The 113,670-nt window shown below is 65.9% G+C and carries 98 protein-coding genes and 1 tRNA gene (1 of these 99 only partly in view); 44 read left to right on the forward strand and 55 right to left on the reverse strand.

From position 1 onward, the window contains the following. From ACN0T5_RS03115 to ACN0T5_RS03135, 5 genes are all read right to left on the reverse strand, one after another. The coding region (locus ACN0T5_RS03115) for a DUF882 domain-containing protein (protein ID WP_417767269.1) at positions 1–747 on the reverse strand (747 nt) is incomplete at its 3' end. Between the two features lie 273 nt (positions 748–1,020). Then, a complete protein-coding gene (locus tag ACN0T5_RS03120; RefSeq protein WP_417767158.1) occupies positions 1,021–2,007 on the reverse strand; it encodes a hypothetical protein in 987 nt (328 codons plus the stop codon). Between the two features lie 33 nt (positions 2,008–2,040). Continuing rightward, positions 2,041–2,748 (reverse strand): FkbM family methyltransferase, encoded by a 708-nt coding sequence (locus ACN0T5_RS03125; protein WP_417767159.1) that lies wholly within the window; start codon positions 2,746–2,748, stop codon positions 2,041–2,043. A 214-nt stretch (positions 2,749–2,962) separates the two neighbouring features. Next, complete coding sequence (locus ACN0T5_RS03130) at positions 2,963–4,921, reverse strand: L,D-transpeptidase family protein (protein ID WP_417767160.1); 1,959 nt, start codon at positions 4,919–4,921, stop codon at positions 2,963–2,965. 125 nt (positions 4,922–5,046) lie between these two features. Then, positions 5,047–6,657 (reverse strand): sigma-54-dependent transcriptional regulator, encoded by a 1,611-nt coding sequence (locus tag ACN0T5_RS03135; RefSeq protein WP_417767161.1) that lies wholly within the window; start codon positions 6,655–6,657, stop codon positions 5,047–5,049. A gap of 224 nt (positions 6,658–6,881) precedes the next feature. On the opposite strand from ACN0T5_RS03135, the gene ACN0T5_RS03140 reads away from it, so the two are divergent. The 8 genes from ACN0T5_RS03140 to ACN0T5_RS03175 all read left to right on the forward strand — a co-directional run bounded on the left by ACN0T5_RS03140 (position 6,882) and on the right by ACN0T5_RS03175 (position 15,748). Continuing rightward, a complete protein-coding gene (locus tag ACN0T5_RS03140; protein WP_417767270.1) occupies positions 6,882–8,732 on the forward strand; it encodes a M3 family oligoendopeptidase in 1,851 nt (616 codons plus the stop codon). After that, a complete protein-coding gene (locus ACN0T5_RS03145; protein ID WP_417767162.1) occupies positions 8,729–9,715 on the forward strand; it encodes a heme-dependent oxidative N-demethylase family protein in 987 nt (328 codons plus the stop codon). The genes ACN0T5_RS03140 and ACN0T5_RS03145 overlap by 4 nt, the downstream gene beginning before the upstream one ends. A gap of 40 nt (positions 9,716–9,755) precedes the next feature. Next, a complete protein-coding gene (locus ACN0T5_RS03150; RefSeq protein WP_417767163.1) occupies positions 9,756–10,718 on the forward strand; it encodes a 5'-nucleotidase in 963 nt (320 codons plus the stop codon). A 136-nt stretch (positions 10,719–10,854) separates the two neighbouring features. Beyond that, positions 10,855–12,273, forward strand: a complete 1,419-nt coding sequence (locus tag ACN0T5_RS03155) for an ABC1 kinase family protein (protein ID WP_417767164.1) — start codon at positions 10,855–10,857, stop codon at positions 12,271–12,273. 104 nt (positions 12,274–12,377) lie between these two features. After that, a complete protein-coding gene (locus tag ACN0T5_RS03160) occupies positions 12,378–12,662 on the forward strand; it encodes an aa3-type cytochrome c oxidase subunit IV (protein WP_417767165.1) in 285 nt (94 codons plus the stop codon). Between the two features lie 49 nt (positions 12,663–12,711). Beyond that, the gene (locus tag ACN0T5_RS03165; RefSeq protein WP_417767166.1) at positions 12,712–13,851 is read left to right on the forward strand and encodes a Re/Si-specific NAD(P)(+) transhydrogenase subunit alpha; all 1,140 of its coding nucleotides are present in this window, start codon (positions 12,712–12,714) and stop codon (positions 13,849–13,851) included. A gap of 10 nt (positions 13,852–13,861) precedes the next feature. Next, positions 13,862–14,338, forward strand: coding sequence for a proton-translocating transhydrogenase family protein (locus ACN0T5_RS03170; protein ID WP_417767167.1), 477 nt, complete (start codon positions 13,862–13,864; stop codon positions 14,336–14,338). A 12-nt stretch (positions 14,339–14,350) separates the two neighbouring features. Continuing rightward, a complete protein-coding gene (locus tag ACN0T5_RS03175) occupies positions 14,351–15,748 on the forward strand; it encodes an NAD(P)(+) transhydrogenase (Re/Si-specific) subunit beta (RefSeq protein WP_417767168.1) in 1,398 nt (465 codons plus the stop codon). 88 nt (positions 15,749–15,836) lie between these two features. Here ACN0T5_RS03175 and ACN0T5_RS03180 read toward each other — a convergent pair whose 3' ends face one another. The 3 genes from ACN0T5_RS03180 to ACN0T5_RS03190 all read right to left on the reverse strand — a co-directional run bounded on the left by ACN0T5_RS03180 (position 15,837) and on the right by ACN0T5_RS03190 (position 17,477). After that, complete coding sequence (locus tag ACN0T5_RS03180) at positions 15,837–16,100, reverse strand: DUF2312 domain-containing protein (protein WP_306027931.1); 264 nt, start codon at positions 16,098–16,100, stop codon at positions 15,837–15,839. A 167-nt stretch (positions 16,101–16,267) separates the two neighbouring features. Beyond that, complete coding sequence (locus tag ACN0T5_RS03185) at positions 16,268–16,573, reverse strand: DUF1244 domain-containing protein (RefSeq protein WP_417767169.1); 306 nt, start codon at positions 16,571–16,573, stop codon at positions 16,268–16,270. A 76-nt stretch (positions 16,574–16,649) separates the two neighbouring features. Continuing rightward, positions 16,650–17,477: an N-formylglutamate amidohydrolase gene (locus tag ACN0T5_RS03190; RefSeq protein ID WP_417767170.1), complete on the reverse strand. Its 828-nt coding sequence runs from the start codon at positions 17,475–17,477 to the stop codon at positions 16,650–16,652. 232 nt (positions 17,478–17,709) lie between these two features. Between ACN0T5_RS03190 and ACN0T5_RS03195 the strand changes: the two genes are divergently transcribed. The 4 genes from ACN0T5_RS03195 (at position 17,710) to pyk (ending at position 21,955) form a co-directional block, all read left to right on the forward strand. Further along, entirely contained in the window at positions 17,710–18,681 is a 972-nt protein-coding gene (locus tag ACN0T5_RS03195; protein ID WP_417767171.1) for a DMT family transporter, read from the forward strand. Continuing rightward, a complete protein-coding gene (locus tag ACN0T5_RS03200; protein WP_417767172.1) occupies positions 18,678–19,994 on the forward strand; it encodes a glycerate kinase type-2 family protein in 1,317 nt (438 codons plus the stop codon). Before ACN0T5_RS03195 ends, ACN0T5_RS03200 begins: the two co-directional genes overlap by 4 nt. A gap of 129 nt (positions 19,995–20,123) precedes the next feature. Then, positions 20,124–20,522, forward strand: a complete 399-nt coding sequence (locus ACN0T5_RS03205; RefSeq protein ID WP_417767271.1) for a DUF1036 domain-containing protein — start codon at positions 20,124–20,126, stop codon at positions 20,520–20,522. Further along, positions 20,519–21,955 (forward strand): pyruvate kinase, encoded by a 1,437-nt coding sequence (gene pyk / locus ACN0T5_RS03210; RefSeq protein WP_417767173.1) that lies wholly within the window; start codon positions 20,519–20,521, stop codon positions 21,953–21,955. The genes ACN0T5_RS03205 and pyk overlap by 4 nt, the downstream gene beginning before the upstream one ends. A gap of 52 nt (positions 21,956–22,007) precedes the next feature. Here the strand turns inward: pyk and ACN0T5_RS03215 are convergent, their stop codons facing one another. The 5 genes from ACN0T5_RS03215 to cpdR all read right to left on the reverse strand — a co-directional run bounded on the left by ACN0T5_RS03215 (position 22,008) and on the right by cpdR (position 24,972). Further along, positions 22,008–23,015, reverse strand: coding sequence for an alpha/beta fold hydrolase (locus ACN0T5_RS03215; RefSeq protein WP_417767174.1), 1,008 nt, complete (start codon positions 23,013–23,015; stop codon positions 22,008–22,010). A gap of 142 nt (positions 23,016–23,157) precedes the next feature. Then, positions 23,158–23,838, reverse strand: a complete 681-nt coding sequence (locus ACN0T5_RS03220) for a tetratricopeptide repeat protein (protein ID WP_417767175.1) — start codon at positions 23,836–23,838, stop codon at positions 23,158–23,160. 114 nt (positions 23,839–23,952) lie between these two features. Beyond that, entirely contained in the window at positions 23,953–24,078 is a 126-nt protein-coding gene (gene ykgO / locus ACN0T5_RS03225) for a type B 50S ribosomal protein L36 (RefSeq protein ID WP_029059454.1), read from the reverse strand. Between the two features lie 250 nt (positions 24,079–24,328). After that, positions 24,329–24,403: transfer RNA gene (locus ACN0T5_RS03230), tRNA-Val, on the reverse strand. A gap of 209 nt (positions 24,404–24,612) precedes the next feature. After that, positions 24,613–24,972, reverse strand: coding sequence for a cell cycle two-component system response regulator CpdR (gene cpdR, locus ACN0T5_RS03235; RefSeq protein WP_067218617.1), 360 nt, complete (start codon positions 24,970–24,972; stop codon positions 24,613–24,615). Positions 24,973–25,235: 263 nt separating this feature from the next. Here cpdR and ACN0T5_RS03240 point away from each other — a divergent pair, with 263 nt between their 5' ends. The 3 genes from ACN0T5_RS03240 (at position 25,236) to ACN0T5_RS03250 (ending at position 28,125) form a co-directional block, all read left to right on the forward strand. Next, on the forward strand, positions 25,236–26,126 hold the full coding sequence (locus ACN0T5_RS03240) for an N-formylglutamate amidohydrolase (RefSeq protein WP_417767176.1): 891 nt from the start codon (positions 25,236–25,238) through the stop codon (positions 26,124–26,126). Between the two features lie 536 nt (positions 26,127–26,662). After that, positions 26,663–27,454, forward strand: a complete 792-nt coding sequence (hisN, locus tag ACN0T5_RS03245; protein ID WP_417767177.1) for a histidinol-phosphatase — start codon at positions 26,663–26,665, stop codon at positions 27,452–27,454. Between the two features lie 113 nt (positions 27,455–27,567). Beyond that, positions 27,568–28,125 carry a putative immunity protein gene (locus tag ACN0T5_RS03250; protein ID WP_417767178.1) on the forward strand — a complete coding sequence of 186 codons (558 nt, stop codon included), beginning with the start codon at positions 27,568–27,570 and terminating at the stop codon, positions 28,123–28,125. A 10-nt stretch (positions 28,126–28,135) separates the two neighbouring features. On the opposite strand, the gene ACN0T5_RS03255 is transcribed toward ACN0T5_RS03250, so the two are convergent. After that, positions 28,136–29,125, reverse strand: coding sequence for an alpha/beta hydrolase (locus tag ACN0T5_RS03255; RefSeq protein WP_417767179.1), 990 nt, complete (start codon positions 29,123–29,125; stop codon positions 28,136–28,138). A gap of 199 nt (positions 29,126–29,324) precedes the next feature. After that, positions 29,325–29,732 (reverse strand): hypothetical protein, encoded by a 408-nt coding sequence (locus tag ACN0T5_RS03260; protein WP_417767180.1) that lies wholly within the window; start codon positions 29,730–29,732, stop codon positions 29,325–29,327. Positions 29,733–30,056: 324 nt separating this feature from the next. Between ACN0T5_RS03260 and ACN0T5_RS03265 the strand changes: the two genes are divergently transcribed. Further along, the gene (locus ACN0T5_RS03265) at positions 30,057–30,512 is read left to right on the forward strand and encodes an Hsp20 family protein (RefSeq protein ID WP_417767181.1); all 456 of its coding nucleotides are present in this window, start codon (positions 30,057–30,059) and stop codon (positions 30,510–30,512) included. 100 nt (positions 30,513–30,612) lie between these two features. On the opposite strand, the gene ACN0T5_RS03270 is transcribed toward ACN0T5_RS03265, so the two are convergent. Beyond that, positions 30,613–31,644, reverse strand: coding sequence for a threonine aldolase family protein (locus ACN0T5_RS03270; RefSeq protein ID WP_417767182.1), 1,032 nt, complete (start codon positions 31,642–31,644; stop codon positions 30,613–30,615). Between the two features lie 639 nt (positions 31,645–32,283). On the opposite strand from ACN0T5_RS03270, the gene gltB reads away from it, so the two are divergent. Then, positions 32,284–37,017, forward strand: coding sequence for a glutamate synthase large subunit (gltB, locus tag ACN0T5_RS03275; protein WP_417767183.1), 4,734 nt, complete (start codon positions 32,284–32,286; stop codon positions 37,015–37,017). Positions 37,018–37,031: 14 nt separating this feature from the next. Further along, positions 37,032–38,462 (forward strand): glutamate synthase subunit beta, encoded by a 1,431-nt coding sequence (locus ACN0T5_RS03280; RefSeq protein WP_417767184.1) that lies wholly within the window; start codon positions 37,032–37,034, stop codon positions 38,460–38,462. A gap of 488 nt (positions 38,463–38,950) precedes the next feature. Here the strand turns inward: ACN0T5_RS03280 and ACN0T5_RS03285 are convergent, their stop codons facing one another. From ACN0T5_RS03285 to ACN0T5_RS03295, 3 genes are all read right to left on the reverse strand, one after another. Then, positions 38,951–40,120 carry a GDSL-type esterase/lipase family protein gene (locus tag ACN0T5_RS03285; RefSeq protein ID WP_417767185.1) on the reverse strand — a complete coding sequence of 390 codons (1,170 nt, stop codon included), beginning with the start codon at positions 40,118–40,120 and terminating at the stop codon, positions 38,951–38,953. A 73-nt stretch (positions 40,121–40,193) separates the two neighbouring features. Beyond that, positions 40,194–41,438 carry a lytic murein transglycosylase gene (locus ACN0T5_RS03290; RefSeq protein ID WP_417767186.1) on the reverse strand — a complete coding sequence of 415 codons (1,245 nt, stop codon included), beginning with the start codon at positions 41,436–41,438 and terminating at the stop codon, positions 40,194–40,196. 147 nt (positions 41,439–41,585) lie between these two features. After that, positions 41,586–43,097, reverse strand: coding sequence for an outer membrane beta-barrel protein (locus ACN0T5_RS03295; protein WP_417767187.1), 1,512 nt, complete (start codon positions 43,095–43,097; stop codon positions 41,586–41,588). A gap of 169 nt (positions 43,098–43,266) precedes the next feature. On the opposite strand from ACN0T5_RS03295, the gene ACN0T5_RS03300 reads away from it, so the two are divergent. The 3 genes from ACN0T5_RS03300 (at position 43,267) to ACN0T5_RS03310 (ending at position 46,101) form a co-directional block, all read left to right on the forward strand. Then, positions 43,267–44,283 carry a KpsF/GutQ family sugar-phosphate isomerase gene (locus tag ACN0T5_RS03300; RefSeq protein WP_417767188.1) on the forward strand — a complete coding sequence of 339 codons (1,017 nt, stop codon included), beginning with the start codon at positions 43,267–43,269 and terminating at the stop codon, positions 44,281–44,283. 177 nt (positions 44,284–44,460) lie between these two features. Beyond that, positions 44,461–45,228 (forward strand): motility protein A, encoded by a 768-nt coding sequence (locus ACN0T5_RS03305; protein ID WP_417767189.1) that lies wholly within the window; start codon positions 44,461–44,463, stop codon positions 45,226–45,228. Between the two features lie 21 nt (positions 45,229–45,249). Further along, positions 45,250–46,101: a flagellar motor protein MotB gene (locus ACN0T5_RS03310; protein ID WP_417767190.1), complete on the forward strand. Its 852-nt coding sequence runs from the start codon at positions 45,250–45,252 to the stop codon at positions 46,099–46,101. A gap of 100 nt (positions 46,102–46,201) precedes the next feature. Here the strand turns inward: ACN0T5_RS03310 and ACN0T5_RS03315 are convergent, their stop codons facing one another. The 3 genes from ACN0T5_RS03315 to hemH all read right to left on the reverse strand — a co-directional run bounded on the left by ACN0T5_RS03315 (position 46,202) and on the right by hemH (position 48,876). Beyond that, entirely contained in the window at positions 46,202–46,666 is a 465-nt protein-coding gene (locus tag ACN0T5_RS03315; RefSeq protein WP_417767191.1) for an NfeD family protein, read from the reverse strand. Further along, positions 46,663–47,673 carry an SPFH domain-containing protein gene (locus ACN0T5_RS03320; RefSeq protein ID WP_417767192.1) on the reverse strand — a complete coding sequence of 337 codons (1,011 nt, stop codon included), beginning with the start codon at positions 47,671–47,673 and terminating at the stop codon, positions 46,663–46,665. The genes ACN0T5_RS03315 and ACN0T5_RS03320 overlap by 4 nt, the downstream gene beginning before the upstream one ends. Before the next feature lie 171 nt (positions 47,674–47,844). Further along, positions 47,845–48,876 (reverse strand): ferrochelatase, encoded by a 1,032-nt coding sequence (hemH, locus tag ACN0T5_RS03325; RefSeq protein WP_417767272.1) that lies wholly within the window; start codon positions 48,874–48,876, stop codon positions 47,845–47,847. Positions 48,877–49,236: 360 nt separating this feature from the next. Here hemH and ACN0T5_RS03330 point away from each other — a divergent pair, with 360 nt between their 5' ends. Further along, positions 49,237–49,695 carry a response regulator gene (locus ACN0T5_RS03330; protein ID WP_417767193.1) on the forward strand — a complete coding sequence of 153 codons (459 nt, stop codon included), beginning with the start codon at positions 49,237–49,239 and terminating at the stop codon, positions 49,693–49,695. Positions 49,696–49,741: 46 nt separating this feature from the next. On the opposite strand, the gene ACN0T5_RS03335 is transcribed toward ACN0T5_RS03330, so the two are convergent. The 8 genes from ACN0T5_RS03335 to ACN0T5_RS03370 all read right to left on the reverse strand — a co-directional run bounded on the left by ACN0T5_RS03335 (position 49,742) and on the right by ACN0T5_RS03370 (position 58,779). Continuing rightward, on the reverse strand, positions 49,742–50,194 hold the full coding sequence (locus tag ACN0T5_RS03335) for a response regulator (protein WP_417767194.1): 453 nt from the start codon (positions 50,192–50,194) through the stop codon (positions 49,742–49,744). Positions 50,195–50,341: 147 nt separating this feature from the next. Beyond that, complete coding sequence (locus ACN0T5_RS03340) at positions 50,342–51,583, reverse strand: phenylacetate--CoA ligase family protein (protein ID WP_417767195.1); 1,242 nt, start codon at positions 51,581–51,583, stop codon at positions 50,342–50,344. Between the two features lie 117 nt (positions 51,584–51,700). After that, a complete protein-coding gene (locus tag ACN0T5_RS03345; RefSeq protein ID WP_417767196.1) occupies positions 51,701–52,519 on the reverse strand; it encodes an ABC transporter ATP-binding protein in 819 nt (272 codons plus the stop codon). Positions 52,520–52,556: 37 nt separating this feature from the next. After that, positions 52,557–53,876 (reverse strand): ABC transporter substrate-binding protein, encoded by a 1,320-nt coding sequence (locus ACN0T5_RS03350; RefSeq protein WP_417767197.1) that lies wholly within the window; start codon positions 53,874–53,876, stop codon positions 52,557–52,559. Positions 53,877–53,949: 73 nt separating this feature from the next. Next, the gene (locus tag ACN0T5_RS03355) at positions 53,950–55,026 is read right to left on the reverse strand and encodes a branched-chain amino acid ABC transporter permease (RefSeq protein WP_417767198.1); all 1,077 of its coding nucleotides are present in this window, start codon (positions 55,024–55,026) and stop codon (positions 53,950–53,952) included. Between the two features lie 33 nt (positions 55,027–55,059). Further along, positions 55,060–55,956, reverse strand: a complete 897-nt coding sequence (locus ACN0T5_RS03360) for a branched-chain amino acid ABC transporter permease (RefSeq protein ID WP_417767199.1) — start codon at positions 55,954–55,956, stop codon at positions 55,060–55,062. A gap of 10 nt (positions 55,957–55,966) precedes the next feature. After that, positions 55,967–56,794 (reverse strand): ABC transporter ATP-binding protein, encoded by an 828-nt coding sequence (locus ACN0T5_RS03365; protein WP_417767200.1) that lies wholly within the window; start codon positions 56,792–56,794, stop codon positions 55,967–55,969. After that, the gene (locus ACN0T5_RS03370) at positions 56,791–58,779 is read right to left on the reverse strand and encodes an AMP-binding protein (protein WP_417767201.1); all 1,989 of its coding nucleotides are present in this window, start codon (positions 58,777–58,779) and stop codon (positions 56,791–56,793) included. Before ACN0T5_RS03370 ends, ACN0T5_RS03365 begins: the two co-directional genes overlap by 4 nt. Positions 58,780–59,034: 255 nt before the next feature. Here ACN0T5_RS03370 and ACN0T5_RS03375 point away from each other — a divergent pair, with 255 nt between their 5' ends. Both ACN0T5_RS03375 and ACN0T5_RS03380 read left to right on the forward strand, forming a co-directional pair. Continuing rightward, positions 59,035–60,972 carry a PAS-domain containing protein gene (locus ACN0T5_RS03375; RefSeq protein WP_417767202.1) on the forward strand — a complete coding sequence of 646 codons (1,938 nt, stop codon included), beginning with the start codon at positions 59,035–59,037 and terminating at the stop codon, positions 60,970–60,972. Then, on the forward strand, positions 60,972–61,745 hold the full coding sequence (locus ACN0T5_RS03380; RefSeq protein ID WP_417767203.1) for a response regulator transcription factor: 774 nt from the start codon (positions 60,972–60,974) through the stop codon (positions 61,743–61,745). Before ACN0T5_RS03375 ends, ACN0T5_RS03380 begins: the two co-directional genes overlap by 1 nt. Before the next feature lie 9 nt (positions 61,746–61,754). Here ACN0T5_RS03380 and ACN0T5_RS03385 read toward each other — a convergent pair whose 3' ends face one another. From ACN0T5_RS03385 to ACN0T5_RS03400, 4 genes are all read right to left on the reverse strand, one after another. Then, positions 61,755–65,219, reverse strand: coding sequence for an indolepyruvate ferredoxin oxidoreductase family protein (locus ACN0T5_RS03385; RefSeq protein WP_417767204.1), 3,465 nt, complete (start codon positions 65,217–65,219; stop codon positions 61,755–61,757). 318 nt (positions 65,220–65,537) lie between these two features. Further along, positions 65,538–68,201 (reverse strand): TRAP transporter large permease subunit, encoded by a 2,664-nt coding sequence (locus ACN0T5_RS03390; RefSeq protein ID WP_417767205.1) that lies wholly within the window; start codon positions 68,199–68,201, stop codon positions 65,538–65,540. 123 nt (positions 68,202–68,324) lie between these two features. Then, positions 68,325–69,362: a TRAP transporter small permease subunit gene (locus ACN0T5_RS03395; RefSeq protein ID WP_417767206.1), complete on the reverse strand. Its 1,038-nt coding sequence runs from the start codon at positions 69,360–69,362 to the stop codon at positions 68,325–68,327. Between the two features lie 90 nt (positions 69,363–69,452). Then, the gene (locus tag ACN0T5_RS03400; RefSeq protein ID WP_417767207.1) at positions 69,453–70,553 is read right to left on the reverse strand and encodes a TRAP transporter substrate-binding protein; all 1,101 of its coding nucleotides are present in this window, start codon (positions 70,551–70,553) and stop codon (positions 69,453–69,455) included. Between the two features lie 201 nt (positions 70,554–70,754). Between ACN0T5_RS03400 and ACN0T5_RS03405 the strand changes: the two genes are divergently transcribed. The 5 genes from ACN0T5_RS03405 (at position 70,755) to ACN0T5_RS03425 (ending at position 74,444) form a co-directional block, all read left to right on the forward strand. Further along, entirely contained in the window at positions 70,755–71,528 is a 774-nt protein-coding gene (locus tag ACN0T5_RS03405; RefSeq protein WP_417767208.1) for a gamma-glutamyl-gamma-aminobutyrate hydrolase family protein, read from the forward strand. 27 nt (positions 71,529–71,555) lie between these two features. After that, positions 71,556–72,212: a nitrile hydratase subunit alpha gene (gene nthA, locus ACN0T5_RS03410; RefSeq protein ID WP_417767209.1), complete on the forward strand. Its 657-nt coding sequence runs from the start codon at positions 71,556–71,558 to the stop codon at positions 72,210–72,212. Further along, positions 72,209–72,868 (forward strand): nitrile hydratase subunit beta, encoded by a 660-nt coding sequence (gene nthB, locus ACN0T5_RS03415; RefSeq protein ID WP_417767210.1) that lies wholly within the window; start codon positions 72,209–72,211, stop codon positions 72,866–72,868. Before nthA ends, nthB begins: the two co-directional genes overlap by 4 nt. Before the next feature lie 58 nt (positions 72,869–72,926). Then, entirely contained in the window at positions 72,927–73,283 is a 357-nt protein-coding gene (locus ACN0T5_RS03420) for a nitrile hydratase accessory protein (RefSeq protein ID WP_417767273.1), read from the forward strand. A gap of 228 nt (positions 73,284–73,511) precedes the next feature. Beyond that, positions 73,512–74,444 (forward strand): DMT family transporter, encoded by a 933-nt coding sequence (locus ACN0T5_RS03425; protein ID WP_417767211.1) that lies wholly within the window; start codon positions 73,512–73,514, stop codon positions 74,442–74,444. 61 nt (positions 74,445–74,505) lie between these two features. Here ACN0T5_RS03425 and ACN0T5_RS03430 read toward each other — a convergent pair whose 3' ends face one another. Both ACN0T5_RS03430 and ACN0T5_RS03435 read right to left on the reverse strand, forming a co-directional pair. Further along, positions 74,506–75,678, reverse strand: a complete 1,173-nt coding sequence (locus ACN0T5_RS03430) for a nickel/cobalt transporter (RefSeq protein ID WP_417767212.1) — start codon at positions 75,676–75,678, stop codon at positions 74,506–74,508. After that, a complete protein-coding gene (locus ACN0T5_RS03435) occupies positions 75,675–76,325 on the reverse strand; it encodes a DUF1007 family protein (protein ID WP_417767213.1) in 651 nt (216 codons plus the stop codon). Before ACN0T5_RS03435 ends, ACN0T5_RS03430 begins: the two co-directional genes overlap by 4 nt. A 313-nt stretch (positions 76,326–76,638) precedes the next feature. Between ACN0T5_RS03435 and ACN0T5_RS03440 the strand changes: the two genes are divergently transcribed. Beyond that, complete coding sequence (locus ACN0T5_RS03440) at positions 76,639–77,715, forward strand: Leu/Phe/Val dehydrogenase (protein WP_417767214.1); 1,077 nt, start codon at positions 76,639–76,641, stop codon at positions 77,713–77,715. 4 nt (positions 77,716–77,719) lie between these two features. Here ACN0T5_RS03440 and ACN0T5_RS03445 read toward each other — a convergent pair whose 3' ends face one another. The 5 genes from ACN0T5_RS03445 to ACN0T5_RS03465 all read right to left on the reverse strand — a co-directional run bounded on the left by ACN0T5_RS03445 (position 77,720) and on the right by ACN0T5_RS03465 (position 81,839). Then, positions 77,720–78,628 (reverse strand): LysR family transcriptional regulator, encoded by a 909-nt coding sequence (locus ACN0T5_RS03445; RefSeq protein WP_417767215.1) that lies wholly within the window; start codon positions 78,626–78,628, stop codon positions 77,720–77,722. Positions 78,629–78,650: 22 nt separating this feature from the next. Then, entirely contained in the window at positions 78,651–79,145 is a 495-nt protein-coding gene (locus tag ACN0T5_RS03450) for a DUF2937 family protein (RefSeq protein ID WP_417767216.1), read from the reverse strand. 16 nt (positions 79,146–79,161) lie between these two features. Continuing rightward, entirely contained in the window at positions 79,162–80,148 is a 987-nt protein-coding gene (locus ACN0T5_RS03455) for a WD40 repeat domain-containing protein (protein WP_417767217.1), read from the reverse strand. A gap of 5 nt (positions 80,149–80,153) precedes the next feature. Further along, complete coding sequence (locus tag ACN0T5_RS03460) at positions 80,154–81,227, reverse strand: CobW family GTP-binding protein (protein WP_417767218.1); 1,074 nt, start codon at positions 81,225–81,227, stop codon at positions 80,154–80,156. A gap of 156 nt (positions 81,228–81,383) precedes the next feature. After that, positions 81,384–81,839, reverse strand: coding sequence for a methylated-DNA--[protein]-cysteine S-methyltransferase (locus ACN0T5_RS03465; RefSeq protein ID WP_417767219.1), 456 nt, complete (start codon positions 81,837–81,839; stop codon positions 81,384–81,386). Positions 81,840–81,991: 152 nt separating this feature from the next. On the opposite strand from ACN0T5_RS03465, the gene ACN0T5_RS03470 reads away from it, so the two are divergent. Further along, the gene (locus ACN0T5_RS03470; protein WP_417767220.1) at positions 81,992–83,170 is read left to right on the forward strand and encodes a pyridoxal phosphate-dependent aminotransferase; all 1,179 of its coding nucleotides are present in this window, start codon (positions 81,992–81,994) and stop codon (positions 83,168–83,170) included. An 18-nt stretch (positions 83,171–83,188) separates the two neighbouring features. Here the strand turns inward: ACN0T5_RS03470 and ACN0T5_RS03475 are convergent, their stop codons facing one another. The 12 genes from ACN0T5_RS03475 to ACN0T5_RS03530 form a co-directional block, all read right to left on the reverse strand. Continuing rightward, on the reverse strand, positions 83,189–83,629 hold the full coding sequence (locus tag ACN0T5_RS03475; protein WP_417767221.1) for a hypothetical protein: 441 nt from the start codon (positions 83,627–83,629) through the stop codon (positions 83,189–83,191). Between the two features lie 226 nt (positions 83,630–83,855). After that, positions 83,856–84,821, reverse strand: a complete 966-nt coding sequence (locus ACN0T5_RS03480; RefSeq protein WP_417767222.1) for a 2-hydroxyacid dehydrogenase — start codon at positions 84,819–84,821, stop codon at positions 83,856–83,858. 48 nt (positions 84,822–84,869) lie between these two features. Continuing rightward, positions 84,870–85,997 (reverse strand): LacI family DNA-binding transcriptional regulator, encoded by a 1,128-nt coding sequence (locus ACN0T5_RS03485; RefSeq protein ID WP_417767223.1) that lies wholly within the window; start codon positions 85,995–85,997, stop codon positions 84,870–84,872. 85 nt (positions 85,998–86,082) lie between these two features. Beyond that, positions 86,083–87,027: a DMT family transporter gene (locus ACN0T5_RS03490; protein WP_417767224.1), complete on the reverse strand. Its 945-nt coding sequence runs from the start codon at positions 87,025–87,027 to the stop codon at positions 86,083–86,085. A 521-nt stretch (positions 87,028–87,548) separates the two neighbouring features. Then, positions 87,549–88,019, reverse strand: coding sequence for a MarR family winged helix-turn-helix transcriptional regulator (locus ACN0T5_RS03495; RefSeq protein WP_417767225.1), 471 nt, complete (start codon positions 88,017–88,019; stop codon positions 87,549–87,551). Positions 88,020–88,216: 197 nt separating this feature from the next. Continuing rightward, complete coding sequence (locus ACN0T5_RS03500) at positions 88,217–88,804, reverse strand: NAD(P)H-dependent oxidoreductase (protein ID WP_417767226.1); 588 nt, start codon at positions 88,802–88,804, stop codon at positions 88,217–88,219. Beyond that, positions 88,804–89,385, reverse strand: a complete 582-nt coding sequence (locus ACN0T5_RS03505) for an NAD(P)H-dependent oxidoreductase (RefSeq protein WP_417767227.1) — start codon at positions 89,383–89,385, stop codon at positions 88,804–88,806. Before ACN0T5_RS03505 ends, ACN0T5_RS03500 begins: the two co-directional genes overlap by 1 nt. Before the next feature lie 8 nt (positions 89,386–89,393). Then, the gene (locus ACN0T5_RS03510) at positions 89,394–90,794 is read right to left on the reverse strand and encodes an FAD-binding oxidoreductase (protein WP_417767228.1); all 1,401 of its coding nucleotides are present in this window, start codon (positions 90,792–90,794) and stop codon (positions 89,394–89,396) included. A gap of 2 nt (positions 90,795–90,796) precedes the next feature. Then, positions 90,797–92,116, reverse strand: a complete 1,320-nt coding sequence (locus tag ACN0T5_RS03515; RefSeq protein WP_417767229.1) for a cytosine deaminase — start codon at positions 92,114–92,116, stop codon at positions 90,797–90,799. 4 nt (positions 92,117–92,120) lie between these two features. After that, entirely contained in the window at positions 92,121–92,999 is an 879-nt protein-coding gene (locus ACN0T5_RS03520; protein WP_417767230.1) for an ABC transporter permease, read from the reverse strand. 78 nt (positions 93,000–93,077) lie between these two features. After that, positions 93,078–93,839, reverse strand: coding sequence for an ABC transporter ATP-binding protein (locus tag ACN0T5_RS03525; protein ID WP_417767231.1), 762 nt, complete (start codon positions 93,837–93,839; stop codon positions 93,078–93,080). Positions 93,840–93,957: 118 nt separating this feature from the next. Continuing rightward, positions 93,958–94,983: an ABC transporter substrate-binding protein gene (locus ACN0T5_RS03530; protein ID WP_417767232.1), complete on the reverse strand. Its 1,026-nt coding sequence runs from the start codon at positions 94,981–94,983 to the stop codon at positions 93,958–93,960. 474 nt (positions 94,984–95,457) lie between these two features. On the opposite strand from ACN0T5_RS03530, the gene ACN0T5_RS03535 reads away from it, so the two are divergent. From ACN0T5_RS03535 to ACN0T5_RS03545, 3 genes are all read left to right on the forward strand, one after another. Beyond that, positions 95,458–95,844, forward strand: a complete 387-nt coding sequence (locus ACN0T5_RS03535; protein WP_417767233.1) for a RidA family protein — start codon at positions 95,458–95,460, stop codon at positions 95,842–95,844. A gap of 210 nt (positions 95,845–96,054) precedes the next feature. Then, positions 96,055–97,398: an 8-oxoguanine deaminase gene (locus tag ACN0T5_RS03540; RefSeq protein WP_417767234.1), complete on the forward strand. Its 1,344-nt coding sequence runs from the start codon at positions 96,055–96,057 to the stop codon at positions 97,396–97,398. A gap of 153 nt (positions 97,399–97,551) precedes the next feature. Beyond that, positions 97,552–98,355 (forward strand): creatininase family protein, encoded by an 804-nt coding sequence (locus ACN0T5_RS03545; protein WP_417767235.1) that lies wholly within the window; start codon positions 97,552–97,554, stop codon positions 98,353–98,355. A gap of 9 nt (positions 98,356–98,364) precedes the next feature. Here ACN0T5_RS03545 and ACN0T5_RS03550 read toward each other — a convergent pair whose 3' ends face one another. Further along, entirely contained in the window at positions 98,365–98,712 is a 348-nt protein-coding gene (locus ACN0T5_RS03550; protein ID WP_417767236.1) for an ArsC family reductase, read from the reverse strand. Between the two features lie 158 nt (positions 98,713–98,870). On the opposite strand from ACN0T5_RS03550, the gene ACN0T5_RS03555 reads away from it, so the two are divergent. The 10 genes from ACN0T5_RS03555 to ACN0T5_RS03600 all read left to right on the forward strand — a co-directional run bounded on the left by ACN0T5_RS03555 (position 98,871) and on the right by ACN0T5_RS03600 (position 112,405). Beyond that, positions 98,871–100,547, forward strand: coding sequence for an adenylate/guanylate cyclase domain-containing protein (locus tag ACN0T5_RS03555; protein ID WP_417767237.1), 1,677 nt, complete (start codon positions 98,871–98,873; stop codon positions 100,545–100,547). Positions 100,548–100,563: 16 nt separating this feature from the next. After that, positions 100,564–101,724, forward strand: coding sequence for an acetylornithine deacetylase (gene argE / locus ACN0T5_RS03560; RefSeq protein ID WP_417767238.1), 1,161 nt, complete (start codon positions 100,564–100,566; stop codon positions 101,722–101,724). A 250-nt stretch (positions 101,725–101,974) separates the two neighbouring features. Further along, positions 101,975–103,558: an ABC transporter substrate-binding protein gene (locus ACN0T5_RS03565; RefSeq protein WP_417767239.1), complete on the forward strand. Its 1,584-nt coding sequence runs from the start codon at positions 101,975–101,977 to the stop codon at positions 103,556–103,558. Between the two features lie 169 nt (positions 103,559–103,727). Further along, positions 103,728–104,705, forward strand: coding sequence for an ABC transporter permease (locus ACN0T5_RS03570; protein WP_417767240.1), 978 nt, complete (start codon positions 103,728–103,730; stop codon positions 104,703–104,705). A 9-nt stretch (positions 104,706–104,714) separates the two neighbouring features. Next, positions 104,715–105,683 (forward strand): ABC transporter permease, encoded by a 969-nt coding sequence (locus ACN0T5_RS03575; protein ID WP_417767241.1) that lies wholly within the window; start codon positions 104,715–104,717, stop codon positions 105,681–105,683. A 27-nt stretch (positions 105,684–105,710) separates the two neighbouring features. Further along, positions 105,711–106,697 (forward strand): ABC transporter ATP-binding protein, encoded by a 987-nt coding sequence (locus ACN0T5_RS03580; RefSeq protein WP_417767242.1) that lies wholly within the window; start codon positions 105,711–105,713, stop codon positions 106,695–106,697. Beyond that, complete coding sequence (locus tag ACN0T5_RS03585) at positions 106,694–107,719, forward strand: ABC transporter ATP-binding protein (protein WP_417767243.1); 1,026 nt, start codon at positions 106,694–106,696, stop codon at positions 107,717–107,719. Before ACN0T5_RS03580 ends, ACN0T5_RS03585 begins: the two co-directional genes overlap by 4 nt. A gap of 151 nt (positions 107,720–107,870) precedes the next feature. After that, on the forward strand, positions 107,871–110,120 hold the full coding sequence (locus ACN0T5_RS03590; protein ID WP_417767244.1) for a heavy metal translocating P-type ATPase: 2,250 nt from the start codon (positions 107,871–107,873) through the stop codon (positions 110,118–110,120). Between the two features lie 103 nt (positions 110,121–110,223). Beyond that, the gene (locus ACN0T5_RS03595; protein WP_417767245.1) at positions 110,224–112,023 is read left to right on the forward strand and encodes an IlvD/Edd family dehydratase; all 1,800 of its coding nucleotides are present in this window, start codon (positions 110,224–110,226) and stop codon (positions 112,021–112,023) included. Positions 112,024–112,123: 100 nt separating this feature from the next. Then, complete coding sequence (locus ACN0T5_RS03600; RefSeq protein WP_417767246.1) at positions 112,124–112,405, forward strand: SCP2 sterol-binding domain-containing protein; 282 nt, start codon at positions 112,124–112,126, stop codon at positions 112,403–112,405. A 122-nt stretch (positions 112,406–112,527) separates the two neighbouring features. Here ACN0T5_RS03600 and ACN0T5_RS03605 read toward each other — a convergent pair whose 3' ends face one another. Continuing rightward, positions 112,528–113,670, reverse strand: partial view of a TRAP transporter large permease gene (locus tag ACN0T5_RS03605; RefSeq protein WP_417767247.1) — the 3' portion only. Its footprint extends 264 nt past the window's final position; 1,143 of the gene's 1,407 nt are visible here — the last part of the coding sequence; the start codon falls outside the window, past its right edge — the gene reads right to left on this strand; it ends in the stop codon at positions 112,528–112,530.

Consider the following 113,670-nt stretch of genomic DNA (forward strand, 5'->3'; position numbering starts at 1 on the left):
ACCGCAGGAGCGGCCCGGCAGCGGCGCGCGGTTACTGCCTCCCGCCAAGTCTCCGGCAGGCCGGATCGGACGCGAGGTGGCCGATGCGCTGGCGACAGCCGTCGGCCGGCGCGATGCACCGCTCTTGTGGCGGGCAAGCGCCTGGGCATAGCCCGGCATCTTCTTGCCGTCGGAGGGAACGTGAATGGTGTCGCCGCGCGGGAAGACCTTGGCAAGCTGCGACCGCGTCATGCGCGGCCAGTGCCGCACGGAGCCGGTGTCCATATGCACGAACGGCGAGCGCGAGGTCGGGTAGAAGCCGACGCCGCCGACTTCCTTGCGCAGGCCGAGAGCCCTGAGCTTGGCGACGCTGACGCCGGGAATGTAGAAATCCATCGCCCGGCCGCGCGTGTGCTGGCTGGACTTGGCGACGCCGCGCGAGCGGCTGCGCAGCATGTTGTTGGTCGCCGGCGAGCGATATCCGGAGACCACATGGATCGCCTCGTTCGTGCCGGCGGCCTTGTAGACCTCCCAGACAAGATCGAAAAGCTCGGGATCCATCTTGGTGATTTCGTTGCGCCGCCAGTCGCGCAGGAACCGGTTCAGGTCGCGCAGTCCCTCGGAGAGGTAGCGGCCGTTGCGCTTGAAGGTGATCGACACGCGCTCATGCGTATGCGTGTTGTAGAGCTTCAGCGTGCGGGTTTCGGCAAGCGCCGGGGCGATCGAAATCGGCAGCAGCAGCGCGCAGGCAAAGGCCGCGAGCGCCATTGCTGGCAACACGCGATATCGCAGCCTGAAGAACCATGCCTCGAGCAATGTTCAGTCTCGCTTGTTTGCCGGCGGTACCGCCGTACATCGCCCCCCAGATGGACTGATGTAAGGGACCGAGGTTAAGAAGCCTTTACCGTATTCCGAAATGAGCACAAATCGTGGCAAATGCGCATCAATATCGAAAAAAAGACCGGTGACGGGCGTTTTCGCCGCCGCGCGCCGCCCGATCGTCGCGGAAACGGACCCTGTGCGATCAGTCCCGGCCCGTGATCAGCCCTGCTGGCCGAGCAGAACGAGTGCCTCGCGAAGCTGTTCGTCGACGACTGTTCCGTCCTCGTTCCTCTCCACCCAGCGCGGCACGCGGGCGTATCCCTGTGGCTCATAGACAACGACGCCGCTCGCCGCAAGTCCGGCGACATAACTGAAGGTGCTCTTCGCCATCACCAGAACATCGGCGGTCGCCAGCTTTCGGAACGACTCGATTGCGCCCGGCGCGTCGGCGATCCGGTAGCCGCGGTCAATGAAGTCCCTGAGTTCCTCCGCCGACCCGTTGCTGTGGATTTCGACATCATGGGGAACACCATGTGCCTCGAGCCCCCGCACGACCCCTTCGACGGTGCGCAGGATGGCGGCATTGGGCGTAAAGCGCTTCGTGGTCTCGCTTCGGCTCACGTCGCCGCGCCTGACATGCACGGCGACCCGGCGCCTGCCCGGCGTCGACCGGACGAGCGCACCGGCCCTGGCGCGATAGCGCGCCCCCCAGGGAAGGCCGTCCATCAGGTGCGGACGGGCATTGCAATAGCGAAACATTTCCCGGAAGCCGATCAGATGCGGCTGCCGCCAGAGCCGTTCGTCGACCGCGTAGTCCAGGAACTCTACGTAGGGAAGGTCGCACTCCCCGGCCTGTGGCAGCCCGTGCCCCAGCTCGAACTCGGCCTCGCAACAACGGACCCAGTCCTCGAGCTCCATCTCCTGGTGCCCGACGAAATCGAACGGCTTGTGATAATAGGCAAAGCCCATGTCATATGCTGCGGCCTGGATGCTGAGCCGCTGGATCATCACCGCGCCGAGCCCGTCCGGGCGAACGCCCGCCGTGAAGGCACTGTCCGGATGGATGCGCCCGCGTGCGATCGCCCGCACGATACGCTCGCACAGATGCGCCTTGTCGGATTTCGGCGATATGCCAATCCTGTTCTTGGCGCTGACCCAGGCGTAACGCCCCGAATACCGCATTTCATCGACAAGCTTGTTCAGCATTTTCAATCGGCCGCCTGCACGTGATGCATCCGCTCAGTGTGAACGCCTGAAATAGAGATTGTAATACGTGCCGACGCCCTTGAGGCTCGCCATCGAGGCCTTGTGCTGCAGCCGGAAGCCGTGCCCGGCGAGAAAGGCCGTCAGCTCATCGACATTGGTCGCCCCGCGATAGGCCTCGAAATCCGCTGCCTCGGCGACAATCCGCTCGAAGCCCGCGAGCCGGTCGCCGGCGCCTTGCAGCACCAGCAGCTCCGCCCCCTGCGTATCGATCACGAGCGCGTCGTAGGGCGGCGAGGAGAGCCCGTGGGCCTGCATCAACGTGTCGAGACGCGAAGTGGTCAGCCTCACGACGCCGCTGGCGTCGATCTCGGGCCAGAGCTTCTTGTGCTCCGCGAAGGCGAACATGGAGGATGATTCGCCAGCCACATGGAAATCGACCTCCGCCCCGTCGCTGTCGGACACCAGCGCCCGGACCGCCGTCTGAAGGGGATGGCTGGAGATACGCTCCTGAAGCACTGCGAACACATCGGGCAGCGGCTCGATCCAGAACACCGGCACGCCGAGCCGGGCATAGGAGGGGGCTTCCTGGCCGCTGTTCGCGCCGACATGCACAATGCCGCGCGCCTGGTTGAGGAAACGACGTTCATCGCCGCCCTCGCGCGCCCGGCGCAGGCGCTTGGCAAGGCTCCGCGCCAGCTTTGCGATCGGATTGCGCGGTTTCGCCCGCGAGGTATCGGCCATCAGGTCTGTCCGCCAGTTCGGTTTCGCCGGTTGCCGAAGTGCCGGTCAGGTCCTGTCTCGCGCATGCATCGCCCGGTCAAGGAACCCGAAACCAGACCGCAGCCCCCCGCGTGATTTCAGTTCCGCAAACATGTATCTCAAAACGTCGGGAACTGAACCGCGGAATTGCACGCAACCGTCGGCGATCCGCGGGTCAGGGACGTCCGGCGCCGGCTCAGTAGTCGGACGCCGCCCGCTGGCGCAGCTGGAACATCCGCTGGCGCTCGGCGCGGATGTCCACCGGTTCGCGCTCGCGGACCGGCTTTGCGGGGCGGATTTCCACCCTCGCCCGCTTCACCGGCGCGGCAACGGCAAAGCGCTGCCAGTCCTGCCAGCCCTCGATCTCCAGCGCCTTGGTCAGCACCGCGTTGTGGCCATAGATGTCGGGGCGTCGCTGCAGCTTGCCCGCCTCGTCGACGAAGGCGGTGAAATAGGCAAGATGCACCGGAACGGACTTTGTCAGGTCGACGCGCTTCTCGCTGCCTCCGACCATCGCCTTGAGTTTGGCTGCGTTCCAGTTCGGGTCGAGCTGCAGCAGCGCGTCGGCGAAGTCGAACGGATCCTGCACCCGCACGCAGCCATGCGAGAACGCCCGGCTCGGACGCGCGAACAGGCTCTTCGACGGCGTGTCATGCAGGTAGACCGAATGGCGGTTGGGGAACATGAACTTGATCTGGCCGAGCGCGTTGCCCCCGCCCGGACGCTGGCGAATGCGCACCGAGCGCAGGTTGACGCTGGACCAGTCGACCGCGCCGGCATTGATCACCCGCCCGCCGGCGACGACCTCGTAATTCCTGCGCGCCAGATAGGACGGATCGGCCGCGATCGAGGGCAGCAGTTCCTGCGAGGCGATGGAATAGGGCACGTTCCAGTAGGGGTTGACGATGACGTGGTCCATCATGTCGGAAAACACCGGCGTCTGGTTCGACGATTTGCCGACCACCACCCGCGTCTCGTAGACCTGAGCCCCGTCACGGAACAGCCGTGCCTTGAATTCCGGGATGTTGACGAAGATGTGGAAGGCGCCGAGCTCGCGCGGCATCCAGCGCCAGCGCTCCAGGTTGGCGACGATATCGGAGATCGCCATGCCATCGTCGGAAACCGCGTTCAGCGCCAGCAGCGTGCGCGGCCCCACGACCCCGTCGGGATGCAATCCGTTGTCGCGCTGGAAGGCGAGCACCGCGGCTTTCACCTCGGCGTCGAAAAGCTCCTCGTTCGCGGCCTCCGCCACCGCATCGGCGGCGACCTCGGCACCCTGCCCGTCCGCGCTGTCCCCGCCGACTGCGGCAACGGCATCCGCCACGGTTCCGGTTTCGGCTTCTTGCGCATCCGCAGCCACCGCGACGTCCAGCCCGAGACGCCTGCGCAGGATGACGACGCGCGCATCGCGCATGCCCGATTTCAGCGTCGCGCCCTCCGGCACCACTGGCGGCGCTTCGCTCACGAGGCCCGGACGGGTCAGTTCGGCGAGCTTGTCGCGCAGGGCCTGGAAGCCCGGATGTTGCGGATTGTAGAGGTCGAGCCGCGCCACCGGGTCGGCGGCTGCGGCCAGTTCCGCCATGACGGCGGCCGGGTCCGGGCGCTCGGGGGCGAGCGTGATGTTCTTCGACAGGCTGTCGGGCTCGATGCGCCCGGCCTGCGCATGGTCGGCATAGGCCAGGAGAGCGGCCGACAGCAGCACCTCGAAACGCGCCGCGCGCATCTCCTCGAGACGACCGGCGGTGCGGGCAAGGTCCGCGGGGAGCGCGTAATCGGTCTCCCGCAGGCCGTCGCGGCCGGCCTGGCCCAGGCGCGCGATCAGGCGGCGGGCCGCAAGTGTCGGCACGCCGTCGCGCGTCCACAGCGGTTCTTGCCCGCGCCCCTTGTAGAAGGCGGCGAGCGCCTGCCGGCGGGTGCCGGTCAGGTAGGGAACCGCGCGGTCGGTCTCGGTGAAGGCTTCGCCGTCGGAGAGCAGGCTCTCGAGGGCACCGACGGGCAACGGGGCGACGACAGCCGCTCCCGGCACGGCCGTCTCGGCCTCCTGCGTCGTGGCCGCGGCCGGCGATGCCGTCAGGCCAACCGCCGCGGCAAGCGCCAGCATGCGGCCCAACACGAGGCAATGATCGAGCGGGCGGGAGAAGATCGAGCGGGCCATGTCGCCTGTTCCGGAAAGAGGGTCGGGGATCGCGCGGCCCTGCGGCCGCGCGGATTCGCCATCACGCAAGGTTAACAAGACGCTGCCGGCCGGCCAATGCAAGTCACGACGGCCGGATCGGCGGCCTACTCGGCCGCCTCCGCGTCCTGTGTTGCATCGAGGCCATAGTCTTTCAACTTGCGGTAGAGGGTTGAGCGCCCGATCGACAACCTGCGCGCGATCTCGGTCATCCGGCCGCCATAGTGGTCGATGGCCGAGCGGATCATGTCGGCCTCCACTTCATCGAGCGCACGGATATGGCCCTGGTCGTCCAGGCAGCGCAGATATCCGAAGGGAGCGCCCTGTCCGGCATCGGCAAAACCCTGGCCGGCAAGGTCCTGCGGCCTTGCCCCTTCCTCGCCGGGCGATGTCTCGGCCTGTGTCCGTGCCTCCCGACCGGAAGCTTCGCCTGCAGGTTCCGCGTCTGGCGACACGGAAACGGACGGCGCGGAGACCGGGGGGCGGGTCTGCGCGGGCGCGGAGCCCTTCTGTCCGTCACCGCCCACGCTTGCCTGCACCTGCGGAAAGTCGGCGACCGAAAGGTGATCGCCCTCGCACAGGACGACGGCCCGGAAGACGGCGTTCTCAAGCTGGCGGATGTTGCCCGGCCAGCCATAGGCCTGCAACATCGCAATCGCGTCGGGCGCCACCGACGAGATCTGCGAGCGCCCCTCCTCGGCGGCGAAGCGCGCCAGGAAATGCCGCACCAGATCGGGAATGTCCTCGCGCCGGTCGCGCAGCGGCGGCAGCCACAGCGGAAAGACGTTCAGCCGATAGTAGAGATCCTCGCGGAAGGCCCCGTCCTTGACCAGATCCACCAGCCGCCGGTTGGTCGCCGAGATCAGCCGGAAATCCGCCTTGACCGGCCTGCGTGCGCCGATCGGATCGATCTCGCCCTCCTGAAGGGCCCGCAACAGCTTGACCTGGATGTCGAGCGACAATTCGCCGACCTCGTCGAGGAACAGCGTGCCGCCATGGGCTTCCTGGAACTTGCCGACATGCTTGTCGACGGCCCCGGTGAACGCCCCCTTCTCGTGGCCGAACAGGATGGATTCCACCAGGTGCTCCGGGATCGCCCCGCAATTGACGGTGACGAACGGCTTGCTCCGGCGCTCGCTGCTGCCCTGGATCGCCCGCGCGATCAGCTCCTTGCCGACGCCCGATTCGCCCTCGATCAGCACCGGGATATGCGACCCGGCGGCGCGCCGCCCGACGCGGATCACCCGCTCCATCGCCTCCGAGCGCGTGACGATGTCGTCGAAGGTGAAGGTGCCGCTGGTCTGCTTGTGGATGCGGGCGATCTCGCCTTCGAGTGCCGACATCTTCATGAAGGTGCGGATGGCGACTTCCAGCCGTTCCGGCGACACCGGCTTGACGACGAAGTCCTGCGCCCCGGCGCGGATCGCGTTGACGGCGGCGTCGATGCCCGCATGCGCCGTCTGGACGATAATCGGCACCGCCTTTTTCATCTCCCGCAGCCGGGTGATCACCCCCATGCCGTCGAGTTCCGGCATCACCAGGTCGAGGATCAGCAGGTCGATGTCGGCGCCTTCGGGCGACGACAGCAGTGCCACCGCCTCCGCACCGTTTTCCACGCTGCGGGCGCGGTAGCCGAACCGCTTCACCGCTTCCTCGACGAGGCGGCGCTGGACGGGATCGTCATCGGCAATGAGGATGCGTCCGCTGGTCGGGATCATGCGCGCGCGAGCCTTTCGGAAAACTGTCTCAATTCGGGGCACCGTAGACCGGGAGCGGTAAACAAAACGTCCACATTTGCCCGCGGCATTCGGCGCAATCGCCGTTTTGCCCGTTGCTCTTGGCGCATGATCCACAATATCCAGAGGGAAAGATCGCGCGCCGCCCGCCGGTGCCGGACCCACACCGAAACGCCGGAGAGCCCATGACCGCCACTCCCATCTGGATGCCCGCCCGCACAGCCGGGCACACCGCAGCCATCGTGCGCGCGCCCGCCGACGACACGGCCGCCCGCAAGGACGCGCTTGGCGATCTGCCGGAATGGAACCTCACCGATCTCTACCCGTCTCACGACAGCGCGGAGGTGAAGGCCGATCTCGCCAGGGCCGGGAGCGAAGCGGCCGCTTTCGCCGAGCGCTACAAGGGACGTCTGCAGGACATGGCCCGCGCATCCGGCAGCGAGCTTGCCGGCGCGATCCGCGAGATGGAGGCACTCGACGACCTGATGGGCCGTCTGGCGTCCTTTGCCGGACTCTTCTATGCCGGCGACACGACCGATCCGGTCCGGCAGAAATTCTACGGCGACATTCAGGAGAAGCTGACGAGCGCCAGCACGCATCTCATCTTCTTCACCCTCGAGCTCAACCGCATCGACGACGCAGTGCTCGACGCGGCGGCGGAGGACCCCGCGCTCGGCCATTACCGCCCCTGGCTCGACGACATCCGCAAGATGCGCCCGCACCAGCTCGAGGACCGCATCGAGCAGCTGTTCCACGAGAAGTCGGTCAGCGGTGCCTCCGCCTGGAACCGGCTGTTCGACGAGACCATGGCCGGCCTCAGGTTTGACATCGACGGGAGCGAAATGCCGCTCGAGCCGACCCTGAACCGGCTTCAGGATGCCGATGCCGAGACGCGCAGGACCGCCGCGCTGGCGCTCGGCAAGACCTTCAAGGCCAATCTGCCGGTCTTCACCCTGATCACCAACACGCTGGCCAAGGACAAGGAAATCTCCGACCGCTGGCGCGGCTTCGAAGACATCGCCGACAGCCGGCATCTTGCCAACCGGGTCGAGCGCGAGGTGGTCGATGCGCTGGTCGAGGCGGTGCGCGGCGCCTATCCGGCGCTCTCGCACCGCTATTACGCGATGAAGGCGCGCTGGTTCGGCCGCGACGAGCTCGACTTCTGGGACCGCAATGCGCCGCTTCCCTCCGCCGATACGCGCCCGATCCCATGGGCCGAGGCCCGCGACATGGTGCTCGGTGCCTATGGCCGGTTCTCGCCGAAGATGGCCGAGATCGCCGGCGACTTCTTCGACAAGAGCTGGATCGACGCGCCGTCGCGGCCCGGCAAGGCACCGGGCGCCTTCGCCCATCCGACGGTGCCCAGCGCCCACCCTTACGTCCTGCTCAACTATCAGGGCCGCACCCGCGACGTGATGACGCTCGCCCACGAGCTTGGCCACGGTGTGCATCAGGTGCTGGCCGCTCCCAACGGCGCGCTGATGGCGCCGACCCCGCTGACCCTGGCCGAGACCGCCAGCGTCTTCGGCGAGATGCTGACCTTCAAGGCCCTGCTGGAGCGCGCCGAAACGCCGGAGAAGCGCAAGATCCTGCTCGCCGGCAAGGTCGAGGACATGATCAACACCGTCGTCCGGCAGATCGCCTTCTACAGTTTCGAGCGCAAGGTCCATGCGGCCCGCCGCGAGGGCGAGCTGACCGCCGACGCCCTGTGCGAATTGTGGATGTCGGTGCAGGCCGAAAGCCTCGGGCCGGCGATCCGCCTCGGCGAGGGATATGAGACCTACTGGACCTACATCCCGCATTTCATCCATTCGCCCTTCTATGTCTACGCCTATGCCTTCGGCGATTGCCTGGTGAACTCGCTCTATGCCGTCTACGAGGACGCGGAGACGGGCTTCCAGGACAAGTATTTCGCGCTGCTGTCCGCCGGCGGCACGAAGCACCATTCGGAGCTGCTGGCACCCTTCGGCCTCGACGCGACCGATCCCGCCTTCTGGCAGAAGGGCCTGTCGGTGATTTCCGGCTTCATCGACGAGCTGGAAGCGCTGGACTCATGACAAGGGCGCGGGGTGCAGGCGTGGATGTCGGGCCGAAGGCCGGTACAGCCTCGCCGCCCTTCGTTCACACGCCCTATGACGGCTCGGCCCGCCCCTTCACGGTCGGGCTGATGCCGCTTGACCTTGCCGACTGGATCGAGCCGGACGCGCTGCTCGCCGCCCATCTGGCGGAAAAGGACCGATTGCTTTCCGGCGCGGCGCAGGCCCCGGTCCTGCTTGCCGAAGAGAACACCCGGCAGGCGCAGCAAGAGGTTTTGGGCCTCCTCGCCGGCCACCTGCCCGCCCGCTTTCCGGACCTCTACGCGCGCAACGGGCAGCGCATTGAGATCATCGGAACGGGACGCAGCGTCGATCTCTGCGAGAACAGCGAGATGCCGCTGGCGCTCGCCGCCCGCCTCGTGCAGGAGGATCTCGTCATCATGCGCAAGGGCGAGACCGGCTACCGGCTCGCCGCCGCGGCTCTCTTCTTCCCCTCCTCCTGGTCGCTTGCCGACAAGTTCGGCAAGTCGATGGAAGCCATCCACGAGACCGTTCCCGGTTTCAACGACGGCCGCATGGGACCCATGGTCGCCCGGATCTTCGACAATCTCGCCGTCGGGCGTCCAAGCTGGCGGCTCAACTGGTCGCTCTATTCCGACCCCGGCCTGCACCATCCCTCTCCCAAGCGCATCTCGGCCGGCGGCAACGACACCAGCCGTGTGGACGGCGCGCGCGAGGCGCTGCATGTGCGGGTCGAACGCCAGACCCTGCGACGCCTGCCGGACAGCGGCGACATCCTGTTCACGATCAAGGTCCATCACGACCCGGTCGCCGCCTTCGCCCGCCACCCGCAGGGCGCAATGCTTGCCGCCGGCCTGCGCCGCCAGTTGCTGGAACTCGCCGCGGACCAACTCGCCTACAAGGGGCTGGCGGCGGAGCGCGACGCGATTGCCGAGGCGCTTGGAAGGCTTGCAGCCAACATCCAGAACGATAAAAATCGCTAGCTACATTACTATTTTTTTGCGGTCTTCCTGGAGCGAAGATATGGTTAAATATTTGAAAAACATAGAGATATTGAAACAAAAAATGCGTGAAGCTCCTCTTCGCATAGGAATATCCACACGAGCTCTTTTTGATCTAGAAGAAGAACACAAAGTTTTCGAGACAGAAGGCGTTGAGGCTTACGCCAAGCATCAGATCCGGAAAGAAGAAGAAATATTAAAAAGGGGAGCTGCCTTCGAAGTCGTATCTCGACTTCTCAGGCTGAACGAACCGGGAAAAGACCCCTACGTGCAAATTATTTTGCTATCCAGAAATTCTCCAGATCTCTCCCTTAGAGCATTTAGATCAATAAAACATCACGGTCTACCTGTAGTAACTGGCAGCTTCACCAGCGGAAAAGATATTGGGCCCTATGTTGCAGCGTGGAATCTCGACCTCTTTCTCTCTAATGAGAATAGCGACGTTAGAGCAGCGATCGCTGCAGGCACCGCGGCTGCCACGCTTGGACCGGTATCCCCAGAGTGGGAGCACGAGGAAAGCGAGGAAGTTCGAATAGCCTTTGACGGAGATGCAGTTGTTTTTAGCGCCGAATCTGATGAGATTTACAAGACGGAAGGAATAATTGGGTTCCGAAAGCACGAAGCAGAAAACGCCGCCAACCCAATGGAAAGTGGCCCATTCGGAGATTTTCTAAAGAAATTATCGATTCTTAGAGAGATATACTTGGATGAAAACGGTTTTAGCAGAATACGGATTGGAATTATAACAGCACGTGATAGCGAAGCCCATCAGCGCGTAATTAATACGTTAAGAGTATGGGGAACCCCAGCGGACGAAGCACACTTCGTCGGGAACTGGGAAAAAGCACCTATACTCAAAGCTTTCGGCGCTCATATTTTCTTCGACGATCAAGAAAAACATATACTCGGCGCAGCAAATGTGGTGCCAGCGGGCCTTGTCCCCGGCCCCCACGCAGCGGATGACCCTATTATTCCATCAGATTGAGAGAAGGTAAAAGAACTCTCGCAGCGCCGGCTGACACCCTGCCGGCAGCGACAACCCGCCCGCTGTCACTTCCGCCTCGATCCACTATATCTGAGGAGGAACGACGTCCGCACCGGACACCCTTCTCGGAGAGACGATGAGCAAGCCGCCCGCCCGCGACAGTGAAAAGAACCGCCTCAGTGCCCGTGTCGGCCGTTATGCGCGCGTCGGTGCCAACATGAGCGGACTGGCGGCAAAACTCGCCGGCTCGCGCGTCTTCGGCTACGAGATCGACAATGGCCGGCAGGCGGCCGAGCTGGCCGCCGCCCTCGGCGGGCTCAAGGGCCCGCTGATGAAGGTGGCGCAGCTCCTGTCGACCATTCCCGATGCGATCCCGCCCGAATACGCGGCCGAGCTGGCGCAGCTCCAGTCGGCCGCCCCGCCCATGGGCTGGGCCTTCGTCAAGCGCCGCATGTCGGCCGAACTTGGCCGCGACTGGCAGGCGCGCTTCGCCAGCTTCGACAAGGAACCCGCCGCCGCCGCCTCCCTCGGCCAGGTCCACAGGGCCGTTTCGAAGGACGGCGTGCCCCTTGCCTGCAAGCTGCAATATCCCGACATGGCCTCGGCGGTGGAGGCCGACCTGAAACAGCTCGGCCTGCTCTTTTCCCTGCATCGCCGCATGAGCCCGGCGATCGACACCCGCGAGATCGCCCGCGAAATCGGCGACCGGGTGCGCGAGGAGCTCGACTATGTCCGCGAGGCCGCGCAGGCGGCCGTCTATCGCCACATCTTCCGGGACGAGCCCCGCATCCGCGTGCCGGAGATCCACGAGGAACTCTCCACAGGACGTCTGCTCACCATGGGCTGGCTCGAGGGTGAGCCGATGCTGGCCTTCAAGGAACGGGAACTGGAGGACCGCAACCGGCTGGCCGAGGTGATGTTCCGGGCCTGGTGGCATCCCTTCAGCCATTACGGCATCATTCATGGCGACCCGCATCTGGGCAATTACACGGTCTTTTCGGAAGGCGGCGCGCCGCAGGGGATCAACCTGCTCGACTATGGCTGCATCCGCATCTTCCCGCCGGCCTTCGTCAAGGGCGTCGTCGACCTCTATCGCGGCCTTCTGGAGGACGACGAGGCGCGCATTGTCTCCGCCTACGAGCGCTGGGGCTTCAAGGGGCTGACGAAGGACCTGATCGGGATCCTCAACATCTGGGCGCGCTTCATCTACGGGCCGCTGCTGACCGACCGCGTCCGCTCCATCGCCGATGGCACCAAGCCGGCCGAATACGGGCGCAAGGAGGCCTTCCGCGTCCACAAGGCCCTGAAGGAACTCGGTCCCGTCACCGTGCCGCGCGAATTCGTCTTCATGGACCGCGCCGCCATCGGCCTCGGCGCCGTCTTCCTGCATCTGGGCGCGGAGCTCAATTTCTACCGCCTGTTCAACGAGCAGATCGAGGACTTCGACACCGCCACGGTGGCGCGGCGGCAGGCGGGCGCCCTGTCCCTTGCCGGGCTTGCTCCCTCCGGTATTGACCCGGCGGTTGTTGCCGAAGACCGCCCGGCGGCGGAATAACGTTCTCCCGCACGCGTTTGCAGCGCAAAACATCGCGTTGCCCGTGGGAAGGTCTCTGCTATAAGTACGGCCAAACATCCCGTCAGACCACGCAAGGGGGACACATGGCAGACCAGACTGCTCCGTCGATGGACTACGCCGAGCACGAGCGCACCTATGCCGGCTTCATCAACTTCTCCAAGGTCGGCACCATTGCCGTCATCAACATCATGCTCTGCCTCGCCCTGTTCGCCTTCGGCGGCGGCGCCGGCACGTTCTTCGGCTGGGTGGCCCTCATCGCGACATTCGTCGCGGCCGCCATCGGCCTGTTCGCCGGCGAGAAGGGCTGGATCCCCTCCGCCGTCGTCTTCGGGATCACCGGGCTCCTCGCGATCCTGACCACCGCCTGACCTGTCCCCTTCGCGGACAACCGACTGCAAGCCTGGGAGGAGACAACCGATGAAACTCGCAGTGCCCCGCGAGAGCGAGGCAGGAGAAACACGCGTCGCCGCGACGCCCGACACCGTGAAGCGTTTCATCGCTCTCGGCTTCGAGGTCACGGTCGAGAAGGGCGCTGGAACCCTGTCGCGCATCGTCGATGCCGAATACGAGGCCGCCGGTGCGAAGATCGCCGCCAGCGCCAAGACGACCCTGTCCGGCGCCGACATGGTGCTCAAGGTGCGCCGCCCGTCGACGGCCGAGCTCGCCCTGATCGGCAAGGGCGCGATCGTCATCGCGACGATGGATCCGCACGGCCACGAGGACGCGGTCAAGGCCATGGGCGAGGCCGGCATCTCCGCCTTCGCCATGGAGTTCATGCCGCGCATCACCCGTGCCCAGGTGATGGACGTTTTGTCCTCGCAGGCCAATCTCGCCGGCTACCAGGCCGTCATTGACGGCGCCGCCGAATATGACCGCGCCATGCCGATGATGATGACCGCCGCCGGCACCGTTCCCGCCGCCCGCGTCTTCGTCATGGGCGCCGGTGTCGCCGGTCTCCAGGCGATCGCCACCGCCCGCCGTCTCGGCGCCGTGGTCAGCGCCACGGACGTGCGCCCCGCGGCCAAGGAACAGGTCGAATCGCTCGGCGCGAAGTTCATCGCCGTCGAGGACGACGAGTTCAAGCAGGCCGAGACCGCCGGCGGCTACGCCAAGGAAATGTCGGACGCGTACAAGAAGAAGCAGGCCGAGCTGGTCGCCTCCCACATCGCCAAGCAGGACATCGTCATCACCACCGCGCTGATCCCCGGACGCCCCGCGCCGAAGCTGATCAGCAAGGAGATGGTGGCCGCGATGAAGCCGGGCGCTGTCATCGTCGACCTCGCGGTCGAGCGCGGCGGCAATGTCGAGGGCGCCGAGCCGGGCAAGATCGCCCAGGTCGGCGACGTGCGCATCGTCGGCCATCTCAACGTGCCCGGGCGGATCGCCGCCTCGGCCTCGGCGCTCTACGCGAAGAACCTCTTCGCCTTCGCCGAGACCCTGGTCGACAAGGACGCCAAGGCCATCGCCGTCAACTGGGAGGACGAACTGGTCAAGGCGACCGTTCTGACCCGTGACGGCCAGGTGGTGCATCCGGCCTTCGCGCCGGCAACCGGATAAGGGGGACGCGATGTCGGAACTCAACGCAACCGAAACGCTCGAACGCGCACGCGCGGCGGCCGAGGCAGCCCGTGACGCGGCCGACACGGCCCAGGCGGCGGCGGACGCCGCCCAGGGCTATGCCGACCAGCTCGCCGGCGGCATGGGCGACAGCCTTGCCCACGCAGCCTCCGCCGCAACCGGCGGGGCGATCGACCCGTTCGTCTTCCAGTTCGCCATCTTCGTGCTGGCGATCTTCGTCGGCTACTACGTGGTCTGGTCGGTGACGCCGGCCCTGCACACGCCGCTGATGTCGGTCACCAACGCGATCTCGAGCGTCATCGTGGTCGGCGCGCTTCTCGCCGTCGGCGCGGATCTCGCGGCGGAGGGCGCGGGCTACGCGCGCGGCTTCGGCTTCCTCGCGCTGATCATGGCGAGCGTCAATATCTTTGGCGGCTTCCTCGTCACCCAGCGCATGCTCGCCATGTACAAGAAAAAGCAGAAATAGGAGGCCGGACACATGCTTTCCGCCAATGTCACGGCCGTCCTCTACATGGTTTCGGCCGTTCTCTTCATCCTGGCGCTGCGCGGGCTTTCCAGCCCGGAGACGTCGCGCCAGGGCAATTTCTACGGCATGACCGGCATGGGCATCGCCATCGTCACGACGCTGCTGGTCGCCGCCCCCGGCGGCAGCGGCCTGCTGATGATCGTCGGCGGCCTAGCGATCGGCGGCGGCATCGGCGCCGTCACCGCCAAGCGGGTGCCGATGACCGCCATGCCGCAGCTCGTCGCCGCCTTCCACTCGCTGGTCGGCATGGCGGCGGTGATGGTTGCCGCCGGCGCGCTTTATGCGCCGCAGGCCTTCGGTCTCGGCGAGGTCGGACAGATCCACGGCGCCAGCCTGGTGGAAATGTCGCTCGGCGTCGCCATCGGTGCGATCACCTTCACCGGCTCGGTCATCGCCTTCGCCAAGCTCGACGGGCGCATGTCCGGCGCGCCGATCATGCTGCCCATGCGGCACGTCATCAATGGCGGCCTCGCCGCCCTGATCGTGCTGCTGATCGCCGTCTTCGTCGCGACGGAGAGCCACACGGTCTTCTGGCTGATCGTCATCCTGTCGCTCGTCTTCGGCGGCCTGATCATCATCCCGATCGGCGGCGCCGACATGCCCGTCGTCGTGTCGATGCTCAACTCCTATTCGGGCTGGGCCGCGGCCGGCATCGGCTTCACGCTCGGCAACATGGCGCTGATCGTCGTCGGCGCGCTGGTCGGCTCTTCGGGCGCGATCCTGTCCTACATCATGTGCAAGGGCATGAACCGCTCCTTCATCTCCGTCATTCTCGGCGGCTTCGGCGGCGAGACCGCGGCGGCCGGCGGCGGCGGCGGGGAAGAGCGTCCGGTCAAGCAGGGCTCGGCCGAGGATGCCGCCTTCATCATGAAGAACGCCAGCAAGGTCATCATCGTGCCGGGCTACGGCATGGCGGTGGCGCAGGCGCAGCACGCGCTGCGCGAGCTTGCCGACGTGCTCAAGGAGGAAGGCGTCGAGGTCAAATACGCGATCCATCCGGTCGCCGGCCGCATGCCGGGCCACATGAACGTGCTTCTGGCCGAGGCGCAGGTGCCCTATGACGAGGTGTTCGAGCTGGAGGACATCAACTCGGAGTTCGCCCAGGCCGACGTCGTCTACGTCATCGGCGCCAACGATGTCACCAACCCGGCCGCCCGCGACGATCCCCAGTCGCCGATCTACGGCATGCCGATCCTCGACGTCGACAAGGCCGGCACCGTCCTCTTCGTCAAGCGCGGCATGGGTTCGGGCTATGCCGGCATCCAGAACGAGCTGTTCTTCCTCGACAAGACGATGATGCTGTTCGGCGATGCCAAGAAGATGACCGAGGGCATCGTCAAGGCGATCTGACCCCGGCGCCAGCCAATGGTTGAAAACAAAAAAGCGGCGCGCCCCTGGCGCGCCGCTTTTCGTTTGCCCGCAGATCGGGGAACGACGCTCAGGCGTCGTTGGCAGGCCCGGCCATGCCCAGCGCATGCATGTAGAGGTCGAGGATCGCGTCCTCCTCCTCGCGCTCGTGCGGCTGCTTCTTGCGAAGCGAGATCACCTTGCGCAGGATCTTCACGTCGAAGCCGGTGCCCTTGGCCTCCGCATAGACATCCTTGATGTCGTCGGAAATGACCTTCTTCTCTTCCTCGAGCCGCTCGATGCGCTCGACGAAAGCGCGCAGCTGATCGCCGGCGACGCCGCCTGGATCGGACATTATCGTGTTCTCCTCAACTGGGGTCAGGACGGGGTGGTGGGACATCGCGAGACGCGCAAGGCGCATCGCGGATCTGGTCGGTGTTTTCCTTGCGCGGAAATGCGCCGGCTTGCAAGCGCTGTGAACGAAAAAAGAACATCATTCACAGGCGCCGGCTGCTTTCGGGCTCACTCGTGCGGCTTTGCCTTCTCGAAGGCAACGGCCTGCGCGGGGCTCGCCTCGCTCTGGTGGGCGGCTTTCCACTGGGCATAGGGCATGCCGTAGACGATCTCGCGCGCCGCCTCCTTGTCGAGCTCGAGGCCGCGCTCGTCGGCCGCGTCCTTGTACCAGTTCGACAGGCAGTTGCGGCAGAAACCGGCCAGGTTCATCATGTCGATGTTCTGCACGTCCGTGCGGTTGCGCAGATGCGAGACCAGCCGGCGAAACGCCGCCGCCTCCAGTTCCGTCCGGGTTGCCTCGTCCAGTTCGGCCATTGCGATCTCTCCGATTGTCGTACCGGCCTCCTGCCGGGTTTCATGTCAGTTTCGCGCCAGCGCCGGCTCGCTCCGCTCAGTCGCAGCGCGATCCGTAATGGCGGATCTCGTTCAGCGCCTCGCCGCTTGCCAGGATGCGCGCCAGCACCGGCACCAGCCGTTCCGCCCAGGCAGCCACGCCAGCCGGGTCCGCGATCAGGTCCTGCCGCACCTCGAGCAGCGCATGGGCAAGGCCGCGCACCGTACCATGGCGGTACATGCAGTCATTCTTCAAGGCCCCGTCATAGGGCTCGTTGTCACCCACGACCAGACCCGGATCCTCCTTCAGGCCCTCCAGCAGGGGCACTGCGAAACGCGGATCGCGATCCCACAGCACGCCCGCATGCCAGGGCCGCGGCACCCCGCGCCACACCGCCGTGTAGCTGTGGATCGACAGTATGGCGGGCGGATGGCCGTCGGCGATCGCCGCATCGATCTCGGCCGTGATCGCGTCGTGATAGGGCCGGTGATAGGTCGCAAGGCGGTGCGCCCGCTCGGCCGCGTCATGGGCTGCATTGCCCGGCACCACGGCACCGTCGGACAACCGCATCACGAGTGTCGGATCGTCCTCGCCCCGGTTCGGGTCGATCAACAGCCGCGAATAGGTGGTCATCAGGGCCGGCGCGTCGAAAGCCTGCGCCAGCTTCAAGGTCAGGTCCCGCACGCCGATATCATAGGCGATGTGACGGCGAAACTCGCTGTCGGGAAGGCCGAGCGAGCCATAGCGGGCCGGCAAGGCATTGCTGGCATGGTCGCACAACAGCAGCAGGCCCTTCGACCGGTCGCCGGCAATATGCTCGAACGGCGTCACGTCCGGCGAGGGAGACGCGGCTGGCGGAGATGCAGGCGAACTGGTCTCGGTCATGGAAACACCGGCAGATGGGACATTTCGGAAGCGCACAGGCGGCATCGCGGCGCGGCCCGTCTGTGCACCACATCCGCGAGCGCCTTTCAACCGCATATTGATCGTCTGCGGAGATATCATCTATCAGGGATTTGCAAGAGACACGGGGCCGGCCTGACCGTAGTCTGCCTGGCTGCCAGGCTCTCCGGACACGGGCAGCCGGCCTTCGCATGCTCCGAGAGATCCCGCCCGCATGACCACCGCCACGCCTCCCCTTGCCACCACGCCGGACCGGCGCGTTGTTGCCGCCCTGGTCGCGCTGGTCGCCGGCGCGATCGCCATGGGGGTCTCGCCCGTCTTCGTTCGCCATGCGGATGTCGGCCCCTTCGCAAGTGCCTTCTGGCGCGCCGCGCTGGCGCTGCCGGTGCTTGCCGTGTGGGCCCGGCTGGAACGGCGTACCGACGTCCCGCTGCCCCGCTGGAACCGGGCGACAATCGCCGCCGGCGTGCTCTTTGCCGGCGATCTCTTCTTCTGGCATCTGGCGATCATGAACACCACGGCCGCCAACGCCACGCTGCTTGCCACACTTGCCCCGTTCTGGGTGATGCTCGCCTCCGGCGCGCTGCTCAAGGAGCCGGTCACCCGCCCCATGGCGCTCGGCCTTGCCGTGTGCCTGTGCGGAGCGGCCATGCTGGTCGGCAGCAGTTTCGCGCTCGCTCCCGAACGCCTCGACGGCGATTTCTTCGGCCTTGTCACATCGCTCTTCTTCGGCGGCTATTTCATTGCCATGCGCTTCGCCCGCCGAGGCGTCGCCGGCATGACCCCGGGCCTGCTCGTCTACCGCAGCACGCTGGTGACCGCCGCCGTCCTGTTCGTTGCGGCGCTGGCGCTGGAGGAGGTCTTGCTCCCCTCCTCCGTGAAAGGCATCGCCATGCTGGTGGCGCTCGGCATCTTCAGCCATGCCGCCGGCCAGGGCCTGCTTGCCTACGCGCTTGGCACGCTGTCGGCCGGGTTCTCGGCCCTCGTGATCTTTCTCGAGGCGGTGGCGGCTGCCACGATGGGCTACGTTTTCCTCGGCGAAAGCGTCAGCATTGCGCAAGGAGCCGGCGGCGCGGTGATCCTCGCCGGAATCTACATTGCCCGCCCCCGCTCCAATGCCGGGGTCGCGGTGAGCAGACCGGCGCACCGAAGCCGGCGACATCTGACAAGAAAGGATCCTCGATGACCGACGCAGCTGCCCTGAGGGGCATCTTGGCAGACCTGTTCACGGCGGCAGTCGACGCGGCTCGCGCGGAAACCTGCCTGCCGCCGCGCCTGCCCGCCCCCCTCGACGGTGGCCGCATCCTGCTGCTTGCCGCCGGCAAGGCAGCCGGCGCGATGATCCAGGTCGCCGAGCGCGTCTACATGGAGCGCCACGGCCTCGGTCCGGACCGGCTGCGCGGCCTTTGCGTCACCCGGCACGGCTACGCCCGCCCGACCCGGATCATCGAGACCGTGGAGGCCGGCCATCCGGTCCCGGATCAGGCCGGCATCGATGCCACCCGGCGCACGCTCGACCTCGTCGCCGGCGCCGCTGCGCAGGATCATGTCGTCGTGCTCCTGTCCGGCGGCGGCTCGGCCAACTGGATCGCCCCGGTCGAGGGCGTGTCGCTCGCCGACAAGCAGGCGGTGACCCGCGCCCTGCTGCGCTCCGGCGCCACCATCGATCAGATCAACACGGTGCGCCGCCACCTGTCGCGGATCAAGGGCGGCCGGCTCGCGGCGGCCCGGCCCGCCGGTGTCGCCATGACAACGCTCGCCGTCTCCGACGTGCCGCATGACGATGCGGTTGCCATCGCCTCCGGCCCGACCCTGCCGGACCCCACGACCCTTGCCGATGCGCGCGCGCTCGTTGCCCGCTATGCGCCCGGTGCCCCGGCCGCGATCCACGCGGCCCTCGCCGATCCGGCCAACGAAACGCCGAAGCCTGGCGACGTGCTGTTCGAGGGAACGAGGTTCGAGATCGTCGCCCGGCCGGCCCTGTCGCTGGAGGCCGCCGCCGCGATCGCCCGGGCGCGCGGCTTCGAGCCGGTGATGCTTGGCGACAGTCTCGAGGGCGAGGCGCGCGACGTCGCCGCCGCCCATGCCCGCCTTGCCCGCGACATGGCGGCCGAGGGGCGCCGCGCCGTGCTTCTGTCCGGCGGCGAGCTGACCGTCACGATCAAGGGCGACGGACGCGGCGGCCCCAACCAGGAATATGCCCTTGCCCTCGCCATCGCACTTGACGGTGCACCGGGAATCGCTGCAATCGCTGGCGACACGGACGGCACCGATGGCGGGTCCGGCTCCGCCGACGATCCCGCTGGCGCCTTCGTCGACCCGGGGACACTGGATCGCGCCCGGGCGGCGGGTCATGATGCCGCCGCATTTCTGGCGAGAAACGATAGTACGGGCTTTTTCGACCACCTCGGCGATCTGCTGAGACCGGGGCCCACCTATACCAACGTCAATGACTTCAGAGCCGTCATCATTGACAAGCCGGAAGGCTGTCGGCCATAAGATGACGCGCAGGGTCGTGGCACGAGTAATCGAATGATGAAAAAAGCCGAAAGGCAACGGCGCACCACGGCGACACGCATGGTCCGATGGGGTTTGACACCAGGCGGCGTCGCGGCGCTTGCAACACTCATGTTCGGACTGTTCACGGCAAGCCCGGCTCAGGCTGAACTGCGCCTGTGCAACAAGACGGAAAGCCAGGTCGGCGTCGCCATCGGATATCGTGAGGATTCGTCCTGGGTAACCGAAGGCTGGTGGAACCTCCCGGCCAATTCGTGTGAAACGCTCGTCGCCGGTTCGCTGGTGTCACGCTTCTATTACATCTATGCGGTGGATTACGATCAGTTCGGGGAATGGGGCGGTCGCGCCTTCATGTGCACCCGCGAGAAGGAATTCACCATTTCGGGCATCGAGGACTGCGTCGCGCGGGGCTTCGAACGCACCGGATTTTTCGAGATCGACACGGGCGAACAGAGCAGCTGGACCGTCCAGTTGACGGAGCCCGTTCAAGGGGGGACAGGCGGACAATGAAGCGTGACAGGCGGGTCAAGATTCTGGCCACACTCGGGCCATCCTCATCGGATCCGCAAACGATCGAAAAGCTTTACACCGCCGGCGCCGACGTCTTCCGCATCAACATGAGCCACACCGACCATCCGCGCCTCCACGCGCTGGTGGAAACGATTCGCGGTGTCGAGGCGAAGGTCGGCCGGCCGATCGGCATTCTCGCAGACCTGCAGGGCCCCAAGCTGCGCGTCGGCACTTTCGCCGATGATTCGGTCATGCTCGAGAACGGCGCCAGCTTCACCCTCGACAGCGACACCGCGCCGGGCAGCACCGCGCGCGTGCACCTGCCGCATCGCGAGATCCTCGAGGCATTGCAGCCCGATCATCGGCTGCTGCTCGACGACGGCAAGATCCGCCTGCGGGTCACCAGTTGCACGAAGACCAGCGCCGAGACCGTGGTCGAGGTCGGCGGCAAGCTGTCGAACCGCAAGGGCGTCAGCGTTCCCGACACCGAGATCCCGGTCGGCGCCCTGACGCCGAAGGACCGCAAGGACCTCGATGCGGCGCTCGAGGCCAATGTCGACTGGATCGCGCTGTCCTTCATCCAGCGTCCCGACGACCTTGCCGAAGTCCGCAAGATCACGCGCGGCAGGGCCGGCATTCTGGCCAAGATCGAGAAGCCCCAGGCGATCGAGCGCCTCGCCGAGATCATCGACCTGTCCGATGCCCTGATGGTCGCGCGCGGCGATCTCGGCGTCGAAATGCCGCTCGAGCAGGTCCCCGGCCTGCAGAAGCAGATCGTGCGTGCCTGCCGCCGCGCCGGAAAGCCTGTCGTCGTCGCCACCCAGATGCTGGAATCGATGATCACCGCGCCGGTTCCGACCCGCGCCGAGGTCTCCGACGTCGCCACCGCCGTCTTCGAGGGCGCCGATGCGGTCATGCTGTCGGCCGAATCGGCCGCCGGCCAGTTCCCGGTCGAGGCCGTCGCGACCATGGACCGGATCGCCCGCCAGGTGGAGCGCGATCCCAATTACCGCGGCATCATCCATGCCCAGCGTCAGGATCCGGAGCCGACCGGTGCCGATGCGATCGCCGCCGCCGCGCGCCAGATCGCCGAGACGCTGAACCTCGCCGCCGTGGTCTGCTACACGACCTCCGGCGCAACGGGCCTGCGCGCCGCGCGCGAGCGTCCCTCCGTGCCGGTGATCGTGATCTCGCCGGTGCTTGCGACCGCCCGCCGCCTGTCGCTCGCCTGGGGCCTGCATTGCGTCGTCTCCGACGATGCCCGCGACGAGAACGACATGGTCGACCGTGCCTGCCAGATTTCCTTCCAGGAGGGGCTGGCGCGCCCCGGGCAGCGCATCATCACCACCGCCGGCGTTCCCTTCGGCACGCCCGGCTCGACCAACATGCTGCGCATCGCCTTTGTCGGCAGCGACGGTCGCGGCGGTCTCTGACCGGCAGTTCGCCCGACAGGGCCCCGGACCGGATCTTTGCAAAAGGCGGGCCTCAGGGTCTGCCTTTTTCCGTTTCGCCCGTTGTCGCACCGCTCGCCGCGCCCACCTGCGCCGCCAGCACCTCGATCTCGGAAACGACCCGCGCCCTGCGCGTGTGATGGGGCATGTGGCCGGCGCCACGCAGCTCGACCATCCGCGCCCGGGGAAGGTCACGCACCAGCCCGGCCGAATGAATGTCCGGATAGACCACCGTATCCTCGTCGCCGGTGATCACCACCGCCGGCTGGCCGATCCGCGGATAATCGGCCACGGCCGCCGCGACCTCGCCCTTCAGCAGCGCCACATCGCGCGCATTGGCATGAAATGTCGCCGGCCGCAGCAGCAGGTCGAGCCCGATCGCGTCCGCATAGGCGTCCGGCGCGGCCTCCGGGGCGAAGACGGTGCCGATCGCCTGCGGCGCCACCTGCCCCGCGACCACCGGCGCCACCGTGTAGGAGAACAGCGGGCCGAAAACGGGAGCGGCGGCCACGTCGTAGTACCAGTCGACGCCGCCCGGCCAGGGATGGGTGGCCGGCGCGATGAACACCAGCCCCTCGACGATATCGGGCCTCAGCAGCGCCAGTTGCGCCACGACCGACCCGCCCCAGGAATGGCCCACGGCAATCGCCCGCCTCACCCCGAGCGCATCGAGCAATCCGCCGATCAGCCGCGCCTGCACCGCCGGGCGATGCGCGTCGGCCGGGCCGCGGTCGGAATGACCGTGCCCGGGCCGGTCGATGAAGACCAGCCTGAAGCGGTCCGCAAGCGCCTCCTCGAAGGCAAGCCGGGTGTCGCGCAGGTTGCCGCTCGCCCCGTGCACGAAGACCAGTGTCGGCGCATCGCCGCCGCCTCCCGGCGGCAGCGTCTCCACATGGTGCAGGCGCACGCCGTCGACGGTGGTGAAGGTGCCGTTCGGGGGATAGCGCGCCTCCGCCGCCTCGCCGTTGCGCAGGGCGATCAGCGCCAGCGCCGCGAGGATCAGCAGCGGGATGAGAAGCGTCGCGATTGTCAGTGTGGTCATGCGGTTCGGAATACCGGCCCCCGGAGGCTCGTCGCGCGCAGCCCTTCGAAAGCCGGCCGCAGGTCGGGCGCGGCCATGATCACGGAGCTGTCGGGTTTCAGGCGATCTGTCCGCCCCCGCCGGCGACCGGCCTGAGGCGACGTCAGATCGGCGACCCGGCCGCCTTCGCCGCCAGATCGTCAACCGCTTTACGCGCGTTCTCGCTGATCGGATGTATCGTCAGCACCTGACGGAAGGTCGCAAGCGCCTCGTCGTCGCGGCCGATGCGGCGCAGGATGATGCCCAGCCCCGACATCGCCCCCCAGTGCCTCGGTTCGATCGCAAGGACGCGCTCGATATCGACCATGGCCCGGCCGAAATCCTCGCGCAGGTAGTTGACTGTCGCCCGGCGGTTCCAGCCTTCCGCGTAGTCGGGAGCAAGCCGCACCACCACATCGAGAAGGTCGAGCGCCAGCGGCAGGTTCTTCGCCCTCATCGCCATGGCGGCGCGCGACATCAGCAGGTCGACGGTGGCGCTGCCCGATGTCGACCAGATGCGCTGGATGCGGGAGACGATCGGCTTTGCCTCGGCCTCGCTGGCGACCCCGGCAAGGTCGGCAAACAGGGCGTCGAGCTCGCCGGTTCCGTCCTTGTCACCGGTGATCGCCGGTGCCGGACCGGACGGCGCCTCGAGCTCCGTCGTCGGCGTGTCGAGATCGTCCACCGACGGCGGCAGCGCCTCCGGCGGCAAAACGTCGGGCGCACCTTGCGCGCTTGCGGGAGCGAGGACCGCCGGAACGGTCACCGCACCGGCGGCGACAAGGACAGTCAGGGCGGCAGACAACAGAAAACGCATCCGGTAAGTATGGCTCACCGGATGCGATCGTCAATGGGATCGGCAAATGAGAAAGCGTCCACCCGGCACCGGCGCGGCAAGCGCGCCGTCAGCCGGCCTTCGTCAGCCCTGACGGGCCTTGAAGCGCGGAGCCTTCTTGTTGATGATGTAGACGCGGCCCTTGCGGCGAACCATGCGGTTGTCGCGGTGACGGCCCATCAGCGCCTTCAGAGAGTTCTTGATCTTCATTGTCTCTTCTCCGTCAACGGTGCCACGTTGGCGGCGGCATCCTGCATGTTGCGCTGGCGCGAGGCGCCTGCCGTTTCAACCTCGGAACACGGCTCTTGCCGCGTCCGTGTCGCCTGGCGGGTCTCTGTTTCGTGTCCCGGCGCGCCGGCCTCAGGCCGCGCTCCCGGCTTGCGAAACATCGCCACCGGTCCGGTGGCGGCCTCGCCGGGCTTTTCCGTCTGCCCGGAACGCCCGGAACAAACGGCAAGAATGGTGGGCGTGACAGGGATTGAACCTGTGACCCCTACGATGTCAACGTAGTGCTCTCCCGCTGAGCTACACGCCCGAACCTTGAAAAACCGGCGGTGATCCGCCGCGAAGTCCGGTACCAACACCATCTGTCTGGCATGGTGGCAAGCGATATAGCGGGCTTCGAAAGACGGTGCAAGCCCTCATCTGAAACTTCTTTGTCCGATCCCGGAAGAACCGCACAAGCGGTGGAAAACATCCCCCCGGTGCGGGCGGAAAGCCTTCAGGAACCGGCCCCGCCGCCTGTCAGGCGGCCAGCATGCGCTCCACTTCCAGGACCAGGTCCTTCAGGTGGAACGGCTTGGACAGCACCTTGGCGTCCTTGGGAGCCTGCGAATCCGGGTTCAGGGCGACGGCGGCAAACCCCGTGATAAACATGACCTTGAGGTCCGGGTCGAGCTGCGTGGCGCGGCGCGCCAGTTCGATCCCGTCCATTTCCGGCATCACGATATCGGTCAGGAGCAACGAGAACGGCTCCTCGCGCAGGCGCTCATAGGCACTCTTGCCGTTGTCGAAGGAGACGACATCGTAACCGGCCTTCTGCAGCGCCTTGGCAAGGAACCGGCGCATGTCATTGTCGTCTTCCGCAAGTAGGATTCGTGTCATTTCGTCTTGCCCATCCCGCTCGTGGCGGCGTCCCGTGTGCTGTGCCCGGTCCCGCCTGCCCGGCGATGCTTGCCATATCCCGTTTTGGCACATTTCCTTCGACGGTTATAAGGCCGAAAGGCGGTAAACATCCAGTGAAAGCGACGGTCGTCCCGTCGGCGCCCCGCGTTACCCACCGGGCATGTGGACATTAACCGCGATTCGGGGACTAATAGGGAATTCGCGCAAGCTGCGACAGTCGGGATATTCGGAGAAGGCGGATCATGCAGGTCGTCAGCGGGTTCGAGGACACGGAAGCCTTCGAGGTCCTGCATCCCGCCGAACAGCACGTTCCCTTCGTGTTCAATTCCCCGCATTCGGGCCGGCACTATCCGGAACCGTTCCTGAACGCCTCGCGGCTCGACCGCATCGCCATCCGCCGGTCCGAGGACGCTTTCGTCGACGAACTCTTTTCCGGCGTCACCGGGCTTGGCGCGCCGCTCCTGCGGGCCTGCTTCCCGCGCGCCTATCTCGACGTCAATCGCGAGCCCTACGAACTCGACCCGAAGATGTACGAGGAGCGGCTGCCGGCCTATGCCAACAGCCGGTCGATCCGGGTCGCCGGAGGCCTCGGCACCATTGCCCGCGTCGTCGGCGAGGCCCAGGAGATCTATCGCGGACGCATGTCGGTGCGCGAAGCGCTCAACCGCATCGAGACGATCTACAAGCCCTATCACCTGACCTTGCGCCGGCTGCTTGCCAGAACCCATGTGAATTTCGGTTATGCGGTTCTGGTCGATTGCCACTCCATGCCCTCGACGATCCGCAGCAGCGACAACGGGCCGCGCCCCGATTTCATCCTGGGCGACCGCTACGGCACCAGCTGCGCGCACACCCTGGTCGACCTGGCAACCGAGATCCTGCGTGACATGGGCTACACCGTGGCGCGCAACAAGCCCTATGCCGGCGGCTTCATCACCGAGCATTACGGCCGCCCCGCCAAGGGCCTGCATGCGCTGCAGATCGAGATCAACCGCAGCCTCTACATGGACGAGGCGCGCACCGACCGGAACTCGGATTTCGACGCGTTCGCGGCCGACCTTGCCCGCTTCAACGAAGCGCTCGTCGCCCTGCCCGACAGCGGCCTGATCCCGGACGCGCTCGCCGCGGAATAGCCGGCCGGCAAGCACCACGCCCGCCCTGCCCGCAAGCCCGGCCTCCCAGGCGCCCCAGGCACAGAAGAGACGCATCGCCGCGTTTCGAAACGCGCGCCGTGTCGGAACCCGGAAACAGGGGAGCGGACCCCCAAGAAAAAAGGGCCGCACTCTTGCGAGGCGGCCCGAGTCTAGGGAGGAAACGCCCAAGGAGGGCGGCGCGATCTGGCAAGCCATATCGCACTGCAACAATTTCTGCTCGCGGCGCACAAAAGTCAATATCGAAATTCATTTTTTGCAGAAAATTCGAGTACTGAAATTTAAAAAACTCATATAAATCAAATACATGATCTTTATTAAAGCTCGTTGATAAATTTGATCGCGCCGGGATTTCCGCTCGACTTCGCCGCCTGCCGCTGCTTAAAAGAGGTTCAATCAGGCAATTGCCGCTTTTCGCGCCACATCCGCACTCTTGCCAAGCCCGCCACATCCCGAATCGACCCTGTCCGCAAAAGCGCCCGGTCCGGGGGCGGCAGGATTTGAAGGAACCGCTCCCGATGCTGAAGACCGAAGACCTTGCCGCATTCGCCGACCGGCTTTGCACTGCCTCGGCGGAGGCGATCCTGCCGCATTTCCGCACCGACCTTTCGGTCGGCAACAAGGAGCAGGGCGGTTTCGACCCCGTCACCATCGCCGACCGGGCCGGCGAGACGGCGATCCGCGAGCTGATCGAGGCGACCTATCCCGATCACGGCATCCTTGGCGAGGAGCATGGCAATGTCCGCCTGGACGCCGAGCATGTCTGGGTTCTCGATCCCATCGACGGCACCCGGGCCTTCATCTGCGGCCTGCCCACCTGGGGCACCCTGATCGGGCTCAACCGGCACGGCAAGCCGGTCTTCGGCGTCATGGACCAGCCCTATGTGGCCGAGCGCTTCTACGGCGACGGCCGCTCGGCATGGCGCTCGCGGCACGGTGCCCGCCATGCGCTGAAGACGCGCGACTGCGCGGACCTTTCGGATGCGATCATCTGCACCACCCATCCCGGCCTCTTCCAGGGCACTGAGCGCGATGTCTATCTGGAGATCGAACGCACGGTGCGCACGGCCCGTTACGGCACCGACTGCTACGGCTATTGCATGGTGGCAAGCGGCCAGGTCGACCTTGTCATCGAGACCGGGTTGCAGCCCTATGACATTGTCGCCCTGGCGCCGATCATCGAGGGCGCCGGCGGCGCCGTCACCAACTGGAGCGGCGACTCGCCGGCAAATGGCGGACAGATCATCGCCACCGGCGACCGGCGCCTGCACGACAAGGTGCTGGCAATGCTTGCCGGGGCCGCCGTCTGACGCGCGCGGGAGCACGATCGGCAATCTCGTCACGCGGCGGCCGGGGCGTCCCCTGGCGACGGTCATGAGCGTCCGGGCGGCAAGACCGGATGCAACGGTCCTGGCGGTACACGATGAAACGGGACACGCGGATCGAACTGGGCCTTGACGAATTGCGCGCGGTCGCGGCCTACGCGGTCGCCTGCACCCGCCTGGTTCTTCCGGTCTTCGAAGCCCGCAATCCGGCCGACATGCGTCCGGGCGCGGCGGTTGAGGCGGCGCTGGCATTCGCGAATGGCGCCAGGCGGAGCAGGCTGCTGCGCGAGTGCGCCTGGGCGGCGCTGCGGTCAGCCAGGGAGGTCACCGATACGGGCGGTATCGCCGCCGGCGAGGTGGCCCGTGCCGCCGCAGCCGCGGCCGGCGCGGCTTACCTGCACCCGCTCGCCGCTTCGACCCAGGTCAAACACATTCTCGGATCGGCCGCCCATGCCGCGCGCGCGATCGAACTTTCCGGTGAAGGAGAGGCCGACGGCGATTTGGCGACGCTCCGGGACCTGGCGACACCCCTTGTGGCAAGCGTGTTGCGTCGCTATCCCGCCGCCCCGCCCGGAGGTGGCCGCGTTGGAGAATTGATGCGTGAGCTGGATCGCGCCGTGCGCGGGCCGGTGCCGACGGAAGATCCGTCGCCCTAGGGTCAGGACCCTAGGCTGACGGCACCGCCGGTTCGAAATGTGCCGGCCGGCCCGCAACCGGTGTTTCGCCGACGAACGCATCGAAGGCTGCCAGGAACTGGTCGCGATAGAGATCGTCCTCCATCAGCAACTCGTGGCGGGCGCCGGCGATTTCCAGGAAGCGCGCGGAGCGTGTCTGGCGGGCGAAGCGCTCGGCCGCGCGCGTCGACACGATCCCGTCCCCTGCCGGGGCGACGATCAGCACCGGCAAGGACAGGGCCGGGCCGAAATCGGGCGCCATGAAGCGGTTCATCGACCGGCAGGCGGATGCCAGCCAGTCGACGGTGGGCGCCCCGATTTCCAGATGCGGATGGGCCGAAAGGACGGCCTCGTTGCGATGAAAGCGCGCCGCATCGGAGGTCAGCGGGTTGCTCTCGAACGTCATCGCCAGCTTCTCCTTGCCGCCGGGCACGAATGCCTGGCCGAAGCCGAAAGCCGAAAGCAGGCTTGCCAGCGGGCAGATGACCCGTTGCGGCAGCTTGCCCCCGACCTTTCCGAGCCCGATCAGCGGCGCGGAAAGGACCGCCCGCTCCACCCGGGTCCTGAGGCGCCGCGCGGCAAGCAGCGCGATGGCGCCGCCGGTCGAATGGGCAAGCAGGTAATGCGGCCCGGGCATGCAGGCGAGCGAGATCTCGCCCATCACGTGGTCGAGGTCGGTGACGTAGTCCGAGAAATCGTCGACATGGCCGCGGCGGGGATTGGACAGCAGCCGCTGGGACCCGCCCTGCCCCCGCCAGTCGAAGGTGACGACGGCAAAGCCCCGCGCCCTGAGGTCGCTGATCGTCTCGAAATATTTCTCGATGAATTCGGCGCGGCCCTGCAGCAGCGTCACCGTGCCCTTCAGGCGACCTCCGTCCGGCATCCAGCGGGCGGTGCGCAGGCGGATGCCGTCGCGCGTGGTCACGCCCGCGCAGATGCCGCCGGCCGGGACCGGATTTTCCGGATGATCGAAAAGGTCCATGTCCAAGGCGCTTTCGTCCTCCGGACGTCCGCGCGTCCACCCTGATCGTTGCAACAGGCCCGTTACGCCGGGTCCGGCCTTCGGGACAGACCGGGCCGGCCGAAACCGGAAGCTCCCGTTTCTCTTACAGGAGCGGGACCGCCGGCTCAACTCCGGCGACCCGTTCCTGCTGACGGAAAGGCGGCGTTTGCAGGCTGCCTTACCAGCGACCCCAGCCGCCATGGCCCCAGCCGCCGCGATCCCAGCCGCCACGACCGCCCCAGCCGACAACCGTGCGACCGACCACCCGGCCCGAATAGGCATCCACCACAAGGCGTTGCGGCACGCCGCGGCGACCATGGGCACGCACCACATAGACATCGCCGCGTGCCCGCAGGCTGCCGATCCGCTTGTAGCCCTTGCGGTGCAGGCGGCGGACGATCTGGCGCGGGCCGAGGCGGTCCGACCGGTAGCCCGGGCCGCGGCGGTGGCCGACGAGCTGGATTTCCACGGACGCGGAAGCCGGCGTCGCGGTCGGCGTCTTGCCGGCACGGGCATCCAGTGCCTGGGCACCGGAAACGGAAATCAGGAAGCCGAGAGCGGCGGCGGTGAAAAACGAGGTCTTCATCGGTCTGTCTCCTGGTTGGGCGCATCGGCGCCGTATCGACATCCCGACAATGCGGCAGCTCCCGTGAACCGAACCGGAAGGCACCGTTCACCCGCCATTCATCTGCGGGCCGGCCTCCCGGCCCCTCTCCGGGACACGCCGAGAATGACCGCACCCCGCCATTTTGCCGCCATCCACGCCCCTCTTGACGGCGACTTCCCGCATCCCCATCTCAGGTCTGCGGGCGCCGCTGACGGGCCCGCGACACGGGTCGTCTCCCTGGCCATGACGGCAGGATCCGGACGGTCGAACCCATCACCTGTTGCTCAATGAGAGGACAATACGATGCGTCATCTTGATTTCAGCCCGCTCTACCGTTCCACCGTCGGTTTCGACCGGCTGCTCTCCATGCTCGACACCTCCTCTTCCCAGGACACGCCGAGCTATCCGCCCTACAACATCGAGCGCACCGGCGAGAACGCCTATCGCATCTCCATGGCGGTCGCCGGCTTCGGCGAGAGCGACCTGACCATCGAGGCGAAGGAGCATGTGCTCACCGTCAAGGGCGAGCGCAACCAGGAAGCCGAGGCCGGCGAGGTGCTCTATCGCGGCATCGCGGCCCGCGCCTTCGAGCGCCGCTTCCAGCTCGCCGACCATGTCGAGGTCAAGGGCGCCAGCCTGAAGAACGGCCTTCTGCATATCGATCTCGTGCGCGAGATCCCCGAGGCGATGAAGCCGCGCAAGATCGAGATCGGCGTCGGCTCGGACGAACACCGCCAGATCGAGGCGACGGTCAACTGACCGCCTGCCCCTGGCGGATCGCACCGCCCTGACATGACGAAGCCGGCCGGGATGTCCCGGCCGGCTTTTTGTTGACGATACCCCATTCCGGTCGCCGGTCTCAGCCCCCGGCGATCTCGACGAACCGGTCGACATCGGCCTCGGGCGTCGCGAAGGAGGTGACCAGGCGCACGGCGACGCGATTTTCGTCCCGGCCCGCCTCCGGCCATTCGTAGAAGGCAGCTCCTGCCGCCCTGAGCCGCGCGATCGTCGCGGGATCGAGCAGCGGGAACACCTCGTTGGCCTCCACCGGATAGGCGAGCTTGTTGCCGGCCGCCGCCAGTCCGTCGGCAAGCCGCCGCGCCATCGCGTTCGCGTGCCGCGCCAGATCCAGCCAGTGGCCGTCCCCGAAGTAACCGTCGAACTGGGCCGCGACAAAACGCGACTTTGAGAAAAGATGTCCGGCGCGCGCCCGCAAGGTCGCCAGGTCGCGCACGCAGTCCGGGTTGAACACGACCATCGCCTCGGCGCACCAGCAGCCGTTCTTGGTGGCGCCGAAGGAGAGGATGTCGATGCCCGCCTTCCAGGTCATCTCCGCCGGCGTGCAGCCCAGATGCACCAGCGCGTTGGCGAAGCGCGCCCCGTCCATGTGGCTGACCATGCCGCGCGCCTTCGCCGCTGCGCTCAGCGCCGCGACCTCCGCCGGCGTGTAGACGGTGCCGCATTCGCTCGCCTGGGTCAGGCTCAGCGCCACCGGCACGCCGAAGCGGCTTCCCTCGGGATGCTTTTCGATCTCGGCGGCAAGGTCCCCGGCCGCGATCTTGCCGTGCCGCGTCGCCACCGACACCAGTTTCATGCCGTTCGTGTGGAACTCGGCCGCCCCCCACTCGTCGCAAAGGATATGCGCCGTCCCGCTGGTCATCACCAGTCCGGCCGGCCGGGCGCAGCCGGCCATCGAGAGCACGTTGGCGCCCGTGCCCGTCGCCGTGAACAGGACCGGGACGTGAGGTTCGAAGATCTCGCGAAAGCGCGCCGTGACGCGCTCGGTGAGCGGATCGGTGCCATAGGCTGGCGCCGTTCCGGTGTTGTGGCGGATCATCGCATCGATCACCGGCTGCGATGCCCCTGCCCAGTTGTCGCTGGCGAATATCATGTCCCGATCTAGGCGCAGGACGGCCGTGCATGCAAGATGCCGAACACCCCGCCGGCCCGCCGGCGCGGCACTTCGACACATTCTTGCTCCGGACGCGCTGTCCGCGTTGCGATAATGACAAAAGCCCCCGTGCCCGGCGCAAGAAATAGTTGATACGCTTTGCGCAAGCCGCTTGCTCCCCCACGGGAAATCTGGCATTGTGCGCCTCCGCCAGATAGGACAGGAATACTGTCCCTTTTGGCGGAACGCCGAAACGTGGCCGGGGCTGGCCGCGTTGTGCCGGCGCCCCTGCCCCGCCTCACCCGGCGGGACTGGCGGCTGAACACCGGACGCGGCATGTGTTAAAAGAGCCCTGGAACCTGCGGGCCGACGCCGGGCGAAAGCCGGATGCGAACCCGCGAGGCAGGCGACAGGGACCGGCCGATGGCGGCCGGCAGGTCCGGCAGGCACATGCCGGGGGTATTGGGCGGATCTCCCTTGTGGGGACACCGCCGGGACAAGCGGACCGCAACAGGTCCGCTTCACTGGTCAGCGTCAGGGCTTCCGCCCGTTTCGCCGCACGAGCCGGGCTTCTTTTGAAGGAAGCGCGACCCGAACGGGAAAGGTCGGACCCTGCACGGGATGAGAAAGAGGGCAGACATGAGCAAGACCGACGCGATGATCGAGGCACCGGGCTTCGCAGGCACAACCGCACCGGCCAATGCAACTGCCCCCAAAACGCTGCGCGAGCGACGCCAGGAGGCCACGCGCTCGGGCCTCTACAACCCCTCCCGCGAACATGACGCCTGCGGCGTCGGCTTCGTCGCCCACCTGAAGGGCACCCCCTCGCACCGGATCGTCGCCGACGGCCTGCAGGTGCTGGAGAACCTCACCCATCGTGGCGCGGTCGGCGCCGACCCGTTGATGGGCGACGGCGCCGGCATGCTGGTGCAGATCCCCCACGACTTCTTCGCCGCCGAGGCGCCCGGCTTCGGCATCGAGCTGCCCGAGAAGGGCCGCTACGGCGTCGGCTTCCTCTTCCTGCCGCAGGACAAGGAGCTGCGCGCCCGCTGCGAGGCGATCGTCGAGCGCGTGATCGACGCGGAAGGCCAGGCCTGCCTTGGCTGGCGCGACGTGCCGGTCGACAACTCGTCGCTCTCCAAGGCGCCGGACATTGCCGCCACCGAGCCGGTCTCGCGCCAGGTCTTCATCGCCTGCCGCGACTGCGAGACGGAGAACGACTTCGAGCGCCGCCTGTTCGTCCTGCGCAAGGTCATTTCCAATGTGGTGCGCGCCGAGACCGATGCCGTCGACAACGGCTTTTACATCGTCTCGCTGTCGAGCCGCACGCTGGTCTACAAGGGCATGTTCCTCGCCTATCAGCTCGGCGCCTATTACGCCGACCTGAAGGACCCGCGCTTCACCTCGGCGCTGGCACTTGTCCACCAGCGTTTCTCGACCAACACCTTCCCGTCCTGGGACCTTGCCCACCCCTATCGCATGGTGGCGCATAACGGCGAGATCAACACGCTGCGCGGCAACGTCAACTGGATGGCCGCCCGTCAGGCCTCCGTCTCCTCGCAGCTGTTCGGCGACGACATCTCCAAGCTCTGGCCGATTTCCTACGAGGGCCAGTCGGACACCGCCTGTTTCGACAATGCGCTCGAGTTCCTGGTGCGCGGCGGCTATTCCCTCGCCCACGCGGCAATGATGTTGATCCCGGAAGCCTGGGCCGGCAACCCGTTGATGGACGACAACCTTCGCGCCTTCTACGAATATCACGCAGCCCTGATGGAGCCGTGGGACGGCCCGGCCGCCGTCGCCTTCACCGACGGTCGCCAGATCGGCGCGACGCTCGACCGCAACGGCCTGCGCCCGGCCCGCTATGTCGTCACCGACGAGGACATGGTGATCATGTCCTCGGAAGTCGGCGTCCTGCCGGTGCCGGAGGAGAAGATCATCCGCAAGTGGCGCCTGCAGCCGGGCAAGATGCTGCTGATCGACCTCGAGGAAGGGCGCATCATCTCCGACGACGAGATCAAGCGCAGCCTGTCGACGGCCAACCCCTACAAGGACTGGCTGCACCGCACCCAGATCGTGCTGGAGGACATGCCGGCCGTGCGCGGCCGTGCGCCCGTCGCCGCCGAGACCCTGCTCGACCGCCAGCAGGCCTTCGGCTACACCCAGGAAGACATCAAGCTCCTGATGCAGCCGATGGCGACCGTCGGCCAGGAAGCCATCGGCTCGATGGGCACCGACACGCCGATCTCCGCGCTCTCCGACAAGCCGAAGCTGCTCTACACCTATTTCAAGCAGAACTTCGCCCAGGTCACCAACCCGCCGATCGATCCGATCCGCGAGGAGCTGGTGATGAGCCTCGTCTCCTTCATCGGACCGCGGCCGAACCTGTTCGACCTCAAGGGGCTTGCCACGTCGAAGCGCCTGGAAGTGCGCCAGCCGATCCTCACCAATGACGATCTGGAGAAGATCCGCACCATCGGCGACACCGCCGACAACCAGTTCTCGGCCAAGACGCTCGACATCACCTATGACGCGTCCAAGGGCGCCGAAGGCATGCGCGAGGCGCTCGACAACCTGTGCGCCAATGCCGAGCGCGCGGTCGTCAACGGCTACAACATCATCATCCTGTCCGACCGCCTGCTCAGCCGCGCCCGCATCCCGATCCCGGCGCTGCTGGCGACCGCCGCCGTGCACCATCACCTGATCCGCAAGGGCCTGCGCACCTCCGTCGGTCTCGTGGTGGAAACCGGCGAGGCGCGCGAGGTGCATCATTTCTGCGTGCTCGCAGGATACGGCGCCGAGGCGATCAACCCCTATCTCGCCTTCGAGACGCTGCTGCAGCTGCATGCCGAGCTCGACTTCCCCGAGGAGGTCGACGCCGACGAGGTCGTCTACCGCTACATCAAGTCGATCGACAAGGGCATCCTCAAGGTCATGTCCAAGATGGGCATCTCGACCTACCAGTCCTATTGCGGCGCGCAGATCTTCGACGCGGTCGGCCTCGCGAGCGACTTCGTCAACGAGTATTTCTTCGGCACCGCGACCAGCATCGAGGGCATCGGCCTTGAGGCCGTGTCCAGCGAGACGACCCGCCGGCATGCGCTTGCCTTCGCCGACGTGCCGGTGCTGCGCCGCTCGCTCGACGTGGGCGGCGAGTACAATTACCGCGTCCGCGGCGAGAGCCACCTGTGGACGCCGGACAACATCGCCTCGCTGCAGCACGCGGTGCGCGGCAACATCCCGGAGAAGTATCGGGACTTCGCCCGCGAGACCAACGAGGAGAACGGCCGCTTCACCATTCGCGGCCTGTTCCGGATCAGGATGGCGGACGAGGCGGGCCGCAAGCCGATCCCGCTCGACGAGGTCGAACCGGCCTCCGAGATCGTCAAGCGCTTCTCCACGGGCGCCATGTCCTTCGGCTCGATTTCCCGCGAGGCCCACTCGACGCTTGCCATCGCCATGAACCGGATCGGCGGCAAGTCGAACACCGGCGAGGGCGGCGAGGAGCCGGAGCGCTACATGCCGCTCCCCGACGGATCGCAGAACCCGATGCGGTCGGCCATCAAGCAGGTCGCCTCGGGCCGCTTCGGCGTGACCACCGACTATCTCGTCAATGCCGACATGATCCAGATCAAGGTCGCGCAAGGGGCAAAGCCCGGCGAGGGCGGACAGCTTCCCGGTCACAAGGTCGACGCGGTCATCGCCAAGGTGCGCCACTCGACGCAAGGCGTGGGCCTGATCTCGCCGCCGCCGCATCATGACATCTATTCGATCGAGGATCTGGCGCAGCTCATCTACGACCTGAAGAACGTCAATCCGGCCGCCGACATCTCGGTCAAGCTCGTCTCGGAAGTCGGCGTCGGCACCGTTGCCGCCGGCGTCGCCAAGGCGCGCGCCGACCACATCACCGTGTCCGGCTATGATGGCGGCACCGGCGCCTCGCCGCTGACCTCGATCAAGCATGCCGGCAGCCCCTGGGAAATCGGCCTTGCCGAGACCCAGCAGACCCTGGTGCTGAACGGCTTGCGCTCGCGCATCGCGCTGCAGGTCGATGGCGGGCTGAAGACCGGCCGGGACGTCATCGTCGGCGCCCTGCTCGGTGCCGACGAATTCGGCTTCTCCACGGCGCCGCTCATCGCCGCCGGCTGCATCATGATGCGCAAGTGCCATCTGAACACCTGCCCGGTCGGCGTCGCCACCCAGGACCCGGTCCTGCGCAAGCGTTTCAAGGGCACGCCGGAACATGTGGTCAACTACTTCTTCTTCGTCGCCGAGGAAGTGCGCGAGATGATGGCCGCGATGGGCATTGCCCGGTTCGACGAGCTTGTCGGGCGTGCCGATCTTCTCGACCAGGAAAAGATGATCGACCACTGGAAGGCCAGGGGACTCGATTTCGCGCGCATCTTCCATGTGCCCGAAGCCCCGGCCGAGGCGAAGCGCTGGACCGAGCGCCAGAAACATCCGATCGACGACATTCTCGACCGCCGCCTGATCGCGGCGGCGGCTCCCGCGCTGGACAGCAAGGAGCCGGTGGAAATTGTCGAAACGATCATGAATGTCGACCGCTCGGCCGGTGCCATGCTGTCCGGCGAGGTTGCCAGGCGCTACGGCCACAAGGGGCTGAAGCCCGGCACGATCGACATTCGCCTGACGGGCACCGCCGGCCAGGCCTTCGGCGCCTTCCTGGCGCGCGGCATCTCGATGACGCTCGAGGGCGATGCCAACGATTATGTCGGCAAGGGCCTTGCCGGCGGCAAGCTGGTGATCCGCCCGAGCCCGAAAAGCGGCGCCGATCCGGACTATTCGATCATTGCCGGCAACACCGTGCTCTACGGCGCGACCGAGGGCGAATGCTATATCCGCGGCATCGCCGGCGAGCGTTTCGCGGTGAGAAACTCCGGCGCCATCGCGGTTGTCGAGGGTGTTGGCGACCATGGCTGCGAATACATGACCGGCGGCGTCGTCGTCGTTCTCGGCTGGACGGGCCGCAACTTCGCCGCCGGCATGTCGGGCGGCGTCGCCTATGTGCTCGACGAGGACGGCTCGTTCCGCAACCGCTGCAACCTCGCCATGGTCGACATCGAACCGGTCCCGGAGGAAGACGACCTCCTGGAAAAGCTCCACCACCATGGTGGCGACATCGAACACAAGGGCCGGGTCGACCTGACCGCCGACATGACCCGCCACGACGACGAACGGCTGCGCCAGCTCATCTCCAACCATGTCGCCCAGACGGGCTCGGCATGGGCGCAGGAGATCCTCGACAAGTGGGATGAGTTCCGGCCGAAATTCGTCAAGGTAATGCCGGTCGAGTACCGGCGTGCCCTTCGCGAAATGGAAGAAAAGCGGCTCGGCCTGGTGGCGGCCGAGTAAGGGAGACGGACAAAATGGGAAAAGTCACCGGATTTCTCGAGATCGACCGGCAGGAACAGAAGTACCAGCCGGCCTCCGATCGCATCCGTCACTTCAGGGAGTTCACCCTGCCGCTCGAGGACAAGGAAGTCGAGCGCCAGGCGGCCCGTTGCATGGACTGCGGCATTCCCTATTGCCACGGCCCTGTCGGCTGCCCGGTCAACAACCAGATCCCCGACTGGAACGACCTGGTCTATAATGGCGACTGGGAAGAGGCGGCGCGCAACCTGCACTCCACCAACAACTTCCCGGAGTTCACCGGACGCATCTGCCCCGCCCCTTGCGAGGAAGCCTGCACGCTGAACCTCGAGGACACGCCCGTCGCGATCAAGACGGTCGAGCAGGCGATTGCCGACAAGGCCTGGTCCGAGGGCTGGATCCGCCCGGAGCCGGCGCCGTTCCGCACCGGCAAGACCGTCGCCGTTGTCGGCTCCGGTCCGGCCGGCATGGCCGCCGCCCAGCAGCTTGCCCGCGCCGGTCACACGGTGCATGTCTACGAGCGCGAGCCGCGCGCCGGCGGGTTGATGCGCTATGGCATCCCCGACTTCAAGATGGAGAAGCACTATATCGACCGCCGCGTCGAGCAGATGCAGGGCGAAGGCGTCGAGTTCCACTACGGGGCCAATGTCGGCGTCAACATCACCGTCGACGAACTCAAGCACCGTCATGACGCGGTGCTCCTGACCTGCGGCGCGGAACGTCCGCGCGATCCGGAACTGCCCGGCATGGACCTTGCCGGCAGCATGTACGCCATGCCCTTCCTGGTTCAGCAGAACCGCCGGGTCGGCGGCGAGGACGTCTCGGGCGAACCGCCCTACTGGGCCGGCGGCAAGCATGTGGTCGTCATCGGTGGCGGCGACACCGCCTCCGACTGCGTCGGCACCTCGTTCCGCCAGGGCGCGCTGTCCGTCACCCAGCTCGACATCCGCCCGCGTCCGCCGGAAAAGGAAGACAAGCTCAACATCTGGCCCTACTGGCCGACCAAGATGCGCACCTCCTCCAGCCAGGCGGAAGGGGCCGAGCGCGAGTTCGCGGCGGCGACGCTCGCCATCGTCGGCGAGGACGGCCATGTCACCGGCGTCAAATGCGCCCGCGTCGACGAGAAGCGCCGGCCGATCGAGGGAACCGAGTTCATCCTGCGGGCCGAACTGGTGCTGATCGCCATCGGTTTCGCCGGCCCGCTGGAAGGCACCTATCTCGGCGAACTCGGGGACACCATCGCCCGCGACGGCCGGGCCAACGTCCTTGCCAACACGCAGGACTACAAGACCACCATCGACGGCGTCTTTGCCGCCGGCGACGTGCGCCGGGGACAGTCGCTGGTCGTCTGGGCGATCCGCGAGGGTCGCCAGGCGGCACGCGCCATCGACCTGCACCTGACCGGCAGCTCCAACCTGCCGCGCTAATTTCGATAAAAATCCGGGCAATTTTTCGAAGATCTTGCACCGGAATTGTCGAGATTGATCAAGAACGGCGCCCTTTCGGGCGCCGTTTTCGTTTCTCGCCGCTCAGTCTTGCCGGCGCTCAGGCTGCGCTTTTCCCCGCGCCGTTGTTCCCGGGCCTGATCGGAAATCCCCGCTCTGCGCATCCGGCGACTGGAGAGTTCTCCCCGCTTGATCGCAGCACCGGCGGACAGGTCGGCGCAAGGACCGCTATTGCGGCGGGCATGCAGGTTCAGGCGATTTCCGGCAGGGGGATACGTCCGCCGGGTTTCGCCGTTGCCCCCGCCCAGGGCAATTCCAGGCCCGGCCGGCCCTGCTGCTGTGACATTTCCGGAAAAATCGGCCCCGGGCATCGGGCAAGGTCGGTGCCCGGGCGGCCCTGCGCCATTTCACGTTCCTGCCGCCACCAGGCGTGAGCCGGGTTGTAGACGTCGCCGAAGCCGCCTGCCGGCCTACTCGACCCGCCGGAAATCGTCGACGCGGCCATTGGCCGGGGCAAGGGGCGCGCCCTGCACGATCAGCCGGTATTGCGGCGTGTCGGCGACCGGCTCGTTGCGTGCGTCCTCGGCTCCCGCCAGCACCGTCTCCGGCGCCCCCTGGCGCCCGGTCAGGACAATGAAGTTGGGATCATCCTCGACGCCCTCGAATGCGAAGGCACCCGATGAGCCGAGGATCCGGGCAATCGAACGCTCGGCGAAGAACGCGATCTTCCTCCGGCCGTGCCAGGTAAATCCGATTCCGTCGCCCGAGCGCAGCCGGCGCCGCGTTCCCTCCACGTCCGGTCCGTAGGAGGTGTAGCCGCCATTCTCGTCGAGGAACACGTCCCAGACATCGACATAGATGGCGTTGCCTGCATCGACCCGCTGCTTGGCAACGGTGTTGATATGGCTGAAATCGGCGCGCCGGGCCTGTCCTTTCGGCGGTGGCAGGCCGACCCAGACCAACGGCGTGCGTTGTGCCCGCGCCGCGGAAATGAAGGCCCCGACACGCCTGTCATAGGCTGTGTTCCACTCTTCCGACCGGAAACCGGCCGTGGCCGTCGCGGTCTCGATATCGCTCACGTCATGCGACCCGATCAGCGCCACCACGACCGCGACCTTGCGTCCCTGGACGATGCCGCTGATCCGGTCGCCCAGATCTCCCGGGCCAGCGCCTGCGAGCCCGACATCGTCGAGCACCAGACTGTCGACGCGCACCGACGCGACCTCCGCATACGTTGCCTCAAGGCCTTCGGCGAGTTCCCCGGCCAGCGAATCGCCAACCACCAGAATGACGCGCGCATCCGCTTCCTTGGGCACCTCGACGACAACGGGCCGCGCGGGCTCGCGCGGTTGCTGGATGCGTTGGCGCGGGTTCCGCTCCTTGATACGCACCCGCTGGCGGCGGTTCTCGACGCCAAACAGCCGGAAGAGCGGCGTCAGCGGGTGAAAGCCGCTGCCCGTCGTGTCGCCAGGCCGCACGATCGGCCGGCCGTCCTGGGCGCTCGCAGGCGATGCCGAGCCCAGCGACCCGGCCAGAAGCGCCGTCAGCAACATGGCGAGCAGGTAACGGGCGCCCCGGCGGCACACGCAAGGCGTGCCATACCAGGCGGTACCGGTTCCGGTGGAGTGACCCTTGATCATGACCCGATCCTAGCGGAAGCGCCGCCCCGCTCCAAGCGTCCAGCGCGTCACGACCCGCCCTGCGGCTCTCCGCTCAGCGCCCCGAGCGGATGTGGCTCAGCAAGGCGACGGAAGCATAGCCGTCCGGGATCAGGCCTGCCGACGCCTGGTAGGCGCGGATGCCGCGACGTGTCGCCGGACCGACCTGGCCGTCAGCCGCCCCGACCGAAAAGCCGCGCCTGTTGAGGAGGTTCTGCAGTTCCTCCGTCTGCGGTCGCGACAGAGGAAGCGCGTCCCTCTGCCAGGGCTGGACAAAGGGCTCGCCGCCACGGATGCGGTCGGAAAGGTGACCGACTGCCAGCGCATAGGCGGTGGCGTTGTTGTAGCGCTTGATCACATAGAAGTTGCGCAGCATCAGGAAGGCCGGGCCCGACGCCCCGGCCGGCAGAACCAGTTCGGCATCGTCGGACGGGCGCGGGAAGTTGCGGCCCCCGGTGCGGCGAACGCCGATCCGGGCCCAGTCGCCCAGGTTCTTCTCGGTGTCCACATGGGTATAATCGAAGCCGCGCGGCAGCACGACCTCGTAGCCCCAGGTCTTGCCGCTCTGCCAGCCATGCCGCTTCAGATAGTTCGCGGTCGAGGCCAGTGCATCCGGAATGTTGGTCCAGATGTCGTGGCGGCCGTCCCCGTCATAGTCCGAGGAGTACTGCTTCCAGCTGGACGGCATGAACTGGGTGTGCCCCATCGCCCCGGCCCAGGACCCTTCCATCCGGTCCGGCGCAACGTGCCCGTCATCGATGATCTTGAGCGCCGTGACCAGCTCGCGCGTCCAGAAATCCTGCCGCCGCGGCGCGGCATAAGCGAGCGTCGCCAGCGCGCGCACCACATAGTGCTCGCCCATGAAGGAGCCGTAATTCGTCTCCATGCCCCAGATCGCGACAACCGCCTCCCGGTCGACCCCGTAGCGGGCCTCGATCGCCGCCAGCTCGCGGGCATAGGTGGTGAGCATCTCGCGCCCCTTCTCGACACGCGTGTCGGAGACCGCACTGTCGAGATAGTCCCAGATCGGCTTGACGAACTCCGACTGCTTGTTCATCAGCCGGATCGTGTCGGGATCGGGGGTTACGCCCTGGAATGCCCGCTGGTAGGTGTTCCTCGAAACGCCCGCCTCCCGCGCCACCGGCCAGAAGCGGTCCACCCAGCGGTCGAACGCGACATCGGAAAACGCCGGCGTTCCCCCTGTCGCAAGAGCCATCAGGCCGAGCGCCAGCGCGACCGGCAGACGGCTCCCTCCGGTGACATGGCGGATCGCGGCCCGGGTTGTTCGCAAGAAAGACATCAACACTCCTGATCGTCCCATGGCGCGGTCATGCCCGGCGCGTTGCCCGCAGAACCGACCGCATTCGCGCCCCCCCAGGCGCCCCGGATACTGTGTCTTGCCGGCGCTTGCGCGCTCGTGGCGAATGCGCGGTGCCGGCCGGACGGTTCAATGGCGGAAACGCAAGCCCGCCTCGATCGTGTTCGAATCGTATCCCGCCCCCGCCGTGCTCGAGATGAAGCGGCGATATGTGTAGCGCCCTTGAAGCGCGACATTCGACGTCAGCGCCCAGGTCAGCGCGGTCGTGGCGCGCGCTTCCTGCTCGGTCAGCACGACACCCGTGTAGTCCCGCCAAGAATAGCCCAACCCGACTTCACCGCTCAACGCATCGGACAACCCGTGCGCAAGGCGGATGTCGCCGGAATAGATGACGGACCCCGGAGTGCCGGAAATCGTCGAGGGCGAGAAATCGGTGCTCGCCAGCGCCGTCACCGTCGTCAGCCTGGTCGGCGACCAGACCAGCGACCCGTCGACCGTCAGCCCCTCCAGCTTCGCCAGGCGCTTGTCGTCCAGCGTCTCGCTGCGCCAGCCGACGGCAATGTCACCGCTGATCTTGCCGCCATTGTCGAAGGCCACACCGGCACGCAGTCCGTATCCCCGCGAATCTCGATCCGCACAAAGGGTGAGATCCGGGCACTTTTCGAAATAGCGCCGGCCAAGCAGGCTGGCTTCGGCAAAGGGTGCAACAAAGGCACCCGTGTTGCCTTCCACCCGCAAGGTGACGGTGGCAAGCGCGTTGTCCCGCTCGCGATCGGCGACCGCGCCACCAACGCCGCTATAGAGCGTGGAGTCGACCCTGCCGCGCAGCTCCGCGCCGACCAGTCCGAGGTCGCGGCGCAGCGCCAGACCGGCCCCCAGCTCGTGGATATCCTGATCGCCGCCGGTCGATTCGGCCGTGCCGCTGTCCTCCAGGGCAAGTCCGTAGCGTGCGTCGATATCAATCTCGCTGCGGTCGCCGACCTCGAGCGTCAGCAGCGCATCCGACGTCACGTTGGGGTCGGCCTCCACATTGCCGCTGCCCGGATAGCCGACATAGCTGCCGCGGAAGTTGATGCCGAGGCGGTGGCGGCTCCAGTCGGATTGCAGCCGGATTGAAGGAGCGACCCGATAGGTCGCACCACTGGTGCCCGACGCATCCCCCTCCCGGTTGTCGGTCCAGCCAAGACCGGTGAAAAGCTCAGGATACAGCAGAAAGGATCCGACGCGGATACCACGCGGCGCATCACGGGTCGTCTCGCCGTCGTAGACCGTTTCCGCGAGCGTTCCGCCACCAACAATGGCGGTGCGTCGCTGCACGGCGCGCAGCCGCTCGGAGAACGGCTGCACGGGACGCACCCGCCCGACATCGGCAAGCGCCTCGGCCTCCTCGCCCGCATCCGTCCCGGTCTCGGAAATGGTTCCCCGGGTCCCCGTCGCGGCATTGGCCGCCGAACCGGCCTGGCCCGATCGGGATTCGGCACCCTGCTCGGCATCCGTCGCGTCCTGCAGCCCGTCATCGTCGCCAAAACCGCCGAAACCGCCGCGCAGGCTGCTGTCCTGCGCCCACGCGGACGCACACGGCATTGCCGTGGTGGCAAGCAGCGCGAAAGCGGCAAGGACGGGGGAAAGGTAGCGCTTCATTGTCGACCCGGTTGGAATGCGGGCGCAGCCGGCCCACTTTGGCCACGATAATGGTCTGTTAAGGTTAACGGAGAGTTGCACCGCGACCGGTGCGTCCCCCTCGAGGCTCCCGGACTTGCCGCAGCCGGCCGGGAGGGCTAAGAGGGCTCATTCCAACATGGACACCGCAATGACCGTCACCGCCGCCCCCCAGCCAGCGCCCGCCATTGGCGGATCCGACCCTCGGTCCGCCGGTCTGTCCGCCGTGCGCACGATCGTCACGGAAGTGGCCGGCCTCGAGGCGCTGCGCGAGGCATTGGAAAACGGGCTTTCCGCCCCCTTCGCCCGCGCGGTCGAGACGATTGTCGCCGCACGCGGCCGGGTCATCGTGACCGGCGTCGGCAAGAGCGGCCATGTCGGGGCCAAGATCGCCGCGACCTTCGCCTCCACGGGAACCCCGGCGTCCTTCGTTCACGCGACCGAGGCAAGCCACGGCGACCTCGGCATGATCACCGACAATGATGTCGTGCTGGCGCTGTCCTGGTCGGGAGAGACGCAGGAACTGGGCCCGACCATTGCCTATACGCGTCGCTTCAAGGTGCCGCTGGTGGCCGTGACCTCGCGCAGCGAGAGCGCTCTCGGCACGGCGGCGGACATCGTCCTGGCCCTGCCCAAGGTCGAGGAAGCCTGCCCGCACGGCCTTGCCCCGACCACCTCGACCATCCTGCAGATGGCAACCGGCGACGCGCTTGCCATCGCCCTGCTCGAGGCACGTGGCTTCACCGCCCTGGACTTCAAGACCTATCACCCGGGCGGTCGTCTCGGTTCCAGCCTCCTGCACGCCCGCGACATCATGCATTCCGGCGACAAGCTGCCGCTGGCGGGCGCCGCAACGGCAATGCGCGACGCGATCGTGCTGATCACCCAGAAGGGCTTCGGCGTACTCGGCATTGTCGACGAGACCGGCGCGCTGGCCGGCATCATCACCGACGGCGACCTGCGCCGCCACCTGAGCCACGACTTCCTCGACAAGACCGCGGAACAGGTGATGACCCGCGCTCCCAAGACGATCCCGGCCGACATGCTGGTCGCCTCCGCGATGGAGTTCATCAACCGCTCGTCGATCACAGCCGTCTTCGTGGTCGACAACGGGCGACCGGTCGGCATCATCCATCTGCACGACCTGCTCCGCCACGGCGTCGCCTGACCCCTTTCTCGCCGACGGCAACGTGCTACGGTGAATTAAGTATTTGTTAACCCTAACGTATTTTCCGACTGCCCATAGCCATTCTTTGGCCGCGCTTAGGGATTGATTAGCCACGTCCTGCCTATGATCGCTCCGGGTCCGCAAACGGGCCGACCTGTTCCGGAGAGTATCAGCGTCATGGATCTCGGTTCGATCATTGGCATTTGCGCGGCGTTCGCGGTGGTTCTCGTCGCCATTCTTCTTGGTGGCAGTCTCACCCAGTTTATCGACATTCCCTCGGTCCTGATCGTCATCGGCGGCGGCTTCGCGGCAACGCTTGTCCGGTTCCCGCTGGCCGGCATCGGCAGCGCGTTCATCGTCGGCAGCAAGGTCGCCTTCACCCACAAGAAGGCAAGCCCCCGCGACCTCATCGAGGAAATCGGCAGCCTGGCCGACACGGTGCGCAAGTCCGGCCCGCTCGGGCTCGAGAATGTCGAGGTCAGCGATTCGACGCTGGCAAAGGGCGTGCAATACATCGCCGACGGTTACGAGGCCGATTTCATCAAGGAAACGATGGAGCGCGAACGCGACCTTTATCTCGACCGCCTCCAGGAAGGCCGCAAAGTGTTCAAGGCGCTTGGCGATTCGGCTCCCGCCTTCGGCATGATCGGCACGCTGGTCGGCCTCGTGCAGATGCTCGCCACCATGGACGACCCTTCGACGATCGGCCCCTCGATGGCCATCGCCCTGCTGACCACGCTCTATGGCGCGCTGATCTCCAACGTGATCTGCCTGCCGCTGGTCGACAAGCTGGATTCCAAGTTCGAGGTCGAGGAGGTCAACCAGACCCTCGTGATCGACGGTGTCCTGCAGATCCGCGAAAACAAGAGCCCCGCGCTGATCCGCGACATGCTGATCGCCTATCTGCCGGAAAAGGCACGCGCCGAGTTCGCGGAAGCCGCCTGACGCGGAAACGGAGACGTCGACATGGCAAAACGCAAACAGGCAGGCGGTGGCGCCCCGGATTGGCTGGTGACATTTGCCGACCTGATGTCGCTGCTCGTCTGCTTCTTCGTCCTGATCATCTCCTTCTCCATCCAGGACAAGCAGAAGCTTCAGGTGGTCGCAGGCTCGATGCGCGAGGCTTTCGGCGTCAAGGAGACCGCGCGCCGGACCGGCATCATCGAGGTCGAGGGCATCCCGATCCGCGACTACATGAAGGACATCACCCAGGTTCCCGAGGAGCTGGATTCGGACTTTGCCGCCGAGCGCCACGAGAAACGGCGCAAGCAGGGGCCTGAAGCCAACACCCACGATGTGCGCGAATCGCACATCGAGCACCCCCGGCAGTTTGCCACCGCAGCCGCGTCGCTGCGCCAGGCCTGGCAGGAAATGCCTGACATCACGGAGATTTCCTCAAACATCATCCTTGAGGAAACGGACGAGGGTCTCAACGTCACGCTGGTCGACCAGGACGGCCGCTCGATGTTCCCGGAAGGTTCGAAGTATCCTTACGAGATCACCCGCAGGTTGCTCGCCACCATGGCGCCGGTCATTTCCCGCATGCCGAACCGCATCCAGGTCACGGGCCACACCACATCGGGCGGCATGACGATCAATCCCGGCTACACCAACTGGGAGCTCTCCGCCGACCGGGCCAACGCGGCGCGCCAGATCCTGTCCGAATACGGCATCCCGCAGGACCGCTTCTACGGCGTGGTCGGCAAGGCCGATACCGAGCCGCTGTTCCCCAACGATCCCTATCTGGCGGCGAACCGCCGGATCGGCATCCTTCTGATGCGCGAGGCGCCGCCGATCCCGCTCGGACACAATCCCTGAAGCAGGCAGGCGCTCCCGGCCCGGTTCGAAAGCTGCCGGGAGCATCGGTCAGGACTGGGCAGGCCGGGCGGCCGGGGCGGTCATCCGCGCGCAGCAGATGTCAGGTCCGCGGCTCCACCGGCGCGACAACCAGCGTTGCACCGTCGACACCCGTGATTGCGATCCGCGTTCCCGCCGGACAATCCGGTCCGCTCACCCGCCACACCGTATCGTCGACACTGACCGTTCCCTGACCATCTCCGATCGGGGCGGAAAGAGTGAACTCGCGTCCGATCAGCCGGTTGGCCCGGCGATTGAGGTTGGGATCGCCGCCCTCGTTGCCCTTCCGGCTCATCACCATGCGGCCGGCGACCATGCTGGCCACCGACAGCACGCCGAAGAGAACCAGCGCCAGTTGCCAGGGAATGTCGACCACGATCGCGATCGTCCCGACGATGATCGCGGCAAGCCCGAACCAGAGGAAGAAGGTGCCCGGGGCGAGCACCTCGAGGCCGAGCAGCACCAGCCCGACGATCCACCAGATCCAGGGGCCCAGCTCGAGCACCAGGCGTTCAACGATGCTCATGCACGGTCCTCGCCGCCACGCTCGCCGTTGCCGGTATTGGGAACGGCGGCCGCCGCACGGGCACGGGCCCGGTTGTCGGGGCCAAACGCTTCCTTGGCGATCTCGGCAATGCCGGTGAGCGATCCGAGCACGGCGGTGGTTTCCGTTGGCAGGATCAGGAGTTTCTGGTTGGGCGAGCGGGCGAACTGGCCAAGCGCCTCGACATATTTGTTGGCAACGAAATAGTTGATCGCCTGCATGTCGCCGGCGGCGATCGCCTCGCTGACCATCAGGGTCGCCTTGGCTTCCGCCTCCGCGGCACGCTCACGCGCCTCTGCATCGCGGAAAGCAGCCTCGCGCCGGCCCTCGGCTTCCAGGATCAGCGACTGCTTCTCGCCTTCCGCCTGCAGGATCTCCGACTGGCGCTTGCCTTCCGCCTCCAGGATCGACGCGCGCTTCTCGCGCTCGGCCTTCATCTGCCGGCCCATTGCCTCGACCAGGTCGCGCGGCGGATTGATGTCCTTTATCTCGATCCGGGTCATCTTGATGCCCCAGGGCGAGGCGGCCGCATCCACGACCCGCAGCAGCCGGGCGTTGATCTCGTCGCGGTTGGACAGCAACTCGTCCAGATCCATCGATCCCATGACCGAACGGATGTTGGTCATGGTCAGGTTGAGGATGGCGTTTTCCAGCCCCGAAACCTCGTAGGCGGCCCGCGCCGCGTCGAGCACCTGGTAGAAGGTGACGCCGTCGGCGCTCACCGTCGCATTGTCCCGGGTGATCACTTCCTGTGTCGGAACGTCGAGGACCTGCTCCATCATGTTGATCTGGTGGCCGACGCGATCGACGAAGGGGATGATGATGTTGAGGCCCGGCGTCAGCGTCTTGCGGTACCGGCCGAAGCGCTCGACGGTGTAGTTGAAGCCCTGCGGCACCGTCTTGATGCCGGCAATGACGACAAGAACGAGCAGAACAAGCAGGACAAGTACAAGAATATCAAACCCGAACAGATCCAGGCCTTCGATCATCGACGTCATCCTTTTCCTGCGCTGCGCCGGCGCCACGCCGCGCGCGATTGAGGCCTTCGGGCCCCAAAAGGCGCCCGCCCGGCCGGATCCCGCTGCAACATGTACGCGCTCGCGCCGGATGCGCAAGCACAAGACGCATCAAAGGGAAGGGACGCCGATGAAGGAGAGCCGTCAGATCCAGCCGGAGAGCTCGCGGCGCACGATCGTGTCGATCACCTCCATGCCCGGCGCGCTGTCGTTCAGGCAAGGGATGTGGGCGAAATGCTCGCCGCCGTTCTCGTGGAAGATCTCGCCCGCCTCGCCGGCGATTTCCTCAAGCGTTTCGAGGCAATCGGCCACGAAGCCGGGATTGATCACGGCGATGCGCTTCATGCCCGAACCGGCCAGCGCCTCGACGGTCTTGTCCGTATAGGGTTGCAGCCATTCCTCGGGTCCGAAGCGTGACTGGAAGGTGATCCTCAGCCGGTCTTCCGGCCAGCCGAGCCGCTCGCGCAAAAGCCGCGTCGTCTTGTGGCAGTGGCAGTGATACGGGTCGCCCTTCCTGAAATAGGATTGCGGAATGCCGTGGAAGGAGGCGAGCACCGTCTCCGGCTCGAAGTCGAGCCCGGCAAGCGTCGTCTCGATCGAGGTCGCCAGCGCGTCGATATAGACCGGATCGTCGTGATAGGGAGGGACGGTGCGCAGCGCCGGTTGCCAGCGCATCTTGAGAAGCTCCTTGAACACCACGTCGTTCACGGTGGCGGTCGTCGAGGCCGAATACTGCGGATAAAGCGGGAAGACGAGCAGGCGGTCGCAGCCTTGCGCGCGCAGGTGCTCGAGGCGGGACGCGATCGAGGGGTTGCCGTAGCGCATCGCCCAGTCGACAACGACACTCTCTCCGGCGCCGGCAAGCATCCCCGAGAGCTTGTCCGACTGCGAGCGGGTGATGGTCCGCAACGGGGATTCGTCGCGCTCCTTGTTCCAGATCTCCTCATAGGCCTTGCCCGACTTCTGCGGGCGCGTGTTCAGGACGATGCCGAAAAGGATCGGATACCAGAGCGCCTTCGGCCATTCGATGACGCGCTTGTCCGTCAGGAACTCCTTGAGATAGCGGCGCATGGACCTGTAGTCGGTGCCGTCCGGCGTCCCCAGGTTGACCAGCAGCACGCCGACCTTGCCGGACTTGACCGGAGGGTGGTCCGCCGGCAGTCGCAGCTTGCGCATGTCCCGCGCCCGTGTGGCGTCGGCGCCGGCCGTGGTGTCGATATCGGCCGTGTTCTCGTTGACGGTCATGCTGTCCATTGGCTCCCGGTCGAAAGGTCGTTCTGCTGAGGCGGCACATAAGGCACGTCGTCGGCATGGTCCATAGCTTAACCTTGATACGCGCAGACAGTCGGACAGGATTTGCGCAATCCGCGACAGCCTGACGCACCGCTTGTCTTTCAGGCAATGCCGGCCGGCAGAGGTGCGGCGTTAACCGGGCCTTCAGCGGTATCGGCGACATTGATGAAATTACGAGGGTTTCCCGTGCGGACGCGGCTCTTCCGGACCCGGTCGCCGGGAATGACAGGGAAGACGGTTACCGTGAGATCGCAGAAGGTCCTGCTCATTGACGACAGCGCATTCACCCGCCGCCTTATCCGGGGAATGCTCAAGGACCTGGGCTTTGCCAGCATCAGCGAAGCGCCGAACGGCGCTGTTGCCGAAAAGCTCCTGCGCACCCACCGTTTCGACGTCATCCTCGTCGACTGGCGCATGCCGACACAGGACGGCGCGACCTTCCTGACCAACCTGCGTGCCAGTTCGAACGCACAAACGGCGATGACCCCCGTCATCGTCATCAGCGCCCATGTCGACCTGTCGCTGCTGGAAAAGGCCGCAGAACTCGGCGCCCGCTCGGTCGTCGTCAAGCCGTTCTCGGTTAGCGTCCTCAAGTCGCATGTCGATGCGGTGACCGGCGTCGCGGAACAGCCGCGCGGCGTCCCGCCGGAACCGCTCCCGCCGGTCGTCGAGGAAGATCCCTTCGAAGTCGTCTATCTCTGAGTAGGGTCGGCGTGCGGGCAGCGCGGGGGCGAAACCTCGGCGGGGCTCACTCGACGCGGTAGCGCTCGGCGACCCTGAACCAGAATTCGATGATCGTATGCAGCACCTGGCTCATTCCCGCCAGGCTGTCCGCCTTCGTCACCACGGCATTGGCGCCCGCCGCATAGGCGCGGCGAATCGTGACGGGATCGTCGGCCGTGGTGAACACGCAGACCGGCACCGCGCTCAATGTCGGGTGCGCCCGCAACTTGCCGAGGAACTCGGTCCCGTTCATCACCGGCAGATTGAGATCGAGAAGAATGAGATCGGGCGCCGGAAGACCTCTGGCAGAGGCCTCGTTCAGGATCGACAGTGCCTGGGCGCCATCGGCCGCCACCGTCAGGCGAACCGGTATCGCCGAGGCACGCAGCGACTGGGTGATGATCCGTACGTCATCGGGATCGTCCTCCACGAGGAGGACGGCCGCGCCGTCCTGGTCAGTAGCCCTGTCATCCTGCATCGCATCACCCGCCGGTCCGGAGCTGGCGGCGAGGGCCGCACAACCATATGTCGCGTTCCTGCATAGGATAGAGACGAATGACAGTGCAAGGGCAGAAAACCGACAAGGCCGCTTCCGTGGCCGGTCCGGCCGGCCCCTCCAACCTTCTCAGGCGTCGTATTTGCGCTCGTCGGAAATGACCTTGCCATCATTGGGAAGCGCACCCGGGGCGACCCGTTCGACCGACCCGGAAAGCTTGATGATTTCGCGAAGCGAGGCGGCAATGGCGCTGTCCAGGCCATCGGCCAAACCGTCGACCTCATAGGCGAAACGCATCACGTCCTGTTCGGCCTTGCGCTCGACGATGAGGCGCGCCCTGGCGATCTCCGGATGGCGCTCAAGCACCTGCGTCACCTGTTTCGGGTCGACAAACATGCCCTTGACCTTGGTTCGCTGGTCGGCGCGCCCCATCCAGCCTTTCAGGCGCATGTTGGTCCGCCCGCAAGCCGAACGGCCCGCCAGAACCGCCGAAAGGTCTCCGGTTCCGAAGCGGATCAGGGGATAGGCCCGGTTGAAGCTGGTCACGACGAGTTCGCCGACCTCGCCATCCGGCACCGGTGTGTCCGATCCCGGGCGCACGATCTCCACGATCATGTTCTCGTTCACCACCATCCCCTCGTCGACGACCGATTCATAGGCGATCACGCCAAGGTCGGCCGTCGCATAGGCCTGGAACACATCGACGCCGCGCGCCTTGTATTCCGCCCGAAGGCTCGGAAACAGCGCGCCGCCCGATACGATCGCCTTGCGGATGGAGGATGCGTCGCGGCCAAGTTCCTCCGCCTTGTCGAGGATCACCTTGAGATAATCGGGGGTTCCGGCATAGCCGGTCGGCTTGAGCGTCGCGATCGCGTCAACCTGCGTCTCGGTGTTGCCGACCCCGGCGGGAAACACGGCACAGCCGAGCGCCCGAGCTCCGTGATCGAGAATGAAGCCGCCCGGCGTAAGGTGATAGGAAAGCGCGTTGTGAACGATGTCGCCGGGGCGGAACCCGGCCGCGAAAAAGGCGCGCGCGGCATTCCAGGGGTCCGCCCCCTCGCCCTGCGGCTCCCAGATCGGCCCGGGAGACATGAAGATGCGCCCCATCGCGGAAACAGGAGCGGCCGCGAAGCCGCCGAATGGCGGGGTTGCGGCCTGCGCGGCCATCAGGTCCGGCTTGCGCAGCACCGGCAGGCGGGCCAGCGCCGAACGGTCGGCGACCGCAGACGGATCCACACCCGAAAGATGCCTTGCCCAGCCGGGCGCATTGGCTGTCGCATGCCCGATCAGGTCAGGCAGCCTTGCAAAGAGATCAGCGTCGCGCTCGTCCGGATCCCGGATCTCCAGGGTGTCAAAATGCTCTGCGCTCATGACACAGTCCTCGTGCTTTGCATCGCTTGCGGGAAAGCGGGGGTGTTGCTCGCCGACGCGGCGAACCCTTCCCGTCTGGCGTTCAGTCTGTTCCTGGGCGGCGCGAAAGCGGAGGCGTCAGGCCAGCCAGCGTTTGCGCCGCTTGTAGTGCTTCACGTTCCGGAACGACTTGCGGCCCTCGCCACCGACACCAAGGTAGAATTCCTTGACGTCCTCGTTCTCGCGCAGCGCCTTGGCATCCCCGTCGAGCACGATACGGCCCGATTCCAGGATGTAGCCATAGGTCGCATAACGCAGCGCGACATTGGTGTTCTGTTCGGCCAGAAGGAAGGAGACGCCCTCCTTCTGGTTGAGTTCCTTGACGATCTCGAAAATCTCTTCAACCAGCTGCGGTGCAAGCCCCATGGACGGCTCGTCAAGCAGGATCATGTTCGGCTTGCTCATCAGGGCGCGGCCGATGGCGCACATCTGCTGCTCGCCGCCGGACGTGTAGCCGGCCTGGCTCGACCGGCGCTCGCGAAGCCGGGGAAAATAGGCATAGACCTTCTCAAGGTCCTGCTTGATCGCGGCTGCCCCGTCCCGTCGCGTGAAGGCTCCGGTCAGGAGGTTTTCCTCGATGCTCAGATGGCCGAAGCAATGCCGGCCCTCCATGACCTGGATGCAGCCGCGCTTGACCAGGTCGTTGGGCGACAGCGACTGGACCTCTTCGCCCTTGAAGACGATGCTGCCCTTCGTCACGTCACCGCGCTCGGCCCCGAGCAGGTTCGACACCGCCTTGAGCGTCGTCGTCTTGCCCGCGCCGTTGGCTCCGAGGAGGGCAACGATGCCCCCCTCGGGAACGGTGAGCGAAACGCCCTTCAACACCAGGATGACGTGGTTGTAGATCACCTCGATGTTGTTCACCGAAAGGATCGTCGAAGCGGACGTCTCGCTCATGCCTGTCTCCACTCCTTGGGAGGACAACCGATCAGGATCAGTTGCAATCCCGGGGGGTGATGTTGTTCTCCGCCGCATATGCCGCGGAATCCGCCTCGATCAGCGGGGTGATGACGTCGCGGTCGGGCTCGATGCCGGACGCGATCACCTTCCAGTCGCCGCCGGCCGCATCCCACTGCTGGATGAGAACCGTGCCGGGATCGGAGTGAACGGCGCACGACATCTTCACCGGGTAGGTGAAGTTCGGCAGGCCGAGTTCGGCGAGCCGCTCCTCGGTGACGTCGAGAGCCTCGAGGCCTTCACGCACGTCCTTGCCGACGATCTCGTTCGAGCCCTTGATCTCCATCGCCTTGCGCAGCGCCTCGACGGTCCACACGGCGGCGATCAGGCCACGATTGTAGAGAACCTCGCCGACACGCTCGCGGTCACCGGCGCCCTTGCCGGCGTCATAGACCTTCTCGAGGATTTCCTGGTGCAGCGGGAACTCCGCGCCCGGCGCATGGAAGGTGGCCGACAGGTAGCCGTTGGCACCCTCGCCCGCCGGCAGCACGTCCTGCTCGGACCCGGCCCACCAGTTGCCGATGAAACGGTCCATCGGGTAGCGCACCGAGGAAGCTTCCTTGACCGCGACCTGGTTCATCACGCCCCAGCCCCACATGAAGACCCAGTCCGGGTTCATGCGACGGATCTGCAGCCATGTCGCCTTCTGTTCCTGTCCGGGATGATCGACCGGCAGCAGTTCCAGCTTGAAGCCGTGCTTGGCGGACAGTTCCTCGAGGGTGCGGATCGGCTCCTTGCCATAGGCGGAGTTGTGATAGACGAGCGCGATCGTCTTGCCCTTGAGATCCGCGGCGCTGCCCTCGATCGCGGCTGCGTAGTTGACCATGCCGGAGGCCGCGTCCCAGTAGGTGCCGGGGAAGTTGAAGATCCACGGGAAGATCTTGCCGTTGGCGGCCGAGGTGCGGCCATAGCCCATCGTGAAGATCGGGATCTCGTCGACCGCCGCCTTCGGGATGATCTGGTAGGTAATGCCCGTCGACAGCGGCTGGTAGACCAGCGCCTTGCTCTCGCCCTGTCCCTTGGTGTTCTCGTAGCACTCCACGCCCTGCTGGGTGTTGTAGGCCGTCTCGCACTCGATGAAATTGATGCTGGCGCCGTTGATGCCGCCGTCGCGCTCCTGCAGAAGCTTGAAGTAGTCGGCATACCCGTTGGCGAAGGGAATGCCGCCCGGCGCGTAGGGGCCGGTCCGGTAGACGAGCGACGGAATGGTCAGCTCGTAGGCCTGGGCCGTCGTGACCGCGATCGGCGAGGCGATCGCGAGCGCGGCAAGGCCGGCCGTGAGATGCTTCAGTTTCATGTCGTTTCCTCCCTTGGAACAGGACATTGGGCAGTCAGCTGGGCGGACGTTGGTTGTCTTGTCTCGCGCCGCCTCAGTACGGGAAGGGCCACAATCTCAACTTCTCCTTGGCGATCTGCCAGAGCCGGGCAAGGCCGTGCGGCTCGACGATCAGGAAGAGGATGATGAGAAGGCCCATCAAGAGAATTTCCATGTGCTTTGCCATGACCGGCATCAGCCCCATGCCATCGACCATGAAGTTCTTCAGGAAGATCGGCAGCAGCACCAGGAAGGCCGCCCCCATGAAGGACCCGACGATCGATCCGAGCCCGCCGACGATCACCATGAACAGCACCAGGAAGGAGACGTTGATGCCGAACACCTCTCCGACCTCGACGGCGCCGAGATAGATGGTGAAGAGCAGCGATCCCGCCATGCCGATATAGAAGGACGACACGGCAAAGGCGGAGAGCTTGGTCCTCAGCGGTCGCACGCCGATCAGTTCGGCGGCGATGTCCATGTCGCGGATCGCCATCCAGTTGCGGCCGAGCCGGCCACGCACGAGGTTTTTGGCAACCAGCGCGGAAACGGTCAGGAATGTCAGGCAGAAGAGATACTTGACCCAAGTCTGCGCCGACGCGCCGGTCAGCACCACACCGAAGATCTCGCGCTCGGGCGCCGAGATCTGGCCGGTGGCCGAGTAATTGTAGAACCAGCCGACCTTGTTGAAGAGCCACACAAGGAAGAACTGCGCGGCCAGTGTCGCCACCGCCAGGTAGAAGCCCTTGATGCGCAAGCTGGGCAGGCCGAAGGCGACGCCGACGGCGGCCGTGATGCCGCCCGACAGGAGCACCACGACGATCATGCTCATCTCCGGGAAGGAGGTCATCAGCTTGTAGGACGCATAGGCGCCCACCGCCATGAAGCCGCCGGTGCCCAGCGAAATCTGCCCGCAATAGCCGACCAGGATGTTGAGGCCGAGCGCGGCCATGCCGTAGATCAGCAGCGGCAGCAACACCGCATTGGTCCAGTAGTCGTTGACGAAGAACGGCACCACGAGGAAGGCAACCGCGAGGAACGCCCACACCACGTAACGGTCCTGGGCGATCGGGAAGATCCCCTGGTCCGCCTGGTAGGTGGTCTTGAACTGACCGGCTTCACGATAGAGCATGTGTCCTGAACCCTTCTTGATCGGAGCCTTGCGTCAGACGCGTTCGATGATGCGCTCGCCGAACAGACCCTGCGGACGCACCAGCAGGAAGGCGAGGGCGAGCATGTAGGCGAACCAGTTCTCGATCGCGCCGCCGACCATCGGGCCGACATAGATCTCGGCAAGCTTCTCGCCGACGCCGATGATCAGTCCGCCGACAATGGCACCGGGGATCGAGGTGAACCCGCCCAGGATAAGAACCGGAAGCGCCTTCAGGGCGATCAGCGACAGCGAGAACTGCACGCCCGACTTGGCGCCCCAGAGCGTGCCGGCGACCAGCGCCACGAAACCGGCGACCGACCACACAATGACCCAGATGGTCTGCAGCGAGATGCCGACGGAGAGCGCCGCCTGGTGATCGTCGGCAACGGCGCGCAGCGCCCGGCCGATGCGCGTCTTCTGGAAGAAGATCGCCAGGAAGCCGACCAGCACCGCGGCAATCAGCGCCGCGAACACTTCGAGCTTCTCGATATAGATATTGAACTGGTCGAGCATGAAGTCCGAGGCACCCGACGGCAGCCCGATATCGAGCACCTTGACGTCCGATCCCCAGACAATGTCGCCGACGCCTTCCAGCACATAGGCCAGGCCGATCGTCGCCATGAACAGGATGATCGGCTCCTGGTTGACCAGATGACGGAGCACGAACCGCTCCACCGCCCAGGCGACGGCGATCATGACGCCGACGGTGAGCATGAAGGCGATCGGCCAGGGCAGTGAGGTCTTCTCGATGATGCCCGCGAAGGTGAGCGCCGCGAACAGGCACATCACGCCTTGCGCGAAATTGAAGATGCCCGACGCCTTGAAGATCAGCACGAAGCCGAGCGCGACAAGCGAGTACATGACGCCGGCCATCAGGCCCGACAGGATAGTCTCAACCAGAAACGACATCCCGGATCCCTCAGTTTTCGTGCGGAACGCCGAGATAGGCGTCGATCACATCCTGGTTAGACTGCACCTCCTCGGGAGGTCCGTCGGCGATCTTGCGGCCGTAATCGAGCACCACGACCCGGTCCGACAGGTCCATCACCACGCCCATGTCGTGTTCGATAAGGGCGATCGTCGTGCCGAACTGCTGGTTCACGTCGAGAATGAAGCGGCTCATGTCCTCCTTCTCCTCGAGATTCATGCCGGCCATCGGCTCGTCGAGAAGAAGCAGCTCCGGTTCCATCGCCAGCGCGCGGGCAAGCTCGACCCGCTTCTGCAACCCGTAGGGCAGGCGCCCGACCGGCGTCTTGCGGATCGCCTGGATCTCCAGGAAGTCGATGATCTCCTCGACCTTGCGGCGGTGCTCGTTTTCTTCCCGGAGCGCCGGCCCCCAGTGGAGGCACTGCCACAGGAAGTTCTTGTGCATCTTCAGGCCGCGGCCGGTCATGATGTTGTCCAGCGTCGTCATGCCCTTGAACAGGGCGACGTTCTGGAACGTGCGGGCGATGCCGTTGCTGGCCGCCTCGTAGGGCTTCATCTTGCGCCGCACCTTGCCGCGCCAGGTGATCGTGCCTTCCTGCGGGTGGTAGAAACCGTTGATGACGTTGAGCATCGACGTCTTGCCGGCGCCGTTCGGGCCGATGATGGCGCGCACCTCGCCCTTGACGATGTCGAAGGAGATGTTGGTGATCGCCTTCACGCCGCCGAAGGAAAGCGACACGTTGTCGACGCGCAGCAGCACCTCGCCCTTGGTCATTCCGGAGTGCCCTGCCATGCCGGCGGGATCGACAAAGGCGTTCATTCCGCCGCCTCCTTCATGCCGCCCGACTGGGCCGGGTAGAGTTCCATGTCATGGATCGCGACAGTCGCCTCGATCCCGCCCTTGCGTCCGTCCTCGAACGTGACCTCGGTGCGCACATGCTTGCTGGTCGAGCCGTCGTAAAGCGCCTCGATCAAGGGCTGGTAGCGCTCCGCGATGAAGGAGCGGCGCACTTTCTGCGTCCGCGTCAGCTCGCCGTCATCCGCGTCGAGCTCCTTGTGCAGGACGAGGAACCGCTTGATCTGGCCGCCGGCCATCATCGGCTCGGACGCCAGGTCCCGGTTCACCTGATCGACATGTCCCCGGATCATCTCGTAGACATGGGGATGGGCGGCAAGTTCCTGGTAGGAGGCATAGTTGACATTGTTGCGCTCGGCCCAGGAGCCCACCGCCGTCAGGTCGATATTGACGAACACCCCGCAGAAATCGCGCCCGTCGCCAAAGGCCACGACCTCTTTCACGTTGGGGAAGAATTTCAGCTTGTTCTCGATGTATTTCGGCGCGAAGAGCGAACCGTCCGAGAGCTTGCCGACATCCTTGGCCCGGTCGATGATCTTGAGGTGACCGTTGTCGGCGATGAAGCCGGCATCGCCGGTCAGCACCCAGCCGTCCTCGGTCTTGGTCGAGCGCGTCGCCTCGTCATTCTTGTAATAGCCGACGAAAACGCCTGGCGAACGGTAGTGGACCTCGCCGTTCTCGGCGATCCGGAGTTCCACGTCCGGGGCCGGCATGCCGACCGTGTCGCCGTAGATCTCGCCGTCGGGCTGCATCGTGATGTAGACGCTGGCTTCCGTCTGGCCGTAGAGCTGCTTCAGGTTGAGCCCGAGCGAGCGGTAGAAGCGGAAGATTTCCGGGCCGATCGCCTCGCCTGCGGTGTAGCCGACCTTGAGACGGGTGAAGCCCATCTGGTTCTTCAGCGGCCCGTAGACGAACAGGTCGCCGAGGCCATAAAGAAGCCGGTCGCCGAAGCCCACGCTCTCGCCGTTGAGGATCCGCTCGCCGACCCGGCGGGCAACCCCCATGAAAAAATCGAACATCTTCTTCTTGAGCCGGCCCGCATCCTCCATCCGCACCATGATATGCGTGAGCAGCCCCTCGAACACACGCGGCGGCGCGAAGAAATAGGTCGGTGCGATCTCGCGCCGGTCCGACAGGACGGTCTCGAGGTTCTCCGGGCAGTTGACGCAATAGCCGGCGCAATAGGCCTGGGCGAGCGAGAACACATGGTCGCCGATCCACGCCATCGGCAGGTAGGCGAGCGTTTCCTCGGTCTCGTTCAGGCTGTCGAACTTGTTGCCGTTGCGCGCCGAGATGACGAGATTGTCGAAGGACAGCATCACGCCCTTGGGACGCCCCGTCGTGCCCGACGTATAGAGCATGACGGCGATATCGGCGCCCTTGGTCGCGGCGACACCCTCGAGCCAGGCCGCCTCGCGGGCGGGATCGCTGTCGATTGCCTTGCGACCGGCTGCCTGCAGGCCCTCGAAGGAGTGAAGACGGCTGTGGTCATAGTCGCGCAGGCCTCGCGCGTCGTCATAGATGACCTGCTCCAGATGCGGCAGGCTCTCCGACATCGACAGGAGCTTGTCGACCTGCTCCTGATCCTCGACGCAGGCGAAGCGGACCTCGGCATGCTCGAGCACGAAGGCCATTTCCTCAGCCACGGAGTCCGAGTAGAGCGGCACCGGCACGCCGCCGAGCGACTGCACCGCGACCATCGACCAATACAGTCGCGGGCGGTTCGCGCCGACGATGGCGATCTTGTCGCCCTGCTTGAAGCCGACGTCCTGAAGGCCGATGGCGAAGGTCCGGATTTCCTCCAGCACCTGCGACCATGTCCATGCCTGCCAGATTCCGAGATCCTTCTCGCGCATCGCCGGCCGGTCCGCAAAGACACGGGCATTGCGCAGGAGGATTTTCGGAAAGGTGTCCTCGTCGAGGCGCTCGACGACGGGCGACCCTGCCATTGCGTTTCTTCCCCTTTGGACGCCCCGATTGTTCGGGATCGTTCGTTGTAACGCCACCAGACTATCACAGTCCTGGTCGATCAAGCCCTTCTCTCTTCTTGGAGACTTGCGGGCGATTGACGCTGAGTTGCGCTCGACGGCAACGCTAGGCCAGCAGCGTTTCGCCAGTATGTGCCAATTGCAACGAATTGTGTCAGGACGCGTGCCCGGCGTTTTTGCAATCGACAGGAAGGCGCGCGCGCATAAACTCCGGCCATGGCAAGCCGCGATCTCTACCGTGACCGTCTCGACCTTCTCCAGGCGGCGCTCGACCACATCAACCAGGGCTTTTCGGTCTTCGATGCCGACCTGCAGCTGGTGGCCTGGAACCGCCAGCTTTTCGAGATGCTGGAATTTCCCTGGCATCTCGCCCGGCGCGGCACCCATCTGTCCGCCTTCCTGGAGGTGAACGCGGCGCGCGGCGAATACGGACCCGGCGACGTCAGCGAAATCATCGCACGCCGGGTCGAGCGGGCCAGGCTGTTCGAGCCGCACTCCTTCGAGCGGGTGCGCCCCGACGGCCAGGTGGTTCTCGTCACCGGCGCGCCCCTGCCGGAAGGGGGGTTCGTCACCACCTATACCGACATCACCCGCGAGCGCGAGCAGCAGGCGTCGCTGGAACGCACCGTTGCCGAACGGACGCGTCAACTGCGCCAGAGCGAGGACTGGCTCCGCCTCGTCACCGACAACGTGCCGGCGCTTGTCGCCTATTTCGGTCCCGGCCCGATCTACCGCTTCGCCAACCGCCGCTATGCGAAATGGTTCGACCAGACGGTGGAATCGATCGTCGGGCGCAAGGTGGCCGAGATTGCCGGCCCGGAACTCTATGCCGAGCTGGTGCCGCACATCGAAAAGGCGTTCGAGGGCCACGCGGTCTCCTACGAATACTCCCGCACCCGGCCAGGCGGACGCATCGCGCATATGCGCTCGACCCTGATCCCCGACCGGACGCTGGACGGCCGGGTGCTTGGCTGCTTCGTCCTGTCCCTCGACGCGACCGAGCAGAAGCGCAGCGAGACGGCGCTGGCCCAGGCGCAGCGCATGGAGGCCGTCGGCCAGCTCACCGGTGGTCTTGCCCATGACTTCAACAACCTGCTGACGATCGTCATCGGCAATGTGCTGGCCCTGCGGCGCAAGGTCGACGGACCGGCGATGCCCGACCTTTCCGCCCATCTCGACCCGATCCTGCATGCCGCCCAGCGCGGCACCGAACTGACGCGCCGCCTGCTGGCCTTCGCCAGGGGCGATGCACCGGACCTGCGACCGGTGCGCCTCGCGACACTGGTGGGCAACGTCGAGGGACTGCTCGCCGGCAGCCTGCCGAAGTCGATCGCGTTCACATTGCATCTCGAGGCCATGACGGCTGTCGCCCGCGTCGACCCGGCCGAGCTTGAAAACGCGCTGGTCAATCTGGTCCTCAATGCCCGGGACGCGATGCCGGATGGCGGTCGCATCTCGCTGGCGCTGGAGGATGTCGACCTGAGCGACGCGGAAGCCGACCGCTTCGGTGTTCTCGGCGGCTCCTACGCGCGCCTGACCGTCAGCGACACGGGGCTCGGCATGAGCGAGGCGGTGCGCCGTCAGGCCTTCGACCCGTTCTTCTCGACAAAGCCCTTCGGCACGGGAAGCGGGCTCGGACTGCCGATGGTCTACGGCTTCGCCCGCCGCAGCGGCGGTGGTATCGCCATCGAGAGCCGGCTCGGACACGGCACGGACATTCGCCTTCTACTGCCCCTCACCCGCGAAGACGCCGCCCCCGATGCCGCGCCGGACATGGAGCCGGTTCCCGCCGGCGCCGGGGAACTGATCCTGCTTGTCGATGATGACGGAGACGTCGCCAATGTGGTGCGCGACCAGCTCTGTGCACTCGGCTACTCGGTGCTGGTCACGGGCGATGCCGGCGACGCGCTCGACCTGGTGCGAGACGTTGCCGACATCCGCGCGGTTCTGAGCGACATCGTCATGCCGGGCCAGATGAACGGCCTCGCCCTGCTGCACGAGGTGAGAAAGACCAGGCCGGGTCTTCCGGTCGCACTTATGACAGGTTACCGTCAGGGACCATCACCGGATGGCAGCACGCCCGACTGCCCGGTACTGCCCAAACCCTTCTCCGCCGGCTTGCTCGCCAGGACCATGAACGAGATTCTCGCCTGATGACCCGTTCCGACCCGACCCGCGACCGCGATCCGTCCGGCGACGCCGGCACGATGGTGTTCATTGTCGAGGACGAGCCCGATATCAGCTCCCTGCTTGCCGACACGCTGGCCGGCTACCGGTTCCGCACCCGCGTCTTCGCCACTGCGGATGCGGCACTGTTCGGAATCGAGACAGGGATGCCGGCCGCGATCATCCTCGATCTCGGCCTGCCCGACATGGACGGCATGGAAGTGATCGACCGGATTCGCGCGAAGGGGCCGGTGCCGATCCTCGTCCTCTCCGCCCGGGCCCATGCGTCCGACCGGATCATGGGGCTCGAATTCGGCGCCGACGACTATGTGGTGAAACCCTTCGATCCCCGTGAAATCGTCGCCCGCCTGCGCTCGCTGCTGCGCCGCGCCGGACCGGCGGTGACGCCCGCCCCGGCCGCCACCGATGCGGTGACACGCGAGGTCGCCCGGTTCGAGAACTGGCGGTTCGAGCCGGAAAGCCACCGGCTGGTCGCACCCGACGGGGAGGAGACGTTCCTGTCGACCGGCGAGGCGACGCTCCTGACGGCCCTGCTGCGCGCACCCAAGCGGGTGCTCAGCCGCGACTACCTGCTCGAGCATGGCGGGCGCGACGACACGCTCGACCGTGCCATCGACGTCCGCATCTCCCGCATCCGCAAGAAGCTGACCCGCCCCGACGCACCGACGCTCATTCGCACCGTCTACGGTTCAGGCTACATGCTGACCGCGCGGGTGGACTGGGGAACCGGCGGAGCGTAAGGCGGCGGATCACTCCGCCGCCGCAAGCCGCGCGGCGCGGCCCTGCCGGAAGGCCTCCAGCAAGGCGGGCACGCCGCGCTCCGCCTCCGCCGCCGCCTTCGCCCGCACCGGGCCAAAGCCGCGGATCTTGCCCGGATAGGCAAGCAGCGCCAGCGCCGCAGCCGCGTTGTCACGGTCGAGCCCGGATGTCACCTCGTCGACAGTGCGCTCATAATCGTCACGAAGTCGCCGCTCCATGCGCCGCTCCTGTGTCTGTCCGAACGGATCGAAAGGACGGCCGCGCAAACCCTTGAAGCGCGCGAGCAGGCGGAACAGCGTCATTGCCCAGGGGCCGAAGCGGCGCTTTGCCGGCCGGCCCGTGCGCGCGTCGGTGCCGGACAGGAGCGGCGGTGCCAGATGGAACTCGAGCCGCTCGTAGCTCTCGAAGGTCTCCGAAAGCTGGTCGCGGAAGGCCCGGCCCGTGTAGAGACGCGCCACCTCGTATTCGTCCTTGATCGCCATCATCCGGAAGAGCTCGCGCGCAGCCGTCGCGACGATCTCGCCACCCTCATCGCCCAGCCTTCCGGCCGCAGCGGCGAGCGCGTCGATGCGGCCCCGATATCGCGCCGCATAAGCGGCATCCTGATAATCGGCAAGGAAGGCGACGCGGCGCGCGACCGTCTCCTCCACCGTCCCCGAGATCCGCCGGTGCTCGAGACGGTCGGGACGGGCATTCGCGGCCGCCCTGACCGCCTCCGGATCGACTGCCGCCACCCGCCCCCAGGCGAAGGCCGCAAGGTTCATGTCGACCGAGACCTTGTTCAGCCGGATCGCGTCCTCGATGGATTCAAGAGTGAGCGGCAGCCCGCCCATCTGCCAGCCGTAGCCAAGCAGGAACATGTTGGCGGCGATCGCGTCGCCGAAGAGTTCCACGGCAAGCTCGGTCGCATCGATGAAACGGGCATTGTCCTTGCCGGACGCGTCCGCAATCGCCGCCACCAGACGGCGACCGGGAAGGCTGAAATCCGGGTTGCGAGCGAAATCGCCGGGCAGCGTCTCGTGCGTGTTGATGACCGCCATCGTCCGGCCCGGCCGCATCGCCGACAGCACTTTCGCCGAACCCGCCACGACGATGTCGCAGCCAAGCACCAGATCGGCCGAACCCGGTCCGATGCGGATCGCCGAAATGTCCTCCGGCCGGGGCGCAAGCTTCAGGTGACTGGTCACCGCGCCGCCCTTCTGGGCAAGACCCGCCATGTCGATGATGCCGCAGCCGAGGCCGTCGAGATGGGCGGCCATGCCGATCACCGCCCCGACGGTGACGACGCCGGTACCGCCGACCCCGGTGATCATCACCGAATGGATGCGGGTCGGCGCGACGATCTCCGGCTCTGCGACCCGGGGTGCGGGCGGCGGCATCACCGCGCGCCCCTTGAGCACGCCGCCGCGCACGCTGACGAAGGACGGGCAGAAGCCCTTCACGCAGGAAAAGTCCTTGTTGCAGGACGACTGGTCGATCGTCCGCTTGCGGCCCCACTCGGTCTCCACCGGCTGGATCGCGACACAGTTCGACTGCACGCCGCAATCGCCGCAGCCCTCGCAGACCAGTTCGTTGACAAGGATCCGCTCGTCCGGATCGGGAAACAGGCCGCGCTTGCGCCGACGGCGCTTCTCCGCCGCACAGGTCTGGTCATAAAGAAGAACCGTCAGGCCGCTCTCGTCGGCCAGCTCCCGTTCCACCGAGAGCAGGTCGTCGCGATGATGAATGCTGGTGCCTGCCGGCCAGTTCGTCGCCGGCGGATACTTGCCCGGCTCGTCGGTGACCACGACGACCCGCCGGGCGCCCTCGGCCGCCACCTGGCGGGCGATCTCGTCGACGCGCAGGCCCCCGTCATGGGCCTGACCGCCGGTCATGGCGACGGCATCGTTGTAGAGGATCTTGTAGGTGATGTTGACACCGGCCGCCTTCGCCGCCCGGATCGCCAGCGCGCCGGAATGATTGTAGGTTCCGTCGCCGAGATTCTGGAAGACGTGGCCGGTGCGGGAGAAATGCGCCTCTCCGACCCAGTTGGCTCCCTCCCCGCCCATCTGCGTGTAGCCCTCGGTGTTGCGGTCCATCCACTGCGCCATGTAGTGGCAGCCGATACCGGCATAGGCGCGGCTGCCCTCGGGCACATGCGTGGAGGAATTATGCGGGCAGCCGGCACAGAAATACGGGCTGCGGATGGCGACATCCTGGGTGCGGGCGAGCCGCTCCGCCCGCGCCTCGAGATCCTCCACCCGCGCGCGCAGGGCCTCGCTTTCATTCCGGGAAAGGACCCGCCGGCCGATCTCCAGTGCGATCTGCACCGCATCAAGCGCGCCGGGTGCGCGGAACAGCGTCTCGCCCCGCTCGTCGGCCTTGCCGATCACCTGCGGCGCATCGGCGGTTCCATAAAGGATTTCCTTCAGCTGCGGCTCGATCAGGCCGCGCTTTTCCTCCACCACGACGACGAGTTCGAGACCGCCGGCGAAGGCGCGCATGCGCTCCGCCGCGAGCGGCCAGGAGCAGCCGACCTTGAGGAAGGCAAGGCCGAAATCCGCGGCCGCAACCTCGTCGATCCCCAGCAGGTCGAGCGCCTCGACCACATCAAGATAACTCTTGCCGGTGGAAATGATGCCGATGCGCCGCCGGCGCCCGCCGGACAGGATCACCCGGTCGAGCGCATTGGCGGCGATGAAGGCGCGCGCGGCCGGCAGCTTCACCTCGTGCAGCCGCGCCTCCTGGACCAAGGGATGGTCGTTCGGGCGGATATGCACTCCGTCCGCGGGCAAGGCGAAATCGGGAATGAGCGGTGCGATCCGGTCGATGCGGCCGTCGATCGAGGCCGTCGATTCGACATTGTCCTTGACCAGCTTGAGGCCGGCCCAGATGCCGGCATAGCGAGACAGGGCCCAACCGTAGAGACCGAAATCGAGGATCTCCTGCGCGCCGGCCGGATTGAGGATCGGCATCATCGCATCGACCAGGGCGAACTCGGACTGGTGCGCGGTCGTGGAACTCTCGCAGGTATGATCATCGCCCATCAGGGCCAGCACACCGCCATGGCGAGAGGTGCCGGCAAGGTTCGCATGCCGGAAGGCATCGCCCGACCTGTCGACACCCGGCCCCTTGCCGTACCAGATGCCGAAGACGCCGTCGAAACGCCCCTCACCGCGCATCTCCGCCTGCTGCGTTCCCCACAAAGCCGTCGCCGCCAGATCCTCGTTGATCCCCGCGGAGAAGACGACATCCGCCGGCGCCAGCACGCGCGCCGCCTTCTGGAACTGCTGGTCGAGCGCCCCCAGCGGCGATCCCCGGTAGCCGGTGACATAGCCCGCCGTGTTCAATCCGGCCCGCCGGTCGCGCTCTTTCTGCATCAGCACCAGCCGGATAAGGGCCTGGGTGCCGGAAACGAAAATGCGCTCCCTGGTCAGATCGTACTTGTCGTCCAGCGTCACTCGATTGCGTGCCATGGGGCGTCATGTCCTTCGGGTGGGTCCCGCCTTGCAAGGACCGCTCGCACCGGCAAGGGAGCGGCGGCGGTCCTTCGGGGACTTTGGGAGCACGGCCGGCCGCCAGGTTCGCAGGAACAGGCGGGCGCGTGTCGTCTTGCCCCCAGTTAAGCGTCTCGCGGCGGGCGAGATCAAGGGCTTGCATGCGTTTGCAATGCAGCAATCGGCACACGCGGAAGCCGCAACGGCGGTCCCCCGGGCGCGGGCCACAAGCAAACGCCCGGCCGGGAGATCCCGCCGGGCGTTGCGCGTCATGGCAGCCGGGCCCTGGGGTCCGGGTCAGAAGCTCAGCGAGATATCGCGATGCGAGGCGTTGCAGGCCGCGACGTAGAGCGCCTGCTTCCGCGGCAGGCGCGGCTGTCCGCGCAGGCCGATCGTATCGGAAATCGCCTGGCTATAGGCGTTGAGTTGCGGCAACAGCTCGCTCTGCGCGCGGCGACGCCAGACTATCGCGGCCTCGAACTCGGCAATCGCCTCCCGGATCGAGGCAAGCGCCTTCTCCTTGTCCGGAGACGAGGAGCGCATTGCCGTGCGGGCCGCATTGACACCGGAGCGGATATCGCTTGCCCCTTCCACGTCGCCGAACAGCGCGCGCACATCCGTCACCCTGTCGACAAAGGCCGCCGGCTCCAGCGACTGGAGCTCCTGCTCCAGGCCGCGCAGATCGGTCTCCAGCGCGGCCAGCGCATCCGTCGATGCGATCACGTTGACCGCTTCGACAACCGGCTCGTAGGCATCGTCCGCATTGCGCCTGTAGGTCATGCGCGCCCGGTTTTCCGCCGTCTGGATCTTGGCGAAGGTCGCATGGGTCCCCTCCCACTCGGCCGGAATCTTCGCAGCCAGGACCGCGCGATCCTCCTTCAGTCCCTCGATCCGGGCCAGGGCCCGTTCGCCGCGTTCCGCGCTGTAGATCTGCCCCTCGCCGGAGCGCCTGACGATGACCTCAAGATCCGCGATCGCGGTATCGACACGGCGGATGTCCCGCTCGATGCCGCGCACCAGGACATGCAAGGGCCTGTAGTCGCCCGCCGCACCGGCCACGGCCTTTTCAGCTGCAGTGATTTCGCCCATCAGGCCGATACTCGCCTCGGCCTTTTCAAAGCTTTCCGTCAGGTCCTCGCGAAGGTCTTCCGGCAGATAGGACAGATCCAGTGCCTTCGCACGCTTCACGGCGGCCAGGATGGTTTCGCCGTTTTTCGCGAACTCGTCGGCGACATAATTCTCCAGGCAGTATTGCAGGCGCGGGTTCTGCGGCGGCGGCGCCGTCTCCGACAGGAGCGACGAGCGGTTCGGCAGGTAGTTCACCAGTTGCGGATAGAACCCGACGATCCCCAGCGCCAGAAGCTGCAGCAGGATGAAGGCGATGACGCCCTTGTACATGGCGATGGTCTTGACCGTCGCCGGCGCGACGCCGCGCAGGTAGAACAGCGCAAACCCGAAGGGCGGCGTCAGGAACGACGTCTGGATGTTGAGGCCGATCATCACGCCGAGCCAGACGGCCGTGACATTCGCCGACGGGTCGGCGAGCAGGATCGGCGCCACGATCGGCACCACCACCACGGCGATCTCGATGAAGTCGAGGAAGAAGCCGAGGACGAAAATCACCAGCATGACGATCAGGAACTGCATCCAGAAACCGCCCGGCAGTCCCTGCAGGAACTCCTTGACCAGTTCCTCGCCGCCGAAGGCGCGGAACGCGGAGGTCAGCATCGCCGCGCCGAGCAGGATGATGAAGACCAGCGAGGAGGTCTTTGCCGTCTCGACCATCACGCCGCGCAGCGTGTCCTGGATCTTGAAGGTGCGCCAGCCGCTCCAGAAAACCGCGATCAGCAGCAGCGACACCGCGATAAGCGCCAGAACCACGCCGGTCACATCCTGGCTGGTCTGGATGCGCTTGATGTTGATGTCGTAGAACGACAGCAGGACGGCAAGGCCGAGCAGGGCGAGGATCGCCAGGATGGCGGGCGAATAGGTCCCCTTCTCGCCTTCGCGCAGCCGGTAGCCGGCCATGATCATCGCACCGATGGCGCCAATCGCACCGGCCTGGTTGACCGTGGCGACGCCCGCGATGATCGAGCCGAGCACCAGGAAGATCAGCGCCAGCGGCGGCACCAGGGTGACGACCACCTTGAACAGGAACGCACCGTCGAACTTGCCTTCCATCCGCACCGCCGGAGCCGACTTCGGATTGAGGATGGCAAAGCCCATGATGAAGAGCATGTAGAGCCCGACCAGGACGAGGCCGGGCAGGAAGGCACCGAGGAACATCTCGCCGGCGCTGGTCGAGGTCACCGCGAAATCCGACGGCATCGTGATCTCGCCGGTGCTCTCCTTGTAGAGCGCCTGGCGCAGGGATCCGGCCTGGTCGACGGCGCTGGCAAGCTGGTCGGCGAGAATGATGAGAACGATCGAGGGCGGGATGATCTGCCCGAGCGTGCCGGAGGCGGCGATCGTGCCGGTCGCCAGCGACGGCGAGTAGTTGCTGCGCAGCATCGCCGGCAGCGAGATCAGGCCCATCGCCACCACCGTGGCGCCGACAATGCCCGTCGTCGCGGCCAGAAGCGCGCCGACAAAGACGACCGAAATTCCCAGCCCGCCCGGGATCGGGCCGAACAGCTGCGCCATCGTCACGAGAAGGTCCTCGGCGATCTTCGAGCGCTGCAGCATGATGCCCATGAACACGAAGAGCGGGATGGCGATCAGCGTGTCGCGCTCCGCCTCCCAGTAAACGCCGCGGAAATTGGTGACACCGGCGCTCAGCCACTGCGACGGGCCGCCATGGGAGAAGAAGGCGTCGGTGCTGCCCGCGAACAGGTAGCCCGACAGCGCCGCGATGCCGATCGTCAGGATCGCCGAGCCGGGAAGCGCGAACGCGACCGGATAGCCCGAGCCCAACGCGCCGGCCATGAGCGCGATCAGGAGAAGGAGAAAGAACAGTTCCATTGTCCGAGACCCGTCGGCGATGGGATCCCGAGCCTTGCATCTTCGCGCATTCGGCCCGGACCCGGGTTCATTTTTTCGGGGACGTCAACCCGGACGTTCCCTTGTTTCTGGCGGTCCGGCGCGCTAGTGCGCTGCGCCGGACGATGTGTTGCGCGCCCCCGGCTCGCCGCGAATGTCGGCGACGGCATCGAACAGGTAGGCGACGAACTGGATCAGCATCGAGACGGCGAACACGCCGAGGAAGCCGGCCATCAGATACTTCACGTAGAGGCCGAAGCCTGCCTGCGTGGTCTCGTAGGCCAGCATCGGTGCGTTGATGATCGCCTGCTTGCTGCCCATGCCGATGATGAGAATGGTCCAGCACAGCGACATGCCCAGGAACACGGCTCCGACGGAGTTCACGTATCCCTTCGTGCGGGTCGAGAACGCCGCGTAGAAGACGTCGACGCGCACATGCCCCTCCTCCCACAGCGTATAGGCGGAGGCGAACAGGAACAGCGCGGCGTACCAGAAGCGCACGAGGTCGGCCATGAAGGCCTGTTCGTAGGAGAAGATGAAACGCCCGAGCACGATCAGCAGCTCGGCGGCGACGACGAGCAATGCCAGCCAGATGAACCCCAGCGTCCGGGTAAAGGCGGCAAGGATGATGGACAGTCCGATCAGCGGCATGTGGACATAGGGACCGCGGAACCGGGAACGCCCGAGCTCTGTCGCAAGCGGACTGCCGACAAGGCTGTCGAGAAGCCCTTCCACCCGCAGGAAGGAGATGACCGCATCCGTGAGCCCGACGCTCAGCACGGCGAAGAAGGCCGCGCGGATGACGAAGCCGTTGATCGCTGCGATCCGGCGACTGTCAGTGCGCAGCGGCCTGCCCCGCTGGCGCAGGGCATGCCCGCCGGCAAGCGCGACGAGCAGGGCATAGATACCAAGCTGGACGACAGACATCGCCGGATCGGCGCTGCCATTCGCGGTGCCGCCGAACAGCGGCGCGACGCCGGGAAGGTCCAGCCAGTAGGTAAGGTAGTTGTTGAGAACGAATGCCGCTGTCGCGGCCAGCATGATCCAGCCGAAGAGGCGGACCGCCAGTGCACCCGTGTCGGACCCGGTCGCCGTGCCTGACATGGCAGACGCCTGCTCCGAAACCCCGTCGATGGACGACATGTCGGATTAGCCTTTCGCATCGCCACGCGGCACACGAATGCGGGACGGGGTCATGGACCCCGCCCCGCATTCCTCAGCCGCAGTGGATCGTCAGATCGTAATGCCAAGCACGCGGTTGCGCTGCTGGGTATACCCGGTATCGGCCAGCAGCATCCAGCGGCCGACCTCGGAGCGGGCATTGGCAAAGCTCTCATGCGTACGGGCCGCAAGATCGCTGTGCTGGATCGTCTCCTCGAACACGGCTTCCGACGCCTCGCCGAAGCCGTCATAGACCTCGTCCGAGAACTTGCGGAGCTCGACGCCGTGCTCCTTGATCAGCTTGTCGAGATAGACGCCGTTGTTGGCGTTGGTCTCGGCCATCGTCTTGCCGTTCTCTTCGGCGCAGGCGGCAGCGATGATCGCCTGGTCACCCTTCGAGAGCGAGGTCAGCCACGACTTGTTGCAACCCAGAGCCAGCATCGAGCCCGGCTCGTGCATGCCCGGATAGTAGTAGTACTTCGCGGCTTCGTAGAACTTCATGAAGTAGTCGTTGAACGGGCCGACCCACTCGGTCGCGTCGATGGCGCCGGAAACCAGGTTCTCGTAGATCTGGCCACCGGGAAGCGAAACCGGCGAGGCACCGAGCTTTGCCATGACGTCGCCGCCAAGACCCGGAATACGCATCTTCAGACCCTTGAGGTCGTCAGCGGTCTCGATTTCCTTGTTGAACCAGCCGCCCATCTGCACACCGGTATTGCCGGCGGCAAAGTTCTGGAGGCCGTAGCCGTCAGCAAGCTCGTCCCACAGCTCCTGGCCGCCGCGATACTGGATCCAGGCATCCATCTCGGCATAGGTCAGGCCGAACGGCACGGACGTGAAATACGCCCAGGCCGGGTGCTTGCCCTTCCAGTAGTAGTCGGCGCCGATATAGGCCTGCGCATTGCCCGAGGCGACTTCGTCGAAGGAGTCGAACGCACCGACGCGCTCGCCTGCGGCGAAATACTGGACATTGATGCGACCTTCGGTCAGCTCGCCGATTCGAGCCGCAAGACGCTGCGCGGGGATACCGAGACCCGGCATGTCGCGCGGCCATGTGGACACGATCACCATGTCCTTCGTCGCCTGCGCGATGGCCGGTGCGGCGAGCGTCGTGGCAGCAGCGGCTGCACCCGCGCCAAGTCCGGCGTTTTTCAAAAATGAACGGCGATCCATACTTCTCCTCCCACAGAGAAAGACAAACATCTGCCGGGAACGTTTTTCACTTCCCGGCCTCTAAAGCGCCTTCTTGCTGAAGGACGCCATGTTTATGATATAAAGCCCATGTCGCGGCGCGAGACAAGAGCAAGCGCTTGCAAGTGGAAAAATTTTTTAACCACTCATCGCCGACACGATCCCGAAAAATCAGGAGTGTACATGTCCGCACCCGTCGTTCTCGTGAGTACCGACGTTAAGTCACTGGACGGCTTTGATTGGCACGCTGCGGTCGCGGTTTATCTCGACGCCCTGGTCCAGGGATCGGGCGCCATCCCGCTGCTGCTGCCCTCGCTCGGACCGGCGATCGAACTGGATGCCGTGCTCGACCGGGTCGACGGCGTGCTTCTGACGGGATCGCGGTCAAACGTCAACCCGACCCTTTACGGCGGCATCGCCCTCGACAAGGACGGCCCCTATGACAGCCGCCGCGACGCGACGACCCTGCCCCTGATTCGCCGTGTGATCGAGCGCGACATGCCGCTCTTCGCCATTTGTCGCGGCCTGCAGGAGGTGAATGTCGCCCTCGGCGGAACGCTGGTCAGCGAAGTGCAGGAACTGGAAGGGCGCCGTGACCACCGTGCACCTGTTGCCGACGACCAGGACGCCCGCTTCGCCCTCGCACACCATGTCGAGGTGGTTCCCGGAGGTCGGCTTGCCGCGGTGCTGGGCGATGCCGCCATCGAGGTGAACTCGCTGCACCGCCAGGCCATCGGCCGGCTCGCGCCGGGACTTGCCGTGGAGGCCCGCGCCGATGACGGAACCATCGAGGCGGTGTCCGTCGAGGCCGCCTCCGGCTTCGCCCTCGCCACCCAGTGGCATCCCGAATACTGGGTCGGCAGCGATGCGGCCTCATCCCGTCTCTTTGCGGCCTTTGGCGAGGCCCTGCGCGGCGCCATCCAACGGCGACAGGGCGGTCGCCAGGCGGCAGAGTAATCCCGTCACGAACAGGAGCCGACCCCGATGTCCGGCAACCACACACATCACGATCACGGGCACCACGATCATGGGCACGGCTCGGAACTCTCGGACACGGAAGCCCGTGTGCGGGCGCTCGAATCCGTTCTGGTCGAGAAGGGTCATGTGGATCCGAAGGCTCTCGACATCCTGATCGAGACCTATGAGACCCGCGTCGGCCCGCACAACGGGGCGCATGTGGTTGCCAAGGCCTGGTGCGAACCCGGATTTCTCGACTGGCTGCGCCGCGACGCAACGGCGGCGATCCACTCTCTCGGCTACATCGGTCGGCAGGGCGAGCACATGGTCGCGGTCGAGAACACGCCGCAGCAGCACAACATGGTCGTCTGCACGCTGTGTTCCTGTTACCCGTGGCCGGTCCTCGGATTGCCGCCGGTCTGGTACAAGTCGGCTCCCTACCGGGCCAAGGCTGTGCGCGATCCGCGCGGCGTGCTTGCCGATTTCGGCGTCACCCTGCCCGAGAAAACCGGCATCCGCGTGTGGGATTCAACCGCGGAGATCCGCTACCTCGTCATTCCCATGCGGCCTGAGGGAACGCAAGGCTGGAGCGAAGCCGACCTTGCACGCCTCGTGACCCGCGACAGCATGATCGGCACGGGCCTTGCCCTTTCGCCGGAAATGCTGGAAGAGGCCGGAGCATGAACGGCGCCCAGGACCTTGGCGGCATGATGGGCTTCGGCCCGGTGGTGCCGGAGCCGGTCAAGCCGGTCTTTCACGAGGAATGGGAGAGGCGCGCCTTCGCCCTCACGCTGGCCATGGGGGCGAGCGGCGAATGGACCATCGACATGGCCCGGTTCGCCCGCGAGAGCATGAACCCGGCGCTGTATCTGTCCTCCAGCTACTACCAGATCTGGCTGGCCGGACTGGAGCGCCTGCTCGACGAGCGCGGGCTGGTCTCGCCCGAGGAGATCGCGGCGGGGCGCAGCCTCGCGGCAGGGCGTCCGCCCAAGCGCGTGCTCGCGGCCGCGGAGGTCGGCGCGACACTGACACGCGGCGGCCCGACGGAACGGGAGAGAACCGTCCCCGCCCGTTTCCGGACCGGCGACCGGGTGCGCGCCCGCAACATGCATCCCGACGGCCACACGCGCATCCCCCGTTATTGCCGGGGTCATGCCGGGATCATCGAGGTCATACATGGCGCCCATGTCTTTCCCGACACCAGCGCGTCCGGAGACGGCGAGCAGCCGGCCTGGCTTTACGGCGTCGCGTTCGAGGCGCGTGAACTATGGGGCGACGACTGCGACCCGGCACTGACTGTCCGCATCGATCTCTGGGAACCCTATCTTGACCTTGCCTGACACCCCCTCTCGCGCGTCCTCCGGCAGGCCGCGAACGGACGCCGCGCCCCCGGCGGAGCTGTTTTCCGACCTGCCGCGCAACGGGGACGAACCGGTCTTCCGTGAACCCTGGGAGGCAAGGGCCTTCGCCATGGCGGTCGAGCTTCATGCGAGCGGCCTGTTCACCTGGCCGGAATGGGCGCAGGCCCTCTCAACGGCTATTCGCGATGCCCAGGCTGACGGAGACCCCGATTGCGGCGACAGCTACTATCGTCATTGGCTGGCGGCACTGGAGGCCATTGTCGTGACCCGCGCTGTCGCCACCACGGAAGGTCTCGCCGAACGCCGCGAAGCATGGCACCGCGCCGCCGCGGCCACCCCGCACGGGGAGCCGATCGAACTCGGTCGTGACGACGCGCCCGTTCGCCCGGCCTGACACAGCCTTCAGCGCAATCGGACGATCCTGACCCGCCTGCCGGATCAGACGGCCTTTCCTGGCCGAATGGCCGTCGGAGTCACCTGCAATTAAATACATTGTCAAATCATGCAGGTTGCGTCACGATCGACGGAAATGCAGGGAAGCAGCGCCATGACGCCATGTGCGATGCAACCTCGATACAACCTGTGCGCTTCCCAAAAAAGCCGCGCCGACCTACTGTGCCCCATGATCACCGACCGGCCGCTGCGCGGCATGCTCTTGATGACCGGATTTTGCGTGCTCGCCCCCCTGGGCGATGCCATCGCCAAGATCCTGGGAGAAACCTTGCCGCTCGGGCAGCTCCTGCTCGTGCGCTTCGTAATGCAGGCGGCGCTGCTGACGCCGCTGGTGCTGCTGGGCGGAGGGAGCCTGCGCCTGCCGGCGCGGGTGCTGCATCTCACCATCCTGCGCACCGTGCTGCATATCCTGGGCATCGGCGCGATGTTCGCGTCCCTGCGCTACCTGCCGCTTGCCGATGCGATCGCGATCGCCTTCGTGATGCCCTTCCTGATGCTGCTGCTCGGTCGTTTCGTCCTCGGCGAGCAGGTCGGCCCCTACCGGCTGATGGCCTGCGTCGTCGGCTTCGCCGGCGCATTGCTCGTGATCCAGCCGAACTATGCCGCCGTCGGCGCACCTGCCCTGTTGCCGCTCGGCGTCGCCATTGCTTTCGCCCTCTTCATGCTGGTCACCCGGAGCGTTGCCAAGGCGGCGGATCCGATCAGCCTTCAGGCCGTGAGCGGCATTATCGCCACCGTGATTCTCGCCGTCGCCTTTCTGCTGGGCAACGCCGTCGGCGACTTCCCCGGGCTTGATCTGATTGCGCCCGACCGCGACGAGATCCTGCTGCTTGCCGCCGTCGGTTTCCTGGGAACCTTCGCGCATCTGCTGATGACCTGGTCGCTGCGACTGGCGCCCGCCGCGACCCTCGCTCCGATGCAGTATCTGGAGATCCCCTTCGCCACCTTCATCGGCTGGCTGATCTTCCAGGACCTGCCGGATGCGACCGCATCGCTCGGCATCGCGCTGACGATCGGATCGGGGCTCTATGTGATCCACCGGGAGCAGGTGGCGGCCCGCAAGACCAGAACGCTCAGCCAGCCGCTGCAGGGCGGCGCCTGAGGCAGGCCGCCGCCCTCTGTCCAACTGCGGAATTCACTGAAAGGCGCCGGCAGGCAAGGGATCAGACAGCCCCGCCCCAGCCAAGCGCCGCGACCAGCAGCGTCGAACCGAGCGCCAGCACGACAAGCGCGCCAAATCCTTCAATCGCCGCATGAAGCCGGGCGGCGCCCCGGCCGCCGACGGTGCGCATGGCCGCATCCTTGGCCAGCACCGCCATGGTCGCGAGAACGGACACGGTCAGGCCGGTTCCCACCGCCATGGCGAAGGTCGCCGCGACCCCGGCCCAGGCCAGTTCCTGCGAGATCGCGAACACCAGCACGACCAGCGCGCCGGTGCAGGGACGCAGCCCGACCGCGAGGATCACCGTCCATGCGCGCGACAGGGAAAAATCGCCGGCGAGCATCTGCGGCGGCGGCGCGTGGACATGGCCACAGCTGGCGCAGACCTGGCTTTCCGAGTGGTCATGATCATGCGCATGGCCGTGATCATGACCATGTCCGTGCTCGTGCTCGTGAGTATGCGCGTGGTCATGAGCGTGCGCATGACGAGTCTCGTGACGATGCCCGTGCGTCCGGTCATGCGCGTGCCCGTGATGGTCCTCATGATCACAGGCGACAACCGCCTGTGCGCCAAGCGCCACCACCTTTCGCGGCGTGAGCATCGGTCGCGCGATCTTGCGCCAGACCAGATAGACGCCAAGCCCGGTCACCGCGGCATAGGACCCGACTTCGAGCCAGCGTGTGGTCTCCGTGATCGCGATGGACGTCATCCGCAGGACGATGGAGGCCAGCCCGATCACGAGGACCGCGGTCACCGCCTGCGCAAGGGCGGAGGCGAAGGAGATCACGATCCCGCGCCGGAGCGTCTCGCCATTCGCCAGCACATAGGACGAGATCACCGCCTTGCCGTGGCCGGGACCGGCCGCATGGAAGACGCCGTAGAGGAACGAGAGCCCCATCAGCCACCAGCCCGCGCTTCCATCGGCCTTCATCTGCTTCAGTGCCGAGGTCAGAGCGCCGTAGAAGGCTGTCTGCTGCGCCGACACCCAGGCAAAGAAGCCGGAGAGGATGCCGCCTGAGGGCAGCGACTGTTCCGGCAGGCCGACCCCGAATGGCGAGGGGGCGGCATGCGCGGCGGCTGTCGACAGGATGATGGCCAGAACGGCGCCGCCGGCCAGCGAAAGGGCAAACCGGCGCCCTGCAATCCCGGGCGCGGCGTTGCGAGGGTCCGTCATTTGCATCCGATCGTCGCCGAATTGGAAAGTGTCTCGGTCACCTGCATGAGGTCCGGCGACAGCTGACGCTCGGTCTGCGGGATCTGCGCCAGGGTTTCGGCCATGGAAGCATCCAGCTCGGGCGGCGGCGTAAAGGTCAGCTTGCAGGCCTGCGGAGCGTCGACCATCGCAAAGGGGGTGTCGCGGGTCATCTCGAAAGCCACGAAATAACCCGGGTCGTAGACATCCAGTTTCACGGTTGCCCCGTCGACAATCCGAGGTTCGGCGACAGGCAACGTGTAGAACAGCGTCAGCCGGCCACCGTAGAAATCGAGCCAGTATTCCTGCGGTTCCCCGAACGAGACATCGCTGTCGCCAAGCTGGAGATAGGTGAAGAAATCATACTCGGCGAGCGACTCGACATTGATCTGCGCCAGCGGCTGCAGCTCCTCGCGCGACAGCTGACCATCGCCATTCTCGTCGAGCCCCTGCACGGCGAAGGCGGTGAAGGCCTCGTCGAAGCGCCAGACATGGCGCACGGAGGACAAACGCCCGCCGGCGTCAAACACGACTTCCGCCCGCGATTCGACGAAAACATGAGGATGCGCGGCGGCCGTGCCGGCGGAGAACACCGCCAGGATCGTCGCAAGAGCGCTAGGCTTCCACATTCGGCAGACCACTCCAGGAAATCGATGAAGATTCGCTATTTATCAGCGGTCTTCGCGGCGACAGCAAGGCAGGTCGGGAACCGCCAAATGCAGAACCCGGAACGAGGGAAAAATCCTTCAGCCTTCCCGCATTCGAGAGATGAAAATTTGATCAGAAAGCCCAATATGCGGGCAGAAAGAACCGAAATTCCACTCTGCTCGACGTATATTTTCCAAACGCGGATCATCTTGCGAACGGGAGTGCGGGCCTCGCTGTGCTGTCTTGGCGCGAACAGCTGCATGACCGCCCCGTCCGTTGTTCGAGGAGAGTCTCATGAATGCCCCGGTAACGAACCGAGACCTGAAACCCGTGGAGGCGGACGTGTTCACGCATCCTGAATTCCGCGACCATGAACAGGTCGTGCATGGTTTTGACGCGGCAAGCGGACTGCGTACCATCATCGCGGTCCACGACACCCGCCTTGGACCGGCGCTCGGCGGCTGCCGCATGTGGGCCTATGCGAACGGGGCGGAGGCGCTGACAGACGCGCTGCGCCTGTCGCGCGGCATGACCTACAAGAACGCCCTGGCCGGGCTCGATCTCGGCGGCGGCAAGGCGGTGATCATCGCCGATGCCCGCAAGGACAAATCGCCCGCGCTTCTGTCCGCCTTCGGCCGTCAGGTCCGGCGCCTCGGCGGCACCTATATCACCGCCGAGGATGTCGGCATCAGCGCGTCGGACATGGAAATCGTCGGGCAGGAGACCGATCATGTGCGCGGCACTCCGGCCACCGGCCTCGGCGACCCGTCGCCTTACACCGCGCTCGGAGTATTCGTCGGCATCAAGGCCTCGCTGCGCCACCGCTTCGGTTCCGAAGATCTCCGGGGCCGCACCGTCTGCGTTCAGGGTCTGGGCCATGTCGGCATGGACCTCGCCCGGCAGCTGCGTGCCGCCGGTGCGCGCCTGATCGTGGCAGACCTGCACTCGCCGACGCTGGAGCGGGCGGTCGGCGAACTCGAGGCAACCGTTGTCGAAGCGGACCGCGCCCACGCGGCCGAGGCCGACGTCTTCGCGCCCTGCGCGCTGGGTGCGGGGCTCAACGATGCGACCATTCCCGAAATCCGTGCCGCCATCGTCGCGGGCGCGGCCAACAACCAGCTCGCCGAGGAACGCCACGGCGAGATGCTGCGCGCACGCGGCATCCTCCATGCCCCGGACTACGCCATCAATGCCGGCGGCGTGATCTCGATCGCACTCGCCACGCCGGGCGGCGACGACCGGCTGGTGCGCGAGAAGGTGGCGGCCATCGGCAAAACGCTCATGCGCATCTACGAAAGGGCCGGACAGCGCGGACTGCCGACACAGGACATCGCCGACCGCATCGCCGAGGAACGTCTCGCGGCCGCCTGAGTGCTCAGCAGACCTCGCCCCGGCGGCGCTTGTCGGCGAACCACTCGCCAAGAAAATCGACGAAAGTGCGCACTTTCCCCGAAAGATGGCGCCGATGCGGATAGACGACATAGATCGCCTGCCCGTCGGGGTCGAACTCGGAAAGCATCGGCTCCAGCCTGCCTTCGACGATTTCATTATGCACGAAAGCGTAAGGGGTGCGCAGGAAACCAAGTCCTTCCAGAGCAGCGACGCGCGCTGCCTGGGCGCTGTTCACTTCCACCCTGCCCTTCACGGGCACGCTGATCCGGGTCCCTTCGATCTGGAACTGCCAGTTGTTCCGGAAGCGGTAGTTGTTGTCGATGATGCAGGGCAGGTCGGCAAGGTCCTGCGGATGCACGGGACGGCCGAAGCGGGCGATTGCCGCGGGCGAGGCACACACCACACCGCGGAACGGCGCCAGCTTGCGCGCGATCAGGCTGGAATCTGTCAGTTCCGTCACCCGGATCGCCGCGTCGAACCCCTCCTCCACCAGATCGACGAACCGGTCTTCCAGCCTGAGGTCGATGGAGATCTCCGGCTCGGCGACGAGAAACGCCATGATCGCCGGATTGAGAAAATCGTCGCCCATCGAACGCGGCGCGGAAACGCGCAAGGTGCCGCGCGCCTGCTGGTGGGTGTTCTGGATCGACGCCTTCAGGTCGTCGATGCGGGTGAGGATGTCGCTCGCCTCCTTGTAGAAGGCATGACCAACCTCGGTCATCGAGATCTGCCGTGTCGTCCGGTTGAGCAACCGGGCACCGAGCTCATCCTCCAGCTCGCCCACATATTTCGAAACGAGCGCCTTGGACCGGCCAAGCTCGCGCGCCGCTGCCGAAAAGCCCCCGGCATCGACCACCTTGAGAAAACAGCGCATCCGGCTGAGTGTATCCATGATTCGCCCTCTCCCGCCCGGCTCAGCCGGGTCTGCGCCGCATCCGCCGGACGACCCGTCCAATCAGGCCGAATGTCAGCAACAGGCCCAGGAAACCGCCGCCGGCAGCGACCGCGCCTTCCGCCGTTGCCGGAACCGCCGGCTCGAAATCCTCGAATGTCGCCTGCGCCAGTTGCGGATCGAGATCGCGCAGGAACACCGTGAGGCGCTGGAAGGGGCCCGCCTCGCGCAAGGCATCGCGCTGACGTTCCAACGCATCGAGCCGTTCGACCGAGCGTGCGACGCGTGCGCCCTGGGTGGCGACGAAATCGTCGCTGGTCCGCGACAGCCGGTCGATCGCCTCCCGCATGCTCAGCCCCTGGCGTGCCGCATCCTCGCGGAAATCGCCGACCACCTGGGTCAGCGCATCGATCGCACCCCCGAGCCGCTGCCGATACTGCTGCGCGAACTCAGGCAGCTGCGAGGTGGTCACACCCCCGATCAGGGCAAGCGCCAGCGCGAGCGTGCGTGCGATCATGGGGCGAGCCTTCCTGTCACGCGGACCCGTCGAGGGAGATGACCCCGGCCTCGCCCGCGCTTGTCCCGAACGCGAGGCGGAGCCCGGCCCCGTCCCACGCGAGCGCGCTGACCTCTCCCTCGCCAGGCCGTCGCAACAGCACTTCCCGATTGTCGGAAAAGCGAACCGCCAGCACCATGCCGTCCTGGTAACCGATGGCGACCACCTCCTCCTCCGGATGGCAGGCGACACGGGTGACAAGTTGGTCCGAGCGCGCGCCGAGCTGCAGCGGCTGCTGGCCCATCGGCCCGGTCTTGCCGAAAAATGGCCAGAGGATCGCGGCGTTGGCGCCCGACGTCGCCAGGTAGCGTCCCTTCGCCGACCAGCTCACCGATTTCACCTTGCCCGGATAGCCGGTCATGCGCATGTCCTGCCCGTCGGCGAGGCGCCAGCCATGCAGCGCGTTTTCCTGCATGCACGTCACCAGATACTTGCCGTCCGGCGAGAACACGACGTCCTTGTGCGCGCCTTTCCAGGCGAGCTCCTGCGCCTCGGCGGTGGCATTGACGAACTGCAACGTGGCGCCGTCATAGCGGGCAACCGCCAGCCGCAGGCCCTTCGGCGCGAAGGCCAGGCCGCCAACGGCACGGTCCTGCGAGAAATCGCGGATCTCGCCGGAGGCAAGCCGCACCTGCGCGATGCGGCCGGCACCGAAGGCGACGCTGCCCTGCGGCCCGGCGGCAAGCAGGTCGATCCATTTGCGCGGCAGTTCCGCCAGCGTTTCAACGGCACCCTCCGCCGACATCCGTCGCACGGTGCCGTCATCCCCGCCGGTGATGAGCGCATCGCCCTCCAGCGTCCGGCAGGCGGCAAGGAGACCGCCCTCGTGCAGGGTGAGGCGGCGCTCGCCCGTATCGGAGAGCATGACGACAAGGCCCTCGCCAACGGCAAAGACAGGCTGCTCGCGCAGGAACGTGGCCGCGACGACATATCCGCCGGGATCGAGAGGAGCGACACTGACCATCGCCGTCAGGCCTCGCAGGCCTTGAAGGCCGTCTGGATGGCATCGAAGTCGAGCTCGCGGCCGATCACCACCAGCCGGCTGACACGTGCCTCGCCCTCTTTCCAGTCGCGCTGGTGGTCGCCCTCGACGATCATGTGCACGCCCTGCACCACATAACGCTGCGGATCGTCCCGGAAGGCCATGATGCCCTTGAGGCGGAGGATGTTGGGACCCTGCGTCTGGGTCATGTCGCCGATCCAGCGGAAGAACACCTGCGGGTCGAGCTCGCCGGCCGTCATCGACACGCTCTTCACCGAATGCGTCGCCTCGTCGTGATGGTGGTGGTCATGCCCGTGATGGTGGTCATGGCCGTGGTCATGATCGTGATGGTGATGGTGATGGTCGTGATCGCAATCGGGGCCGCATTCGTGGCTGTGCCCGGCGTCCTCGAGGAAATGCGGATCGAGCGACAGGATCCGGTCGAGATCGAAGGCACCCCGGTTGAGGACGCTGTCGAGCGGCACGGCACACCGCTCGCTCCTCTGCAGCACCGCGTAGGGGTTGATCGCCTGGATGCGTGTTTCCACGGCCTTCAGTTCGTCCGCCGTGACGAGATCGGTCTTGTTGAGCAGGATCACGTCGGCGAAGGCGATCTGGTCTTCCGCCTCCGAGGTGTCGGCGAGCCGGGCGAGCACATGCCGGCAATCGACCACCGCGACAACGGCATCGAGCTTGGCCTTGGCCCGCACGTCCTCGTCCATGAAGAAGGTCTGCGCCACCGGCGCGGGGTCGGCGACGCCGGTTGTCTCGACGACGATCGCGTCGAACGAACCTTTCCGCTTCATCAGGTTCTCCACCGTGCGGATGAGGTCGCCGCGCACGGTGCAGCAGATGCAGCCGTTGTTCATCTCGAAGATTTCCTCGTCGGATTCCACGAGCAGGTCGTTGTCGATGCCGATCTCGCCGAACTCGTTGACGATCACCGCGTAGCGGGTGCCGTGATTCTCGCTGAGGATCCGGTTGAGAAGGGTCGTCTTGCCGGCGCCGAGATAGCCGGTCAGCACGGTGACGGGGATCTTGCTGTCCTGGGAGAGGGTCATGGTGGGTCTTGCCTGGGTTCGCGTCCGCGCGGGCCGGCGGCGCATCGCCAGGATGCGGGGCGGCCTTTGCCGGAGGATATGGGGTGTCGTTGCCTTGGGACTACCGAAATTTCACGTTCTTGGCAAAAGCTGCGCTCCGGGCGGTCGCTGCCAACGTCACAACAGGAACGGAAAGCCGCCCTCGTGCTTGAGCAACGCGATCTTCGTATCGAGACCGCCGGCGCCCGAATAGCCGCCGAGGCCGGTTGCCGAAAGGACCCTGTGGCAAGGAATGATCAGCGGTATCGGATTGGCGCCACAGGCCTGGCCCACGGGCTGGCCGTAGGTCGACAGCCGCTCGGCAATCTCGCCATAGCTGCGCGTGCTGCCATAGGGAATTGCCAGCATCTCGCGATGGACCGATTGCTGGAACGCGTTTCCCGCCGGCGCCAGCGGCAGGTCGAACTCGCGCAAGTCCCCCTCGAAATAGGCCTCGATCTGGCGAAGCGCCTCCTCCAGCAGCGGCGTCGGGCTCTCCTCTCGCGCCCGGCCCCAGGTGAGCCGCACGATCGCCCCCTCTCGCTCCTCGACCTCAAGCGTGCCGACCGGCGTCTCGATATGCATGGCGGCCATCAGTTCTCCTCCAGGTGCCCCGGCAGCGGAGCGTCACACGGCAGGGCGGGCGGCTTTCGCAATCCTGTCCGTACGGATAAAACAACGGCGACGCGCAGCGCGGAATCTGTCGACCGTTGCGGAAACAGCGCTAATGAAACCGGGAGGAACCATTGCTGAAAACCATCGAGGGCTTCAACAGGATAGGTGAGGAAAACGCCTTCGCCGTCCTCGCCCGCGCCACCGCGCTCGCCGCACAGGGACGCGATATCATCAATCTGGGCATCGGGCAGCCCGATTTCCGCACGCCTGACCATGTGGTCGAGGCGGCCGTGAAGGCGCTGCGGGACGGGCATCACGGCTACACGCCGGCAACCGGCATCCTGCCCTTGCGCGAGGGCGTCGCGGCGGACATCGACCGGCGCCTTGGAGTATCGGTCAATCCGGACAACGTGGTGGTTGTGCCCGGAGGCAAGGTCACCATGTTCATGGCGATCCTGATGTTCGGCGAACCGGGCGCCGAGATCCTCTATCCGGACCCGGGCTTTCCGATCTACCGCTCGATGATCGAGTTCACCGGCGCAACGCCGGTGCCCGTACCGATCCGCGAGGAGAATGATTTCGCCTTTTCGGCCGAGGAAACCCTGTCGCTGCTGACGCCGCGCACGCGCCTCGTCATCCTGAACTCGCCCGCCAACCCGACGGGCGGCGTCACCCCGCGCGCCGAGATCGAGAAGCTGGTCGCCGGTTTGGAGGCACATCCCGGCATCGCCATCCTGTCCGACGAGATCTACGGGCAGATGACCTATGACGGCGCCGTGCATTGCTCGCTGCTGGAGTTCGAGGCAGTCCGCGACCGGTTGATCCTGCTCGATGGCTGGTCGAAGACCTATGCCATGACCGGCTGGCGCATGGGCTATGCTGTCTGGCCGGACCAACTCGTGGACAAGGCCCGCAAGCTCGCCGTCAACTGCTGGTCCTGCGTCAATGCGCCGGCACAGTTCGCCGGCCTCGCCGCGCTGGAGGGGCCCCAGGACGCGGTCGCCGCCATGATGGTGGAATTCGACAAGCGCCGAAAGCTGGTGGTCGAGGGGCTGAACGCGCTGCCCGGCGTTTCCGCACGCACGCCCATGGGAGCCTTCTACGCTTTCCCCAACATCTCCGGCACTGGCTGGAAGGCAAAGCCGCTTGCCTCGGCCTTGCTCGAAGAGACGGGCGTCGCCGTCATCGGCGGGCCGGACTTCGGCATTCTGGGCGAGGGGTATATCCGCCTGTCCTACGCCAATTCGGCGGAAAACATCACGCGCGCGCTGCAGCGCGTTGCCGAATTCCTGGCTCAGCCGCGCAGCTAGTGTCCGGGTTACGCTGTATCAGCGAGCACCGGGAATGAGGCTCGAGAGTTCGACCGGTGCCTGCGGCAGCAGGACAAGGAAAGCGCCGGCGGGCGCGGTGGAGGACAGTCCTTCGCGCTCGCCAACGTCGAAGGCGGCGATCAGGGCCCCGTCGGAGGCGACCAGCTCCATGCCGCCCTGCGGCAGGATGCGCCAGGCCAGCGACGCCATGCCGGAGGCAAGGCCCGCGCCGCAGGACGTCACCTCGGCACGGAAGAACCCCGTCGGCGTGGTGCCTTTCGCCTGCTCTGCATGCAGATAAAGCGCGCAACTGGCGCCGGACACCTCGTCCGAGAGGCGCCAGGGCCCGGCGAGCCGATGCTCCACCGTCTCCGCGCCGACCAGTCCCGTCCCGAAGAAGACCAGGGAAAAAAGCGCGGCACTGACAAGAGCGCCAAGGCGGCTGAGAGAACGGCCCATGATTGAGGCTCCGCTGCTTGCGCGGGAGCCGGCCGGGGTCTTGGCGGCCGGCATCTCGTCGCGCGTCATCAGGCGGATCGCGGGGTCAGGCAGCCTGCCACCCGCCATCCTGCGATCGCTGCGGGAAAGGGCGCACGGACGAACGGTTGCAACCGGACCATGCGCATCGCCTTTCCTGCAACTCTTGCAGAATGACACGAATGCATTAACGCTTCGTTAAACTTGTTTAACCGCGCTTGACGAACGGCGTTTCGGCAACCGGTGTCAGCGGCTTCCCCTCCCGGAACCAGGACAGCAGGTTGTCGACAACGAGCCGCCCCATCCCGTCGCGGGTGTGACGCGAGGCCGACCCGACATGCGGCAAAAGGGTCACCCGGTCCATGTCGATCAGGGCCTGGGGCACGCGGGGCTCGTCCTCGAACACGTCGAGACCGGCGGACAGGATCGTCCCCTCCTGCAGCGCCGCGATCAGCGCCGCTTCGTCGATCACCGTACCGCGCCCGACATTGATCACGATGCCGTCCGGGCCCAGCGCCTCAAGGATACGTGCATTGACGATGCCGCGCGTCTCCGCGCCGCCCGGCGCCACGACCATCAACGTATCGCAGGCCCGCGCCAGCCCTTCCAGACTGTCGTGATAGGTGTAGGCGACGCCCTGCTGGCGCGACCGGCCGTGGTAATGGATTTCCAGCCCGAACGCCTCGGCGCGCGCTGCGATCGCCTTGCCGATCCGGCCAAGTCCGAGGATGCCGAGCTTGCGGCCGCGCAAGGTGGCCCGTGTCAGCGGGTAGGGGCCATCGGTCCAGCGCCCGGCACGCAGGTAGCGTTCGGCGGCACCGAACTCGCGGGCCGTCATCAGCAGCAGTCCGAGCGCGGTATCGGCGACCTCCTCGGTCAGCACATCCGGCGTGTTGGTCACGCAGACACCCTTCCCGGCACAGTAACGCGCGTCGACGGAATCGTAGCCAACGCCGAAATTGGCGACGATCTCGAGCGCCGGCAACCTGTCGATGAGCTCCGCATTGACCGGAACATGCGCACCGCCCGCCACGGCACGCACCCTGGCGCAAAGCGCCGGGTCCAGAGATGCCACGTCGGCGGCGGCGACCTTGTGAACGGTGAAGTACGCATCAAGACTGGTCTCGACGATCGGCAGCATGCGTCCGAGCATGAGGATTTCGGCCAAGGCCATGAACGTCTCCCTGAATGTGACAGCTGTTGGAGGAAGAAAGCAGGCGTTTCAGCCCGTTGATTGCCCGCCCGGTGGCGGAGAGCTCTCGCGAATGTTGAGGCGCGGCGTGATCAGGCGGCGTTCGTCGCCGACCGCTTCGCCGCCGATCTGCCGCAGGATCAGCCCGGCCGCCTCGCGCCCGATCTGGTCCGGACTGTTCCACACCGAAGTCAGTGCCGGAGATCCGCCGACCGCGCCATCCGTGTCATCATAGCCACCGATCGCCATGCCCGCACCCGGTTCGACCCCGGCACGCCGCAACCCGGACACCAGCCCCTGGGCGATCAGGTCGTTGAAGCCGAAGATGGCGGTCGGCCCGGAGCGGTTGGTCAGCAGGCCCGGCACCACGTCACGACCGTCGGCCTGGGTCATCAGTTCAGGAATGTCGATCTGCGCCTCGGGGTCGATCCCGGCCTCGGTCAGCGCCTGTCGCCAGCCCAGATTTCGGTCGCGGCCTGCGGAACTGCGACGGCGCCCGCCGATCATCGCGATCCGCTCATGGCCCCGCTCGATGAAATGCCCGGTCAGCATTCTTCCCCCGGCAACATCGTCCCCGCGGACCACCGGAGCCCGCGCCTCCTCCACGTCCCGGCAGATAAGCGTCACCGGAATCCCGGTCGAGACAAGCTCGTTGATTTCTTCGGGCCGGGTATTGATCGAGGCACACAGGACGAGGCCGTCGATCCGATGCTGCAGCAGGCTGTCGATGAAACCGCGTTGCCGCGTGACATCGTCCCGGTGATTGCAGATCAGGACGACCTGTTCCTCCCGGCCGAGTTCATCCTCCAGCGCGCGAAACACCTCGGCGAAATACGGGTTGAGAATATCGTGGACCGCAACGCCCACCATGTTCGAGCGGGCTGTCCTGAGCGCTGCTGCGGACCGGTTGTAGATGTAGCCGACGCCTCTTGCATGCGCCTTGATCCGCTCGCGTGTCTCGGTCGCCACCAGTGGCGAGTTGCGTAGCGCCAGCGAGACTGTTGCCGTCGATACGTTGAGTTCCGCCGCCATGTCGCCGAGCGTGATCCGGCGCGGACCGATGCGATGCGCGGAACGTCCCGCATGCCCGGACGGACCGCTGTGGTCGCGATCCTTCGGATCCCTTGCATCGCCGCTCGTAGGTGGTGTTTCACTCAAGACATGCATCCCGATATTGGGCTGTTGGAAAGATCCCCGATGCGAAGCGGCCGCGCAAGGGCCCGCGCGGCGTCCACCCGGACCCCTAGCTGCCCACGCTGCCGCCCGCGGCATCCGCCGCCGCCTCGCCGCGCGATATCTTGCGTTCCCGATAGAGAATGTAGAGGCCCGACCCGACGACGATCGAGGCGCCGATAAGCGTGAAGACGCCCGGCACGTCGTTGAAGACGAGATAGCCGAGCCCCGCCATCCAGATGATCTGTGTGTACATGAAGGGCGCCAGCACAGGTGCCGGCGCCAGGACATGTGCCCTGATCAGCGCGAAATGACCGATGCCGCCCCAGGCTCCGGTCGACAGCAGCAGGATCCAGGTCCATGCATCCGCCGGCGGAACCCAGGCGGAGATGCCGAACGGCGTGATTGCGGTCGCCGCGACGGCGGCGGAGATCAGCAGCATGCCGATCGGCGATTCGGTCTGGGTCAGCATGCGCGTCGTCAGCGCGTAGAGCGCGTAGCTCAGCATCGAGCAGACCGACAGGATCGCCGCCCAGTGCATCTCGCCAAGCCCGGGCCGCGTGACCACGAGAACGCCGATGAAACCGACGATGATCGCCATCCAGCGTCTCAGCCCGGCCCATTCGTTGAGCAGCGGTCCGGCCAGCGCCGTCACCACGAAGGGTGCGGCGAACATGATCGACACGGTTTCCGCCAGTTGCATGTGGCGGACGGCGAAGAAGTTGAAGACAGTGGAACCGAGCAGGCAGAGCGCCCGGAAGACCTGCAGGCCCCAGCGCCGGCTTTTCAGCACATGGGGCATGCGCCAGAGGCGAAACAGCAACACCGCATAGACCACATGCGTGACAAAGCGCATCCACACGATCTGCTCCGCCGGCAGCGACTGGCCGAGATATTTGGCCGTCGTATCAAGTCCGGAAAAGCACAGGAACGCAAAGGAAATGAGGGCAATACCGACGAAGCGTTCGGGGATAAGGCCTTTGCGGGCCGTGCCCGCCTGCTGCGTGGAACTCAACGGTGTCTACCCCATTCGTCATCCGGCGGACGCTGTCTGGTCGACACACCCGGTTGCATCCCGACCTCCGGCCGAGCATTTGTCCTACATATAGAATAGTCGGGCGAAAGTCGCGATTTGTCACGATGCGGAAACGCAGGGCCGCTATGCGCCAGGCTCAACCCGGACATACCGCCGACGCAAGGAAACACTGTCCCGCGGTCGACTCTCCGAAGGATAGCCCCCGCGCGGAACGAGCCTGGCTGAGAAGGTCGCCCGGGTGATCGGGCGTATCTTCTTCGGCCGGACCACGAGCCCGGCAGCTTGCCATCTGTGGCGGATGAATGGTGAAGGACGTTCGCGGCGGACTGGTTGCCGGACTGTTTCGCGCCTGGTTGAAGCGAGGGGGCGTGGGGATCCTCGCCATCTCCGTTGTTGCCGGTTCGAGCCGGCATCTGGCAGCAAGGACAGACCGACAAAAAAGCCGGCGGCAACCGCCACCGGCCCTTCCCCCGCTCATGGTTCGTCCCGCAAGACTGCCGTCAGTCGGCCTCGTCAAGCTCCAGGTCGAGATCGTCGACCGTGCGCGAACCAAGATTCTTTTCGACCTGGCGCAACAGCTTGCGCAGCTTCTTGCGATCCTTGTCGTCCAGACCGGCAAGCGCTTCGCGCTCCAGCCGCTTCCACGACTTGTCGACCGTCTCCACGAGGGCGCGGCCTTCGTCGGTGAGAAACACCCTCGCAAGACGCCCGTCGGTTTCCGATGTCGCGCGCCGCAGGAACCCCTGCGCCGACAGGCGCGTCACCATCTTGGTCACTGTCGGCGGTTGCACCGACAGTGTCGCCGCCAGCTTGCTCATCGTCTGGCCGTCTTCCTCGGCCAGCACCTTGAGAACGGATTCCTGACCCGGATGGAGACCGATCCGGGAGAGGTGGGTGCCTGCGCGCGAACGATGGGCCTTGGCGGTTTGCGCCAGGCGAAACGTCACGCTCTTTTTGTAATTGAACGCCATGTCTCGCCTTCTAACGCCGGCAAATGAAACCTTCATGACACCGAACGAAACTGACGAAAATTCCGCAAGCCGGTTCGGCACGCACCCGCAAGGCGCAGCTCATAATGCGCGCGGACCGGCTGAAGTTCAAAGAGGATTCGACCCTGTCGGAAAAACCGGCAGGGGGCGGAACGCCGCGACACGTCTTGCAAGACGGCTTACCAGCCGGCGAGAAACCGTTTCACTTTGCCAAGATAGCGCGCCCGGCTTTCCGGCGTGGAACTGTCCATGTTGTAGTGGGCGAGGTAGCGGACCCGGCACCGCGGCAGGCACAGGGCCCGGATGCCGCGCAGGATTGTGCGGCGCCCCGGTTCGCCCATCATCTTCGACACGAACCAGGATGCACCGCAGGTCGTGATGACCGCAATCTTCCCGATATGTTGCATGCGCGGTCGCATGCCGGAGGTTGCGGTCGGGATGTCGAAGGTCACATGCGGGATCCAGACCCGGTCGAGATAGCCTTTCAGCATGGCCGGAAGCCCGAACCACCAGGTCGGATAGATGAACAGCAGTGCCTCCGCCCACAGGATGTCGTCGACATGCGAGGCAACCGGGTTGCGATTGCATTCCGGGTCGGCATAGCAGTGCCATTCCGCCTCGCCCATCACGGGATCGAAGCCCAGCGCATGAAGGTCGGTCACCCGCAACTCGTGCCCGCCGGCGGTCAGCGTCTCGACAGCCATGTTGCGGAGGGCAGCGGCGAAACTCTCCGCCGAGGGATGGCAGTACACAAGCAGGATGCGCATCAAAGTCTCTTCAGTTCATCTCCCACCCGGGCGAGGAATGCCGCCCGGCCAGCCGCGTCCTTGCGGTTCATGTCATAGAGCGCCAGATAACTTGCCCGCCCCGTGCGCGCAATCAACGCACGCAGCACGCGGCTTACCAGCTTGCGCGGCGGATCGCCGGCCAGAAAGGCGCGGAACCGGCTGCCGCCATAGGTGGTTATGGCGACGAGCCGGCGAATGTGCCGCAGGTTGGGCACCACCTTGCCGTCCTTCATCCGGAACGAGACGCCCGGCAGGAAAACGCGATCGAAATATCCCTTCAGGATCGCCGGGAAGCCGAAGTTCCAGACAGGATAGACGAGCACGACCGCCTCGGCCCTGAGCAACTGTTCGACATAGCTCTCGACCGGATCGCGATTCGTCTCAAGGTCGTGATAGGCGAGGCGCTCATCGCGGCTCAGCACCGGGTCGAAGCCAAGCCGATAGAGATCGCATTCCTCGACGCTGTGACCTGCGGCGACCAGCGTCCGCAGCGCCTCCGCCTTGAGCGCCGCCGAAAAGCTCTCCTCCACCGGATGTGCGTGGATCAGGAGCACCCGCATGGCAAAGCCTAACGCCCCAGGCCGGGGAAGAGGTAGGTCTGTTCCGACGCGAAATCGAAATCCGGATTCTCCCAGGCGATCATCTTGCCGGGATTGAGAAGACCCTTGGGATCCGCCTCGCGCTTGAAGGCAAGCTGCACCGCGTCGGTCTGCTTCATGCCGCCTTCCTCGAGCGTGTAGCGGTGCGGGTTGAAGATCGGGCACCCCATGTCCTCGTGGATGCGGATGATCTCGTTCAGCCGTTCCTCGCTCGTGTAGCGCACGATCGGCAGTCCGAAGCAGGTGATCTTGCCGTCGAAACGAACGAATTCCAGGTGCCCCGGCACCTCGTCGCCAAACAGCTCGGCAAGCCGCGATGCCTTCTGCACATGGTCGGGGAACGGATAGAGGACCTGAAGATAGGTAATGCCCGGATCGACGCGCAGGCCACGCAAGGTGGTGTGGTTCCAGGTCAGCTCGTAAACCGGCGGCAGTCCCTTGCTGTCCTCCTCGCCGGCCGTGTCGGACCGGTAGACGATGGCGGCGGCGTCTTGACGGCCGGTGAAGGCGGCAAAGGCGTCCATCGCGAAAGGCGCGACCATCACGGCGCAGACCGACTGGTCGGCGCGCACGAACTTGCGGTGTCTCAGGAAGTAGTCGTGCGGCAGGGGCGCGCCGATCGGCGCGATCTCCTTGGTCAGGATGCCGTCCTGGTTGGCGAGCGCATCGGCATATCGCGCGGCCCCGGCGAAATCCGGGAACGCCACCAGCACGTCGACCCAGTCATAGGCCGCGGTCAACGGCACCGTCACCTCGGTGATGATACCGTTCGTGCCATAGGCATGGCTGACCTTGTGCAACTCGGCGCCGGTGAGCGTCAGCACGCGCGGCGCGGCCTCCATCGTCACCACCTTCAGCTCGATGATGTTGCCGAAGTCGCGCAAGCCCCCCCAGTTGATCGACCCGACGCCGCCCGAGCCGCCGGCGACGAAGCCGCCGATCGTTGCCGTGCGATAGGTCGAGGGATGCATTCTCAGTTCCTGGCCCGAGGGACGCGCGGCATCGTCGATCGCGGCCATGACCGCACCCGCCTGCGCCCGCACGAAGCCCGTGCCGATCTCGATGACCCCGTTCATCTCCGCCAGATTGAGCACCACGCCGCCCGACAGGGGCATCGCCTGGCCGTAATTGCCCGTGCCGGCCCCGCGCGTCGTCACCGGAATATCCAGTTCGTAACAGGCGGCAAGCACGCGAATGACGTCCGCCTCGCTTTTCGCGCTGACCACGATATCCGCCGTGACGTCCTCCAGCTGGCGCTTCAGCACCGGCGAATACCAGAAGAAGTCGCGACTCTTCTGCCGCACGATCTGCGGATTGTCCTCGATCGCCAATCCTTCCAGGGCGGCTTTCAGCGCGGCGATGTCGTACATGGTCAGGGCTCCATCAGGTCGTCGAGTTCACGATAGTCCGGCAGGTCGCGGGCGATCTCCTGCCCGGCGCGCAACACGCGCCGTGGTTCGGACGGACGGGAGCAGAGTTCGTTCCAGTTGCGGGCGCGGAACAGCACGAGGTCCGCCGGCAGGCCGGCGTCTATACGTCCCCGCATCGGATCGCCGAGCATCTGCGCCGGCGTCACGGTGACAGTACGGATCCAGTCGTCGACCGGATGGTCGAGATGCAGGATGCGGATCGCCTGGGTGAACACCTCGACCATGTCGAGGTCGCCGTAGGCATAGAAGGGATCGCGGGTGTTGTCGGAGGCAACCGCCACCGGGATGCCGCGCGCCCGCATCTCGTGCAGCAACGTGACACCGCGCCAGCGCGGCGTCCGGCCGGCCTGGCGGTCCATCAGGTACATGTTGCAAAGCGGCAGCGAGACAACGCCGATGCCGGCCCTGGCGACGAGGTCGAGCGTGCGGTCCACCTCTTCGGCGTCCTGCAGCGCCAGTGAGCAGCAGTGTCCGCAGACAATCTGCCCCTTGAAACGGTTGCGCAGCGCCGCCTCCGCGATCAGGCGCAACGAGCAGGCTTGCGGATCGGCGGTCTCATCGACGTGGAAATCCAGGTCGAGCCCGCGACGGGACGCCGCCTGGAACAGGGCATCCAGGCAGGTCTCGAGACCCTCGATCATGTAGGTAACGGCGCCCAGCGTCCCGCCGGCATCGCGCACAATATCGGCGATATGGTCGAGAAAGCCCGGCTGCAGCAGGCTTTCCACGCCATAGAGCGCCGAGGCCTGCAATTCGATCCGGTCCGCCCAGTCCCGGCGCACCTCCTGAAAGACCGGCCAGCTGATCGCCTCCTGCGGCGGAATGCTGTCCAGATGGGTCCGGATCATCGCGGTGCCGTGGGCATGGGCGCTGCGCAGGGCAAAATCCATGCGCCGGCGCAGGTCTTCCGCCGACCAGCGGGCGGGCCGGTCCTCGGACACCGCCGTCAGGGCACCGGGAAAGCTTCCGTCCGGATTGGGCTTGCGCGGCCAGATATGCCCCTTGTCGAGATGGGTGTGCATGTCGACGAAAGCCGGCAGGACAAGGCCGCCGTCGAGATCGATGGTCGGCACGTCGTCGCGTCCGACGAGCAACCCGCACGGCGCGACGGAAACGATCTCGCCCCGCTCGACCAGCAGGTCCGCGCGCCCGAGCCCGTCGCCGACATGATTGATCGTGCCCGACGTGACGGCGCTCGGCACCGCCGCATTGGCCAGCACATAGCCGCTTTCGGGGAGATCGAGCCGGACTGTGTCGCTCATCCGGTCATGCATCCCGCTTGATCGCGCTTTCATGCCAGTGGCGCAGCATCAGGTGCGAAAGGATGCTGAGACTGGCGAAGATGATGATGCCGGTGGCCGAGATCAGCAGGATCGCGGCGAACATGCGCGGGATGTTCAGCCGGTAGCTCGCCTCGAGGATCTTGAAGGCAAGGCCCGAACCGAGGCCGCCGGTGCCGGCGACGAACTCCGCGACGATGGCGCCGATCAGCGACAGGCCGCCTGCGATCTTCAGCCCTCCCAGAAAATAGGGAAGCGCTGCCGGCAGGCGAAGGTAGCGCAGGGTCTGCCAGCGGCTGGCGCCGTAGAGTTGGAACAGGTTGCGCAGATTGTGATCGGCCGAGTTCAGTCCCAGCGTCGTGTTCGACAGGATGGGGAAGAAGGCCACGATCCAGGCGCAGATCAGCAGGCCCACGATCTTGGAGGGAACGTAGATGAAGATCAGCGGCGCGATGACGATCACCGGCGTCACCTGCAGGATCACCGCATAGGGGAAGAACGACATTTCCACCCATTTCGACTGGGCGAAGAGAACGGCAAGGCCGACACCGCCGATCGTGGCGATGATCAGGGCGCCGAGCGTGATCTGCAGCGTGATCAGGAGGGCCGGCCAGAGCGTCGGCCAGTCCTTGACCAGCGCATCGACCACCCGGGCCGGGCCGGGCAGGATGTAATGGGGAACGTTGTAGGCATCGACATACCACTGCCAGAGACCGACGGTCCCCAGCATGACGAGAACCGGCAGCAGCCAGCGCGCGACGCGGTCTATCCGCGCATGGCGAGCCTTGCGCGCCTCCGCCGGGTCGATCGGCGGCGTGTCGTCGGCCTGGTCTGGCCGTTTGGACATATCCGTGGTGGCCGTCATGCGGTCGGTCCTGTCTGTTTCCGGAAGGAAGAGAGTGCCGTGATGTCCGGGCCCGGGCGGCGACACTGCCCGGGCCTCTCAGTGTTGCCCGTCATCGCCCCCCATCGCCGCCTGCAGTGCATCCGATGCCTGGCGGCAGTGGTCGGAATAGGCATGCGAGGTGCGGAAGGTTTCATCGCGGGGATAAGGCGCGTCGACCGACAGATCGGCAACGACCCGCCCGGGGCGCGCCGCCATCACGACAATCCGGTTGGAGAGGTAAACACTCTCGAACACCGAATGAGTGACGAAGATGACGGTCCAGCCGAACTCTTCCCACAGCCGCAACAGGTCGTTGTTGAGGCGGAAACGGGTAATCTCGTCGAGTGCGGCGAAGGGTTCGTCCATCAACAGCAGCTTCGGCTTCGTCACCAGCGCCCGGGCGATGGAGACGCGCATCTTCATGCCGCCGGAAAGCTCCCTCGGATAGCTGTCGGCAACGCCTTCAAGGCCGACCATCTCCAGCGCTTCCATGACACGCCCGCGCGCTTGCCCGGCGCTCTCGCCCTTGAGCTTCAGCGGAAGATGCACATTGGCGAAGACCGTCGCCCACGGCATCAGGGTCGGCTCCTGAAAGACGAAGCTGATCTCGTGATCCCCGGCCCCCGGACGCTCGTTCGGCCAGACCAGTCGCCCGCCGCTCGCGCCCGACAGCCCGGCGATGATCCTCAGCGCCGTGGACTTGCCGCAGCCCGACGGGCCGAGCAGGCTGACGAACTCGCCCTGCCCGATGTCGAGCGTCATGTCCTTGAGCGCGACAGTGGCGTTGGAGAAGGTTTTCGTGACCCGCTGCAAGGACACGATGGGTGTTCGGGGGGAGCTTCCGCTCCCCGCGATACCGGAACCGTCGGCGATCACGCGCGGGCTCCCGTTTCCTTCGGCCGTTCCGGCCGGCTCGCAAACATCTGGGTCAAGAGCCTCAGTTCCCTGTCAGCTTCTTCTTCAGGTCGAGCCCGACGCCCTTGTTGACGAAATCGAGCGTGTAGGTCGCCTTGATATCGAGACCTTCCTCGATGACGCCCGCCTTGACCATCTTCTCGTAGAAATCGGTCATGCGCTCGTCGGTCATGGCGCCGATGCCGAGCGTTTCTGTATCGCCGGAATCGACGATGCCGAACTCCTTCATCTTCTCGATCGAGAAGGCGATCTGCTCGGCGGTCATCTCCGGATTGTCCTTGATGATCAACTCGTTCGCGGCGGAATTGTCACCATAGAGATAGTTGTTCCAGCCGATCGCCGAGCCCTCGACGAAGCACTTCACCACTTCGGGCCTTTTGGCGACCGTGTCGGCCATCGTCTCGACAGTGGTCGCATAGGTGCTGAAGCCATAGTCGGCGATCAGGAAGATGTCCGGCTTGAAGCCGCCTTCCCGCTCGACCGCATAGGGCTCGGAGGTGACATAGCCCTGCTGGCCGGCGGTCGGATCGGCGAGGAACGGCGCCGGATTGAACGTGTAGGGGCGGCGCTGCTCGACGGTGAACCCGTATTCCGAGATCATCCACTGGTAGTAGGAGGCAAAGCCGTTGTCGCCGATCAGAAGCGGCGCCGTGCCGGCCAGGCTCTCGAAGCTGTCATACTTGCCCGGATGGGTGATGATGACCTGCGGCTCCTTCTGGAAGTCCGCGGCCACGACCACGATCGGAATGCCTTCGCGATGCGCATAAAATGCCTGCAGCATGTTGCCGCCCATCAGGAAGTCGATCTTGCCGGCAAGCATCAGCGCCCGGTTGTTGACCTGGGGCCCGCCGGAGACGATGGAAACATCCAGACCGCAGGCGGCATAGGTGCCGTCCGCGACCGCCTGATAGTAGCCTCCGTGCTCGGCCTGGGCGAGCCAGTTGGTGCCGAAGGTCACTTTCTCCTGCGCCGCGGCGCCAAGGCCCGAAACGGCAAGTGCCGCCAGGGCCGCGCCCGTCAGCAGGGCATTCTTTGAAACTGTCCGCATGATGCTGTTCGCCTCCAGAAAATGATGCAGTTGCGTGCCGGCTTCTCTTCCGAACGGGTCATCCCGTCGCGACTGGCGGCATGCCGCCGCCCTCGCGTGAGAGCCACGCGGCCCCGTTCACCTGCCCGGCACCGTGAAGAAAGCCATCAACTCCCACACAGCAATCGTTATGCCAAAAGAGATGCCGGCGCAGTCAGAACTGACAATCCGGCATCCCCGCTCGCTGTTTCTTTCGCATCCGCCCGATCGACAGTGGCAATCGCTGCAGCGCGCCCCCGCCAGCACCGGATACGTGACAGGCTTGCCGAACAGTACCCCAGGTTGCCCGCACAAAAAAGCGGCATCGAAACAACATCTAACGCCCGTTAAATGATCAGCGTGCTGTTGCTGACGGATTTCCAAAATGCCGGCAGTCTCTTAACTTCGCCGGACGGAAAGCCGCCGCGACGGCAATCAAACGATCGAGGGAACATCATGACCAAGGCACTCACCCCGGACAGCATCGCGCCACCCTTTGCCCGCTACAGCCACGCGGTCGAAATCCCGGCCGGACATCGCCTCGTCGTCTGCTCGGGCCAGCTCGGCATTGATTCGCAAGGCGACGTTCCCCCCGACGTCGAGAGCCAGACCCGCCTTTGCTTCGCCAACATCGCGGCGATCCTGGGCGAGGCCGGCATGGATCTTTCTCACATCGTGCGCATCAACGCCTTCGTCACCGGCCGCGAGCACCTGCCCGGCTACATGAAGACACGGGACGAGTTCACCGGCTCGCCGCCGCCGGCCTCGACGCTGATGATCGTCTCCGGCTTCGCCCGACCCGAATTCGTGGTCGAGATCGAGGTCATCGCCAGCGCGCCGTGACGGGGCGGGGACACGCAACTCCCGCATTGCCGCGATCTTTCCCGGTCTGCTAGATTCACCGCATCCCGACATTGCGGGTGGCCCGGTCCTGCTGCCGGCGGCCCGTGTTCGAGGATCATGCTTGGACCCCACTTCCCTGTGCGGAACTCGGGCGGCCCGGACAGCCGCTATCAAAGCCTGCAGGTCGAGCCGACAACAGGACGCACATTCATGCGCATGTGGATCAAGAACCCGCTTGCAATCCTTGCGGAAAACGCCGGCGGCGGCATCGTCGTCGAAAACGGGCGGATCGCCGAATGCATTCCCGCCGGCGGCGCGCCGGCGCGGCCGGTGGACGAAACGGTCGACGCCTCGCGCGAGGTCGTCATTCCCGGTCTCATCAACACCCATCACCATTTCTTCCAGACCCTGACGCGCGCCCATCCCAGCGCCATCAACAAGGAGCTGTTTCCCTGGCTCCAGGCGCTCTATCCGATCTGGGCACGGAATGTCACGCCGGAGACCTTCCGGATGGGCACGCGGCTCGCCCTCACCGAGCTGCTCATGTCCGGCTGCACGGCGGCGGCGGATCACCACTATCTCTTTCCCGCCGGCCTCGAGAACGCCATCGACATCCAGGTGGAGGAAGCGACCCGCCTCGGCATTCGCATGACGGTCACCCGCGGCTCCATGAACCTCAGCCAGAAGGACGGCGGCCTGCCGCCCGACACGGTCGTCCAGGACGAGGACACGATCCTTGCCGACTGCGAGCGGGTGCTGTCGCGCTATCACGACACCTCCGAAGGCGCGATGATCCAGGTGGCACTCGCCCCTTGCGCGCCTTTCACCGTCACCAAGCGGCTGATGCGCGAAAGCGTCGAGCTGGCCGAGCGCTTCGACTGCCGCCTGCACACCCATCTCGGCGAGACCATCGACGAGGACGATTACTGCCTGCACCATTTCCAGTGCCGGCCGGTCGACTATCTGGAGGAATGTGGCTGGCTCAACGAGCGTGTCTGGCTCGCCCACGGCATCCATTTCAACGATGACGAGGTGCGCCGTCTCGGTCATGCCTGCGTCGGCGTCTGCCACTGCCCGACCTCCAACATGACGCTGGCCTCGGGCCAGTGCCGTACCAAGGAGCTGGAGGCCGCCGGTTGCCCGGTCGGGCTCGGTGTCGACGGATCGGCCTCGAACGACAATTCCAACCTGATGGAGAGCCTGCGCCACGCATTGATGATCAACCGGCTGACCTATGACGCCGCGTCCGTCACGCATTTCGACACCTATCGCTGGGCGACGGAAGGCTCGGCCCGCTGCCTTGGACGCAAGGATCTTGGCGCCATCGCGCCGGGCAAGCAGGCGGACCTGGCGTTCTACACGCTTGACGAACTGCGCTTTTCCGGCTCCGGCGACCCGCTCGCCGCGCTGGTGCTCTGCGGGGCCCATGCCGCCTCGCGCGTGATGGTCGGCGGCGAGTGGAAAGTGACCGACGGCCTGCCGGTCAACATGGATGTCGGCCGGTTGCGCCACGAGCATGGCGAGGCGGCCAAACGCTTCCTCGAAAGCCTTTGAAGCCTGCGCATCGGCACGATCGCCAGGCGATTGCGCCGATGCGCCCCGGACCTCCGCGGGACTTGGTCGTGACGCGTCCCCGAGCCGGCGCTAAGGTCTCCCGATGTCCCGCAATGCGGTTCCAGATACATGTCACGAAACGGATTCCAAGCCATGTCCGACCTGCCCCGCCGCTTCTGGCACGAAATGAGCGCCCACACCTTCGCCGGGGCCGATACCTCGTCGTGGATCGCCATCCTGCCGATTGCCGCCATCGAGCAGCACGGCCCGCATCTGCCTGTCTTCACCGACACCTGTATCGCCGAAGGCCAGGTCTCGCGCGTTCTGGAGCTCCTGCCGCCGGACCTGCCGGCGACATTCCTTCCCGTGCAGGCCATCGGCAAGTCCAACGAGCACATCTCCTCGCCGGGAACCTTGACCCTTTCCTGGGACACGGTGACCCGCGCCTGGGAGGAAATCGGCGACAGCGTCGCCCGCGCCGGGATACGCAAGCTCGTGCTCGTCACCTCCCATGGCGGCAACGTGCCGATCATGGACATCGTCGCGCGCGAACTGAGGGTGAAGCACGACATGCTGGTGACCGCCACCGGATGGGCCCGCTTCGGCCAGCCGCACGGCATCTTCCCCGACGAGGAATTCACCTACGGCATTCATGGCGGCGACATCGAGACGTCGATCATGCTCTATCTGCGGCCCGATCTCGTCGACATGTCGAAGGCAACGGACTTCCGCTCGACCCAGCTCGACTTCATCCGCGAATTCAAGCATCTGCGCGGGCACGGCCCGGCCCAGTTCGGCTGGAAGGCACAGGATCTCAACCCGGCCGGCACGGTCGGCAACGCCGCCGCCGCCACAGCCGTCAAGGGCGAGGCCTCGCTCGATCACGCCGCGCGCGGTTTCGTGGACCTGCTCAAGGACATCCATGCCTTCGACATCGAACGGCTGTGGAAGCCGTAAGGCGACATGTCAGGGGAGCGTCGACCAGGACGCCTCGTCGAAGCCGATCATCCAGCGGCCATCCATCTCGATGATCGGCCGCTTGATCGCCGAGGGATTGGCCTGAAGGACGGCAATCGCCGAGGCGGCATCGACCACGCCGGCACGCGTATCCTCGTCGATCCTGCGCCATGTGGTGCCGCGCCGGTTGACGACCGGCTCCCAGCCGAACGCATCGACAAACCGGGCGAGCAGGGCCGCATCGGCACCTGCCTTCTTGTAGTCGTGGAAGACATAGCCGGTGCCGCGCTCGTCCAGGAAGCGTCGGGCCTTCTTCACCGTGTCGCAATTGGCTATACCGTAAAGGGTGGCAGTCATCTCGGGAGCCTCCGGGTTGCGGGGCCGGCCTGACGGTCCGGCCGGTGAAGATGGGCGACCCGAACCTTGGGCGTCAAGACCGGGACCGCCTCCGCCCGGACCGCGAGAAGGAATTGACGGGAGCGATGACCGGACATTCGAACGGAGGGGGCGGCAGGATGGACGGCGCAACATTGCGCCAGCGCCTGCGTCTTGCCAGCGGCCTCGTGCTGCTGGCATTCGCCTTCACCCACTTTCTCAACCATGCACTCGGCATCTGGTCGCTCAATGCGATGGAGACCGGCCGCATCGCCTTCCTGGCAGTCTGGCGCAGTCCGCCGGGCGAAGCACTGCTGCTTGCAGCCCTGATCGTCCATGTCGCGCTGGCCCTGTGGAAAACCGCCCGCCGACGCACCTTGCGCCTGTCCGCCTGGCAGTGGGCGCAATTGCTGCTCGGCCTGTCCATTCCCTTCCTCCTGATCCCGCACGCGCTGGGAACGGGAGGCCTGGCCGCCCGTTTCGGCTACGAAGACAGCTATCGCAACGTCCTGACCATTCTCTGGCCGGGCCTGGTCTTCAACCAGACGCTCCTGATGCTGCTGGTCTGGACCCACGGCATGATCGGCCTGCATTTCTGGCTGAGGGTGAAGCCGGGCTACCCGCGCTGGCGCCTCCCCCTGTTCGCGGTGGCGCTGCTCGTGCCCGTGCTTGCCACCTGGGGCTGGACCGCCGCCGCCCAGCGCCTGCACCTGACGGAAGACTTGCCCTTCCCCCTCACCCGCGAGATGACCGCCTGGTCCGATCCGCTGATCTCCGGCCTGCGGCGCGGGTTCCTGGCGCTGCTCGCCCTCGTCGCCGTCGTGCTTGTCGCCCGCCTCGTCCTGCGCCGCTTCGCCAGAAGCATCGAGATCACCTATCCCGGAGACCGAACCTTGCGCGTCGCGCCCGGTCCGACACTGCTCGAGATCAGCCGGATGAACGGCATTCCCCATGCCGATGTCTGCGGCGGCCGGGCCCGCTGCTCGACCTGCCGCACCAGGATCCTCGACGGCGTGCAGACCCTGCCCGAAGCCTCGGCGACGGAAGCCCGGGTCCTGTCGCGCATCGGAGCCGATGCCAATGTGCGCCTTGCCTGTCAGATCCGCCCGCAGGCGAACCTGCGGGTGCAGCCCCTCGTACCTGCCCGCGGCGCGGCACGTGTCGCCGGGGCTGCCGGCGATGCCTACCACTGGGGTGTCGAGCAGCCGGCCGCCATTCTCTTTGTCGACCTGAGGAACTTCACCGGCCTTGCCGAAACCCGCCTGTCCTACGACGTCGTCTTCATCCTCAATCGCTATCTCGGAGAGACCGGGCGCGCCATCGAGACCTGTGGAGGATATGTGGACAAGTTCATCGGCGACGGGGTGATGGCGATCTTCGGCATGAGCGACGGCGTCCAGGCGGGCTGCCGCAACGCGCTGGCGGCGACCAATGCCATCGCCGAAAGCATCGCCCAGCTCAACGAGGAGCTTGCCTCGCAGCTCGAGGTGCCTTTGCGCATCGGCATGGGGCTGCATGCCGGCCAGGTCATCCTCGGGCGCATCGGCGCGGTCAACGGCAACGGCGCCAGCGGCCGCATCACTGCCCTTGGCGACGTGGTCAACACCGCCAGCCGGCTGGAGGGAGCCTCGAAGGAGTTCGGCCGTGCGCTGGTCGTGTCGCAGACCGTTGTTCAGACGGCAGGCTATGCTTGCGACATGGCAGAGGAAACGGAGATCGCCATTCGCGGCCGGCAGGAGCCCTTGCGCGTTTTCACCCTCGACCCGCCGCTCCGGCTGGTCGATACTCTCGGCAAGTTGCCTTCCCATCCCGCCTGACACGGGTCCCACGATCATGGCCGAACGCTACACCGCACAGGAGATGCTGGCGCGTCTCGTTTCCTTTCCGACGGTTTCCAGCCGCAGCAATCTCGACCTCATCGAATTTGTCGAGAACTACCTCGCCGGACATGGCATCGCCTCGACACGGGTGCCCGATGCGACCGGCACCAAGGCGGCCCTGCATGCCATTGTCGGCCCTGCGCTCGACAATGGCGTCGTGCTGTCCGCGCATACCGATGTCGTCCCGGTCGAGGGGCAGGCATGGTCGAGCGACCCTTTCACGCTGCGCGAGGCCGACGGCCGTCTCTACGGACGTGGCACCTGCGACATGAAGGGGTTCGCGGCCTTGATGCTCGCGGCCGTGCCGGACATGGCGGCAGCTCCGCTGACGCGGCCCGTTCACCTTGCCCTGTCCTATGACGAGGAGCTTGGCTGCCTGGGCGCTCCGCCGATGATCGACAACATGCTGTCGGACGGCCCCCGCCCGGCAATGGCCGTCATCGGCGAGCCGAGCAGCATGAAGGTGATCACCGCGCACAAGGGCACCGCCTTGCTGCAGGTGTCCGTGCGCGGTCATTCCGTGCACTCCAGCCAGTGGGACCGCGGCGTCTCGGCGATCGCCAATGCGGCGCGCATCATCGCCTGGCTTGACGACAGGACCCGCGAAAATCGCGACCGCGCGGATCCCGGGCTCGCCATGGACCCGCCGTTCACCACCCTTCATTGTGGCGTCATCGAAGGCGGCACCGCCGCCAACATCATGGCCCGGTCCTGCAAGTTCGTCGTCGACATACGAACCGTGCCGGGCGAAACGCGCCAGATGTGGCAGGCACGGCTTGAGGGCTTCGTCCGGGACGAGATCGAACCAGCGATGCAGCAGGTTCTCGCCGACACGGGCGTGACCATAGAGTGCATCGCCGATTCTCCTGCCCTTGCCGAGGAAGCCGACGGCCCCGCGGAAGGTCTGGCCCGCCGCCTGACGGGCGACAACGGCCGGCACATGGTCGTCTATGGCACGGAGGCCGGACAGTTCCAGGAGCGTGGCATCTCCTCCGTCGTCTGCGGTCCCGGTTCGATCGACCAGGCCCACCAGCCCGACGAATTCATCGAGATCGCACAGCTCGCCGCCGGCGAACGGTTCGTCTCGCGCCTGATCGCGGACCTTTCGCGCTAGCCGCGAGGACAGTATCGCTCGCGTCCGCCGCTGGCATGTGCCGCGGATATGTCAGGTTTCGGAACAAGCTTACGTTACGCAACTTTGGTCCTCGTCCAAACTGCCGGCAAAGCACGCTGGACGAGGGCTCGCGAGCTTGCTTAGATGCAGGTTCCGGGCTGTCGCCATGACAGCTCCAGAAGCGCGGGAACGACGCCGGAGAAACCGGCGCGAAACCGTGCCTTCCAGAACGACAAGTCATGAGGGGACTATGCGCATCAAAACAACTGTGGCCACCGCGGCGCTCGCAGCGACGCTGATGGGAACGGCCGCATCGGCCGAAACACTCCGATACGCCTTCCAGGGAACGCTCAACCAGCTCGATCCCTATACGCTGAACGAGACCTTCACGCTCGGCTCGCACGGCAATGTCTACGAGGGACTGACCCGCCGCGCACCGGACCTGACCATCGAACCCGCCCTCGCCGAGAGCTGGGAAGTGGTCGAACCGAACCGCTGGCGCTTTCACCTGCGCAAGGGCGTGAAGTTCCACAACGGCAACGACTTCACCGCCGACGACGTTGTCTTCTCCGCCGAGCGCGTGCGTTCGGAAGGCTCCGACCTGACCACCCGCATCGGTGCCGACGTCAAGGTCGAGAAGGTCGACGATCACACCGTCGACTTCATCCTGCCCGGTCCGAACCCGATCCTGCACTACGAGTGGGACACCTGGTACATCATGGACAAGGAGTGGACCGAGGCGAACAACGCCGTGAAGGTCACCTCCGCATCGGATACGACGCCGAATCACGCCGCACTCAACGCCAACGGCACCGGCTCCTACAAGATCGTCAGCCACGAGCCCGGCGTGAAGACCGTGTTCGAGAAGAACGAGAACTGGTGGGACGAGGCCAAGGGCAACATCGACCGCGTCGAGTTCACCCCGATCGGCTCCGACGCCACGCGTGTCGCCGCGCTGCTGTCGGGCGAACTGGACATGGTCTACCCGATCCCGGTGCAGGACATCAAACGCGTCAACGACAATGCCGGCACCAAGGCGTTGACCGGTCCGGAGCTGCGCACGATCTTCCTCGGCTTCGACCAGAGGCGCGACGAGTTGCTCTACTCCAGCGTCAAGGGCAAGAACCCGTTCCAGGACGTGCGGGTGCGCAAGGCCTTCTACCAGGCCATCGACATCAACGCGATCAGCGACAAGGTGATGCGCGGCCTGTCGACGCCCTCGGCGCTTCTGATCTCGCCGTTCCAGTACTCGCGCTCCGACGAGTTCGAGCGCTACCCTTACGACCCGGAAGCTGCCAAGGCCCTGCTTGCCGAGGCCGGCTATGGCGACGGGTTCTCGGTCGGGATGGACTGCCCGAACGATCGCTACGTCAATGACGAGGCGATCTGCCAGGCGGTTGCCTCCTTCCTGGCCCGCGTCGGGATCAAGGTCGATCTGAATGCCCAGCCCAAGGCGCAGTATTTCGCCAAGGTGCTGGCCTCGAACGGGTATGACACGTCCTTCTACCTGCTCGGCTGGACGCCGGGTTCGTTCGACAGCTGGAACGTTCTCCACAACATCACCGGCTGCCGCGACGACAAGGGCAACGGCGGTCCGTTCAACCTGGGCGGCTACTGCAACCCCAAGGTCGACGAACTGTCCGCGCAGATCCTCGTCGAGAACGATCCGGTGAAGCGCGACGAGCTCATCGCCCAGGCCTTCACGATCATTCATGACGACGTCTCGCACATCCCGCTTCACCAGCAGGGTCTCGCCTGGGGCGTGTCGGACAAGGTCGAGGTGGCACAGCGCGCCGACAACCAGTTCCACTTCCGCTGGGTCGTGAAGAACTGACGTAGCGCAAGCGCGTTCGGCAGTCCGGCTGCAAGGGCCGGGCTGCCCCTTTTCTCAAGATCGGTCGAGGACAAGCGATCGGCATCCGCCGGATGTCGCGATCGCTGCCACCAGCGCGCGGATATGCCGGTATCCGTACGCAGCCAAGCCCAGCCGGAACAGGGGCGCCATGCTTGCCTTCACCATTCGTCGCCTCGTCCAGGCCGTCCTGGTCATGCTCGTGGTGGCACTGATTTCCTTCACCCTGTTCCGCTTTGTCGGCGACCCCGTCAACCAGATGGTGGGCGTCGAGACGACACCGGAGCAGCGCGAGGCCCTTCGCGAGCGGCTCGGACTGAACGATCCGATGCTCACCCAGTTCGGACGCTTCATCGTCAATGCGGCGCAGTTCGACTTCGGCACCTCCTACCAGTTCCGGCAACCCGTTGCGGAACTCATCGGCCGGCGCCTGCCCGCCACGCTGGAGCTGTCCATCGTCTCCGCGATCTTTGCCCTGTTCGTCGGCATACCGATGGGCGTCTACACCGGTCTCCACCGGGACAGCATCCTGTCGAAACTGTTCCTGTCGATCTCCCTGATCGGCATTTCGCTGCCGACCTTCTTCATCGGCATTCTGCTCATCTTCCTGTTCTCGGTCACCTTGCAATGGCTGCCGAGTTTCGGACGTGGCGACGTCGTCCAGCTGGGCTGGTGGTCGACCGGCCTGCTGACGTGGAGCGGCATCAAGGCACTGATCCTGCCGGCCATCACCCTCGGCCTCTTCCAGATGACGCTGATCATGCGTCTGGTGCGTTCTGAAATGCTGGAAGTGATCCGCACGGACTACATCAAGTTCGCCCGTGCGCGCGGCCTGCGCCAGCGCAGCATCAACTTCCGGCACGCCCTGAAGAACACGCTTGTTCCGGTGATCACCATCACCGGCCTGCAACTCGGCTCCATCATCGCCTTCGCGATCATCACCGAGACGGTCTTCCAGTGGCCGGGCATGGGTCTTCTGTTCCTGCAATCGGTGCAGAATGTCGACATCCCGATCATGGCCGCCTACCTGATGCTGATCGCCTTCCTCTTTGTGACCATCAACCTGATCGTCGACCTGCTCTATTTCCAGGTCGACCCGCGCCTGCGCGCCGAACGCGCGACGCACTAGGAGCCGCTCATGACCCCCGCCACCGGAGAGGAAGCCAAGGAACCCGTGCCGGCCGGCCCGGTTCCGCGCGGCATGCTGGCCCGCATCCTCGACAGCGACATCCTCCACTCGTTCCTGCGCTCGAAGGTGACGGTGCTCTCCGCCGTCGTGACGCTCGCCTTCTTCATCGGCGCCGCCTTCGCGCCCTGGCTTGCCCCGCACAACCCCTTCGACCTCGCCAGCATCTCGATCCTCGATGCCCGCGTGCCGCCGATCGGCATGGAGTATCACGATCCGCGCTTCCTGCTCGGCACCGACGACCAGGGGCGGGACGTCTTTTCCGGCATTCTCTACGGCGCCCGCATCTCGCTGGCGGTCGGCTTCCTGTCGGTCCTGTTCGCCGGCGTTGTCGGCGTGCTGCTCGGTCTGATCGCCGGCTATGTCGGCGGCAAGGTCGACGCCATCATCATGCGCATCGCCGAAGTCCAGCTCACCTTCCCCGCGATCCTGATCGCGCTGCTGGTCGACGGCGTCGCCCGCGCCCTGTTCGGCAATCTCGACCGCGAGCGCTTTGCCTTCTGGATCCTCGTCTTCTCCATCGCGCTGTCCTTCTGGGTGCAGTTCGCCAGAACGGTCCGCGGCTCGACCCTGGTCGAGCGCAACAAGGAATATGTCCAGGCCGCCCGCCTGATCGGCATACCGCCGTTCCTGATCATGGTCCGGCACGTGCTGCCCAACGTGATCGGACCGGTGCTGGTCATCGCCACGATCAATCTCGGCCTCGCCATCATCACCGAGGCGACGCTCTCCTTCCTCGGTGTCGGCATTCCCCCGACGCAGCCCTCGCTCGGAACGCTGGTGCGGATCGGCAACGACTTTTTGTTCTCCGGCGAATGGTGGATCGCAATGTTCCCCGGATGCGCACTTGCGGTTCTGGTGCTCGCAGTGAACCTGCTTGGCGACTGGCTGCGGGACGCGCTCAATCCGAAGCTGCGCTGACATGAACACGAAGCGAAACGGCGGAAAATGACCCAGCCCCCCCTGCTCTCCGTGAAGGACCTGCGCGTCGAGTTCCCGACGCGGCGCGGTATCCTCACAGCCATCGACGGCATTTCCTTTGATCTCCACGAGGGCGAAGTGCTCGGCGTGGTCGGTGAATCCGGTGCCGGCAAGTCGATCACCGGCACGGCTGTCATCGGCCTTCTGGAGCCTCCGGGGCGCATCGCCGGCGGCGAAATCCGCCTCAAGGGCGAGCGCATCGACAACCTTTCCCAGCCGGCCATGCGCAAGCTGCGCGGCAAACGCATCGGCATGGTCTTCCAGGACCCGCTGACCAGCCTCAATCCCCTGTTCACCATCGGCGACCAGATCATCGAGACGATCCTCACGCATCTTCCGGTGTCGGAGCGCGAGGCGCGCGACCGTGCCGTCGCGCTGCTCGAGGAGGTCGGCATCCCGGCCGCCGGCCAGCGCCTGACCGCCTATCCGCACCAGTTCTCCGGCGGCATGCGCCAGCGTGTCGTCATCGCGCTGGCGCTGTGCGCCGAACCGGAGCTCGTCATCGCCGACGAACCGACCACCGCGCTCGACGTCTCCGTCCAGGCACAGATCATCCGCCTGCTTCAGCGCGTCTGCCGCGACCATGGCACCGCCGTCATGCTGATCACCCACGACATGGGCGTGATCGCCGAGACCGCCGACCGGGTCGCCGTGATGTATTCCGGCCGGATCGCCGAGATCGGGCCGGTGCGCGACGTCATCAAGTCGCCGAGCCACCCCTACACGATCGGCCTGATGGGCGCGATCCCCTCCCTCACCGGCGATCACGAGCGACTGACGCAGATCCCCGGATCCATGCCGAGGCTGGACTCGATTCCCACGGGCTGCGCGTTCAACCCGCGCTGCTCGCTGGTCATGGACCGCTGCCGGATCGAGCGCCCGCAGCTGATCGCCGCCGGCGAAAGCCAGGCCGCATGCTGGAAACTCCTTGAAACCGAAAGGGCGGCCGGATGACGAGCGCCAGCACGAACGACAATTCGGCCGTCGTCGAGGTCAACGCCCTGTCGCGAACCTTCGATGTCTCCAAGCCCTGGCTGAACCGGGTGCTGGAGCGCTTGCCCAAGGCCTTCCTCAAGGCGGCGCAGGAGATCTCCTTCTCGATCGACCGCGGCGAGACCTTCGCCCTCGTCGGGGAATCCGGTTCCGGCAAATCCACCGTCGCCAAGATGGTGGTCGGGCTGCTGGAAGCCAGTTCCGGCGAGATCCGCATCGAGGGCGTCGACATGCGCTCGCGCAAGCAGTCGGGCGTGGAAATGCGCGACCTGAGGCGGCGCATCCAGATGATCTTCCAGGACCCTTACGCAAGCCTCAACCCGCGCTGGCGGGTCGACCGGATCATCGCGGAGCCGATCCGGGCCTTCAGGCTGGAGACCTCGGAACAGGCGATCTCGGCGCGTGTCGGGGAACTGCTCGAGCTTGTCCGCCTGCATCCGCGTGACGGCGCCAAGTATCCGCACGAATTCTCGGGCGGCCAGCGCCAGCGCATCTGCATCGCGCGCGCACTCGCCTCCAAGCCGGAATTCCTCGTTTGCGACGAGCCGACCTCGGCGCTCGACGTCTCGGTCCAGGCGCAGATTCTCAACCTGATGAAGGACCTGCAGGACGAGTTCCAGCTCACCTATCTCTTCATCAGCCACGACCTTGCCGTCGTTCGCCACATGGCGCGGCGCATCGGCGTCATGTATCTCGGCAGGCTGGTCGAGGTCGCCGAAAGCCACGAGCTCTTCCGCAATCCCCGCCATCCCTATACCCGCATGCTGCTCGCCGCGATCCCTGACCTGGAGATGACCGGGCAGCCGCGCCGCGCGGTGGAGGGAGAAATCCCCAACCCGATCAGCCCGCCGACCGGCTGCGCTTTCCATCCGCGCTGTCCGCTTGCCAACGCGCGCTGCGCAAGCGAGTTGCCCGCCTTCCGCCACGACGGCGGAATGGGCGTTGCCTGCCATGCGGTCGAGGAAGGTCGCACGACGCCCTGAGCGACGCTGCCGGCAAGGCCTGCAGACACGGGGTGAAGACCGCACCATTTCGACCCTTGACCTTCCATTGACTGGAAGGCCTATCTCCTGTTCTGGAGTTGAACAGGGCATGTCCGGCCGCGTCCGGACGCCCGCACCGGAGATCCGTGAAATGTCACAGGCAACGCTCCAGGCAGATGCCCCGAGCCACCCGCACGCACCTGCGGGCACCGTCATTCAGCTGGATATCGGAGGCATGACCTGCGCCGCGTGTTCGGCGCGGATCGAAAAAGTGCTGGGCCGCAAGCCCGGCGTGGTCCGCGCCTCGGTGAACCTGCCACTGGAAACCGCATTGGTGGAAACCGACGGCAGCCTCGATGCGGCCGGCGTCATCGCGGCCATCGAGGCGACCGGCTACACCGCCGGCGAGCGGCCGACCGGCTGGCAGCAGGAAAAGCGCCGGCAGGATGAGAACGAGGCACGCGCCCGGTCGCGGGAGCGCCGCACCTTGATACTGCTGGTGCTTTCCGCGCTTCTCTCGGCACCGATGGTCGCCGGCATGGTCGGCGCGCCCTTCGGCGTGATGCTGATGCCACCCGCCTGGCTCCAGGCGGTACTGGCCGGCATTGTCCAGGTTTTTGTCGGTCGCCGCTTCTATGTCGGGGCCTTCAAGGCGCTGGCGAATGGCGCCGCCAACATGGACGTACTCGTCGTGCTGGGGACGACCGCAGCCTACGGATACAGTCTCGCGCTCACCGTGCTGGCCTGGCCGGAGGCCCCCGGCCATCTCTATTTCGAGGCCTCGGCGGTGATCCTCACGCTGATCCTGTTCGGCAAGCTGCTTGAGACGCGGGCCAAGCGCACCACGACTGCGGCTGTCCGCGCGCTCGGCGACCTGCGGCCGCAAGTGGCCCACCGCCTGACCGGCGATACGCTGGAGACGGTTCCCGTCGAGCATCTCTTTCCCGGCGACCATATCGTGGTCAAGCCGGGCGAGCGCGTCCCTGTCGACGGCGCTGTCCTGTCGGGCGAAAGCGAGGTCGACGAGGCCCTGCTGACCGGCGAAAGCCTGCCTGTCGCCAAGACCGCCGGCAGCCCCGTGATCGGCGGCACCATCAACGGGTCCGGCTCGCTCACGCTCGAGGCCACCGCGCTTGGCGACGACAGCAAGCTTGCCGCCATCATCCGCCTCGTCGAGGCAGCGCAAGGGTCCAAGGCTCCGGTGCAAAAGCTCGTCGACCAGGTGTCGGCGGTGTTCGTGCCAGTGGTTGTCGTCGTCGCCATCGCCACGTTTGCCGGCTGGTGGCTTGCCGGCGCCAGCCTCGATGCGATGGTCGGCGCGGCGGTCGCCGTTCTTGTCATCGCCTGCCCCTGTGCCCTTGGCCTCGCCACTCCGACCGCGCTCGTTGCGGGTACGGGCGCCGCGGCCCGTGCCGGCATTCTCATTCGCGACATCGAAGCCCTGGAAGTCGCCCACAAGGTGGACACCGTCATCTTCGACAAGACCGGCACACTGACGCTGGGCACTCCCCGGGTCACCGACATTCGCGCCTTCGACGGCAAGGCGGACCGGATCCTGCGGATCGCCGCGACGGCCCAGCAGCCCAGCGAGCACCCGCTTGCCTCGGCCATCGTCGAAGAGGCGCGGGCGCGCGGCCTGCAGGTCTCCCAGCCCTCGTCCTTCCGCTCGGTTCCCGGCCAGGGCATCATTGCGGAGATCGCCGGGGAAACCGTCCTGATCGGCAACCAGCGCCTGCTGGAGGCCCATGGCATCGACACGTTCCTGACCCGCCAGATCGCGCGCGAGCTCGAGGCCGACGGCAAGACCTGCGCCAGCATCGTCGTCGCCGGACGCGCCGTCGGCGTCATCGCCATGGCCGACACGGTCCGCGAGGAAACGCCGGAGGCCCTGTCCCGGCTGCGCGAGCTCGGCATCGAGACGGTCATGCTCACCGGCGACACGGAAGCGGTTGCCCGCACCGTGGCCGACCGCGTCGGCATCGCCCGTGTCATTGCCGGCGTGCCCCCGGAAGGCAAGTCGAAAACGGTTGTCGACCTCATCTCGCAAGGCCGTGTCGTTGCCATGGTCGGCGACGGCGTCAACGACGCGCCGGCCCTCGCAAGTGCCAGCATCGGCATCGCGATGGGATCGGGCGCGGAAGTGGCGATGGAGACCGCCGGCATCACGTTGATGCGGTCGCGGCCCGATCTTGTCGCGGATGCGCTCGGCATCTCGCGGGCGACCGTGCGCAAGATCCGGCAGAACCTGTTCTGGGCCTTCGTCTACAACGTGGTCGGCATCCCTCTCGCCGCACTCGGCCTGCTGACCCCCGCCTTTGCCGGCGCGGCCATGGCACTGTCATCGGTGTCGGTCGTCTCCAATGCCGCATTGCTGAGACGCTGGAGGGCGAAAGCACGCTGAACCGGCAGGAACGAAGGGCACGCGTGTCGAAGGAAAACGGTCATTGACGGGATGGAACTTGTATTACAAATAAAGGACCCCAGCCTGAAGCCCGGAGACCGGAATGACCGCCAGAGACCCGAAAGCCCTTCGTTCCCGTGCCTGGTTCGACAATCCTGACGATCCCGCCATGACGGCGCTCTATATCGAGCGCTACCTGAACTACGGCCTCACCCGGGACGAACTGCAGTCGGGCAAGCCGATCATCGGCATCGCCCAGACCGGCTCGGACCTCTCCCCCTGCAACCGCCATCATATCGAGCTGGCCAAGCGGGTACGCGAAGGTATCCGGGAAGCCGGCGGCATCTGCTTCGAGTTCCCGGTCCATCCGATCCAGGAGACTGGCAAGAGGCCAACAGCCTCGCTCGACCGGAACCTCGCCTATCTCGGCCTTGTCGAGCTTCTTTACGGGTATCCCATTGACGGCGTCGTTCTCACCATCGGTTGCGACAAGACCACGCCTGCCTGCCTGATGGCGGCGGCGACCGTCAACATCCCCGCCATCGCCCTGTCGGTCGGTCCGATGCTGAACGGCTGGCATCGGGGCGAGCGCACCGGGTCGGGAACCATCGTGTGGAAGGCGCGCGAGATGCTGGCCGCAGGCGAGATCGACTATGCCGGCTTCATGGATCTCGTCGCCTCCTCCGCTCCGTCGGTCGGCTATTGCAACACGATGGGCACGGCGACGACAATGAACTCGCTGGCCGAAGTGCTCGGCATGCAGTTGCCAGGCGCCGCCGCAATTCCCGCCACGTATCGCGAACGCGCGCAGGTGTCCTACCAGACCGGTCGCAGGATCGTCGACATGGTCTGGGAGGACCTGCGCCCGTCCGACATCATGACCCGCGAGGCGTTCGAGAACGCCATAGTGGTCAACTCGGCTATCGGCGGCTCGACCAACGCGCCGATCCATCTCAATGCCGTTGCCAGCCATCTCGGCGTGCCGCTCGACAATGACGACTGGCAGAAGCTCGGCCATCATGTGCCGCTGATCGTCAACATGCAGCCGGCGGGCGAGTATCTGGGCGAGGACTATCACCATGCCGGCGGCGTGCCGGCCGTTATCGCGGAACTGATGAAGGCGGACATGCTGCCCCATCCGCAGGCGCTGACGGTCAACGGCCGCAGCATCGGCGACAATTGCCGCGAGACGGAAAACCTCGACACGCGTGTCATCCGTCCGGTTTCCGAACCGATGGTCGACAAGGCCGGTTTCCTCAACCTGAAAGGCAATCTCTTCGACAGCGCGATCATGAAGACCAGCGTCATCTCGAAGGAATTCCGCGACCGCTACCTCTCCAATCCGGACGATCCGGAGGCCTTCGAGGGCCGCGCCATCGTCTTCGAAGGGCCGGAGGACTATCATCACCGCATCGACGATCCCGAGCTTGAGATCGACGAGCATTGCCTGCTCTTCATTCGCGGCACCGGCCCGATCGGCTATCCGGGCGGCGCCGAGGTCGTCAACATGCAGCCCCCGGCAGCCCTCATAAAGCGCGGCATTCATGCCATGCCCTGCATCGGCGACGGCCGGCAGTCCGGCACCTCCGGGTCGGCCTCGATCCTCAACGCGGCCCCGGAAGCTGCCGCCGGCGGCGGGCTTGCCTTGCTCAAGACGGGCGACCGGGTGCGTATCGACCTGAAGGCCTGCACCGCGAACATCCTGATCAGCGACGCGGAACTTGCCGACCGGCGGGCTGCGCTCGAGGCGAGCGGCGGCTTCCCTTACCCTGCGCACCAGACCCCCTGGCAGGAGATCCAGCGGACCTTCGTCGACCAGTTCGACAAGGGCATGGTGCTGAAGCCCGCCGTTGCCTATCGCGACGTCTCCCGGACAAAAGGTACGCCGCGAAACAATCACTAGCGCAGCGGATTTCCCGCAAGGTCGGCCTTGACGATTACGTAAGCGTCATGCTCTCTGGGGGCCGACATGCCGGACAGGTCCGGCGACAGGGAGACATGACATGAGCCTGAACGAACTGACCGAGGCGGTGCGCGGCAAGGTGGCCGGCGGCGGCATCTCCGACAGTGTGAAATTCGACTGCGGCGATGCCGGCGTCATTTTCGTCCAGGGGGCGGAGGTCACCAACGAGGACAAGGACGCCGACTGCACCATCACCATCTCGCAGGAGAATCTTGCCGACCTTCTCGCCGGCGAACTGAACCCGACGATGGCGTTCATGTCCGGCAAGATCAAGGTCGCCGGCGACATGAGCGTCGCCATGAAACTCGGCAGCATCGTTTGACCCACCCCGCGTCGCGTGCTCCCGGACCGGACACGCCGCGACATCGCCTTGCTGGACATGAAAGACCCCGGCGGTGCCTCGCACCGCCGGGGTCTTTCTTTGCGTGCCAGACGGCAGAGGCGTCAGCCTGTCCGCGTGACAAGTTCCGGACCCATCAGCCAGTAGGGCAGCCAGGTCGACAGGGCCGGCACATAGGTCACGAGGATCAGGAAGATGAACAGGATCACGACGAAGGGCGCGGCCGCCCTGACGACCTGAACCAGGCTCATCCCCGTTATTCCCGATGTGACGAACAGGTTGAGGCCGATCGGCGGGGTGATCATGCCGATCTCCATGTTCACCACCATGATGATGCCCAGGTGGATCGGGTCGACGCCCAGCGCCATGCCGATCGGGAACACCACCGGCGCGACGATCAACAGCAGGCCCGAGGGCTCCATGAACTGGCCGCCGATCAGCAGCAGGATGTTGACCGCGATCAGGAATGTGAACCAGGTGAACCCGGCGCCGATCATCCAGTCGGTGATTGCCTGCGGGATGCGTTCCGCCGTCAGCGTATGGGCGAACAGCAGCGCGTTGACGATGATGAACATCAGCATGATCGTCGTCTTCGCCGCATCGACCAGCGCCTTGCGGGTATCCGCATGAACGCAGGCGGGGAAGAAATACACCACCGTCAGCCACACGTTCCGGCCGATGGCCGCCGCGATGTTTTCGCCGTCCCTGCGCATCGGCACGCCTTTCAGCGGGCCCATGTCGCGATAGATGAAGATCGCGATCAGGTAGGCATAGACGGCGGCAACGGAAGCAGCCTCCGTCGGCGTGAAGATGCCGCCATAGATGCCGCCCAGGATGATGATGATGAGCAGCAGGCCGAAGCCCGCCTCGCCCGCAGCCGACCCCATCTCGCCGAACCCGGCGAACGGCTGCTTCGGCATCTTCTTGATGCGCGCGTTCACGTAGATCGCGATCATCAGCATCAGGCCGGCAACGATGCCGGGAACGACACCGGCCAGGAACATCCGCCCGACCGAGACGTCCGTTGCCGCCGCATAGACGACCATGACGATCGACGGCGGGATGAGAATGCCGAGCGTGCCCGCGTTGGCGATCACGCCGGCCGCGAATTCCTTGGTGTAGCCGACCTGCCGCATGCCGGCGATGGCGATCGTGCCGATCGCCACCACGGTTGCCGGCGACGAGCCGGAGAGCGCGGCGAACAGCATGCAGGAGAACACCGCGGCAATCGCCATGCCGCCGCGCAG

Source organism: Stappia sp. (assembly GCF_048261845.1).
Taxonomy (GTDB): domain Bacteria; phylum Pseudomonadota; class Alphaproteobacteria; order Rhizobiales; family Stappiaceae; genus Stappia.

Excerpts from the sequence above, each read along its gene's own strand:
- ACN0T5_RS03120 (WP_417767158.1), bottom strand. The coding sequence starts at position 2,007 with ATGCTGAACAAGCTTGTCGATGAAATGCGGTATTCGGGGCGTTACGCC.
- ACN0T5_RS03125 (WP_417767159.1), bottom strand. The coding sequence starts at position 2,748 with ATGGCCGATACCTCGCGGGCGAAACCGCGCAATCCGATCGCAAAGCTG.
- ACN0T5_RS03130 (WP_417767160.1), bottom strand. The coding sequence starts at position 4,921 with ATGGCCCGCTCGATCTTCTCCCGCCCGCTCGATCATTGCCTCGTGTTG.
- ACN0T5_RS03135 (WP_417767161.1), bottom strand. The coding sequence starts at position 6,657 with ATGATCCCGACCAGCGGACGCATCCTCATTGCCGATGACGATCCCGTC.
- ACN0T5_RS03140 (WP_417767270.1), top strand. The coding sequence starts at position 6,882 with ATGCCCGCCCGCACAGCCGGGCACACCGCAGCCATCGTGCGCGCGCCC.
- ACN0T5_RS03145 (WP_417767162.1), top strand. The coding sequence starts at position 8,729 with ATGACAAGGGCGCGGGGTGCAGGCGTGGATGTCGGGCCGAAGGCCGGT.
- ACN0T5_RS03150 (WP_417767163.1), top strand. The coding sequence starts at position 9,756 with ATGGTTAAATATTTGAAAAACATAGAGATATTGAAACAAAAAATGCGT.
- ACN0T5_RS03155 (WP_417767164.1), top strand. The coding sequence starts at position 10,855 with ATGAGCAAGCCGCCCGCCCGCGACAGTGAAAAGAACCGCCTCAGTGCC.
- ACN0T5_RS03160 (WP_417767165.1), top strand. The coding sequence starts at position 12,378 with ATGGCAGACCAGACTGCTCCGTCGATGGACTACGCCGAGCACGAGCGC.
- ACN0T5_RS03165 (WP_417767166.1), top strand. The coding sequence starts at position 12,712 with ATGAAACTCGCAGTGCCCCGCGAGAGCGAGGCAGGAGAAACACGCGTC.
- ACN0T5_RS03170 (WP_417767167.1), top strand. The coding sequence starts at position 13,862 with ATGTCGGAACTCAACGCAACCGAAACGCTCGAACGCGCACGCGCGGCG.
- ACN0T5_RS03175 (WP_417767168.1), top strand. The coding sequence starts at position 14,351 with ATGCTTTCCGCCAATGTCACGGCCGTCCTCTACATGGTTTCGGCCGTT.
- ACN0T5_RS03180 (WP_306027931.1), bottom strand. The coding sequence starts at position 16,100 with ATGTCCGATCCAGGCGGCGTCGCCGGCGATCAGCTGCGCGCTTTCGTC.
- ACN0T5_RS03185 (WP_417767169.1), bottom strand. The coding sequence starts at position 16,573 with ATGGCCGAACTGGACGAGGCAACCCGGACGGAACTGGAGGCGGCGGCG.
- ACN0T5_RS03190 (WP_417767170.1), bottom strand. The coding sequence starts at position 17,477 with ATGACCGAGACCAGTTCGCCTGCATCTCCGCCAGCCGCGTCTCCCTCG.
- ACN0T5_RS03195 (WP_417767171.1), top strand. The coding sequence starts at position 17,710 with ATGACCACCGCCACGCCTCCCCTTGCCACCACGCCGGACCGGCGCGTT.
- ACN0T5_RS03200 (WP_417767172.1), top strand. The coding sequence starts at position 18,678 with ATGACCGACGCAGCTGCCCTGAGGGGCATCTTGGCAGACCTGTTCACG.
- ACN0T5_RS03205 (WP_417767271.1), top strand. The coding sequence starts at position 20,124 with ATGTTCGGACTGTTCACGGCAAGCCCGGCTCAGGCTGAACTGCGCCTG.
- pyk (WP_417767173.1), top strand. The coding sequence starts at position 20,519 with ATGAAGCGTGACAGGCGGGTCAAGATTCTGGCCACACTCGGGCCATCC.
- ACN0T5_RS03215 (WP_417767174.1), bottom strand. The coding sequence starts at position 23,015 with ATGACCACACTGACAATCGCGACGCTTCTCATCCCGCTGCTGATCCTC.
- ykgO (WP_029059454.1), bottom strand. The coding sequence starts at position 24,078 with ATGAAGATCAAGAACTCTCTGAAGGCGCTGATGGGCCGTCACCGCGAC.
- cpdR (WP_067218617.1), bottom strand. The coding sequence starts at position 24,972 with ATGACACGAATCCTACTTGCGGAAGACGACAATGACATGCGCCGGTTC.
- ACN0T5_RS03240 (WP_417767176.1), top strand. The coding sequence starts at position 25,236 with ATGCAGGTCGTCAGCGGGTTCGAGGACACGGAAGCCTTCGAGGTCCTG.
- hisN (WP_417767177.1), top strand. The coding sequence starts at position 26,663 with ATGCTGAAGACCGAAGACCTTGCCGCATTCGCCGACCGGCTTTGCACT.
- ACN0T5_RS03250 (WP_417767178.1), top strand. The coding sequence starts at position 27,568 with ATGAAACGGGACACGCGGATCGAACTGGGCCTTGACGAATTGCGCGCG.
- ACN0T5_RS03255 (WP_417767179.1), bottom strand. The coding sequence starts at position 29,125 with ATGGACCTTTTCGATCATCCGGAAAATCCGGTCCCGGCCGGCGGCATC.
- ACN0T5_RS03260 (WP_417767180.1), bottom strand. The coding sequence starts at position 29,732 with ATGAAGACCTCGTTTTTCACCGCCGCCGCTCTCGGCTTCCTGATTTCC.
- ACN0T5_RS03265 (WP_417767181.1), top strand. The coding sequence starts at position 30,057 with ATGCGTCATCTTGATTTCAGCCCGCTCTACCGTTCCACCGTCGGTTTC.
- ACN0T5_RS03270 (WP_417767182.1), bottom strand. The coding sequence starts at position 31,644 with ATGATATTCGCCAGCGACAACTGGGCAGGGGCATCGCAGCCGGTGATC.
- gltB (WP_417767183.1), top strand. The coding sequence starts at position 32,284 with ATGAGCAAGACCGACGCGATGATCGAGGCACCGGGCTTCGCAGGCACA.
- ACN0T5_RS03280 (WP_417767184.1), top strand. The coding sequence starts at position 37,032 with ATGGGAAAAGTCACCGGATTTCTCGAGATCGACCGGCAGGAACAGAAG.
- ACN0T5_RS03285 (WP_417767185.1), bottom strand. The coding sequence starts at position 40,120 with ATGATCAAGGGTCACTCCACCGGAACCGGTACCGCCTGGTATGGCACG.
- ACN0T5_RS03290 (WP_417767186.1), bottom strand. The coding sequence starts at position 41,438 with ATGTCTTTCTTGCGAACAACCCGGGCCGCGATCCGCCATGTCACCGGA.
- ACN0T5_RS03295 (WP_417767187.1), bottom strand. The coding sequence starts at position 43,097 with ATGAAGCGCTACCTTTCCCCCGTCCTTGCCGCTTTCGCGCTGCTTGCC.
- ACN0T5_RS03300 (WP_417767188.1), top strand. The coding sequence starts at position 43,267 with ATGACCGTCACCGCCGCCCCCCAGCCAGCGCCCGCCATTGGCGGATCC.
- ACN0T5_RS03305 (WP_417767189.1), top strand. The coding sequence starts at position 44,461 with ATGGATCTCGGTTCGATCATTGGCATTTGCGCGGCGTTCGCGGTGGTT.
- ACN0T5_RS03310 (WP_417767190.1), top strand. The coding sequence starts at position 45,250 with ATGGCAAAACGCAAACAGGCAGGCGGTGGCGCCCCGGATTGGCTGGTG.
- ACN0T5_RS03315 (WP_417767191.1), bottom strand. The coding sequence starts at position 46,666 with ATGAGCATCGTTGAACGCCTGGTGCTCGAGCTGGGCCCCTGGATCTGG.
- ACN0T5_RS03320 (WP_417767192.1), bottom strand. The coding sequence starts at position 47,673 with ATGATCGAAGGCCTGGATCTGTTCGGGTTTGATATTCTTGTACTTGTC.
- hemH (WP_417767272.1), bottom strand. The coding sequence starts at position 48,876 with ATGCGCAAGCTGCGACTGCCGGCGGACCACCCTCCGGTCAAGTCCGGC.
- ACN0T5_RS03335 (WP_417767194.1), bottom strand. The coding sequence starts at position 50,194 with ATGCAGGATGACAGGGCTACTGACCAGGACGGCGCGGCCGTCCTCCTC.
- ACN0T5_RS03340 (WP_417767195.1), bottom strand. The coding sequence starts at position 51,583 with ATGAGCGCAGAGCATTTTGACACCCTGGAGATCCGGGATCCGGACGAG.
- ACN0T5_RS03345 (WP_417767196.1), bottom strand. The coding sequence starts at position 52,519 with ATGAGCGAGACGTCCGCTTCGACGATCCTTTCGGTGAACAACATCGAG.
- ACN0T5_RS03350 (WP_417767197.1), bottom strand. The coding sequence starts at position 53,876 with ATGAAACTGAAGCATCTCACGGCCGGCCTTGCCGCGCTCGCGATCGCC.
- ACN0T5_RS03355 (WP_417767198.1), bottom strand. The coding sequence starts at position 55,026 with ATGCTCTATCGTGAAGCCGGTCAGTTCAAGACCACCTACCAGGCGGAC.
- ACN0T5_RS03360 (WP_417767199.1), bottom strand. The coding sequence starts at position 55,956 with ATGTCGTTTCTGGTTGAGACTATCCTGTCGGGCCTGATGGCCGGCGTC.
- ACN0T5_RS03365 (WP_417767200.1), bottom strand. The coding sequence starts at position 56,794 with ATGAACGCCTTTGTCGATCCCGCCGGCATGGCAGGGCACTCCGGAATG.
- ACN0T5_RS03370 (WP_417767201.1), bottom strand. The coding sequence starts at position 58,779 with ATGGCAGGGTCGCCCGTCGTCGAGCGCCTCGACGAGGACACCTTTCCG.
- ACN0T5_RS03375 (WP_417767202.1), top strand. The coding sequence starts at position 59,035 with ATGGCAAGCCGCGATCTCTACCGTGACCGTCTCGACCTTCTCCAGGCG.
- ACN0T5_RS03380 (WP_417767203.1), top strand. The coding sequence starts at position 60,972 with ATGACCCGTTCCGACCCGACCCGCGACCGCGATCCGTCCGGCGACGCC.
- ACN0T5_RS03385 (WP_417767204.1), bottom strand. The coding sequence starts at position 65,219 with ATGGCACGCAATCGAGTGACGCTGGACGACAAGTACGATCTGACCAGG.
- ACN0T5_RS03390 (WP_417767205.1), bottom strand. The coding sequence starts at position 68,201 with ATGGAACTGTTCTTTCTCCTTCTCCTGATCGCGCTCATGGCCGGCGCG.
- ACN0T5_RS03395 (WP_417767206.1), bottom strand. The coding sequence starts at position 69,362 with ATGTCGTCCATCGACGGGGTTTCGGAGCAGGCGTCTGCCATGTCAGGC.
- ACN0T5_RS03400 (WP_417767207.1), bottom strand. The coding sequence starts at position 70,553 with ATGGATCGCCGTTCATTTTTGAAAAACGCCGGACTTGGCGCGGGTGCA.
- ACN0T5_RS03405 (WP_417767208.1), top strand. The coding sequence starts at position 70,755 with ATGTCCGCACCCGTCGTTCTCGTGAGTACCGACGTTAAGTCACTGGAC.
- nthA (WP_417767209.1), top strand. The coding sequence starts at position 71,556 with ATGTCCGGCAACCACACACATCACGATCACGGGCACCACGATCATGGG.
- nthB (WP_417767210.1), top strand. The coding sequence starts at position 72,209 with ATGAACGGCGCCCAGGACCTTGGCGGCATGATGGGCTTCGGCCCGGTG.
- ACN0T5_RS03425 (WP_417767211.1), top strand. The coding sequence starts at position 73,512 with ATGATCACCGACCGGCCGCTGCGCGGCATGCTCTTGATGACCGGATTT.
- ACN0T5_RS03430 (WP_417767212.1), bottom strand. The coding sequence starts at position 75,678 with ATGACGGACCCTCGCAACGCCGCGCCCGGGATTGCAGGGCGCCGGTTT.
- ACN0T5_RS03435 (WP_417767213.1), bottom strand. The coding sequence starts at position 76,325 with ATGTGGAAGCCTAGCGCTCTTGCGACGATCCTGGCGGTGTTCTCCGCC.
- ACN0T5_RS03440 (WP_417767214.1), top strand. The coding sequence starts at position 76,639 with ATGAATGCCCCGGTAACGAACCGAGACCTGAAACCCGTGGAGGCGGAC.
- ACN0T5_RS03445 (WP_417767215.1), bottom strand. The coding sequence starts at position 78,628 with ATGGATACACTCAGCCGGATGCGCTGTTTTCTCAAGGTGGTCGATGCC.
- ACN0T5_RS03450 (WP_417767216.1), bottom strand. The coding sequence starts at position 79,145 with ATGATCGCACGCACGCTCGCGCTGGCGCTTGCCCTGATCGGGGGTGTG.
- ACN0T5_RS03455 (WP_417767217.1), bottom strand. The coding sequence starts at position 80,148 with ATGGTCAGTGTCGCTCCTCTCGATCCCGGCGGATATGTCGTCGCGGCC.
- ACN0T5_RS03460 (WP_417767218.1), bottom strand. The coding sequence starts at position 81,227 with ATGACCCTCTCCCAGGACAGCAAGATCCCCGTCACCGTGCTGACCGGC.
- ACN0T5_RS03465 (WP_417767219.1), bottom strand. The coding sequence starts at position 81,839 with ATGGCCGCCATGCATATCGAGACGCCGGTCGGCACGCTTGAGGTCGAG.
- ACN0T5_RS03475 (WP_417767221.1), bottom strand. The coding sequence starts at position 83,629 with ATGGGCCGTTCTCTCAGCCGCCTTGGCGCTCTTGTCAGTGCCGCGCTT.
- ACN0T5_RS03480 (WP_417767222.1), bottom strand. The coding sequence starts at position 84,821 with ATGGCCTTGGCCGAAATCCTCATGCTCGGACGCATGCTGCCGATCGTC.
- ACN0T5_RS03495 (WP_417767225.1), bottom strand. The coding sequence starts at position 88,019 with ATGGCGTTCAATTACAAAAAGAGCGTGACGTTTCGCCTGGCGCAAACC.
- ACN0T5_RS03500 (WP_417767226.1), bottom strand. The coding sequence starts at position 88,804 with ATGCGCATCCTGCTTGTGTACTGCCATCCCTCGGCGGAGAGTTTCGCC.
- ACN0T5_RS03505 (WP_417767227.1), bottom strand. The coding sequence starts at position 89,385 with ATGCGGGTGCTCCTGATCCACGCACATCCGGTGGAGGAGAGCTTTTCG.
- ACN0T5_RS03510 (WP_417767228.1), bottom strand. The coding sequence starts at position 90,794 with ATGTACGACATCGCCGCGCTGAAAGCCGCCCTGGAAGGATTGGCGATC.
- ACN0T5_RS03515 (WP_417767229.1), bottom strand. The coding sequence starts at position 92,116 with ATGAGCGACACAGTCCGGCTCGATCTCCCCGAAAGCGGCTATGTGCTG.
- ACN0T5_RS03520 (WP_417767230.1), bottom strand. The coding sequence starts at position 92,999 with ATGACGGCCACCACGGATATGTCCAAACGGCCAGACCAGGCCGACGAC.
- ACN0T5_RS03530 (WP_417767232.1), bottom strand. The coding sequence starts at position 94,983 with ATGCGGACAGTTTCAAAGAATGCCCTGCTGACGGGCGCGGCCCTGGCG.
- ACN0T5_RS03535 (WP_417767233.1), top strand. The coding sequence starts at position 95,458 with ATGACCAAGGCACTCACCCCGGACAGCATCGCGCCACCCTTTGCCCGC.
- ACN0T5_RS03540 (WP_417767234.1), top strand. The coding sequence starts at position 96,055 with ATGCGCATGTGGATCAAGAACCCGCTTGCAATCCTTGCGGAAAACGCC.
- ACN0T5_RS03545 (WP_417767235.1), top strand. The coding sequence starts at position 97,552 with ATGTCCGACCTGCCCCGCCGCTTCTGGCACGAAATGAGCGCCCACACC.
- ACN0T5_RS03550 (WP_417767236.1), bottom strand. The coding sequence starts at position 98,712 with ATGACTGCCACCCTTTACGGTATAGCCAATTGCGACACGGTGAAGAAG.
- ACN0T5_RS03555 (WP_417767237.1), top strand. The coding sequence starts at position 98,871 with ATGGACGGCGCAACATTGCGCCAGCGCCTGCGTCTTGCCAGCGGCCTC.
- argE (WP_417767238.1), top strand. The coding sequence starts at position 100,564 with ATGGCCGAACGCTACACCGCACAGGAGATGCTGGCGCGTCTCGTTTCC.
- ACN0T5_RS03565 (WP_417767239.1), top strand. The coding sequence starts at position 101,975 with ATGCGCATCAAAACAACTGTGGCCACCGCGGCGCTCGCAGCGACGCTG.
- ACN0T5_RS03570 (WP_417767240.1), top strand. The coding sequence starts at position 103,728 with ATGCTTGCCTTCACCATTCGTCGCCTCGTCCAGGCCGTCCTGGTCATG.
- ACN0T5_RS03575 (WP_417767241.1), top strand. The coding sequence starts at position 104,715 with ATGACCCCCGCCACCGGAGAGGAAGCCAAGGAACCCGTGCCGGCCGGC.
- ACN0T5_RS03580 (WP_417767242.1), top strand. The coding sequence starts at position 105,711 with ATGACCCAGCCCCCCCTGCTCTCCGTGAAGGACCTGCGCGTCGAGTTC.
- ACN0T5_RS03585 (WP_417767243.1), top strand. The coding sequence starts at position 106,694 with ATGACGAGCGCCAGCACGAACGACAATTCGGCCGTCGTCGAGGTCAAC.
- ACN0T5_RS03590 (WP_417767244.1), top strand. The coding sequence starts at position 107,871 with ATGTCACAGGCAACGCTCCAGGCAGATGCCCCGAGCCACCCGCACGCA.
- ACN0T5_RS03595 (WP_417767245.1), top strand. The coding sequence starts at position 110,224 with ATGACCGCCAGAGACCCGAAAGCCCTTCGTTCCCGTGCCTGGTTCGAC.
- ACN0T5_RS03600 (WP_417767246.1), top strand. The coding sequence starts at position 112,124 with ATGAGCCTGAACGAACTGACCGAGGCGGTGCGCGGCAAGGTGGCCGGC.